This window comes from Thalassococcus profundi (genome assembly GCF_003344785.1).
Classification (GTDB): domain Bacteria; phylum Pseudomonadota; class Alphaproteobacteria; order Rhodobacterales; family Rhodobacteraceae; genus Puniceibacterium; species Puniceibacterium profundi.
Genome location: NZ_QPMK01000005.1, coordinates 1 through 115,343, shown reverse-complemented (window position 1 = coordinate 115,343; position 115,343 = coordinate 1). Strand labels below are relative to the sequence as shown.

Annotated in this window: 92 protein-coding genes (1 of these 92 running past the window's edge); 61 read left to right on the top strand and 31 right to left on the bottom strand. The window is 66.4% G+C overall.

Annotated elements, in window-relative coordinates:
- Together DU478_RS08865 and DU478_RS08860 are read right to left on the bottom strand one after the other, a co-directional pair.
- Positions 1-427, bottom strand: partial view of a response regulator transcription factor gene (locus DU478_RS08865; RefSeq protein WP_114510598.1) — the 5' portion only. 218 nt of this gene lie to the left of the window's left edge; the window shows 427 of its 645 coding nt (coding positions 1-427); the start codon lies at positions 425-427; the stop codon falls past the left edge of the window.
- Positions 424-1,869 (bottom strand): cache domain-containing protein, encoded by a 1,446-nt coding sequence (locus DU478_RS08860; RefSeq protein ID WP_114510597.1) that lies wholly within the window; start codon positions 1,867-1,869, stop codon positions 424-426. The genes DU478_RS08865 and DU478_RS08860 overlap by 4 nt, the downstream gene beginning before the upstream one ends.
- Before the next feature lie 232 nt (positions 1,870-2,101).
- Between DU478_RS08860 and DU478_RS08855 the strand changes: the two genes are divergently transcribed.
- The 3 genes from DU478_RS08855 to DU478_RS08845 all read left to right on the top strand — a co-directional run bounded on the left by DU478_RS08855 (position 2,102) and on the right by DU478_RS08845 (position 6,585).
- Positions 2,102-3,187, top strand: a complete 1,086-nt coding sequence (locus DU478_RS08855) for a TRAP transporter substrate-binding protein (RefSeq protein ID WP_114510596.1) — start codon at positions 2,102-2,104, stop codon at positions 3,185-3,187.
- A 96-nt stretch (positions 3,188-3,283) separates the two neighbouring features.
- A complete protein-coding gene (locus tag DU478_RS08850) occupies positions 3,284-4,228 on the top strand; it encodes a TRAP transporter small permease subunit (RefSeq protein ID WP_114510595.1) in 945 nt (314 codons plus the stop codon).
- 2 nt (positions 4,229-4,230) lie between these two features.
- Positions 4,231-6,585 carry a TRAP transporter large permease gene (locus tag DU478_RS08845; protein WP_114510594.1) on the top strand — a complete coding sequence of 785 codons (2,355 nt, stop codon included), beginning with the start codon at positions 4,231-4,233 and terminating at the stop codon, positions 6,583-6,585.
- Positions 6,586-6,746: 161 nt separating this feature from the next.
- On the opposite strand, the gene DU478_RS08840 is transcribed toward DU478_RS08845, so the two are convergent.
- The 5 genes from DU478_RS08840 to DU478_RS08820 all read right to left on the bottom strand — a co-directional run bounded on the left by DU478_RS08840 (position 6,747) and on the right by DU478_RS08820 (position 9,913).
- Entirely contained in the window at positions 6,747-6,956 is a 210-nt protein-coding gene (locus DU478_RS08840; RefSeq protein ID WP_114510593.1) for a DUF4287 domain-containing protein, read from the bottom strand.
- 285 nt (positions 6,957-7,241) lie between these two features.
- Entirely contained in the window at positions 7,242-8,054 is an 813-nt protein-coding gene (locus DU478_RS08835; RefSeq protein WP_114510592.1) for an arginyltransferase, read from the bottom strand.
- Between the two features lie 79 nt (positions 8,055-8,133).
- Entirely contained in the window at positions 8,134-8,577 is a 444-nt protein-coding gene (locus tag DU478_RS08830; protein WP_114510591.1) for an RDD family protein, read from the bottom strand.
- A 66-nt stretch (positions 8,578-8,643) separates the two neighbouring features.
- Entirely contained in the window at positions 8,644-9,051 is a 408-nt protein-coding gene (locus DU478_RS08825) for a DUF2852 domain-containing protein (protein WP_114510590.1), read from the bottom strand.
- 394 nt (positions 9,052-9,445) lie between these two features.
- A complete protein-coding gene (locus DU478_RS08820) occupies positions 9,446-9,913 on the bottom strand; it encodes a YbaK/EbsC family protein (protein ID WP_114510589.1) in 468 nt (155 codons plus the stop codon).
- A 106-nt stretch (positions 9,914-10,019) separates the two neighbouring features.
- Between DU478_RS08820 and DU478_RS08815 the strand changes: the two genes are divergently transcribed.
- Complete coding sequence (locus DU478_RS08815; protein ID WP_114510751.1) at positions 10,020-12,800, top strand: [protein-PII] uridylyltransferase family protein; 2,781 nt, start codon at positions 10,020-10,022, stop codon at positions 12,798-12,800.
- On the top strand, positions 12,797-13,090 hold the full coding sequence (locus tag DU478_RS08810) for a hypothetical protein (RefSeq protein WP_114510588.1): 294 nt from the start codon (positions 12,797-12,799) through the stop codon (positions 13,088-13,090). Before DU478_RS08815 ends, DU478_RS08810 begins: the two co-directional genes overlap by 4 nt.
- On the opposite strand, the gene eda is transcribed toward DU478_RS08810, so the two are convergent.
- Positions 13,087-13,731: a bifunctional 4-hydroxy-2-oxoglutarate aldolase/2-dehydro-3-deoxy-phosphogluconate aldolase gene (gene eda / locus DU478_RS08805; RefSeq protein WP_114510587.1), complete on the bottom strand. Its 645-nt coding sequence runs from the start codon at positions 13,729-13,731 to the stop codon at positions 13,087-13,089. The two genes, DU478_RS08810 and eda, sit on opposite strands and share 4 nt — an antisense overlap.
- 84 nt (positions 13,732-13,815) lie before the next feature.
- A complete protein-coding gene (edd, locus tag DU478_RS08800) occupies positions 13,816-15,621 on the bottom strand; it encodes a phosphogluconate dehydratase (RefSeq protein ID WP_114510586.1) in 1,806 nt (601 codons plus the stop codon).
- 266 nt (positions 15,622-15,887) lie between these two features.
- Between edd and DU478_RS08795 the strand changes: the two genes are divergently transcribed.
- From DU478_RS08795 to DU478_RS08785, 3 genes are all read left to right on the top strand, one after another.
- Complete coding sequence (locus tag DU478_RS08795) at positions 15,888-16,514, top strand: DUF6778 family protein (protein WP_233501174.1); 627 nt, start codon at positions 15,888-15,890, stop codon at positions 16,512-16,514.
- Between the two features lie 62 nt (positions 16,515-16,576).
- The gene (locus tag DU478_RS08790; protein WP_114510584.1) at positions 16,577-17,797 is read left to right on the top strand and encodes an RSP_2647 family RNA methyltransferase; all 1,221 of its coding nucleotides are present in this window, start codon (positions 16,577-16,579) and stop codon (positions 17,795-17,797) included.
- A complete protein-coding gene (locus tag DU478_RS08785; RefSeq protein WP_114510583.1) occupies positions 17,794-18,336 on the top strand; it encodes an RSP_2648 family PIN domain-containing protein in 543 nt (180 codons plus the stop codon). The genes DU478_RS08790 and DU478_RS08785 overlap by 4 nt, the downstream gene beginning before the upstream one ends.
- A gap of 320 nt (positions 18,337-18,656) precedes the next feature.
- On the opposite strand, the gene DU478_RS08780 is transcribed toward DU478_RS08785, so the two are convergent.
- Positions 18,657-20,864 carry an NADP-dependent isocitrate dehydrogenase gene (locus DU478_RS08780; protein ID WP_114510582.1) on the bottom strand — a complete coding sequence of 736 codons (2,208 nt, stop codon included), beginning with the start codon at positions 20,862-20,864 and terminating at the stop codon, positions 18,657-18,659.
- A gap of 329 nt (positions 20,865-21,193) precedes the next feature.
- On the opposite strand from DU478_RS08780, the gene DU478_RS08775 reads away from it, so the two are divergent.
- The 3 genes from DU478_RS08775 to DU478_RS08765 are packed head-to-tail and all read left to right on the top strand — an operon-like array spanning position 21,194 to position 24,252.
- Complete coding sequence (locus DU478_RS08775; protein WP_114510581.1) at positions 21,194-21,676, top strand: MarR family winged helix-turn-helix transcriptional regulator; 483 nt, start codon at positions 21,194-21,196, stop codon at positions 21,674-21,676.
- Complete coding sequence (locus tag DU478_RS08770; protein ID WP_114510580.1) at positions 21,676-22,440, top strand: SDR family NAD(P)-dependent oxidoreductase; 765 nt, start codon at positions 21,676-21,678, stop codon at positions 22,438-22,440. The genes DU478_RS08775 and DU478_RS08770 overlap by 1 nt, the downstream gene beginning before the upstream one ends.
- A 24-nt stretch (positions 22,441-22,464) precedes the next feature.
- Entirely contained in the window at positions 22,465-24,252 is a 1,788-nt protein-coding gene (locus DU478_RS08765; protein WP_114510579.1) for a feruloyl-CoA synthase, read from the top strand.
- Positions 24,253-24,268: 16 nt separating this feature from the next.
- On the opposite strand, the gene DU478_RS08760 is transcribed toward DU478_RS08765, so the two are convergent.
- The 4 genes from DU478_RS08760 to DU478_RS08745 form a co-directional block, all read right to left on the bottom strand.
- A complete protein-coding gene (locus tag DU478_RS08760; RefSeq protein WP_114510578.1) occupies positions 24,269-25,597 on the bottom strand; it encodes a TRAP transporter large permease in 1,329 nt (442 codons plus the stop codon).
- Positions 25,590-26,120: a TRAP transporter small permease gene (locus DU478_RS08755; protein WP_233501173.1), complete on the bottom strand. Its 531-nt coding sequence runs from the start codon at positions 26,118-26,120 to the stop codon at positions 25,590-25,592. The genes DU478_RS08760 and DU478_RS08755 overlap by 8 nt, the downstream gene beginning before the upstream one ends.
- A gap of 62 nt (positions 26,121-26,182) precedes the next feature.
- On the bottom strand, positions 26,183-27,220 hold the full coding sequence (locus DU478_RS08750) for a TRAP transporter substrate-binding protein (RefSeq protein WP_114510577.1): 1,038 nt from the start codon (positions 27,218-27,220) through the stop codon (positions 26,183-26,185).
- 40 nt (positions 27,221-27,260) lie between these two features.
- Positions 27,261-28,034: a crotonase/enoyl-CoA hydratase family protein gene (locus DU478_RS08745; RefSeq protein WP_114510576.1), complete on the bottom strand. Its 774-nt coding sequence runs from the start codon at positions 28,032-28,034 to the stop codon at positions 27,261-27,263.
- A gap of 117 nt (positions 28,035-28,151) precedes the next feature.
- On the opposite strand from DU478_RS08745, the gene DU478_RS08740 reads away from it, so the two are divergent.
- Positions 28,152-29,033, top strand: a complete 882-nt coding sequence (locus DU478_RS08740; protein WP_114510575.1) for an amidohydrolase family protein — start codon at positions 28,152-28,154, stop codon at positions 29,031-29,033.
- A gap of 62 nt (positions 29,034-29,095) precedes the next feature.
- A complete protein-coding gene (locus tag DU478_RS08735) occupies positions 29,096-29,575 on the top strand; it encodes an acyl-CoA thioesterase (protein ID WP_114510574.1) in 480 nt (159 codons plus the stop codon).
- Between the two features lie 30 nt (positions 29,576-29,605).
- Here DU478_RS08735 and DU478_RS08730 read toward each other — a convergent pair whose 3' ends face one another.
- Positions 29,606-31,102, bottom strand: coding sequence for a CRTAC1 family protein (locus DU478_RS08730; protein ID WP_114510573.1), 1,497 nt, complete (start codon positions 31,100-31,102; stop codon positions 29,606-29,608).
- Positions 31,099-32,406: an ROK family protein gene (locus DU478_RS08725; RefSeq protein WP_114510572.1), complete on the bottom strand. Its 1,308-nt coding sequence runs from the start codon at positions 32,404-32,406 to the stop codon at positions 31,099-31,101. Before DU478_RS08725 ends, DU478_RS08730 begins: the two co-directional genes overlap by 4 nt.
- Positions 32,407-32,633: 227 nt before the next feature.
- On the opposite strand from DU478_RS08725, the gene xylF reads away from it, so the two are divergent.
- From xylF to DU478_RS08710, 3 genes are all read left to right on the top strand, one after another.
- Positions 32,634-33,632, top strand: coding sequence for a D-xylose ABC transporter substrate-binding protein (gene xylF / locus DU478_RS08720; protein ID WP_233501184.1), 999 nt, complete (start codon positions 32,634-32,636; stop codon positions 33,630-33,632).
- Positions 33,633-33,794: 162 nt separating this feature from the next.
- The gene (locus DU478_RS08715) at positions 33,795-35,102 is read left to right on the top strand and encodes a sugar ABC transporter permease (RefSeq protein ID WP_114510570.1); all 1,308 of its coding nucleotides are present in this window, start codon (positions 33,795-33,797) and stop codon (positions 35,100-35,102) included.
- Between the two features lie 4 nt (positions 35,103-35,106).
- Positions 35,107-35,895, top strand: coding sequence for an ATP-binding cassette domain-containing protein (locus DU478_RS08710; protein ID WP_114510569.1), 789 nt, complete (start codon positions 35,107-35,109; stop codon positions 35,893-35,895).
- Between the two features lie 217 nt (positions 35,896-36,112).
- Here the strand turns inward: DU478_RS08710 and DU478_RS08705 are convergent, their stop codons facing one another.
- The gene (locus tag DU478_RS08705) at positions 36,113-37,450 is read right to left on the bottom strand and encodes a cytochrome-c peroxidase (protein ID WP_233501172.1); all 1,338 of its coding nucleotides are present in this window, start codon (positions 37,448-37,450) and stop codon (positions 36,113-36,115) included.
- 84 nt (positions 37,451-37,534) lie between these two features.
- On the opposite strand from DU478_RS08705, the gene DU478_RS08700 reads away from it, so the two are divergent.
- From DU478_RS08700 to DU478_RS08680, 5 genes are all read left to right on the top strand, one after another.
- Positions 37,535-37,723 (top strand): DUF3329 domain-containing protein, encoded by a 189-nt coding sequence (locus DU478_RS08700; RefSeq protein ID WP_114510567.1) that lies wholly within the window; start codon positions 37,535-37,537, stop codon positions 37,721-37,723.
- A 203-nt stretch (positions 37,724-37,926) separates the two neighbouring features.
- A complete protein-coding gene (locus tag DU478_RS08695; RefSeq protein ID WP_407703154.1) occupies positions 37,927-38,580 on the top strand; it encodes a paraquat-inducible protein A in 654 nt (217 codons plus the stop codon).
- Complete coding sequence (locus DU478_RS08690) at positions 38,550-39,191, top strand: paraquat-inducible protein A (protein WP_114510565.1); 642 nt, start codon at positions 38,550-38,552, stop codon at positions 39,189-39,191. The genes DU478_RS08695 and DU478_RS08690 overlap by 31 nt, the downstream gene beginning before the upstream one ends.
- On the top strand, positions 39,184-41,658 hold the full coding sequence (locus DU478_RS08685; RefSeq protein WP_114510564.1) for an MlaD family protein: 2,475 nt from the start codon (positions 39,184-39,186) through the stop codon (positions 41,656-41,658). The genes DU478_RS08690 and DU478_RS08685 overlap by 8 nt, the downstream gene beginning before the upstream one ends.
- 5 nt (positions 41,659-41,663) lie before the next feature.
- Positions 41,664-42,233, top strand: a complete 570-nt coding sequence (locus tag DU478_RS08680) for a PqiC family protein (RefSeq protein ID WP_114510563.1) — start codon at positions 41,664-41,666, stop codon at positions 42,231-42,233.
- Positions 42,234-42,340: 107 nt separating this feature from the next.
- Here the strand turns inward: DU478_RS08680 and DU478_RS08675 are convergent, their stop codons facing one another.
- Complete coding sequence (locus DU478_RS08675) at positions 42,341-42,610, bottom strand: DUF2934 domain-containing protein (RefSeq protein WP_114510562.1); 270 nt, start codon at positions 42,608-42,610, stop codon at positions 42,341-42,343.
- A gap of 190 nt (positions 42,611-42,800) precedes the next feature.
- Between DU478_RS08675 and DU478_RS08670 the strand changes: the two genes are divergently transcribed.
- The 13 genes from DU478_RS08670 to DU478_RS08610 all read left to right on the top strand — a co-directional run bounded on the left by DU478_RS08670 (position 42,801) and on the right by DU478_RS08610 (position 60,597).
- Positions 42,801-43,595 carry a glycosyl transferase gene (locus DU478_RS08670; protein WP_114510561.1) on the top strand — a complete coding sequence of 265 codons (795 nt, stop codon included), beginning with the start codon at positions 42,801-42,803 and terminating at the stop codon, positions 43,593-43,595.
- 291 nt (positions 43,596-43,886) lie between these two features.
- On the top strand, positions 43,887-45,146 hold the full coding sequence (gene fabF / locus DU478_RS08665; protein WP_114510560.1) for a beta-ketoacyl-ACP synthase II: 1,260 nt from the start codon (positions 43,887-43,889) through the stop codon (positions 45,144-45,146).
- Positions 45,146-46,309 (top strand): endolytic transglycosylase MltG, encoded by a 1,164-nt coding sequence (mltG, locus tag DU478_RS08660; RefSeq protein WP_114510559.1) that lies wholly within the window; start codon positions 45,146-45,148, stop codon positions 46,307-46,309. The genes fabF and mltG overlap by 1 nt, the downstream gene beginning before the upstream one ends.
- 251 nt (positions 46,310-46,560) lie before the next feature.
- Positions 46,561-47,826, top strand: a complete 1,266-nt coding sequence (locus DU478_RS08655; RefSeq protein WP_114510558.1) for an imelysin family protein — start codon at positions 46,561-46,563, stop codon at positions 47,824-47,826.
- 72 nt (positions 47,827-47,898) lie between these two features.
- Positions 47,899-49,392, top strand: coding sequence for a di-heme oxidoreductase family protein (locus tag DU478_RS08650; RefSeq protein WP_114510557.1), 1,494 nt, complete (start codon positions 47,899-47,901; stop codon positions 49,390-49,392).
- Complete coding sequence (locus DU478_RS08645; protein ID WP_114510556.1) at positions 49,392-50,369, top strand: imelysin family protein; 978 nt, start codon at positions 49,392-49,394, stop codon at positions 50,367-50,369. Before DU478_RS08650 ends, DU478_RS08645 begins: the two co-directional genes overlap by 1 nt.
- Before the next feature lie 3 nt (positions 50,370-50,372).
- On the top strand, positions 50,373-51,440 hold the full coding sequence (locus DU478_RS08640) for a DUF1513 domain-containing protein (RefSeq protein WP_114510555.1): 1,068 nt from the start codon (positions 50,373-50,375) through the stop codon (positions 51,438-51,440).
- 133 nt (positions 51,441-51,573) lie between these two features.
- Complete coding sequence (locus DU478_RS08635; RefSeq protein WP_114510554.1) at positions 51,574-54,927, top strand: transglutaminase family protein; 3,354 nt, start codon at positions 51,574-51,576, stop codon at positions 54,925-54,927.
- A gap of 4 nt (positions 54,928-54,931) precedes the next feature.
- Positions 54,932-57,331 carry a circularly permuted type 2 ATP-grasp protein gene (locus DU478_RS08630; protein ID WP_114510553.1) on the top strand — a complete coding sequence of 800 codons (2,400 nt, stop codon included), beginning with the start codon at positions 54,932-54,934 and terminating at the stop codon, positions 57,329-57,331.
- Positions 57,332-57,335: 4 nt separating this feature from the next.
- A complete protein-coding gene (locus DU478_RS08625) occupies positions 57,336-58,217 on the top strand; it encodes a transglutaminase family protein (RefSeq protein WP_114510552.1) in 882 nt (293 codons plus the stop codon).
- Positions 58,218-58,250: 33 nt separating this feature from the next.
- Positions 58,251-59,135 (top strand): 2-dehydro-3-deoxygalactonokinase, encoded by an 885-nt coding sequence (locus DU478_RS08620; protein WP_233501171.1) that lies wholly within the window; start codon positions 58,251-58,253, stop codon positions 59,133-59,135.
- Positions 59,132-59,752 carry a 2-dehydro-3-deoxy-6-phosphogalactonate aldolase gene (locus tag DU478_RS08615; RefSeq protein ID WP_114510551.1) on the top strand — a complete coding sequence of 207 codons (621 nt, stop codon included), beginning with the start codon at positions 59,132-59,134 and terminating at the stop codon, positions 59,750-59,752. Before DU478_RS08620 ends, DU478_RS08615 begins: the two co-directional genes overlap by 4 nt.
- The gene (locus DU478_RS08610; RefSeq protein WP_114510550.1) at positions 59,749-60,597 is read left to right on the top strand and encodes an SMP-30/gluconolactonase/LRE family protein; all 849 of its coding nucleotides are present in this window, start codon (positions 59,749-59,751) and stop codon (positions 60,595-60,597) included. The genes DU478_RS08615 and DU478_RS08610 overlap by 4 nt, the downstream gene beginning before the upstream one ends.
- Positions 60,598-60,624: 27 nt before the next feature.
- On the opposite strand, the gene DU478_RS08605 is transcribed toward DU478_RS08610, so the two are convergent.
- Positions 60,625-61,347 carry a FadR/GntR family transcriptional regulator gene (locus tag DU478_RS08605; protein ID WP_114510549.1) on the bottom strand — a complete coding sequence of 241 codons (723 nt, stop codon included), beginning with the start codon at positions 61,345-61,347 and terminating at the stop codon, positions 60,625-60,627.
- A gap of 82 nt (positions 61,348-61,429) precedes the next feature.
- Between DU478_RS08605 and DU478_RS08600 the strand changes: the two genes are divergently transcribed.
- The 5 genes from DU478_RS08600 (at position 61,430) to acuI (ending at position 65,726) form a co-directional block, all read left to right on the top strand.
- Complete coding sequence (locus DU478_RS08600) at positions 61,430-62,218, top strand: DUF2182 domain-containing protein (protein ID WP_114510548.1); 789 nt, start codon at positions 61,430-61,432, stop codon at positions 62,216-62,218.
- Position 62,219: 1 nt separating this feature from the next.
- Positions 62,220-62,927 (top strand): DUF1326 domain-containing protein, encoded by a 708-nt coding sequence (locus DU478_RS08595; RefSeq protein ID WP_114510547.1) that lies wholly within the window; start codon positions 62,220-62,222, stop codon positions 62,925-62,927.
- On the top strand, positions 62,924-63,442 hold the full coding sequence (locus DU478_RS08590; RefSeq protein ID WP_199488309.1) for a DinB family protein: 519 nt from the start codon (positions 62,924-62,926) through the stop codon (positions 63,440-63,442). The genes DU478_RS08595 and DU478_RS08590 overlap by 4 nt, the downstream gene beginning before the upstream one ends.
- Positions 63,443-63,524: 82 nt before the next feature.
- On the top strand, positions 63,525-64,628 hold the full coding sequence (locus DU478_RS08585; protein WP_114510546.1) for a dimethylsulfoniopropionate demethylase: 1,104 nt from the start codon (positions 63,525-63,527) through the stop codon (positions 64,626-64,628).
- Between the two features lie 108 nt (positions 64,629-64,736).
- Positions 64,737-65,726: an acryloyl-CoA reductase gene (gene acuI, locus DU478_RS08580; protein ID WP_114510545.1), complete on the top strand. Its 990-nt coding sequence runs from the start codon at positions 64,737-64,739 to the stop codon at positions 65,724-65,726.
- A 101-nt stretch (positions 65,727-65,827) separates the two neighbouring features.
- Here acuI and DU478_RS08575 read toward each other — a convergent pair whose 3' ends face one another.
- Positions 65,828-67,411 (bottom strand): BCCT family transporter, encoded by a 1,584-nt coding sequence (locus tag DU478_RS08575; RefSeq protein ID WP_407703153.1) that lies wholly within the window; start codon positions 67,409-67,411, stop codon positions 65,828-65,830.
- Between the two features lie 349 nt (positions 67,412-67,760).
- Between DU478_RS08575 and DU478_RS08570 the strand changes: the two genes are divergently transcribed.
- The 8 genes from DU478_RS08570 to DU478_RS08535 all read left to right on the top strand — a co-directional run bounded on the left by DU478_RS08570 (position 67,761) and on the right by DU478_RS08535 (position 77,552).
- Positions 67,761-68,960: an aminotransferase class V-fold PLP-dependent enzyme gene (locus tag DU478_RS08570; RefSeq protein WP_114510747.1), complete on the top strand. Its 1,200-nt coding sequence runs from the start codon at positions 67,761-67,763 to the stop codon at positions 68,958-68,960.
- Positions 68,961-69,022: 62 nt separating this feature from the next.
- Positions 69,023-70,444 (top strand): cryptochrome/photolyase family protein, encoded by a 1,422-nt coding sequence (locus DU478_RS08565; RefSeq protein ID WP_114510543.1) that lies wholly within the window; start codon positions 69,023-69,025, stop codon positions 70,442-70,444.
- A gap of 83 nt (positions 70,445-70,527) precedes the next feature.
- The gene (locus DU478_RS08560) at positions 70,528-71,736 is read left to right on the top strand and encodes an SAM-dependent methyltransferase (RefSeq protein ID WP_114510542.1); all 1,209 of its coding nucleotides are present in this window, start codon (positions 70,528-70,530) and stop codon (positions 71,734-71,736) included.
- A gap of 3 nt (positions 71,737-71,739) precedes the next feature.
- Complete coding sequence (locus tag DU478_RS08555; RefSeq protein WP_114510541.1) at positions 71,740-72,180, top strand: TrgA family protein; 441 nt, start codon at positions 71,740-71,742, stop codon at positions 72,178-72,180.
- A 5-nt stretch (positions 72,181-72,185) separates the two neighbouring features.
- Entirely contained in the window at positions 72,186-73,307 is a 1,122-nt protein-coding gene (locus tag DU478_RS08550; protein ID WP_114510746.1) for a gamma-glutamylcyclotransferase, read from the top strand.
- Positions 73,308-73,362: 55 nt separating this feature from the next.
- Complete coding sequence (locus DU478_RS08545; protein ID WP_114510540.1) at positions 73,363-74,397, top strand: cysteine synthase A; 1,035 nt, start codon at positions 73,363-73,365, stop codon at positions 74,395-74,397.
- Between the two features lie 3 nt (positions 74,398-74,400).
- The gene (locus tag DU478_RS08540) at positions 74,401-76,836 is read left to right on the top strand and encodes a DUF3772 domain-containing protein (protein ID WP_114510539.1); all 2,436 of its coding nucleotides are present in this window, start codon (positions 74,401-74,403) and stop codon (positions 76,834-76,836) included.
- On the top strand, positions 76,833-77,552 hold the full coding sequence (locus DU478_RS08535; RefSeq protein ID WP_114510538.1) for an alanyl-tRNA editing protein: 720 nt from the start codon (positions 76,833-76,835) through the stop codon (positions 77,550-77,552). The genes DU478_RS08540 and DU478_RS08535 overlap by 4 nt, the downstream gene beginning before the upstream one ends.
- 4 nt (positions 77,553-77,556) lie before the next feature.
- Here the strand turns inward: DU478_RS08535 and DU478_RS08530 are convergent, their stop codons facing one another.
- Entirely contained in the window at positions 77,557-78,459 is a 903-nt protein-coding gene (locus DU478_RS08530; protein WP_114510537.1) for a hydrogen peroxide-inducible genes activator, read from the bottom strand.
- Positions 78,460-78,715: 256 nt separating this feature from the next.
- Between DU478_RS08530 and katG the strand changes: the two genes are divergently transcribed.
- Positions 78,716-80,920 carry a catalase/peroxidase HPI gene (katG, locus tag DU478_RS08525; protein WP_114510536.1) on the top strand — a complete coding sequence of 735 codons (2,205 nt, stop codon included), beginning with the start codon at positions 78,716-78,718 and terminating at the stop codon, positions 80,918-80,920.
- 167 nt (positions 80,921-81,087) lie between these two features.
- Positions 81,088-82,365 (top strand): MFS transporter, encoded by a 1,278-nt coding sequence (locus DU478_RS08520; protein WP_114510535.1) that lies wholly within the window; start codon positions 81,088-81,090, stop codon positions 82,363-82,365.
- On the opposite strand, the gene DU478_RS08515 is transcribed toward DU478_RS08520, so the two are convergent.
- From DU478_RS08515 to gabT, 3 genes are all read right to left on the bottom strand, one after another.
- Positions 82,362-83,963, bottom strand: a complete 1,602-nt coding sequence (locus DU478_RS08515) for an FMN-binding glutamate synthase family protein (RefSeq protein ID WP_114510534.1) — start codon at positions 83,961-83,963, stop codon at positions 82,362-82,364. The genes DU478_RS08520 and DU478_RS08515 overlap by 4 nt on opposite strands.
- Positions 83,964-83,970: 7 nt before the next feature.
- Positions 83,971-85,290 carry an aspartate aminotransferase family protein gene (locus DU478_RS08510; RefSeq protein ID WP_114510533.1) on the bottom strand — a complete coding sequence of 440 codons (1,320 nt, stop codon included), beginning with the start codon at positions 85,288-85,290 and terminating at the stop codon, positions 83,971-83,973.
- A gap of 347 nt (positions 85,291-85,637) precedes the next feature.
- Positions 85,638-86,957: a 4-aminobutyrate--2-oxoglutarate transaminase gene (gene gabT / locus DU478_RS08505; RefSeq protein ID WP_233501181.1), complete on the bottom strand. Its 1,320-nt coding sequence runs from the start codon at positions 86,955-86,957 to the stop codon at positions 85,638-85,640.
- 363 nt (positions 86,958-87,320) lie between these two features.
- Between gabT and DU478_RS08500 the strand changes: the two genes are divergently transcribed.
- The 7 genes from DU478_RS08500 (at position 87,321) to DU478_RS08470 (ending at position 98,386) form a co-directional block, all read left to right on the top strand.
- Positions 87,321-87,905 carry a cupin domain-containing protein gene (locus DU478_RS08500; RefSeq protein WP_199488308.1) on the top strand — a complete coding sequence of 195 codons (585 nt, stop codon included), beginning with the start codon at positions 87,321-87,323 and terminating at the stop codon, positions 87,903-87,905.
- Between the two features lie 194 nt (positions 87,906-88,099).
- Complete coding sequence (locus DU478_RS08495) at positions 88,100-89,059, top strand: TAXI family TRAP transporter solute-binding subunit (protein WP_114510531.1); 960 nt, start codon at positions 88,100-88,102, stop codon at positions 89,057-89,059.
- 154 nt (positions 89,060-89,213) lie between these two features.
- A complete protein-coding gene (locus DU478_RS08490; RefSeq protein WP_114510530.1) occupies positions 89,214-91,979 on the top strand; it encodes a TRAP transporter permease in 2,766 nt (921 codons plus the stop codon).
- Positions 91,980-92,152: 173 nt separating this feature from the next.
- Positions 92,153-93,124 (top strand): carbon-nitrogen hydrolase family protein, encoded by a 972-nt coding sequence (locus DU478_RS08485; RefSeq protein ID WP_114510529.1) that lies wholly within the window; start codon positions 92,153-92,155, stop codon positions 93,122-93,124.
- A 41-nt stretch (positions 93,125-93,165) separates the two neighbouring features.
- The gene (locus DU478_RS08480) at positions 93,166-95,913 is read left to right on the top strand and encodes an aminotransferase class I/II-fold pyridoxal phosphate-dependent enzyme (RefSeq protein ID WP_114510528.1); all 2,748 of its coding nucleotides are present in this window, start codon (positions 93,166-93,168) and stop codon (positions 95,911-95,913) included.
- Positions 95,910-97,388, top strand: a complete 1,479-nt coding sequence (locus DU478_RS08475) for a biotin carboxylase (protein WP_267897100.1) — start codon at positions 95,910-95,912, stop codon at positions 97,386-97,388. The genes DU478_RS08480 and DU478_RS08475 overlap by 4 nt, the downstream gene beginning before the upstream one ends.
- A gap of 5 nt (positions 97,389-97,393) precedes the next feature.
- A complete protein-coding gene (locus DU478_RS08470; protein WP_199488307.1) occupies positions 97,394-98,386 on the top strand; it encodes a C45 family autoproteolytic acyltransferase/hydolase in 993 nt (330 codons plus the stop codon).
- A 375-nt stretch (positions 98,387-98,761) separates the two neighbouring features.
- On the opposite strand, the gene DU478_RS08465 is transcribed toward DU478_RS08470, so the two are convergent.
- Positions 98,762-98,983: a sulfurtransferase TusA family protein gene (locus tag DU478_RS08465; RefSeq protein ID WP_114510526.1), complete on the bottom strand. Its 222-nt coding sequence runs from the start codon at positions 98,981-98,983 to the stop codon at positions 98,762-98,764.
- Between the two features lie 93 nt (positions 98,984-99,076).
- Here DU478_RS08465 and DU478_RS08460 point away from each other — a divergent pair, with 93 nt between their 5' ends.
- The 4 genes from DU478_RS08460 to DU478_RS08445 all read left to right on the top strand — a co-directional run bounded on the left by DU478_RS08460 (position 99,077) and on the right by DU478_RS08445 (position 103,758).
- Positions 99,077-99,829, top strand: coding sequence for a cytochrome c biogenesis CcdA family protein (locus tag DU478_RS08460; RefSeq protein ID WP_114510525.1), 753 nt, complete (start codon positions 99,077-99,079; stop codon positions 99,827-99,829).
- Positions 99,830-100,126: 297 nt separating this feature from the next.
- Positions 100,127-101,392 (top strand): hypothetical protein, encoded by a 1,266-nt coding sequence (locus DU478_RS08455; RefSeq protein ID WP_114510524.1) that lies wholly within the window; start codon positions 100,127-100,129, stop codon positions 101,390-101,392.
- Positions 101,389-102,738, top strand: a complete 1,350-nt coding sequence (locus tag DU478_RS08450; protein ID WP_114510523.1) for a cytochrome P450 — start codon at positions 101,389-101,391, stop codon at positions 102,736-102,738. Before DU478_RS08455 ends, DU478_RS08450 begins: the two co-directional genes overlap by 4 nt.
- 117 nt (positions 102,739-102,855) lie before the next feature.
- Positions 102,856-103,758 carry a fructose bisphosphate aldolase gene (locus DU478_RS08445; protein WP_114510522.1) on the top strand — a complete coding sequence of 301 codons (903 nt, stop codon included), beginning with the start codon at positions 102,856-102,858 and terminating at the stop codon, positions 103,756-103,758.
- A gap of 62 nt (positions 103,759-103,820) precedes the next feature.
- On the opposite strand, the gene DU478_RS08440 is transcribed toward DU478_RS08445, so the two are convergent.
- From DU478_RS08440 to DU478_RS08415, 6 genes are all read right to left on the bottom strand, one after another.
- On the bottom strand, positions 103,821-104,051 hold the full coding sequence (locus tag DU478_RS08440; RefSeq protein WP_114510521.1) for an N-(5'-phosphoribosyl)anthranilate isomerase: 231 nt from the start codon (positions 104,049-104,051) through the stop codon (positions 103,821-103,823).
- 24 nt (positions 104,052-104,075) lie between these two features.
- The gene (locus tag DU478_RS08435; RefSeq protein ID WP_114510520.1) at positions 104,076-104,294 is read right to left on the bottom strand and encodes a ribbon-helix-helix domain-containing protein; all 219 of its coding nucleotides are present in this window, start codon (positions 104,292-104,294) and stop codon (positions 104,076-104,078) included.
- Positions 104,291-104,476, bottom strand: a complete 186-nt coding sequence (locus tag DU478_RS08430) for a DUF4169 family protein (RefSeq protein ID WP_114510519.1) — start codon at positions 104,474-104,476, stop codon at positions 104,291-104,293. The genes DU478_RS08435 and DU478_RS08430 overlap by 4 nt, the downstream gene beginning before the upstream one ends.
- Positions 104,473-105,879: a class II fumarate hydratase gene (gene fumC, locus DU478_RS08425; RefSeq protein WP_114510518.1), complete on the bottom strand. Its 1,407-nt coding sequence runs from the start codon at positions 105,877-105,879 to the stop codon at positions 104,473-104,475. The genes DU478_RS08430 and fumC overlap by 4 nt, the downstream gene beginning before the upstream one ends.
- A gap of 71 nt (positions 105,880-105,950) precedes the next feature.
- Complete coding sequence (locus DU478_RS08420; RefSeq protein WP_114510517.1) at positions 105,951-106,430, bottom strand: SspB family protein; 480 nt, start codon at positions 106,428-106,430, stop codon at positions 105,951-105,953.
- A 97-nt stretch (positions 106,431-106,527) separates the two neighbouring features.
- Positions 106,528-107,178, bottom strand: coding sequence for a DUF1194 domain-containing protein (locus DU478_RS08415; RefSeq protein WP_114510516.1), 651 nt, complete (start codon positions 107,176-107,178; stop codon positions 106,528-106,530).
- Between the two features lie 1,058 nt (positions 107,179-108,236).
- Between DU478_RS08415 and DU478_RS08410 the strand changes: the two genes are divergently transcribed.
- A partial coding sequence (locus tag DU478_RS08410; RefSeq protein WP_199488306.1) for a VCBS domain-containing protein occupies positions 108,237-115,343 on the top strand: 7,107 nt, incomplete at its 3' end.

Here is a 115,343-nt window from a genome sequence, read left to right as displayed (position 1 = left end):
CGCCGGCGCGGGCGGGGGCCAGCGCGCCTTCGGCTCCGGTGCAGAGGTAGCGCTGCCCGGCCATCACCATGTCCACGGCGCGCTTGATCTCTTCGGTGGGCACGTCCTTCAGCACATAGCCCATGGCGCCGTGGCTGAGCGCGGTCGAGATGTATTCGGGGCTGTCGTGCATCGACAGGATCAGAACCCGCGTGTCGGGCCGGCGTTCGAGGATGATCTCTGTGGCCGACAACCCGCCGAGGCCGGGCATGTTGAGATCCATCAGGATCACATCGGGCGACAGCGCCTCCAGCCGGTCGATCATCTGCTGGCCGTCGGACAGGGTGGCGACCACGGCGATGTCGTCATAGCCTTCGAGGATCGCCTCGATGCCTTCGGCGACCATCGGGTGGTCATCGACGATGGCGACACGGATGGGGTCGGTCATGCGCGGGCCTTCCGGGTCTGGGGACGAGTGTCGGGCGTATCGGTGGCGGCGGGCTCGGGCGGCAGCATGTGCGTCAGCGGCACCTGCGCCTCGATAACCGTGCCGGAACGCGACGACAAGATGCGCAGTGTCCCGCCCAGTTGGTCCATGCGTTCCTGCATGTTGCGCAGGCCGATGCCCTCGCGCCCGTCTTCTGAGCCGCGGGGCGGCAGGCCGTTGCCGTCGTCGGCGATGCGCAGCGTCGCGCCGGTGGTGTGGCCGCGGATGTCGATCGACACTTCGCGGGCGCCGGAATGCCGTTCGACATTGGTCAGCGCCTCCTGCGCGATGCGGTAGAGCGCGATCTTGGCGTCCTGGTCCAGCCGGTTGCGGAACACCACCGTTTCGAACCGGGTCTCGATGCCGGTGCGGGTGCGGAAATCCTCGGTCAGCGCCTTGAGCGCGGGGCCGAGGCCCAGATCGTCCAGCACGCCGGGGCGCAGGTCTCGGCTGATGCGGCGCACCTCCTGGATGGCGAGGCCGAGGTTGTCGATGCCTTTGCCGAGCGTTTCGTCGGCGCGCGCGTCGCCCGTGTGCATCCGCCGCCGCGCCGCGTCGAGCGCGTATTTCACCCCGACGAGGATCTGGCTGATGCCGTCGTGCAGCTCGCGCGCCACGCGGCCGCGTTCCTCCTCCTGGGCGTCGAACACCCGCTGCGTGAGTTCGCGCAGCTTGGCATCGGCCTGACGCCGTTCGCGGAAGTTCAGCAGGAGGCCCGACAGGAACACCAAGAGAAGCGCCGCCAGCGTAATGAGGCCGATATAGAGAAAGGTGCGCTGCACGCGCGTCTGGACCTCGGCGCGGGAGGCCGCGACCGAGGCCACGACGTCGTCGATGAACACCCCGGTTCCGACCGCCCATTGCCAGGACGGGAACGAGGTCACGTAAGAGATCATCCGCGCCTCTTCGCCGGTCGACGGCTTGCGCCAGAGGTGTTCGACATAGCCCGCGCCGGACCGCGCCGTGTCGATGAAGCGCCGCACCACCGGCGTGCCTTCGCTGTCGGTGAGGTCCAGCCAGTTGCCGTTGATGAGCTCGGTCTGGCGCGGGCTGACAAGGTTCGTGCCGTCGTAGTCATAGACGAAAAAGAACCCTTCCTCGCCATAGATCATCGCTGCCAGGATCTGCATGACACGCCGTTTCGCGTCCTCGTCGTCGGGCGGGGCGGAGCCGTAGATGAAGTAAAACCCGTTGCGCGCCTGCGTCACGTAATTGCGCAGCTCGGCCTTCTTGGCTTCGATCAGCTGCGCCTCGAGGCTGCGGATCTCGCGCTCCGCCAGCGCCCGGGACTGCACCGCCACCAGCACCGCGATGGCCGACACCGCAAGGATCAGCGGCACTGCCGCCAGAAGAAAGATCTTCTGCGCGTAGCTGAAACGGAAACGGTCGAGAAGCCGGGCCATGCGCGTGCTTAGCGCACCTGCAGCGCCCGCACCAAGGGGATTCGCGCGGCCTGCCGCCAAGACAATTCCCGCGCCGTGCCGCACTATTTTGCGGGTTGCGCAGAAAAACGGCACCGGCTCCGTAGGAGTGGGTATTCCTTTGCGACTTTCGTCTGCGTAGTGTCCCGGCACTCACACGATCCGCGCATGTCGGGAAGAGCCCGCTGCGCATCCATAAAACGGGAGGAACCTTATGGATCGTCGCTCTTTTCTCAGAACATCGGCGCTTGGCGGCTCGGCTGCGGCGGCTTCGACCCTGGCGGCACCGGCTTACGCGCAGGGCAACCGCACGCTGACCATGGTCACGTCCTGGCCGCGCGGGTTTGCCGTGCTGGACGATGCGGCCAGCTATCTCGTCGACTATGTCAACAAGATCTCCGACGGCAGCCTGACCATCGACAAGAAGGCACCGGGCGAGCTTGTGGGCGCGCTGGAAGTGTTCGACGCCGTGTCCTCGGGGCAGGCCGACATGTATCACTCCGCCGACTACTACTTCGTCGGCCAGCACCCGGGCTATGCCTTCTTCACCGCCGTGCCCTTCGGCGGCACTGCGCAGGAAGTGGCCAACTGGTACCACCACGGTGGCGGCCAGGAACTGCATGACGAGCTGGGCTCGATCTTCAACCTCAAGGGCCTGATCGCCGGCAACTCCGGCTCGCAGTCCGGCGGCTGGTTCCGCAACGAGATCACCAGCGCCGACGATTTCAACGGCCTCAAGTTCCGGATGCCGGGCCTGGGCGGTCAGGTGCTGGGCAAGCTGGGCGCCTCGGTCCAGAATATCCCCGGCGGCGAGCTGTACCAGGCGCTGTCCTCGGGCGCGCTGGACGGTCTCGAGTGGGTGGGCCCGATGGCCGACGAACGCGCGGGTTTCCAGGAAGTCGCCAAGATCTACTACACCGCCGGTTTCCACGAGCCCGGCTCGGCGCTGGCGGCCTCGGTCAACCTTGATGTGTGGAACGACCTCAGCGACCACCACAAGAACATCCTCGACATCGCGAGCCAGGCCGTCACCCACTACCAGCTGGCCGAAACGCTGGCCAACAACGGTGCCGCGCTGGCGCGTCTGCAAAGCCAGGGCGTGAAGACGCTGCAATTCTCCGACGACGTCTGGGACGCCTTCGGCCGCGCTTCGGCCGAGGTCATGGACGAGAACATGGGAGACGAGCTTTTCGCCAAGATCCGCACCTCTTTCGAGGAATCGCTGGCCTCCTCGGCAAGCTGGATCAACAAGTCCGACGGCTATTACGTCGCTCAGCGCGTGCGCGTGCTCGGCCAGTGATCGAGGTCTGACCGTACGAAAACGGGGTTTCCGCCGCGCGCGGGAACCCCTTTGCAGTGACAAGACCATCCGGGGACACCGGAGACGGGGGGAGGCATGGAAGACGCGGCGCAATCTGACGGGGTGTTCGGCGCGCTGGGGGACGGGATCCTCTGGGTGCTGCAGAACATCGCCCTGGCGTTCTGGAACTTCGGCTACGCGGTCACGCATCCGCAGCTCTGGCTCGACTGGAGCGACAAGGAAGCGGTGATGCGCTTCGTCTACTACGGCGGATCGGTCGAATTCTTCTTCGTGGTTTTCACTGCCTTCCTGGTGCTTACGGCGGTGGGCCTGTGGCGCAACGGCTTTATGTGGGGCTGCGTGCGGGTGCTCGAGGGGCTGGCCAACGGGCTCGGGCGCTTTTTCGCCTGGGCGGGCCTGCTGATGGTGCTGCAACAGGTCATCATCGTCTTCCTGCAACGCATCTTCACCCGGCCCGACATCTCCATCGGCTTCGGCATTCCGCTGCAGTTCGACATCAGCTGGTGGGCCGAAGAACTCAAGCTTTACAACGCTTTGGTCGTCGCCTTGTGCCTGACCTACACCTTCGTGCAGGGCGGGCACGTGCGCGTCGACCTGATCTATTCCGCCGTGAGCTACCGCACCAAGCGCATCATCGACATGTTCGGCAGCCTGTTCTTCATGATGCCCATGGCGGTGCTGATCTGGCTCTACGGCTGGTTCTTTCTCTGGCGGCACCTGATCGTGCCCAACCCCTCGGCCTCCGACAGGCTGGACCGGCTGTTGGCGAAATCCCGCGCGCTGCGCTGGAACGTCGAAACCATCGGCTTCAGCCCCAACGGCTTCACCGCCTACTTCCTCTTCAAAATCCTGCTCGTGGCCTTCTGCGGGCTGATCTTCCTGCAGGCCATCGCCTTCTTCTTCCGCTCCTACCTCGAATGGAAGGAGGGCGAGGAGTCCGAGGGCAAGTATTTCGACAAGGACGTGCTGGACATGGACGCAGAGCCCGTCGCGCACGCAGATTACCAGGGACGGAACTGACCATGCTGTTCGGACTAGATGGCGTCGAGATCGGCCTGATCATCGTTTTCGTCACCCTTTTCGCCGCGATCCTGTCGGGCTTTCCGGTGGCCTTTGCCATCGGCGGCGCCGCGGTGATCTCTTTCGGCATCATCGCGGCGCTCGACAGCGCCGGGCTGCTGATCCACCAGGCTATCGACGAAAGCTCGGAGGCGTACAACGCGCTTGTGGCCTCGGGCGCCAACGAGGCGGCGATCTCGATCTTCCGGAACCCGGACCTGCCGCGCATCGGCATGCCGGTCTTTCCCAATGGCTGGGAAACCGCGCTGGACCGCAACGTGTCCTTCATCGTCAACCGCATCAACGAGCGGGTGCTGGCGGGTCAGAGCATCGAGACGCTGCTGGCGGTACTGATGTTCGTGCTGATGGGAATCGTGCTCGAACGCTCCAAGATCGCCAACGACCTGCTGACAACCATGGCGCGGGTCTTCGGCCCGCTGCCGGGCGGCCTCGCGGTGTCCATCGTCGTGGTGGGCGCTTTCCTTGCCGCCTCCACCGGCATCGTCGGTGCGACGGTGGTGACCATGGGCCTGCTGGCGCTGCCGACGATGCTGCGCAACAACTATTCGCCTGAGCTGGCCACCGGGGTCATCGCGGCCTCCGGTACGTTGGGCCAGATCATCCCGCCGTCCATCGTCATCGTGCTTCTGGGCACGCTGGCAGGTGATCTCTATTCCGCCGCACAGGACAACCGCGCGCAGCTTGCGGGCTGCACCGATGCGCTGACCTACCTCGGCGAACCGGCAGTGGTGTCGGTCGGCACACTGTTCCAGGCAGCGTTGCTGCCGGGCATCCTGCTGGCGCTGCTTTACGCGGGCTATGCCTTTGCATTCGCATTGTTGAACCCGGAAAAGGCCCCGGCGGTCGAGATGGGCCATGCAACCGGCGAGGTCATCACCCGCGGCGAAGGCTTCACCTGGTTTCTCGGCGCGCCCATCGCGCTCATCGCGGGGGCGATGCTTTTGGCCAACGTCAACCTGATCGGGTCGCAGGCCACCAATGTCGATAGCTTCTCCGACATCGGCGAGGCGGCGAGCCTGCGCACCAACGTGAGCCCGGACTGCCAGGCGGCGATGATCGACCTGCACGGGCAGGCGGCCTGGGACAGGGCGGTGGCCGAACAGGCCGCAATCGACGCGGCCGGCGGCGCCGCCGAGAGCGTGCGCCTGACGCCGGAGGAGATTGAACAGGCTCGCGCCGACAAGGTGGCGAACGCGGCGCCCATCGGCACCGGTGTCGCGGTGCTGGTGGTGATGCTGGCGCTGCTGCTGACCACCGCGCGCGGCGTGTCGCCGTCCTCGGACCCGAAGCCGCTGATCCTCGGCGCCATCGGTCTGCTGGGTGTGCTGCTGTTCGACGTGCTGTTCGTCGGGCCGCTGACCTCGGCGGGCGCGACGGTGCTGATCCTCGCCATCCCGGCGGCGCTGGCGCTCTGGGCCAGCAAGGTCGCCGCGACGCGCATGGCCCGCAACGAGCTCATCCGCGTGGTCTTTCCACCGCTGGTGCTGATCGTGGCGGTGCTGGGCTCGATTCTGGGCGGCATCACCAACCCCACGCCCGCCGCGGCATTGGGGGCGGCGGGGGCGATCATGCTCGCCGCCTACCGCAAGCTCAAGGAACAGGACCGCAGCCCCAAGATCATCATCTGGTCGACCCTCGCGGTGATCGTGATGATCCTGATCGGGGTAAACTTCGACCTGCGCATCAACCTCGACGGCGTCAGCTTGGAGTCGTGGATCGCCTTCATCGTCAGCTACGCGGCCTATCTCTACGCGCTCTTCGGGCTGCTCTTCAGCTGCTGGGTGCTCTACACCTCGGGCGTGCTGACACCGGCGGTGCGCGAGACCGCCAAGGTCACCAGCATGGTCTTCACGATCCTGATCGCAAGCCAACTGCTGAACCTCGTGGTGATCTCCTTCGGGGGCGAGCACTATATCCAGCAGTTCCTGCAAAGCTTCGATTCCGAGATCAAGGTCTTCCTGATCGTGATGCTGGTGCTCTTTGTGCTGGGCTTCGTTCTGGATTTCCTCGAGATCATCTACATCGTCGTGCCCATCGTCGGGCCGGTAATCTACGGCGGGTCGTTCGATCCCAAGTGGGTGACGATCATGATCGCGGTGAACCTGCAGACGTCCTTCCTGACGCCGCCGTTCGGCTTTGCGCTCTTCTACCTGCGCGGCGTGGCGCCGAGGGAGGTCACCACAGGCCACATCTACCGCGGTGTGGCGCCCTTCGTGCTGATCCAGGTGCTGGGGCTGGCGATCCTGTGGTTCTTCCCGGGGATCGTGACCATCGTGCCGGACCTCATTCCGAACTGATCGGGCCGAGCAAGCAGGAAAGAAGGCCGCTCCGGTTGGAGCGGCGTTTTTCATCGCCGTTTCAAGCGAAGCGAACGGCAGGATCGAGCCCGGAATGAAGGATGCGGCGCCATCAAGACATGACTGGTTTTTTTAGATCTGCTGGCGGGGAATGTTGATTTTCACCTAATCTTCGAGGCCCGCGAATGAGCCACGAGCGCATTTGCATGGCCGTGACCGAGTCCATGGTCAGACTTGAGCCAAGCAACTGTCTCCATGTGCTTCTCTTCGGGTCTGTCTGCGATGATGCCGAGCCAATGCTGAACCGGCTTGCCGTAAGTCTTCTCGATAGAAGGGAAATAGGAGGCCGGGCCTTTGACCTTGTCTTCCATGGAACGGTTTCTCTCATGCTTAATGCTCTAGCGGAGAGTGCCGGGAAAAACGGCACGCCGCAACTCTCTGACCGAGAAATGCTTCATGGTGGAGTGTGCGCACTGCCACTGCGCCAACTGCATCGCTAGAGCCAAATGTATTGGCCCCTTTCCATTCAGGAAAGCCGAAGTTGGCACAGTCCGCAGCGAATGGCAGCTTGGTCCGCAGAGCCGACTTTTTCGGAAATGCAGCGCTCAGGACTTTGGGCGGATGCCGGCCCGATGCGCGCCGATGGCAAAGGGCTGTCAGCCGCGCGAATCCGGCAGCGAGATATTCGCCACCTGTTCGGCGATCGGGTCGGTGGACAGCGGATGCGTGTCGGCGCTGTAATCATCCGGGTCGCGCAACGTCTGCCAGCTGCCGTGCCGGTAGATCTCCAGCCCGGAAAATCCGGCCTTGTAGCCCATCTTGGGGCTGCCCGGCACCCAGTAGCCCAGGTAGACATACGGCAGTTCGGCTTCGCGCGCGATCTCGATATGGTCGAGGATCATCCAGGACCCGAGGCTTTGCCGCGGCAGGTCGGGTTCGTAGAAAGAGTAAACCATGGACAGCCCGTCATCGAGCACATCGGTCAGGCAGACCGCGGTCAGGGCGCCGGTCTTTTCGTTCGTATATTCCACCACGCGGCTGCGGATCGGCGTTTCCTCGATCATGGCGGCGAATTCGAACACATCCATGTCGGCCATGCCGCCATCGGCGTGGCGGTTGTCGAGGTAGCGGCGGAAGAGCGTGTACTGCTCTTCGGTGGCCCAGGGGCTCGACGCGCGGCGGCGCAGGTGCGCGTTGCGGTTCATGCTGCGGCGCTGGCTTTTCGACGGTTTGAAATCCGCAACCGAAATGCGCGCCGACAGGCAGGCCGCACATTCCGAACAGCTGGGGCGGTAGAGCACGTTCTGCGACCGGCGGAAACCTTGCTTGGACAGGCTGTCGTTCAGTTTTTCCGCCGATTCCCCCTGCAACGCGGTAAACAGCTTACGCTCCATCCGGTTCGGCAGGTAGGGGCAGGGCTGCGGCGCAGTCACGTAGAACTGGGGCGCTAGGGGAAGCGTATGGCGCATGTGCGATGTTCGTCCGGGATCGAGGTTGGACAAAGCCTAGCAACAGATGCGCCCTGCGCCAACCCCCCGGAAATGGCGATCACGCGCGGCGGTTGATCATCACCGATCCCATGACGAGGTCGGTCAGACCCTGGCCGCGGTCGGTCGCGCACATGAACAGCGCCGATACCAGTTGCAAGGGCGCCATCACCAGCGAAAATGTATAGCCCGCCGTGTGCAGGAAGGCCTGGCCGAAGTCGAAACGTGCGCCTTGCGCGTCGCGCAGTTCGATCGACATGAGCCGCATGCCCCAGGTGGCCGAGCCGGAGGCGATGGTCACGACGCGGTAGATGAACCCCACCGTCATGTAGAGGAACGGCAGGAAGAAGAGGCCGATGAAGGCGGTCATGACCAGCGCCGGCAGCAGCAGCACCACGGTCACGAGCATGTCGACGACCCAGGCCAGCGCGCGCTTCGTGGGTACGGAGGCGTAGAACTCGGGCTGGTGCGCCGGGTCGGGCAGGTGGGAAACATAGGCGTGCATGGTCGTCCTCGGATGCGTGGAATGGGAGAGACATGGCCCCTCGCGGGGGCCATGCCAAGGGGCAGGTTACTGGCTGTCGCTTTGCGACTTGGCAGCGCGCTCTTCCATGAACTGGTCGAACTCGGCCTTGTCCTTGGCTTCGCGCAGGCGGGCCAGGAAGGCTTCGAAGTTTTCCTGCTCGTCCTGCAGGCGGCGCAGGGTCTCGGCCTTGTAGGCGTCGAAGGCGGCGTTGCCGCTGGATTTCATGGCGCCGAAACCGGCGGACTTCATGGATTTGCGGCAGGATGTGCTGAACATGCGTTTGCTCCAGATCATGTAGGCAAGAAGGGCAAGGCCGACGGGCCAGAAGAAGATGAACCCGAGCACCATGGCCGCGATCCAGGCGGGTTTGCCGCGATTGTCGAGCCAGGCCTCTGCACGGGAGAACCAACCGGGGTTGGCCATGTGCGAGACGGGTTGTGTGGCAGATGTCATGTTGGTCTCCGTTTCTGTGCTTGCGTTACGATGTGAATGCCTTTCACATTATCTAGATGGAGAGGACATGGCGCTGGTTCAAGGGATGATGTGAAGGTTTTTTACATTTTCTGAATGCGGAATGAAAAATGGAACAAGGACAATATTTTGCGCGCGTCCTTGGCTATCTCTGCGCGGATTCAAGTCGACCTTTGGTCGCCGCCGCGCATCCGTTGCCCGGCAGGCGGGTTTGGCGTGCCAAACCTGCCGGTAGGGGCCGGACCGCTCTCCGGTCCGGCGATTTGGCAAATCACAGAGCGCAATTCAAAGGCAGTTCGGGTTCGGTTGGTATAAAGCGCGCAGCAGCACCGCCGCATCGCGGTCCGGCGCTGCGCGGCAGGAATGGCGTTCCGATTTACTGGGTGAAATCCGCCACCGGCGCGCCGGTCAGCTCCAGCAGCACCCTCGGATCCAGCGGAAACACATGTCGCGGGGTGCCCGCGGCGGCCCAGATCACCTCGAACTCGGTCAGGCGCGGGTCGCACCAGGCGCGGATCGGGTTGAGGTGCCCGATGGGCGCGACCCCGCCGATGGCGAACCCGGTCTGCGCCCGGATCAGCCCCGCATCCGCCTTGCCCAAAGGCTCCGCCGCCAGGGCCGAGGCCTTGTCGCGGTCGACGTGGTTGCCGCCGGCGGTCAGGAACAGCACCGCCGTGCCCGTCTCTTCGGCGCGGAAGATGATCGACTTGGCGATCTGGTCGATCTCGCAGCCCACGGCTTCGGCGGCCTCGGCGGCGGTGCGGGCGGCGCCGACTTCTCGGATGTCGTCGCTCTGTCCGGCGGCGATCAGCGCGGCGCGGACGCGGGACAGGCTCTTGCTCATCTCTGGCTCCTTGGTGGATGGGCTGCGCGGCCAGTAGTGCCGCGCGGGGCGGGGCAGATGCAAGCAGGCCATTGCATGCCCGCGCCCGTCGTGTCCATCTGTGGCCATGACATTTGCCGACCGCATCACCCGCAGCCCGCGCCCCTTCGACCCCGACCGGGGGCGCGATACCCTGGACCACGTGCCCTGGGCCAGCGGTCCGGTGGCGGAGCTGTTGCAGGGCACCGGCGGATGCAGCCCGTATCTGCAGGGGTTGATGGCCAAGGAAGGCGCCTGGCTCGAAACGGCGCTCGACGACCCCGAGGCGGCGCTGCGAACCGAGCTGGACGGCCTCGACTGGCAGGATGGCGCCCTTGCCTCCACGCTTCGGCAGGCCAAGCGGCGCACGGCGCTTTTGACGGGTCTTGCGGACCTTGCCGGGGTCTGGCCGCTGGAACAGGTGACCGGGGCGCTCTCGGACCTTGCCGACCGCGCCTGCACCGCCGCGCTGACGGCGGCCGTGGCGCAGGAGGTCAAACGCGGCAAGCTGCCGGGGGTCGATGCCGAGGCGCTGGAGGATGCTGGCGGCATGGTGGTGCTGGCCATGGGCAAGATGGGCGCGCACGAGCTCAACTATTCCTCGGACGTCGACCTGATCTGCCTGTTCGACGAGACGCGCTTCGATCCCGACACCTTTTTCGAGGTGCGCCAGGGCTTTGTCCGCGCCACCCGCAAGATGTGCGCGCTGCTTGGCGATCAGACCGGCGACGGCTACGTCTTCCGCACCGATCTGCGCCTGCGGCCCGATCCCGCGGTGACGCCCGTCTGCCTCGCCATGGAGGCGGCGGAGCGATATTACGAAAGCCTCGGGCGCACCTGGGAACGCGCCGCCTATATCAAGGCGCGGCCCTGCGCAGGCGACATCGCGGCCGGCGACCGGTTTCTCGAGACGCTGACCCCCTTCGTCTGGCGTAAGCACCTGGATTTCGCCGCCATCGAGGATGCCCATGCCATGCGCCTGCGCATCCGCGAACACAAGGGGCTGGGCGGACCGATCACCCTGCCGGGGCACAACGTGAAGCTGGGCCGGGGTGGCATCCGCGAGATCGAGTTCTTCACCCAGACCCGGCAGATCATCGCCGGCGGGCGCGACCCGGGCCTGCGTCTGCGCGGCACCGTGCCCGCGATGCGCGCTCTGATCGACCGCGGCTGGGTGCCGGAAGACACCGGCGAAACGCTGATCCGCCACTACCGCGCCCACCGCGAGGTCGAACATCGTGTGCAGATGATCCAGGACGCCCAGACACACGACTTGCCGGGCAGCGACGAAGGCTTTGACCGGCTTGCGGCCCTGATGGGCTGCGAGGTCGACGCCCTGAAGACCGACCTGCGCGACCGGCTGGAAGAGGTCCACAGCCTGACCGAGGATTTCTTCGCCCCGTCCTGCGGCGATGCCGATGCGCCGGAACTGCCCAAGAGCGAAGAGATCACCGCCCGCTGGCCGCGCTACGCCGCTTTGCGCTCGGGCCGCGCGGTGGAGATCTTCAAGCGCCTCAAGCCCGAGATCCTGCGCCGTCTGGGCCAGACCGCCAAGCCCGAAGAGGCGCTGGTGGCCTTCGACGGCTTTCTCGAAGGCCTGCCCGCGGGGGTGCAGCTCTTCTCGCTCTTCGAGGCGAATCCGCAGCTGATTGACCTTCTTGTCGATATCGTCGGCACCTCGCCGGACCTTGCAAAGTACCTGTCGCGCAACGCGGGTGTCTTCGACGCGGTGATCGGCGGCGATTTCTTCGCGCCCTGGCCGGGGGTCGCGGCGCTGACCGAAGAGCTTTCAACCCTGCTGGAGCGCGAAGAGGATTACGAGCGCCAACTCGATGCGACCCGGCGCTGGGGCAAGGAATGGTACTTCCGCATCGGTGTGCACCTGTTGCGCGGTCTGATGGACGGGGCGGAAGCGGGGGCCGCCTATGCCGATCTGGCGCAGGCGACGCTGGCCGGTCTCTTGCCGGTGGTGAAAGCCGAGTTCGCGGCCAAACACGGGCCCGCGCCGGGCCGGGGCGCGGTGGTGCTGGGCATGGGGTCGCTCGGCGCCGGACGGCTGACCGCGCGGTCCGACCTCGACGTGATCGTGATCTACGACCCCGACGGCGTGGAGTCGTCCGAGGGTCGCAAGCCCTTGACGGCGCGGGTCTATTACGCGCGCCTCACCCAGGCGCTGATCACCGCAATGACCGCGCCGATGGCCGAGGGACGGCTTTACGAGATGGACATGCGCCTGCGCCCCTCGGGCAACCAGGGGCCGGTGGCGACGTCCTGGGACGCCTTCCGCACCTACCAGCGCGAAGCCGCCTGGACCTGGGAGCACCTGGCGCTGACCCGGGCGCGGGTGGTGGCGGGGCCCGAGGATCTGGCCTGCGACGTGTCGGACTTCCGCACCGACCTGCTGTCAGCCCCGCGCGACCGCGACGCGGTGCTGCGCGACGTGGCGCAGATGCGCACCCGCATCGCCGCGGCCAAGGGCGGCGGCGGGGCGTGGGACCCCAAGGTCGGTCCCGGCCGGATGCAGGATATCGAACTGGTGGCTCAGGCAGGGGCGCTCATCGCGCCCTCGGCCCCATCGCGGACCGAAGATGGGCTGGCCGCCGCCGCCGACACAGGCTGGTTGACCGAGGCGGAGGCGGCGCAGCTGGCCGAAACCCACGCGCTCTGCGCCGCGGTGCAGACCGCGCTGCGGCTGATGCGCGACGGGCCGATGACCCCCGAGGACATGGGCGCCGGCGGGCGGGCGCTGCTGCAGCGCCTGACGGCCACCGACAGCATCGCAACCCTGGAGGACCGACTGGTGCGCATGACACGAGAGGCGGCGCGGATCATCGACGCGGCCTTGCCCGACCCGGAGGAAGCGCCATGAGGAAGGGCGACGCGGTCGATCCCAAGGGCCTGGTGGCCGAAGCCTATGCGATCGACGGCATCACCTATGGCGAATGCCGGTCGATCTTTCTCGACTGGGCGCTGGCGCTGCCGGTGGATGCCGATACGGCCGCGCTGATCGCCACCCTGATCGCGCGGCACGGAACAGAGGATGACGAGACGCCTGCCCATCCGATGACGCGCGTGCTGCGCGAGGGGCTTGAAGGCATGGGCAGGCCGCGCCGCCGCGGCGGCTGGCGAGGCCGCGACCGCGGCGACGGTCAGGCCTAGCGGGGCAGGGCGGCGGCTTCGGCGGCCAGTTCCTCGATGGCCTTCCAGTCGCCCTTGGCCACCAGATCCTTGGGCGCGACCCAGCTGCCGCCAACGCAAAGCGTGTTGGACAGGCCCAAGTAGTCGCCCGCGTTCTTCAGTGACACGCCGCCGGTGGGGCAGAAGCGCACCTGCGGGATCGGCGCGCCGATGGCCTTGAGCGCGGGCGCCCCGCCATTGGCCTCGGCCGGGAAGAACTTCTGCACGCTGTAGCCGCGCTCCAGGAGCCGCATCGCCTCGGAGGCGGTCGCGGCCCCCGGCAGGAGCGGCAGGTCGGCCTCTTCACAGGCGGTGAGGATGGTATCCGTAGCCCCCGGCGAGACGCCGAATTTGGCCCCCGCGGCGACGGCGTTCTGCACGTCCTGCGGCGTCAGCAGCGTACCCGCGCCGACCGTGCCGCCCTCGACCTTGGACATTTCGCTGATGGCCTCGAGCGCCGCGGGCGTGCGCAGAGTCACCTCGAGCGCGGGCAGGCCGCCGGCGACCAGCGCCTCGGCCAGCGCCCGGGCGCTGCTGGCATCGTCGATCACCAGCACCGGGATCACCGGGGCAAGGCGGCAAACGGCTTCGGTCTGGGTGGAGGCGGCGAGGGGCGTGAGCATGATCGGACCTTTGCTTGAGCCGAGGCGTCGGGATGCCTCCGGCGGGAGTTTATCTGGCAAGATGAAGCAGCAGCAAGTCCGCGATCAGACCACCACCGCGGCACCGTTGGAGGCGAGGCCCACGTTTTCGCGGAAGGCGCGGAACAGCTCGCGTCCGACGCCGTGGCCGTTGTCGGCGAGGTCGGCCTCGACCGGCGTGCGGGCGTCGAAACCGTCTTCGAGACAGTCGATGATGCCTTGCACCGCGTCGAGCCGGATCAGGTCCCCGTCCTGCACTTTCGCGAGCGGCCCGCCGTTGGCGGCCTCGGGCGAGATGTGAATCGCCGAGGGCACCTTTCCCGACGCACCCGACATCCGGCCGTCGGTGACCAGCGCCACCTTGAGCCCGCGGTCCTGCAGCACGGCGAGGGTCGGGGTCAGCGAATGCAGCTCGGGCATGCCGTTGGCCGAGGGGCCCTGGAAGCGAACGACGACGATGGTGTCCTCGGTGAATTCCCCGGCCTTGAACGCGGTCTTGACCGCCTCCTGGTCCTGGAACACCCGGGCGCGCGCCTCGATCACGTGGCGCGACGGGTCGACGGCGGAGGTCTTCATCATTCCCTTGCCAAGGTTGCCCGAGAGCTGTTGCAAGCCGCCGGTCTTCTGGAACGGGTCGCTGGCGGGGCGCAGGATCTTGTCGTTGCCGGTCTTGCCCGCGCCCGGGCCGTAGACGACGCGGCCGTCCTGCAGCTTGGGCTCCTGCGTGTAGAGCGCGAGGCCATCGCCCGCCACGGTCTTGACGTCCTCGTGCAGCAGACCCGCCTGCAAAAGCTCGCCCATCATGTAGCCAAGCCCGCCCGCTGCGTGGAAATGGTTCACGTCCGCAAGGCCGTTCGGATAGACCTTGGCCATCAGCGGAACGGCGTTGGAAATCTCGTCGAAATCCTCGAGCTCCAGCGCGATGCCGGCGGCGCGCGCCATGGCCGGCAGGTGCAGCACCAGGTTGGTCGACCCGCCCGTCGCCATCAGCCCGACGATGCCGTTGACGAAAGCCTTGGCGTCGAGGATGTCGCAGACCGGACGGTAGTCGTTGCCAAGCGCCGTGATCTCCAACGCGCGTTCGGTGCCCGCCACGGTCAGCGCCTCGCGCAGCGGCGTGTTCGGGTTCACGAAGGACGCGCCGGGCAGGTGCAGGCCCATGAATTCCATCAGCATCTGGTTGCTGTTCGCGGTGCCGTAGAAGGTGCAGGTGCCGGGGCCGTGATAGGACGCCATCTCGGCCTTCATCAGCGCGTCGCGGCCGACTTCGCCGCTGGCGAACTGCTGACGCACCTTGGCCTTTTCGTCGTTGGGCAAGCCCGAGGTCATCGGCCCCGCGGGCAGGAAGATGCCGGGAATGTAGCCGAAGGTGGCCGCGCCGATCACCAGCCCCGGCACGATCTTGTCGCAGACCCCGAGGTAGAGCGCCGTGTCGAAGACGTTGTGCGACAGCGCTACGCCCGCCGCGAGCGCGATCACGTCGCGGGAGAACAGCGACAGCTCCATCCCGACCTGGCCTTGCGTGACGCCGTCGCACATGGCCGGCACGCCGCCCGCGACCTGTGCGGTGCCGCCTTGCGCGCGGGCCGCGGCGCGGATGATATCGGGGAATTTCTCGAAGGGCTGATGCGCCGAAAGCATGTCGTTGTAGGCGGTGACGATGCCGATGTTGGGCGTCCGCCCGCCTGCCAGCGCGTCCTTGTCGCCGCCCATGGCAGCATAGGCATGGGCCTGGTTGCCGCAGGTCAGGTGGGCGCGGCGGGGGCCTTCGTCGGCGGCGCGGCGCATCCGGTCTAGATATGTGGCGCGCATCGTCTCGCTGCGCTCCTCGATCCGGTCGGTGACTTTGGCGATGGTCGCGTTCAGGGTCATGGCGGTGTCCTTGTCCCGAGGTCCGAAAGGTCCGGCGTCCGGCAGGGCGAGGGGCCGCGGGCGCGGACCGGAATTCCAATGCGGTTTACATAGGCCGGTTAGCGCTAACAGTAAACCCCGCAAACGCGACACACTGGGTATGGTTTCGCGCGGGCCGGCGCCGGGATGACCGCCAATTTATCCCAATGCCGCCCAAATGCGGCCTGAAAGGCCGGGCATACAGCGTTCAATGTCCGAAAGAGACGACACGGCACGAGGAGAGCAGAATGCCCAGAACCGGAATGATTTGCGCAGCCATGATGGTCCTGGCGACCGCCGGATGCGCCACCGTCGATACCGCCAGCCGGAACGCCGTGCGGGTGGACCTGTCCGCGACCCATGCGGCGCCGTCCATGCGGCTTGTCGATTACGAGGTGCGGGTGCCGGAGACGCTGCGCGTGTCCGAGGCCAATCTCTATTATCCCCAGGGCGACATCGTCTGGCGCGGAGAACCGATGGGCGACCGATATGCGCAAGTGAAGGCGATCTTCGACACCAGCCTGGGCCGTGCGGGACGGGTCGTCGCCGGAGATCTCCCGGTCGTGGCACGGATCGAAGTCAAGCGCTTCCACGCGATTTCGGAAAAGGCACGCTACACGGTCGGCGGGGTGCATTCGATCACCTTCGACCTGACCTTCGTCGATGCCGGAACCGGCCTGCCGGTGGTCCCGACCTACGAGGTGCGCGCCGATCTGCAGGGCTATGGCGGCAAGCAGGCGATGCTGGCCGAAGCGCGCGGTGTCACGCAGAAATACCGCATCACACGCCACCTGACCGACGTGCTGGCGCAGGAACTGGCCGGGTCCGACACGGCGCTTCTGGCGCTCGCCGGTCCGGACGCCGCGCTGCGCTGAGCCCGGTCGCGGCGCCGCAAACGGCGCTTCCCAGCGACCGGCAGAGCGGCTAAGAGGGCCGCATGACACAGCCCTCCGCCCCTTCCGATCTGTCGGCCGGCCTGCCGGTCGTCCGGCTCAAGCCCAAGGCCAATGCCCGCGCCGTGCGCCGCGGCTTTCCATGGGTCTTTGCCAATGAAATGGTCGTCGACCGCCGCACCGGCGCGCTGACCCCCGGCACCGTCGCGCTGCTGGAGGATGCCGAGCGCAGTCCGCTGGGGCTGGTGGCGGTCAATCCCGCCTCCAAGATTTTCTGCCGCATGCTGGATGCCGAAGGCGGTTCCGCGCCCGACGAAGCCTGGTTTGCCGCGCGTCTCTCGAAGGCGCTGGCCCTGCGCGAGCGGCTCTTCGATGCGCCCTTCTACCGGCTGGTCCATGCCGAGGCGGACGGGCTGCCCGGCATCATCATCGACCGGTTCGGCGACGTGGCCGTGATCCAGCCCAATGCCGCCTGGGCGGATGTGCTGATCGCGCCGCTGGCGGCGGCGCTGGCACAGGTGACGGGCTGCACGACGATCCTCAAGAATGCCGGCGGGCGGGGCCGCAGCCTCGAAGGGCTGGACGACCGGGATGCGGTTCTGCTGGGCACCGCGCCCGAAGCACCGCTGCCGGTGGAGATGAACGGCGCCACCTACATGGCGGACGTGACGGGCGGGCAGAAGACCGGCCTCTTCTTCGACCAGCGCCCCAACCACGCCTTTGCCGCACGGCTGGCGGAGGGCGCACGGGTGCTCGACGTCTTCAGCCATGTGGGCGGCTTTGCGCTGGCGGCGCTCGCGGGCGGGGCCGCGTCTGCACTGGCGGTGGACGGATCGGCTCCGGCGCTGGCGCTGGCCGAGACGGGCGCCGCGCGGATGGGCGCGGGCGACCGGTTCGCGACGCGGCAGGGCGATGCCTTCGACATGTTGGCGGCGCTGGGGGATGAGGGCGAAGGTTTCGACCTCGTGATCTGCGACCCGCCCGCCTTTGCCCCGTCGAAACCGGCGCTCGACAAGGGACTGCGCGCCTACGAGCGGGTGGCGCGGCTCTCCGCGCCGCTGGTCAGCGAGGGCGGCTACCTCGTGCTCTGCTCCTGCTCGCATGCCGCCGATCTTACCGCTTTCACCGGCGCCTGCCTGCGCGGCATCGGACGGGCCGGGCGACGGGCACAGCTCATTCACACCGGCGGCGCCGGGCCGGACCATCCGCTGCTGCCGCAGCTGGCCGAGTCGGGCTACCTCAAGGCGCTGTTCTTCCGGCTGTGAAGGTCGTTCTCGACACCTGCGTCCTCTACCCGACGGTGATGCGCGAGGTTCTTCTGGGCGTCGCGGCGCGCGGCGCCTACACGCCGCTGTGGTCGGCGCGTATCCTCGAGGAATGGGCGCGCGCGGCGCGCAAGCTGGGGCCGGGCGGTGAAGCGCAGGCGCGGGCCGAAATCGCCGCCGTGCGCGCGGCCTGGCCCGCGGCCGAGGTCGACTGGCCGCCGTCGCTCGAGGCGCGGCTGTGGCTGCCGGACGGCAACGACATCCACGTCCTTGCGGCGGCGGTGGCGGGGTCGGCGGATGTCGTCGTGACGTTGAACGCCGCCGATTTCCCCCGCGGCGTGCTGGCCGAGGAAGGACTGAGCCGCGCCGATCCCGATGCCTTCCTGCTGGGCCACTGGCAGGGCGATCCCGGCGGTGTGGCCCAGGTCTGCGACTCGGTGCTGAACGAGGCGCGGCGGCTGTCGGGTGACGACTGGCAGATGCGCGCGCTGATGAAGAAGGCGCGGCTGCCGAGGCTGGGGAAGGCGCTGGCGGGGTGAGGCGGCGCTTTCGTTTCGCGACGATGGCGCTGGCAAACCTTGAAGAACGCTTGACGGCAGCCAGCGGGGTGCCGCGGCGACAGCGCCGCTCTCGCGCTTGATGGCAGCAACATCCGGACGACGTCGAAGCTCGGTGCCAAGACCCACCAGAGCGGCAGCCCGGTCGGGCTGGCTGCCGCTGCCCGGCGGCCGCAAGCGGCCTTTATTCCGGGCCGGGAAAAACATGGACGGGCGCGCAATTCGGGAGAGGGTAAAGGACAAACAAAAAAAGGCCCGGTCGCAGTGACCGGGCCTTTGGCTTGCAGATCGGTCTGTATGGATCAGCCGATGATCTCGTTGAAGGTCGCCGAGGGGCGCATCACCTTGGCGGTCTTCTCGGGGTCGGTGTGGTAGTAGCCTCCCGTATCCGCAGGCTGACCCTGGGCTGCCAGCATCTCGCCGGTGATCGCGTCGGCCTTTTCTTCCAGCGCCTGCGCAATCGGGGAGAAATGCGATGCGAGCTCGGCATCCTCGGTCTGCGCCGCCAGCGCCTGCGCCCAGTAGAGCGCGAACCAGAAGTGGCTGTCGCGGTTGTCGGGCTGGCCGGCTTTGCGGTCCGGAGAGCGGTTGTTGTCCAGCACGCCCTGCGTCGCCGTCTCGACCGCGAGGCCCAGCACACGGGCCTTGTTGTTGTCCTTCATCTCGCCCAGGAACTTGAGGCTTTCGCCAAGCGCGCAGAATTCGCCAAGCGAATCCCAGCGCAGGTGGTTTTCCTCCTGCAGCTGCTGGACGTGCTTGGGGGCCGAGCCGCCCGCGCCGGTCTCGAACAACCCGCCACCCTGCATCAGCTTGACGATCGACAGCATCTTGGCGCTGGTCGCCAGTTCCAGGATCGGGAAAAGGTCGGTCAGGTAGTCGCGCAGCACGTTGCCGGTGATCGCGATGGAGGTCTTGCCGGCGCGGATCGTCTCGAACGACGCGCGGGTCGCCTCGCGCGGGGCCATGATCTTGAACGTGTCCGCGACGCCCTTGGCCTCGAGGATGGGTTTGACGAACTTGATCAGCTCCGCATCGTGCGCACGGGTCTCGTCGAGCCAGAAGATCGCCTCGCAGCCCTCGGCCTTCTGGCGGTCGATGGCCAGCTGCACCCAGTCCTCGATCGGCGCCTTGCGGGTCGAGGCCGACCGCCAGATGTCGCCCGCTTCGACACTGTGCTCGTGCAGGACGGTTCCATCGTCGAGGATCATCTTCACGGTGCCGTCGGCTGGGATCTCGAATGTCGTGGGGTGCGATCCGTATTCCTCGGCCTTCTGCGCCATCAGGCCAACGTTCTGCACGGTGCCCGCCGTCGCCGGGTCGAGCTTTCCGGTTTCCTTGAAGTACTCGATGGTCTCGTCATAGACCGCCGCGTATGAGCTGTCGGGGATGATGCAGGCGGTGTCGTGTTCCTTGTTGTCCGGACCCCAGCCCTTGCCGCCGCCGCGGATGAGCGCGGGCATCGAGGCGTCGATGATGACGTCGGACGGCACGTGCAGGTTAGTGATGCCCTTGTCGGAATTGACCATGTACATCGGCGGGCGCTGGTCGCGCACCTCTTCGATGGCCTTCAGGACCTCGGGCATGTCCTTCACGCGCTCCAGCAGGTCGCCGAGGCCCGAGTTCGGATCGACGCCGGCGGCCTTCATCTGGTCGCCGTATGTGTCGAAGACGGGCTGCAGCCAGGCCTTGACTGCGTGGCCGAAGATGATCGGGTCGCTGACCTTCATCATCGTGGCCTTGAGGTGGATCGAGAACAGCGTGCCCTCGGCTTTGGTCTTCTCGATCTCGGCGGCGAGAAAGGCGTCGAGCGCCGATGCGGACATGTAGGTCGCGTCGACCACGGTGCCGGCGGGATAGCTCACGCCGTCCTTGAGCACGGTCTCGGTGCCGTCGGCGCCGACGTGCACGATCTTTGCGGTGGCGTCCTTGTCCAGAGTCGCGGATTTTTCGTTCGACCGGAAATCGTTCGCGCCCATGGTCGCCACGCGGGTCTTGCTGTCCTTGGACCAGTCGCCCATGCGGTGCGGGTTGTTCTGGGCGTATTTCTTGACCGGGGCGGCGGCGCGGCGGTCGGAGTTTCCTTCGCGCAGCACCGGGTTCACCGCCGAGCCCTTGATCGCGTCATAGCGCTTGCGGGCGTCCTTTTCGGCGTCGGTCTGCGGGTCCTCGGGATAGTCGGGCAGGTCATACCCCTGGCCCTGAAGTTCGCGGATCGCCGCCACCAGTTGCGGCACCGAGGCCGAGATGTTGGGCAGCTTGATAACGTTCGCCTGCGGCTGTTTTACCAGTTCGCCCAGAACCGCGAGGTCGTCGGTCTGGCGCTGCGCCTCGGTCAGCTTTTCCGGGAAGGCGGCGATGATGCGGCCCGCCAGCGAAATGTCACGGGTGCCGACGGAGACGCCCGCCGCCGCGGCGAATTTCCGGATGATCGGCAGGAGAGAGGCCGAGGCCAGCTCGGGGGCCTCGTCGACCTTGGTGTAGATGATGTCGGGGGTGTTCTGGTCAGCCATGAGATGCACGCCTTTCTGTCAGATTGCCCTGCGTCTAGCGGGTCTGACGGCGCAGGTCTACCGGCTGCGCGCCAACAAATCGCCCCTGCGGCATTTTTTTGCATACTTTCGCATACAATCGTCGGTTTTCCGGGCGCAGGCGGGCGGACTGCGAGGTAAACGTACGGTTTCGAAGCGGGGTGAGGCAGGGCGGACGGCGACTCGGTGGGGTGAGTCGGGTCCGTCCGAAGGGCTGCGCGCAACCGTCTGGACAGGTTGGCCGAGGAGGTATAAACGTTAACCAGGTTAACAATTACGGTCCTCTCGGGGACCCAGGCGAGGAGCCCGCGATGGCCCGATCCGTCACCAGCTTGCGCGCCGCCGAAGAGGCCGAATGCGCCGATCTCGCGCTTGAGGAGCTGATCGGCTACAACCTCAAACGCGCATACGTGATCTTTCACACCGATTTCCGCGAGGCCCTGGGCGACGACGGGCTGTCCCAACGAGCGTTCTCTGCACTGTCGCTGGTGGTGCAGATTCCCAACATCACGCAGAGCGCCCTGGCGCGGCGGTTGGGCATCGAACGCTCCGGTCTCGTTGCGATCGTCGACGACCTTGAACGCCGCGGCTTGTTGCAGCGCGGACGGGTGCCGGGTGACAGGCGGGTGCAGGCGCTGCTGGCCACCGACGCCGGGCGTCGGGCCTTTGCCGAAGCCGTTGCGGCGGTACGGACCCACGAGGAAAAGGTGCTGGCCGGGCTGAGCATGGCCGAGCGCGCGCAGCTTCTGTCGCTGCTGCGCAAGATCAGGACAACAGCCGGAGGAGAGAGCTGATGCAGGAGTGGAGTGGGACGGGCGCGGTGGTGACCGGCGGCGCCTCGGGGCTGGGGGCCGCGACGGCGCGGGGTCTGGCCGGAATGGGGCTGAAGGTGGCGATCTTCGACCTGAACGCCGACGCCGGAGAGGCTCATGCGCACGAGCTGCGCGGCATCTTCTGCAAGGTCGACGTGGGCGATCCGGCCAGCGTCGCCGCCGGGCTGGACCGCGCGAAAGAGCTTGCGCCGGTGCGGGTGCTGGTCAACTGCGCAGGCATCGGTCCCGCGGCCAAGACCGTGTCGCGCGGCGCGGCGCATGATCCGGCGGTTTTCGAAAAGACCATCCGCGTGAACCTCCTGGGCAGCTTCAACTGCGCCAGCCAGGCCGCCGCGCGGATGGTGGCGCAGGACCCCGTGGGCGACGACGGGGCACGCGGGGTGATCGTCAACACAGCGTCCGTTGCGGCCTATGACGGACAGATCGGCCAGATCGCCTACGCGGCCTCGAAGGGCGGGATCGTCGGCATGACCCTGCCCATGGCCCGCGACCTGGCCGACAAGGGCGTGCGGGTCTGCACCATCGCGCCGGGGCTCTTTCTCACACCGCTTCTGCAGGGCCTGCCCGAGGACGTGCAGCAATCGCTGGGCGCGCAGGTGCCGTTCCCGTCGCGGCTGGGCGCGCCCGAGGAATATGCGGCGCTCGTCGGCCAGATCGTCACCAACCCGATGCTCAACGGCGAGGTTATCCGGCTCGACGGGGCGATCCGCATGGCGCCGCGTTAGGGTCATCTGATCGGGGAGGAGACGATGACCGCAGGCGACACCGAGGCACCGGCACCGTTCTGGCAGCCGCGTTTCGACTATGAGCACCGCGCCGACGGCACGGTGCTGATGTGGCAGCCCGATCCTTTGGAGCCGCATGACCGGGTGCTTCCCGCCTACCTCGACCACTGGGCCGAGGCGGCGCCCGACCGGACCTGGATCGCCCGGCGCGACACGCACGGCGACTGGCGGCGGATCAGTTTTGCCGAAGGACGCGCGCAGGCCCATGCCATCGGTGCGGCGCTGCTGGACCTCGGTCTGGGGCCGGATCGGCCTTTGCTGATCCTGTCGGAGAATTCGCTGGAACACGCGCTGCTGGGGCTGGCCTGCGCCTGCACCGGCATCCCCTTCGCGCCGGTCAGCCCCGCCTATGCACTGATGTCGAAGGACCATGCGAAGCTGCGCGACATCGCGGACCTGCTGCGCCCCGGCGCGGTCTTTGCCGACGACGGCGCGGCCTTCGCTCCCGCCTTGCAGGCCATCGCCGCCGAGGGGCGGCAGGTCATCAACCTGACCGATCCCGGGCCGGGGGCCCTGCGCTTCGACACGCTTCTGCAGGCCGATCCCGAACCGGCCCGCGCGGCGCAGGCACGGATCACCCCGGACACGGTTCTGAAATACCTTTTCACCTCCGGCTCCACCGGGTCGCCCAAGGCGGTGATCAACACCCACGGGATGATCTGCACCAGCCAGGCGATGATCCGCGACTGCTACCGCTTCGTCGCCCATCGACCGCCCGTGGTGCTGGACTGGGCACCGTGGAACCACACGGCGGCGGGCAACAAGGTCTTCTACCTCACGCTCACCAACGGCGGGACCTACTACATCGACGATGGCCGCCCGGCGCCGGGCCGTTTCGAGCAGACGCTTCGCAACCTGCGCGAGATCTCCTGCAGCTGGTATTTCAACGTGCCGGTGGGCTACGACCTGCTGGTCTCCGCGCTGGAGGCCGACGAGGCTCTCGCGAGCACCTTCTTTGCCGATCTCGGGATGCTCTTCTATGCGGGCGCCGGGATGGCGCAGCACACATGGGACCGGCTGGCGGCCATCGGGCGCAAGGCCACGGGCCGCGACGTGGTGCTGGCCACGGGTCTCGGCTCGACCGAGACGTCGCCCTTCGCGCTGGCCTTCACCGAGGTGCAGGACAAGGCCGGCAATGTCGGCGTCCCGGCGCGCGGACTGGTGCTCAAGCTGGTGCCATCGGGCGGCAAGCTCGAGGCCCGGCTCAAGGGGCCGACGATCACGCCGGGGTATTTCCGCGATGCGGTCAGGACTTCGGAGGCTTTTGACGACGAAGGCTTCTTCGCGCTCGGCGATGCGCTGCGGCCGGTCGACACCGAGGATTTCTCCAAGGGGTTCCTGTTCGACGGGCGGGTGGCGGAGAACTTCAAGCTCGCGACCGGCACCTGGGTGGCCGTCGGCGCGGTGCGCGCGGCCTTGGTCGACGCGCTTGGCGGGCTGGTGCGCGACGCGGTGGTCGTGGGCGAGGACCGTGCGGAACTCGGCGCGCTGCTGCTGCTGTCAGACGCGGCGCTGAAGATGCCGGCGGCGGAGCGGCAGGCGGCGCTGACTGCCGCGCTGGCGTCGGCGGCCAAGACCACCACAGGGTCCGCTTCACGGGTATGCCGAGCCGTGGTCATGGAGGTGCCGCCCAGCTTCGACCGGGGAGAGGTGACCGAGAAGGGCAGCCTCAACCAGCGTGCGTTGCGGGCGGGCCGCACGGAGGAGATCGCGAAGCTATACGCGGGCGGCGACGGGGTGATCGAGGTCTGAGCGACGCGACGGAGCGCTAAAGCGCGTCGATCACCCACACGAGCCACAGCGTGATCGCCGGAAAGGCGGCGAGGATCACGACGCGCACCATGTCGGTCAGCACGAAGGGCAGGGCGCCGCGGTAGGTCTGGCCGATGGGAATGTCCCGCGCCATCGAGTTGATGATGAACAGGTTCATCCCGACCGGCGGTGTGATCAGCCCGACCTCGACCACGATCAGCACCAGGATGCCGAACCACAGGCCGAAATCGTCCGCGCTCATCCCGAAGTCGAGCACCGACATGATCGGGTAGATGATCGGCACCGTCAGCAGCACCATCGACAGCGAATCCATGATGCAGCCGAACAGCAGGTACATGATCAGTACCGCCGTCAGCACCACCCAGGGCGACAGCCCCTGTTCGGACACCCAGACGCTGGCCATTTGCGGCAGCTGCGTCAGCGCCAGGAAACTGTTGTAAAGGCCCGCGCCGAGGATGATCAGGAAGATCATCGCAGTCGAGGAGGCCGTGGCCAGGATCGCCGCCTTCAGTCCCTGAAGATCGAGCTTGCCCGACAGCATCGCCACCAGCCCGGTGCCCGCGGCGCCGACGGCGGCGGCCTCGGTCGGGGTAAAGATGCCGGCATAGATGCCGCCCACCACGGCGATGAAGATCGCCAGCACCGGCCAGACCGACCCCAGCGCCCGCATCCGCGCGGCCCACGGCACGCGCTCCTTGACGGCGGCCGAATTGGGCGACACCCGCACCCAGACCATGATCGCCAGCATGTAACCGAGGGCGGCAATAATGCCGGGGATCAGCGCCGCGACGAAGAGCTTCTCGATATTCTGCTCGGCCAGGATCGCGTAGATCACCAGGATCACCGAGGGCGGGATGAGGATGCCCAGCGTCCCGCCCGCCGCCAGCGCGCCAGTGGAGAGCGAGCCGGGATAGCCGTAGCGCCGCAGCTCGGGCAGGGCGACCTGGCCCATGGTCGCGGCGGTGGCGAGGCTCGACCCGCAGATCGCGCCGAAGCCTGCGCATGCGCCGATGGCCGACATGGCGACGCCGCCCTTGCGGTGCCCTAGAAAGCTCTCGGCGGCGCGAAACAGCGACGCTGACATGCCCGAGAGCGTGGCGAACTGGCCCATCAGCAGGAAGAGCGGGATGATCGAGAAGGAATAGTTGGAAAACGTGCCGTAGGTCAGGGTCTTGAGCTGGTTCAGCACCATCATCGGCGTGCCGATGGCAAGGTATGTGCCGGTGGCCCCCACGGCGATCATCGCCAGCGCGATCGGCGCGCGCAGGAAGATCAGCAGCAGCAGGACCGGAAAGGACCAGAGCGCCAGCTCGATGTTAGACATGCTCCGGCTCCGCATCGGTTTTTCCGCCAAGCGTGCGCAGGCTGCGCAGCACGCAGAAACCCGCCACCAGCGCAAAGACCACCGCGCCCAGCAGGCTCGCGGCGTATCCCTGCCAGACCGGGATCTGCGCGATCAGCGTCGTCTCGCCGTAGCGCAGCTTGTCCAGCATCCCGAGGGTGAGCCGCCAGGCGCCGATCACCGCGATGAACAGCATCCCGGCGTCGAACAGAAGGTCCAGCAGCCGGTTCAGCACGGTCGGATAGAGCGGCTTGAACAGATCGACGCTGGCGTGCCCGCGCCGCAGCTGGCAGAGCGGCAGGAAGGCAAAGACCGCGGCGGCCATTCCGATCTCGGTCAGGTCATAGATGGCGCGGATCGGGCCGATGCCGATGTCGAGCGGCACCAGCGCCCGGCCAACGATCGACACGCAGGTAAGCACAACGATCACCAAGAGCGCGGCGCCGCCGAGGTAGGCCATGCCGCGCGCCAGGGCATCGGCGATCCGGAAAAGTCGGGCATACATTGCGGCAGCCTGTCCTTGCGGGCAAAAGGCGCCGGGCGCACGCGGCGCCCGGCGCGCGCGGATCAGTTGGTCTTGGCGTCGATCAGACCGCGGGCCTGGTCGATCAGCGCCTGACCGTCGATGCCCTTGCCATCCATCTCGGCCACCCAGCGCTCGATCACCGGCTGCGCCGCCTCTTTCCAGCGCGCGACTTCGGCCTCGTCCAGCGTGACGATGGTGTTGCCCGCATCGACGGCGATCTGCCGGGCGGGCGCGTCGGCGGCATACATGACCTCGGCGGCAAAGGCCGACAGCTTGGCGCCGCTTTCTTCGTCGAGGATCGCGCGCAGGTCGTCGGGCAGGGCGTCGTACTTCGCCTTGTTCATCGCCAGCACGATGGTCGCGGTGTAAAGCGCCTCGTCGCCCGCGAATTCGGTGTGGTTGCTCACCAGCTCGGTGAGCCGCACCGCCGGCGTGACCTCCCACGGGATCACCGTGCCGTTGATGACGCCCTTGGACAGCGCCTCGGGGATGGCGGGCAGGGGCATGCCGACGGGGGTGGCCCCCAGTTCGCCCAGCAGGTCGGTGATCACCCGGGTCGGGCCGCGCAGGGTCTTGCCCTGCATATCCTCGAGCGAATTGACCGGATCGGCGGTGTGGACAAGGCCGGGTCCGTGTACCCAGGCTCCAAGGATCTTGACGTCCTGGTACTCGGATGCCTGGAAGTCGCTTTCCACCATTTCCCAGAAGGCCAGCGAGGTGGCCACGGGGTCGGTCATCATGAACGGCAGCTCGAACACTTCCGTCCGCGGGAAGCGGCCGGGGGTGTAGCCGACGAGGGTCATGGTCATGTCGGCCACGCCGTCGCGGGCCTGGTCGATCAGCTCGGGCGGACGGCCGCCCAGCGACATGGCGTCGAAATGCTGGATCGCGATGCGTCCGTCCGACGCCTCCGCCAGCCGTTCGCCCCAGGGCTTGAGGATCTGCGCGGGCACCGTCGCCACCGGGGGCAGGAACTGGTGCAGGCGCAGCGTCACGTCCTGTGCCTGCGCGGCCATCGGCAGGCCGGCGAGTGCCAGCGCCGCGGCGCCCAGGGTCTTGGTGAAAAATCGTCTGTCCATCCTATGCTCCTCCCAGATGATGGTCTTGGTGCCGACGCCCTCAGGGCCGGAAATTCGGGGCGCGCTTTTCCAGAAAGGCACGCAACCCCTCTTTAGCACCCTCTGACGTCTGCGCCATGGCCGCCGACAGGCTTTCGGTAAAAAGCCCGTCGCTGCGCGACATCTCGGTGATCCGGCCGATGGCCTGGATCATCAGGTAGTTCGAGAAGGGCGCGTTGTCGGCGACTGTGCGGGCCAGCTCCAGTGCCAGCGGCAGCGCTTCGCCCTCACCGACGCTGTAATGGGCAAGGCCCAAGCGATGCCCGTCTTCGGCCCCGTAGCTGCGTCCGGTCAGCATCATCTCGCGCATCCGGTCGGCGCCGAGGATGCGGCCCACGCGCACCGTGGCGCCGCCGCCGACAAAGATGCCGCGACGCCCCTCGGGCAGCTGGAACCGCACAGACGGCTCGGCGATGCGCACATGCGCGGCTGTGGCGATCTCGAGCCCGCCGCCGATCACCGCTCCGGTGAGCGCCGCGATGACCGGCAGCCCGCCGAATTCAATGAGATCCGCCACCCGGTGCCAGTTTCGCGAATGATAGACGGTCTCTTCGGGGCTGCGGTGCTGGTGTTCCGATAGGTCGAGGCCCGAGCAGAAATGCCCGCCCGCACCGGTTATAACAACGGCGCGTACATCCTTGGGCGGGTTGGAGAAAAACGCATCCAGCTCGGCAATCAACGCGTCGTTCATGGCGTTGCGCTTTTGTGGCCGGTCAAAGGTGACCACGGCGATATCGTCGTGCCGGTCGATCCGGGTGGCGGCGGTGTCGGTCATGCGTCGGTCCTGTGGCGTCTTATTCCGCCCCGGTTATAGGACAAGTTTGTTATAGAGCATAGCGGTTTTGCGTGTTAACGATCAACGCGAACAGACCCGCCAGAAGGAGCCGCCGGCATGGTCGATTTCTCCGCCGTTCGCGCCATCGATTTCCACACCCACGCCGAAGAGCCCTGCTGCGGCCCGCGCGACGATGGCTACACCGAGTTTCAGGAGGGGCTGGCGGCCTATTTCAAGAACCCCGCCGGGGTCGACGGCATGCTGCCCACCGTGGCCGACACCGCGCGCTACTACCGCGAACGCAACATCGCCGCGGTGATCTTTCCGGTCGATGCCGAACGGGAAACCGGCTTTCGCCGCTATTCCAACGAGGAAGTGGCGCAGGTCTGCGCCGAGAATGAGGACATCCTGATCCCCTTCGCCAGCATCGACCCGGCCAAGGGCAAGGCAGGCGCGCGCGAGGCGCGGCGGCTGGTGCGCGACTTCGGCGTGCGCGGCTTCAAGTTCCACCCGACGATGCAGGGCTTCTTTCCCAACGACCGCAGCGCCTACACGCTCTACGAGGCCATCGCCGAGGAGGGGGCGATCACGCTCTTTCACACCGGCCAGACCGGGGTCGGCTCGGGGATGCGCGGCGGCATGGGGATGCGGCTCAAATACTCCAACCCGATGCACCTCGACGATGTCGCGGTCGATTTCCCGGACATGCCCATCGTGCTGGCGCATCCCAGCTTTCCCTGGACCGAAGAGGGGTTGGCGGTGGCGCAGCACAAGCCCAACGTCTATTTCGACATGTCCGGCTGGTCGCCGAAATACTTTCCCGAGATCTTCATCAAATACGCCAATTCCCTGCTGAAGAAGAAGATGCTCTTCGGCTCGGACTGGCCGGCGATCACCCCCGACCGCTGGCTGCAGGATTTCGAGGCCGCGCCCTTCAAGGACGAGGTCCGCCCGCTGATCCTCAAGGAAAACGCCATGCGGCTGCTCGGGGTCGCCTGATCCGCGTTGCGCGCCGGGGTGCCCCGTCTATGATCGGCCGGACGCGGTGACAGGACAGGCGGATGGATTCCAGAAAGCTCGAGATGACGGTGCTGATGACGCCGGACATGGCGAATTTCAGCGGCAAGGTGCATGGCGGCGCACTGCTAAACCTGCTGGACCGGGTGGCGTTTTCCTGCGCCTCGCGGTTTTCGCAACGCTACGCTGTGACGATTTCCGTCGACCAGGTGGTGTTCAAGGAGCCGATCAACGTGGGCGAACTGGTGACCTTTCGCGCCAGCATCAACCACGCCGGGCGCACCTCGATGGAGGTCGGCATAAGGGTCGAGGCCGAGGAGATCCGCACCGGCGTCCGACGCCACACCAATTCGTGCTATTTCACCATGATCGCCATGGATGCCGACGGCAGACCCGTCGAAGTGCCGACGCTGAGGGTCGAGAACGATCTCGAACGCAAGCGCCACCATGCCGCCAGCGTCCGCCGCCGGCTGCGCCGCGAATTCGAGGAAGAAATGCGCAAGGCCGCCGAAGGCGAATACTGACCGCCGCTTAGCCGGCGAATGCCGCGTGCGTCAGTCGTCGCGGTCGACCCTGACCTTCTGATCCGCCTGCACCGGTTGCCAGTCCTCCGTCGTGCCGTCCGGCCAGATCACCCGCAGCTCCGCCTCTGCCGCGGCGCCAAGGCCGAAATGCAGCGGCCCGGACTGGCCGCTGACGTGCCCGCCGCCGACCGTCACCTCCTGGCTTTGGGGTCCCGCGTCCGTGCGCAGCTCCACCACCGCACCCACGGCATCGCGGTTCGCACCGGGTTGCGACAAGGCGACCGTCAGCCAGCCGCCGGTGCCGGGCGTGACGTTGCGCCAGACCTCGAGCGGCGCGCGCCGGTTGACGACCACGAGATCGAGCCGTCCGTCGCCGTCGAGATCGGCCAGCCCCGCGCCACGCGACCGGTGGGGCGAGGCGACACCGGCGGTGGACGCGGCCTCGGCAAAGGTTCCGTCGGACTGCTGCATGAGCAGGTTGTTGGGGTCCTGCATCGCCATGTCGGGCATCTGGTCGACATTGCCCTTGGCGATAAACAGGTCCGCGCGCCCGTCGTTGTCGACGTCGCCGAATTCCGCGTGCCATCCGGTCGAGGCACGGCCGTCATCGCCGGTATGGGGCCGGTGCGCCGTGGCGCCGGTCTCGTAGGGCATGGCGGCGAAGCCGTCGCCGGTATTGGCCATCAGGATCTGGTCGCCCATCGAGGTCAGCATCACCTCGGGCCGCCCGTCGCCGGTGATGTCGCGGCTGGCAATGCCCATGCCCCACAACTGCTGCTCGGGCCAGCCCTCGTCGGGCGTCAGTTCGCGCAGCGGGTCCAGCAGCCACATCTGTTCGCGGCCCTCGCGGATGTAATAGTGCCGGTCGTTCGACACCCGCAGCATCGGCGTGCCGCTGCGCTGCCAGTCTGAGAACAGCATCGACAGCGCGCAATAGCCGGGATCGAGCGGGACCGGCGCGCCGTAGCGGTCGCCCTCGGGGCGCAGTAGAAAGTTGCGGTCGCAGGTGCCGAAAGGGCCGTTCGGATCGGTCTGGTCGACGTAATTGCCGAAGGCCAGCGTCGGCAGGCTGCCCTGCGCCTCCCAGGTGGCGGAAAAGGCGGTGGTCCAGCGATCGTCCTGCGGCAGGCCGAAGCGGTCGGTGGCGTCCTCGAAGCGGCAGTCGCCCAGGCCCCGCAGCAGCACGTTCGGGCCGTTGCGCAGCACCATCAGGTCCTGCATCCCGTCGCCGTCGAGGTCGAGGGGATAAGCGCCGGTGACCGCGGTGAGCGGGCCGATCTCCGCGCTCGCGAAGGTGATTTCGCCGGCTGTGCTGCGGTTCACAAACAGCCGCGCCGGATCGGTGCCGCCCGCGACGTAAAGCTCGGGCCGCGCGTCGCCGTTGCAATCGAAGATCGCCACCCCGCCGCCGACGAAATGCTCCCAACCGCCGGAATAGAGATGCTCGCTCGGCAGGGCCACCGGCTCGAACGCCGGGTCCGCCAGCGCCGGTGCGGTGGCCAGCAACAAGGGGACCAGCGCCCTCATGCATCCTCCAGCGCGCCGGGGGTGCCCAGCCGTTCGGCCGTCACATGCGACAGCGCCAGCGCCGCTGCCCCCCGGGCCCAGATCATGTCGCCCCAGGCGTGGATTTCTACGCGCGGCGTGGGCCGGTCGACGCGGATCGCGGCTTGCGCCAAGTCGCTCAGCACCTCGTCGGCATAGAGATAGTCATATTCCATGCGCGCTCCCGACAGGATGATGCGTTCCGGATCGAAGAGATTGACCACGTTCGCCAGCCCCAGCGCGAGGTACCGTCCGGCGCGGCGAAAGATCGACCGCGAGGCGGCGTGCCCGGACTTGGCGTTCTCGTAAAGCTGCGTCAGCATCGCGTTGCTGTCCATTGGCCCGCCCGGCGCCCAGTCGAGCGCGGTCGAGGCTTCGCGGACCAGCGCATAATCGGCGACATAGGCCTCGAGGCAGCCGCGCTGACCGCAGCGGCAGAGGGCGCCGTCGAGCTGCACCTTGGTGTGCCCGAGCTCGGTGCCCAGCCCCCGCGCACCGCGATAGAGCCGGTTGTTCAGCACCAGCCCCATGCCGACCCCGTGTTCGATGGTGACCACGGCGAAATTCGACATGTCACGCCCGTCGCCGAACCACAGTTCGGCCAGCGTCAGCAGGTTGGCATCGTTGTCGATCTTCACAGGCAAGCCCAGGTGCTGCGAGGCACGGTCGGCCAGCGCCAGGTTCGGCTCGGCCAGCAGTGACGACCAGAGCGCCGTGCCGGTTTCCCCGTCGATAAAGCCCGGCAGCCCGAGACCCAGCGCCTGCACCTCGGACCGGTGGCGCCCGGCCTTGGCCAGCACCCGGTCCAGCAGATGCGCGATGGTCTCAAGCGTCTCGGGCGTCTCCATCGGGCGGGGATGGCCGGGCAGGGTGACGTCGGCGATCATGCCCCCGGCGAAATCGTGCAGCACCGCGGAATGGCCGACTTCGGACATCTTGATGCCGGCGACCAGCACCGCGCCCGGGCAGACCGCCAGCGCCACCGGCGGGCGGCCGCGCGACACGGTTTCGACGGCGCGGGGCAGGGCGACTTCCTCAAGGTAGCCCGCACCGATCAGGTCGGTGGTGGCGGCGGTGACCGAGCCTGGGCTGACGCGCAGGATTCGCGCCACCTCGACCCGACTCAGCGTGCCTTCGGCGCGCACCGATTCGAAGATCTGCTGGCGCAGCGGAACGCCCCACTGATCCTCGCTGCCGCGAATCGGGCGGCGGGGGCCGCAACCGGGACGCTGCGCTGCGGCATCGTCAGGATCGGTGGTTTTCTCAGTAGTTATTTCGCTAACCATAAAAATTCGGACCGTTCCGCCGCGCCAAGCCGCGAAATGCGGCGCTGCAGCATGGCTGTTCTTTAAAGCGTATGAAAATTAGACGCCTTCGCAAAGGAATTATTTTGACAGATGAAATTAATCTCGCCATGGTGCCGTCATACGAAGCCGTCGCGGCCGGCAGTCACTGCCGCGGCACCACTGGGAGGACTACAATGAAGAAGAGAACACTGCTCGTCGCCACGACGATGGCCTTCGCCATCCCGGGCGCATCCGTTTTTGCACAGGATCTGACCGTCGGCGTCAGCTGGTCGAATTTCCAGGAAGAGCGCTGGAAGACGGACGAGGCCGCGATCCAGGCCGCACTCGAAGAAGGCGGCGCCGAATACGTCTCCGCCGATGCGCAATCGTCCTCGGCCAAGCAGCTGTCGGACGTGGAATCGCTGATCGCGCAGGGTGTCGACGCGCTCATCATCCTGGCGCAGGACACCCAGGCGATCATCCCCGCGGTTCAGGCCGCCTCCGACGCGGGCATTCCGGTCATCGCCTATGACCGCCTGATCGAGGACAGCCGCGCCTTCTACCTGACCTTCGACAACATCGAGGTTGGCCGGATGCAGGCCCGCGCCGTGCTCGAAGCCGCGCCCACCGGCAACTACGTGATGATCAAGGGCTCGCCCACCGATCCCAACGCCGACTTCCTGCGCGGCGGTCAGCAGGAAGTGCTGCAAAGCGCCATCGACGCCGGTGACATCACCATCGTCGGCGAGGCCTATACCGATGGCTGGCTGCCCGCCAACGCGCAGCGCAACATGGAGCAGATCCTGACCCAGAACAACAACGAGGTCGACGCGGTCGTCGCCTCCAACGACGGCACCGCCGGCGGCGCCGTTGCGGCGCTGACCGCGCAGGGCCTCGACGGTATCCCGGTCTCGGGCCAGGATGCGGACTTTGCCGCGCTGAACCGTGTGGCGCAGGGCACCCAGACCGTCAGCGTCTGGAAGGACAGCCGCGACCTTGGCCAGAACGCGGGCGAAATCGCCATCGCGCTGGCCGGCGGGGCAGAGATGTCCGGCATCGAAGGCGCCGAAGAGTGGACCTCGCCCGCGGGCACGACCCTCTGGGCCGAGTTCCTGGAGCCGGTTCCGGTGACCAAGGACAACCTGGGCGTCGTGGTGGACGCCGGCTGGATCAGCCAGGAAGAGCTCTGCCAGGGCGTGTCGGGCGGTCCGGCCCCCTGCAACTGATCGGGCGCGGGACCCAGGCCGCCGCCACCGGCGACGCCTGAGGTCTGCCTCACAGTCCCGCGCCCGCGACCGGGCGCGGGCGATCCCTTCGGCGCAGACAGCGCCGTGACGCCTGCCGTATTCCTGCTCCGCCCCGCCGGAGCCCCGCCAGGAGCATTCCCAATGACAGACACATCTTCGGACAAAAGCGCCTCATCGGGCCGCGGCGGCGCGTCGCGCAGCCTGTTCAGCCAGCTTGAACTCGACCTGCGCCTTCTGGGCATGATCGGGGCGTTCCTGCTGATCTGCGTGCTGTTCAACATCCTGACCGGCGGCCAGTTCCTGACGCCGCGCAACCTGTTCAACCTGACAATCCAGACGGTGTCGGTGGCGATCATGGCGACGGGGATGGTGTTCATCATCGTCACCCGCCACATCGACCTTGCGGTCGGATCGCTGCTGGCCACCTGTTCGGCGATCATGGCGATGACGCAGACCAGCTGGGCCATCGACCTTCTGGGCATTCCGCTGGGCAGCCCGGCGCTGGCGTGGGTGGCCATCGTCGTGGGCATTGCCGCGGGCGCGATCATCGGAGCCTTCCAGGGCTGGCTCGTGGGCTACCTCACCATCCCGGCCTTCATCGTCACCCTTGGCGGTCTGCTGGTCTGGCGCAACGTCGCCTGGTACCTGACCAGCGGCCAGACCATCGGGCCGCTCAACGAGACCTTCCAGCTGTTCGGCGGGATCAACGGCACCCTCGGGGCCACCTGGTCCTGGATCGCCGGTCTGGTCGCCTCGGTGGCGGCGGTGCTGGCGCTGGTGTCGGCCCGGCGCGCGAAGAAGCGTCACGATTTCCCGGTGAAACCGATGTGGGCCGAGTTTGCCGTGGGCGCGATCTTTGTCGTCGCGATCATGGGTTTCATCGCCATCCTCAATTCCTACCAGATTCCCGAGCGGGTGCTGGAGCGGCAATTCGCGGCAGAGGGACTCGAGGTGCCCGCGGGCTACACCGCCAGCTATGGCCTGCCGATCTCGGTGCTGCTGCTGATCGCGGTGGCCGTGGTGATGACCGTGGTGGCGCGCAAGACCCGGTTCGGGCGCTACGTCTTTGCCACCGGCGGCAACCCCGACGCGGCAGAGCTCTCGGGCATCAACACCCGCCTGCTGACGGTCAAGGTCTTTGCCCTGATGGGCGCGCTGGTGGCCATCGCGGCGCTGGTGGCCTCGTCGCGGCTGACGTTCCATTCCAACGACATCGGCACGCTGGACGAATTGCGCGTGATCGCCGCGGCGGTAATCGGCGGCACGGCGCTGGCGGGCGGGATCGGCACGATCTACGGCGCCATCCTTGGCGCGCTGATCATGCAGTCGCTGCAGTCGGGCATGGCGATGGTCGGCGTCGATGCGCCGCTTCAGAACATCGTGGTGGGCTCGGTCCTGGTGGCCGCGGTGCTCATCGACATCATCTATCGCCGCCGCGTGGGAGGGTAAGACCATGGCAGATGCAAAGACACCCGACGTTATCGACCGCAGCGGCACACCGCTGGTCGAGATGCGCGACATCCGCATCTCGTTCGGGGGCATCCAGGCCGTCGACGGCGTCAGCATCGACGTCTTCCCGGGCGAGGTCGTGGGCCTGCTGGGCCACAACGGCGCCGGCAAGTCGACGCTGATCAAGATCCTCTCGGGCGCCTATCAGGCGGATTCGGGCCAGATCCTGATCGACGGCAAACCCGTGACGATCCGCTCGCCCGCCGATGCGCGCAGCAATTCGATCGAGACGATCTACCAGACGCTGGCCCTGGCCGACAATCTCGACGCCGCCGCGAACCTCTTCCTGGGGCGCGAGCTGACCTCGGCTCTGGGGCTGGTGGACGATTCAGCGATGGAGGCGGAGACGCGCAAGATCATGGCGCGTCTCAACCCGAACTTCCGCAAGTTCAACGTGCCGGTCTCGGCGCTGTCGGGCGGCCAGCGGCAGTCGGTCGCCATCGCCCGCGCGGTCTATTTCAACGCCCGCATCCTGATCATGGACGAACCCACGGCGGCCTTGGGCGTGCACGAGACCGCGATGGTGGCGGACCTGATCAAGGAGCTGAAGGCGCAGGGGCTGGGGATCTTCCTGATCAGCCACGACACGCGCGAGATGCTGGACCTCTGCGACCGGGTCTCGGTTATGAAGAACGGCCAGCTTGTCGGCACCGAGAGGGTCGAGGACGTGACCGAGGACGACATCCTGTCGATGATCATCATGGGCAAGAACCCCAAGCGCGAGGCGGCGTAGAAGCCTCGCTGCCATTCTGACCGCGCCGCGCCATCGACGGGCCGCGGCGCGGCGATCCGACATCGCCGCCTTGGCACTTTATGGTTGCCATATTCGGACGACCTGTCAGCGCCGCGCGGACCCCAGCCAAATCGCCGTGCCGGGGGGCGGCCCGGCGATGGCGCGGCGGCCGCAAGCGGCCTTGTTCCGCGCCCGAGACGAAGGTCCAATCCAAGCCCTACTTCGGCACCGCCAGCCCGCTCGGAACGCTCTCAGGCACGCCCAGCCGCCCGGTGACGGACACCGGGTCGGTGAGGCTGTGGAGAAACGCCAGGATCAGCCGCAACTCCTCGCCCGACAGGGGGCGCATGTCGACCCTCGCCGCCTCGACCGCTGCGCGGTCCTCGGTGCTGGCGAGGATACGTAGGTCGTCGACCGGCAGGTCGGGCAGGACAGCGCGGGCGACCTCATAGCTGTCGAAGGCCCGGGTCGTGCCACTGTGCGCCGCGACATAGGCCTCGAGATCGGCAAAGGCCCCGGCATGGCCGTAGGGGGCCGTCAGCGCCACGTTGCGCAAGCTTGGCGTGCGGAAGGCGTAGAGGTCCTCGGCATGGCCGGTAACGCCGAACCGGCCCGGATCGCGGGCGTGATCCTCGAAGCGCCGCGCCTTGCCGGGGCCGATCTGCACCTCGCCGGTGGCGTGAAAACCGTGGTCGGTCTGGAAGGTGCCGGCGTGGCACTCCGAACAGCCCGACCAGCCGTAGAAGATCCGCGCCCCGGCCTCGGCCTCGGGAGACAGCTCGGCTTCGCCGCGGCGCCAGAGGTCGAAGGGTGCGGTGTCCGAGCGCCATTCGAACTCGATGAAGCTGGCGATCGCGTTCGACACGTCGGCAAAGTCGATCTGTTCGGGCGTGTCGATGTCGTCGTAAACGGCGGCAAATGCCTCTGCGTAGGCCGGGATTTCCGCCACACGGCGCGCGATCAGGTCCCAGCCGCCGCCCGGTCCGGTCAGGCGCCCCATGCGCACCGCCGCGGCGATCTCGTTCTCGGCGTAGTGCCCGGCCATCTCGTCGGGGCTGAGCACCGGAAACATCGACTGCGCCGACAGCAGGCTGTCGAAGCCAGTGACCATGTCCGTGTCGAGCGGCGTACGCAATCCGCCGGGGCGGGCCGGGTCGACCTCGATCCGGCCGTCGTGAAAGAGCACGGTGAATTCATGCGCGCCGAGGTTGAAGAGGCCCTGCGCGTTGCGCGGCACCCGCTGTTCCGGCGGGTTCTCCGGGTCGGCCACCCGGTCGGGGCCCAGCCCGCGCCCGCCGTCGCCCAGCGGCAGCGACAGCCCGTCACCGGTGCCGAAGCGCGGATGGTGGCAGGTGCCGCAGGACACTTCGCGGTTGCCCGAAAGGATCGGATCGTAGAACAGAAGCTGCCCCAGCTCGGCCGCGGCGCGGTTCACCTCGCGGTAGTCGGCATCAGTGGGGGCCGGGGGCAGGGCAAGCTCTGCCCGGGCCGCGCCCGCGGTCGATAAAAGGGCGCAGGAGAGGGCGATCAGGCAGCGGACGGGTTGCGGCGACATGGACATGGGGCCAAGATATAAGGCCGCCGGGGACGCCGCAAGAACGCTATGCGCCATCTGCGGCGAATGTTGGAGAGGACTGCTATGCTCGACCCGGACGACCCGTTCTATGCGCCGCTCTGGCGCCGCATCGTCATCGTCGCGGTGGCGGCGGGATGGGGGCTGTTCGAATTGTCTCAGGGCAATTCGGGCTGGGCGCTGGTCTTTGGCGGCCTCGGCGCCTGGGCGGCCTGGGCCTTCTTCCTGCGCAAGACGCCGGACGACCCGGAATAGACCGCGCCCCGAAGGTGTGGCGGCACCGGAAACGGATCCGACCGGCCCTATGCGGACAAACCGCGCGGCTGGCGAGATTGTGAAGATGCATTTCGCCTTCACCTTGCAATCCACCACAGAGCCGCTAGTACACTGTGCATGTGGAGATGTGCTATCGCGCGCGTCCGTGGTTCGTTTTGCCAGTGTATCGGGTGTGTTGCCGCGTGACCGACCTTGATCATACGCCATTGCCATACGGCGCATCGGATCTGTCCGAGCTTATGGCCTGCCCGCATTGCGATGCGCTCTACCGGGCGCGCACCCCGGGCTGGAACGAACGCGCCGTCTGTGCGCGCTGCCACTTGGTGCTGATCGCGCCCAAGCGCAAGGCCGGGATCAAGATCATCGCGCTGACGCTTGCCATGCTGGTGCTGCTGGTGGCTGCGACGTTCTTTCCGTTCCTCGACATTTCCGTCCAGGGCTTCGGCAACAAGGCGTCCATTCTCGATTCCGCCACCGCGTTCCAGTCCGGGCCGATGGCGCTGTTGTCGGTGGCGGTAGCGGCGATGATCCTGGTCATCCCACTGCTGCGCATGATGCTGGTGCTTTACGTCCTGATGCCCATCGTGCGGGATGAAACGCCCTTTCCCCATGCACGCCGGGCGTTTCGGCTTAGTCAGAAACTCAAGCCCTGGGCGATGGCGGAAATTTTCGCGATCGGCTGCGCCGTGGCGCTGGTCAAGGTGGCGGACCTGGCCACAATCGGCTTTGGTCCCGCGTTCTGGATGTTCTCGGCGCTGGTCGTGATCGTCATCTTCAACGACAGATATCTTTGCACGTGGTCGGTATGGAAATCCCTGGAAACACAGAACTCCTGACCGCGCGCGAGGCGGGGCTGGTGACCTGCCAGCGCTGTGCCCGGGTCTGGCCCTTGGGCACCGAGGAATGCGCGCGCTGCGGCAGCACGCTGCAATCGCGCGACCTTGGCAGCCTGAACCGGGTCTGGGCGCTCTGGGTCGCGGGCCTGATCTGCTATATCCCGGCCAACCTTTATCCGATGCTGGTGACCGACACGCTGCTCGAGTCCTCGCAAAGCACCATCGTCGGCGGCGCGGTCGAGATCGCCAAACACGGCTCTTACGGGATCGCGGCGATCATTCTCATCGCCAGCGTGCTGATCCCCGTCGGCAAGTTTCTGGCCATCGCGTACCTCGCGACTTCGGTGAAACGCGGGTCGAACACCTCGGCCGAGCGCCGCACGCACATGTACGAAGTGGTCGAATTCATCGGTCGCTGGTCGATGATCGACGTTTTCGTCGTGGCCATCCTCAGTGCTTTGGTGCAACTGTCGGTGGTCGCCTCGATCCACCCCGGGCCCGCCTCTTTGACATTCGCGCTGTCAGTGATCTTTACCATGCTGTCGGCGCAGGCTTTCGACACCCGTCTCTTCTGGGACCGGCAAGAACGAGAAGGAATTACACTTGGCTGACCATCCCTCCAGCAGCGGCGGCGACCGCCCCGGCGACGTGCCGATCACCGCCAAGCGCAAGTCGCTGTGGGATTCCTCGACCCTGGTCTGGGCGGTTCCGGTGATCGCGCTGGCGATCGCGCTGTTCGCCGCCTGGCGCAACTATGCCGACCAGGGCCCGGTGATCGAAGTGGCCTTCGACGAGGCGGCGGGCATCCGCGGCGGCGAGACGCAGCTGCGCTACCGCGACATTACCGTGGGCAGCGTCGAAGAGGTCAGCTTCAGCGCGGACCTGAACCAGGTGATCGCGAGCATCCGCATCGACAAGGCGCTGGCGCCCTACATCAACGAGGACGCGCAGTTCTGGGTGGTGCGCCCTCAGGTCAGCGCGCAGGGGGTCTCGGGGCTCGATACGGTGCTGTCGGGGGTCTACATCCAGGGGTCATGGGACAACCAGCCTGGGACGCTGCAGACCGAATTCGACGGGCTGGAAAAGGCGCCGCTGCTGTCCACCGGCACCGAAGGACGGTCTTTCACCCTGCGGTCCTCCGAGGGGCTGCCGGGCGAGGGCACGCCGATCCTTTACAAGAACGTGCAGGTCGGCGTCATCGGCCAGAGCACGGTCAATGCCGACGGCACCGGCGTCACCGCCGAGGCGGTGATCTACGAGCCGCACACCGAATATGTTACCAGCTCGACCCGGTTCTGGGACATCTCGGGCTTCAGCTTCTCGCTGGGCGCCTCGGGTGCGCGGCTCAATTTCACCTCGCTTGCCTCGCTGATTTCAGGCGGCATCACCTTCGAGACCATCGGGTCGGGCGGCGAAGGGCTGGCCGACGGCATGACCTTCGACCTCTTCCCCGATGAAGATGCCGCGCGAGACGATTTCCTTGTCTCGGGCGAAGGCCAGACCGTCGACATGATCATGATCTTCGACGAGAACCTCGCGGGTCTGTCGACCGGCGCCGCCGTGGAACTGGGCGGCCTGCGCGTGGGCGAGGTGAGCAGCATCAACGGCATCGTCGACCCAGAACGCTTCGGCGACAGCGAGGTGCGGCTGATCGCCTCCGTGCAGCTCAACCCGACCCGGATCGGGCTGGGCGAGGACGCTGGCGAGGAAGAGCTTTTCGACTACCTCGAAACCCGCATCGCAGAAGGCATGCGCGCGCGGCTGACCAATGCCTCGCTTTTCACCGGCGGTCTCAAGATCGACTTGGCAATGCTGCCGAACGCGGAGCCGGCCGAGCTTGACCTCGATGCGGAACCGTTGCCTCAGATTCCCACCGGTCCGTCCGACGTGACCGACGTCGGCGCCACGGCGCAGGGCGCGCTGCAGCGCGTCAGCGACCTGCCGATCGAAGAGGTGATGCAGTCGGTCATCGACTTCCTCGACAACGCCTCGGGTCTCATCGGCTCCGAAGACCTGCAACGCGCGCCGCGGGAACTGACGGCGCTGCTGGCGGCAGTGCGCGAAGTCGCCGAAAGCGACGACGTGCAGGGCATCCCGGGGCAGGTGGGCGACCTGTTCGAATCGTTGCTGGAAACCGCGCAGACGCTGGACAACGTGACCTCGGAGATCGAGGAGCAGGAGACCATTACCAAGCTTACCGGCGTGATCGAGGGCGCGGGCACCACCGTGGACACGCTTCCGGCGCTGGTCGAAGACGTGCGCGCGGTGCTGGCCCAAGCGCAAGAGGTGCCACTGGACGAGCTGGCCGACAACCTGTCGTCGCTGCTGGAAAGCGCCGAGTCGCTGGTCACCGAGGCCGATGCGCTGCTCGCGGGCGAGGACCTTCAGGCGGTTCCGGCGGAACTGCGCGGCATCCTCGCGTCGGTGCGCGACATCACCGAGAACGAAGAGGTGCAGGCGCTGCCCGAACGCGCCAACGCGCTGCTGTCGCGCCTGCAGGAAACCGCCGCATCGCTCAACCGCGTGATGACCGAGCTCGAGGCGCAGGACGTGGTCACGCAGATCACGGCTGCCGTGGACGACGTGGCGCAGGCCGCGGACGGTCTGCCGGAACTGGTCAACCAGGCGCGCGGCATCCTCGACCAGGCCGGCGAGGCGCGGATCGACGAACTGGCGGACTCCGCGACCGAGCTGCTCAACGCCGCCGGTGACGTGCTCGACCAGGACAGCACCCGGGCGCTGCCAGGAGAGCTGAACGCGGCGCTGGCCTCCTTGCGGGCGACGCTGGAAGAGCTGGAGAACGGCGGCCTGGTGGCCAATGCCAATGCCACGCTGGCCTCGGCCCGCGATGCGGCCAATGCCATCGCCGACGCCACGTCGGTGCTGCCGCAGCTGGCGCGTGACCTGCGCCGGGTGGCCGATCAGGCCAACACCACGCTGGCCGATTTCGCCGAGGATTCGCGCTTCTCGCGCGAAACCCGCGCCGCGATCACCAGCGTCACCTCGGCGGCGGATGCCATCGAAAAGCTGGCACGCACCATCGAACGCAACCCCAATTCGCTGCTTCTTGGACGGTAAACATCATGCACAGACCCTTTCTCAAGATCTCCCTGATCGCGCTGGCGCTGCCGGCACTGGCGGCCTGCTCGGGCTCTGACGTCCGCTTTGCCGGCCCGGCGGTGCAGCCCACCGCCAAGGTGTCGTCGCGCTACCGCAGCCTCGAGGTGGTCGAGGTGACGCTGCCGACCTACGCGGCGTCCGAGAGTATCTACCGGCAGGAACCCGACGGGTCGATCACCGAGCTGGGCCCGCTCTGGGCCGACGATCCGGCGCGGGCCATCACGTTGCAGCTGTCGCGCGATTTCGCCGCCATCACAGGCGCCAACGCGGCGCCTGAGCCTTGGCCGTTCCGCAGCTTCCCCGATGCCAAGGTCGACGTGAGGCTCGAGGAAATGCTGGCCACTGCCGCCAACACCTTCCGCATGTCGGGACAGTTCTTCGTCGCGCCGGAAGAAGAGGGGCCGGAGCGGTCGGGCCAGTTCGCGATTTCCGTGCCGCTGCCCGAGGATGCCTCCGCCGCGCAGATCGCCGCCGCGCGCAACGCCGCGACCTCGCAACTGGCCGAGCAGGTGGCGCGGTCGGGACTGCGTTGAGGTTCGCCGCGGGCGCCATCGACGATGGACCGTTCGCGCCTGTAGGGTTGCTGCAAAGAAGAAACGCCCGCGTGGTGATCGGCGGGCGTTTGTCAGTCTTGCCTTTTTCAGGCGGTCCTCGCGGCCTTTCGCGGTTTTGTAACCTTGGACGTCTTCGCGCCCGCCGCGGCGGCCTTATTCGGCGTGGCGGCTTTTTTCGGCGCCGCCGCAGCCTTCGCACGCGGCTTGCGGACCTTGGGTTTGGGTGCCGTGGCTTTCAGCGCCTCCACGGCCTGCATCCAATGCGCGTCGGCGCGGCCGTCGGGCTGGCCTTCGTCGAGCCACAGGAAATAGGCGGCCTGGGCGATCTGGGTGTCGTCGATACGGGGTGTCGGCATGGTATCCTCTCGAATCCTGTCTGGGGTGCAAAATCTGGCGGTCGCGAAATAGCGCTAACATAATACCGCGATGCTGCGACTGCACAATAACCTATGACGTCCATGCGCAAGCGGCTGCCGACCTGCCGGGGCTGGCAAAGCGGCGCGCGCCGCGCTAGAGCCGGGCAGGGGCCGGAAAGGGACGCAGCGCATGGTTGCCAACATCATCTGCATCAAGTGGGGCACGCTTTTCGGGCCGGAATACGTGAACCGGCTCTATTCCGGGGTGCGCCGCAACCTCCGCCTGCCGGTGCGGTTCCTCTGCATGACCGAACACCGCGACGGCCTGCACCCGGACATCGAGGTGCTGGACCTGCCCGAAGAGCCGTTCCGCACCGAGATGGACGCAGCGCTTGCCGTCGCCAACCGCCAGGGCGCGATGCGCAAGACCTCGCTGTTCCGGGAGGGTCTGGTGCCCGATCTCGACGGGCCGTTCCTGGGCTTCGACCTCGACGTGGTGATCACCGGATCGCTCGACCCGATCTGGAACCTTGCGCCCGGCACGGTCGCCATGCGCCACGACTGGGTCGAGGCGCGCAAGGGCCGGCCCACGGGCCACGGATCGGTGTTCCGCTTCGATCCGGCCGAACATGGCTTTCTCTACGATGACCTTGCCGCCAATCCCTATGCCGAAGTGGAAAAGGCGCGCGGGTCGGAACAGCGCTACACCAGCCACAAGGCGATGGACCGGGGCGTGTTCGAATACATCCCCGAATCCTGGGTGGTGAGCTTCAAATACGACTGCAACCCGTTCCCGGCCAATTACTGGCGCGCGCCGCAGCTGCCCCGCGACGCCCGTGTCGTGTGTTTTCACGGCCGTCCCAAGATGCCCGAGGCGGTGGCGGGATACAGCGGATCGCTGATCCGCCGGTCGAAACCCTGCGCCTGGCTTCAGGACCATTGGATCGACCGGGCGCGGGCGGACCTGGGCGCGGACTGGGCCTGACACCTCGAAACGAAAGAGCGCCCGGCGGGGGTGCCGGGCGCTCACTCGTTACCTTACGACAGGCCATTTCACGGCCAAGAACGCGCGCATCAACAAGCGGTTCTAAGGTAGATACGATCCTGGCAATCGGAAGTTTCATGACCGGGAGAAAATCTCGGGAAATTTTGAGCGGACCCCCGCCGCCACGGAAAAACCCCGCCGTGACGCCGTGCCGCGACGTGTGCACGCTCTTGCCCCATCGGTCGAAGGCGCGCTAAGAGCAGGCGGGATCAATTTAGGAAGGGCAAGGACATGCGCCGTGTTGTGGTAACGGGACTGGGCCTGGTAACGCCGCTGGCTTGCGGGGTGGAGCAAAGCTGGAGCCGGATCCTGGACGGGCGGTCCGGGGCAGGCACCATCACGCGGTTCGACGCCAGCCACCTGGCCACCACCTATGCCTGCGAAGTGCCGCTGGGCGACGGCAGCGATGGCACCTTCAATGCCGACGACTGGATGGAGAAGAAGGAACAGCGCAAGGTCGACGACTTCATCCTCTACGGCATCGCCGCCGCCGAACAGGCGGTGCGCGACGCCGGATGGACGCCCGAGGACGAAGCCGACCGCCTGCGCACCGGCGTGATGATCGGATCGGGCATCGGCGGGCTGAATTCCATTGCCGAGACCGCGCTGCTGATCAAGGAAAAGGGCCCGCGCCGCGTCAGCCCGTTCTTCATTCCCGGCGCGCTGATCAACCTGATTTCCGGGCAGGTGTCGATCCGCTACGGCTTCAAGGGGCCGAACCATTCGGTCGTGACGGCCTGCTCCACCGGCGCCCATGCCATCGGCGACGCGGCGCGACTGATCAAGGATGGCGATGCCGACGTGATGATCGCGGGCGGCGCCGAAGCCGCGATTTCCGAGATCGGCATCGCCGGATTCAACGCCTGCAAGGCGCTCTCGACCGCGCGCGGCGACGATCCGACCAAGGCCAGCCGGCCTTACGATGCCGACCGCGACGGGTTCGTCATGGGCGAGGGCGCGGGCATCGTGGTTCTGGAAGAATATGAACACGCCAAGGCCCGCGGCGCGCATATCCATGCCGAGGTGCTGGGCTACGGCCTCTCGGGCGACGCCTACCACATCACGGCGCCCGCCTCTGACGGCGACGGCGCCGAACGCTCGATGCGCGCGGCGCTGGCCAAGGCCGGGCTGGAGCCGGGCGATCTGGATTACATCAACGCGCATGGCACCTCGACCATGGCCGACGTGATCGAACTGGCCGCGGTGGAGCGGATGCTGGGCGATGCCACGTCCAAGGTCACCATGTCCTCGACCAAGTCCGCCACCGGGCACCTGCTGGGGGCGGCGGGCGCGATCGAGGCGATCTTCTCGATCCTCGCCATCCGCGACCAGGTGGCGCCGCCGACGATCAACCTCGATAACCCCGCGGTCGAGACCAAGCTCGACCTCGCCCCCAATGCCAAGCGCGAACGCGAGGTGCGCTACGCGCTGTCGAACTCCTTTGGCTTCGGCGGTACCAATGCCAGCGTGATCTTCGGAAAGGCCAGCTGATGTGGCGCAACATCGCGTCTAACGCCCTGAGTTTCCTCGTCGTTCTGGTCTTCCTCTTCGGCGGGGCGCTGATCTGGGCGCAGTCCGAATACGACACCGCCGGGCCGCTCGATCAGCCGATCTGCCTGCAGGTCGAGCGCGGTTCGAACTTCCGTCGCGTGTCGGACGAGCTGGTGAGCCAGAACGCCGTCAGCAGCGGCATGCTGTTCCGGCTCGGTGCCGACTACGCCGACAAGACGTCCGAGCTCAAGGCCGGCAGCTTCCTCGTGCCCGAAGGTGCGTCGATGTCCGAGATCGTCGAGATCGTCACCCGCGGCGGTGCCAGCACCTGCGGCACCGAGGTGGTCTACCGCGTCGGCATCACCAACGCGTCGGTGCAGGTCCGCGAACTCGATCCCACCACGGGCCGCTTCGAGGAAATCGCCGATTTCGACCCCGGTGCCGATGAGGCGCCCGCCGAATACACCGCCGTGCGTGAACGCGCCGACACCCGTTACCGTGTGGCGCTGGCCGAGGGCGTGACGAGCTGGCAGGTGATCGAGGAACTCAAGCAGGTCGACGCGCTCGAAGGCGATCTGGAGGAGATCCCGGCCGAAGGCACCCTGGCGCCGGACAGCTACGAGATCCAGCCCGGTGACACCATCGCGTCGCTGGTCGAGCGCATGCAACGCGCGCAGGACCTGATCCTGACCCAGGCCTGGCAGGATCGCGCGCCCGGCCTGCCGCTGGAGTCGCCCGAAGAGGCGCTGATCCTTGCCTCTATCGTGGAAAAGGAAACCGGCATCCCGAGCGAGCGGGAACAGGTGGCCTCTGTCTTTATCAACCGCCTGAACGAAGGCATGCGTCTGCAGACCGACCCCACGGTGATCTACGGCATCACCAACGGCGAGGGCGTGCTGGGCCGGGGCTTGCGGCAGTCCGAACTGCGCGCCGCAACGCCTTACAACACCTACGTCATTCCCGGTCTGCCGCCGACCCCCATCGCCAATCCGGGACGCGCAAGCATCGAAGCGGCACTGAATCCCGACGATGCGGAGTACCTGTTCTTCGTCGCCCGAACCCTCGACCCGTCCGATGGACACGTCTTTGCCGAGACGCTGGACGAGCACAACGCCAACGTCGCGGCCTACCGGCGTCTCGAGGCGGAACGCGCCAATCAGTGATCGGCGGTCCGGTCTTGAATTTGCGCCCGGAGCTTTCAAACGCTCCGGGCGTTTTGCGTTTTCCGCCAGGCCTGTAGGGTGGGTTTCCAACCCGCCGCCCAAGGCGGCGTCCTGTCCGATGCAATCGCCAAAAAAACTTATCAGTTTACTCAGGATTGACTCGTCCGACTCTTTCGCTCAGGTATTGGCTATCCCGACTCGCCGCCCGCGCATTAAGACGCCGCGACGCGTCACCACCGAGAGGACAGACCATGCATCGCACCCTTTTGACCGCCACCACCGCGCTTTGCGGCCTCACCACGATGGTGCTGGCCGAGACCGACCGCGGCGCGGTCCTGACCACCTATGCTGACATCGCCGCCGCGGCCTATGCCGACAGCCTGGCCACCGCGCAAGAGCTTCAGGCCGCGGTCGAGGCGCTGATCGCCGACCCGTCCGAAGCGACACTGACCGATGCGCGCGCCGCCTGGAAAGCGGCCCGCGTGCCGTATCAGCAGACCGAGGTCTACCGCTTCGGCAACCCGATGGTGGACGACTGGGAGGGCAAGGTGAATGCCTGGCCGCTGGACGAGGGGATGATCGACTATGTCGACGCCTCCTACGGCGGCGCGACCGATGCCAACGAACTCGCGGCGCTCAACATCATCGCCACGCCCGAGCCGATGATCGCGGGCCAGACGGTCGATGCCACCAGCATCACGCCCGACCTCATTGCCGACACGCTGAACGAGGCCGACGGGATCGAAACCAACGTGGCGCGCGGTTATCACGCGATCGAATTCCTGCTCTGGGGCCAGGACCTCAACGGGACCGAAGCGGGGGCGGGTGACCGGCCCTGGACCGATTACGCGCAAGGGGGCGACTGCACCAATGGCAACTGCGACCGCCGCGCCGATTATCTCTCCGCCGCGACCGACCTGCTGGTCTCGGACCTCGAAGAGATGGCGGCGCTCTGGGCGACCGGCGGCGCCGCGCGCGCCGCGGTGACCGAGGATGTGGATGCCGGGCTCAACGCCATGCTGACCGGCATGGGCAGCCTCAGCTACGGCGAACAGGCGGGAGAGCGGATGCGGCTGGGCCTCATGCTCAACGATCCCGAGGAAGAGCATGATTGCTTTTCCGACAACACCCACATGAGCCATTTCTACGACGGGCAGGGCATCTGGAACGTCTATCACGGCGAGTATACCCGCACCGACGGCACAAAGGTCGACGGACCGGCGCTGGCGGATCTGGTGGCCGAGGTCGATCCGGCGCTCGACGAAGAGCTGACGGCAAAGCTCGACACCACCATGGCCGCGCTTGGCAAGATCCGCGACTCGGCAGAGGACGGCTTTGCCTATGACATGATGCTCGCCCGCGGCAACGCAGAGGGCGAGGCGCTGATCATGGCGGCGGTCGACGGTCTGATCGACCAGACCCGCAGCATCGAACGGGTGGTGACCGAGCTTGGCCTCGACAGCATCGCCTTCGAGGGCTCCGACAGCCTCGACGACCCGGATGCGGTGTTCCAGTAACCCATGACGCGGCGCGTACGACATCCTTGCGCGGGCTTCGGTCCGCGCCTTTCCGCCGTCTCCGGCGCGTTGATGGTTGCCGCCGCGGTGGCGGCTTCGGACGCGCGCGCCTGGGAGCCGGGCGATCCGCATCTCGACACCGCGCCGCGCACGGCGGCGGAGGCGGACCGCATCGCGCGGGTCATCGCAGCCCCCACGGATTTCACCATGCCCGAGCCCTTCGAGGAAAACCCCGGCGGTGCCGCGACGGTGCGGGCGCGAACCACGGCGGATGCGTTTTCCCAGCCCTCCGCCAATATCGACTTTGCCCACGAGCTCGACTTCAAGGTCGGCAACGGGCTCTTCCGTAAGCTCTGGGTCTCGTCGCCCGCCTCGACGCTTGCCTCTGACGGGCTGGGGCCGCTCTACAACGCGCGCGGCTGCCAGAACTGCCATTTCAAGGACGGGCGCGGACATCCGCCCGAAGGCACCGAGGACACCGCCGTGTCGATGTTCCTGCGCGTCTCGATCCCCGCCGACGCGGACCCGTTGATGGCGGATGTGGCCGAGTATGTCGCCACCGCGCCCGACCCGGTCTATGGCGGGCAATTGCAGGATTTCGGCACGCCCGGTCATCCAGCCGAATACCGGCTGGATGTGCGCTACGACGAGGTGCCGGTCATTTTGAACGGCGGCGAGGTGGTGACGCTGCGCAAGCCGACCTACCGGGCGGCCGATCTGGGCTATGGCCCGCTGCACGAGGCGGCGATGCTCAGCCCGCGTGTCGCCCCGCAGATGATCGGCCTGGGTCTTCTGGAAGCGATCCCGGCGGCGGAGATCCTGGCGCTGGCCGATCCGGAGGATGCCGACGGCGACGGCATTTCCGGGCGCGCCAACGTGGTCTGGTCCCGGGAATACGAACGCCCGATGCTGGGCCGCTTCGGGCTCAAGGCCGGGATGCCGACCATCCGCGAGCAATCCGCCGCGGCCTTTTCCGGCGACATGGGCCTCTCGACCGCGCTTTACCCCGCGCATTCCGGCGATTGCAGCGCGGCACAGGCCGACTGCCGTGCGGCGCCCCACGGCGCGGCGGTGGGCGAGGCCGAGGTGACCGAAGAGGCGCTCGACCTCGTGACCTTCTACAGCCGCAACCTTGCCGTGCCGGCGCGCCGCGACTTGGACGACCCCGAGGTGCTGCGGGGCAAGGAAGTATTCCACGACAGCGGCTGCGCCTCCTGCCACCGGCCCAAGTTCGTGACCCACCGGCTGCCAGACCGGCCCGAACAGAGCTTTCAGCTGATCTGGCCGCATACCGACATGCTCTTGCACGACATGGGGCCGGGGCTGGCCGACAACCGGCCCGAAGGCCGCGCCACGGGCCGCGAATGGCGCACCGCGCCGCTTTGGGGCGTCGGTTTGACAGCCCGGGTCAGCGGCGGCGAAAACTATCTTCATGACGGTCGCGCCCGAACCTTGCTCGAAGCGGTGCTCTGGCACGGCGGCGAAGGGCAGGCGGCGCGCGACGCCGTGGTCGCGATGCCCGCCCCGGATCGCGCGGCCCTGATCCGCTACCTGGAGAGCCTCTGATGCGCACCGCCCTGATCCTTGCCGCCGGCCTTTTCGCCGCACCCGCCGCAGCCGGCGTGCCCGAAGCGCTGGACCAGCACATCCTGCCCGGCTTCGACCGCTTCGTGCAGGAGACTGGCGCCTTGGCGCGGACGGCGGAAGAGGACTGCACCGCGGGCACGGTGGCCCCGGCCTATCACGCCGCCTTCGACACCTGGATGCCGCTCGCCGAAGTAAAGATCGGTCCCTCCGACACCGGCGCGCTGTCGGTGCTGTTCTGGCCCGATGATCGGGGCTTTACCCCCAAGGCGCTGAACGGGCTGATCGCCGATGCCGATCCGGTGGTGACGCAGCCCGAGGACTATGCCGAGGTCTCCATCGCCGCGCGCGGGCTGATGGCGCTCGACATGCTGCTCTTCGATCCGGCCTACGACTCCGCCGACCCCTACACCTGCCAGCTGGTGACGGCGGTGGCGGTGGATCTTGCCCGGCAGGCCGAAACCCTGCAGGCGGCCTGGGCGGACGAATTCGCCGCCGCCCTGCGCAGCGCCGGGGCCGCGGAGAATGCGACCTTCCTCAGCCCGCAAGAGGCCATGCGCGCGCTCTACACGCAGGTGCTCTCGGGGCTGGAGTTCACCGCGGACCAGCGGCTGGGCCGTCCCTTGGGCACCTTCGAACGTCCGCGTCCCCGGCGGGCCGAAGCCTGGCGGTCGGAGCGCAGCCTGCGCAACGTCCTGCTGGCGGCAGATGCGGCGCAGAGCCTTGCTCATGCGCTGGCAGAGACCGATTTGCCGCTGACGGATGCGGCGATGGTAAGTGTCCGGGAGGCGGCAGCGAAAGTGAACGATCCCGGATTTCAGGACATCGACGACCCGCAGGCTCGCCTGCAGGTCGAGGTGCTGGCGCAGGAGGTGCGCAGCCTGCGCACGGCCATCGCCAACGAGGTGGGCGCGCCGCTGGGCATCGCCCCCGGCTTCAACTCCAGCGACGGGGACTGAGCCATGACCACGCGGCGCGGATTTCTGGCGGGGCTTCTGGCGGCGGGCAGCGCACCGGCCATCGGCTGGGCCGACGCGGGCAGCCCGTCCTACCTGGCCGCGGCGCGCGAAGCCGACGGTGCCTTCGCGCTCTTCGGTCTGGACACCGGCGGCAACCTCACCTTCCGCGTGCCGATGCCCGCACGCGGCCATGCGGGCGCGGGGCATCCGGCCCGTCCGCTGGCGGTCGCCTTCGCGCGCAGGCCCGGCGCCTTTGCGCTGGTCATCGACTGCGCCGACGGTCTGGTGCGTCAGCGCCTGACCCCGCCCGCCGGGCAAAGTTTCAACGGCCACGGCAGCTTCAGCGCCGATGGTACGCGGCTTTACACGGTCGAGCAGCGGGACGAGGACAGCGCCGGGGTTATCGGCCTTTGGGCCATGGAGCGCGAGCTGACCCGCATCGGCGAGGTGCCGAGCCGGGGCATCGGCCCGCATGACCTGCGGCTGATGCCGGACGGCGGGCTGGTGGTGGCGAACGGCGGCATCGCCACCGGCGCGGATGGCCGGGAAAAGACCAACCTGGGCGAGATGCAGCCAAACCTGACCTATCTCGATGCCGAGGGCAGGGTGCAGGACCAGGTGATCCTGGACCCGGACCTCGCGCAATGCTCGATCCGCCATCTTGCGGTCGCGCCGGACGGGCAGGTGGGCTTTGCGATGCAGTGGGAAGGCGCGCCCGGGACCCCGGTGCCGCTGCTCGGTCTGCACCTGCGCGGAGAGGCCCCGGTGCTCGCGGACCCGCCGTTGGCCGAGGCGCTGGCGATGTGGGGTTATGCGGGCAGCATCGCTCTGTCGGGCGACGGACGGAGCTATTCCATCAGCTCGCCGCGCGGCGGACGGGTGCAGCGGTTCGGGCGGAACGGGGCGTTCCTCGGATCGGTGGCCCGGGCGGATGTCTGCGGACTTGCCGCACATCCCGGCGGGTGCCTCGCCACGGATGGACTTGGTGGGCTGCTGCTGCTCGAGGGCGACCGCGTGCGGCCTCTGGGCAGTGCCCCGGTGGCCTGGGACAATCATATCGTGGCGCTCTGATCCGGCGGCTTTGCCGGATTGCGCGGCATCCGCCGCCGCTGCCGGTCGCTTATGCCGCGGGGCGCACGAAAACCCGTGCAAAGCCGCGCGTTAACTGTGATGCTCCGGGCAAAGATCGGAGCAGTTCACCCGCATGGCCATCTACGCAAGTATTCACCACCTCACCCATTACACCTACGACCGCAACGTCACCCTGTCGCCCCAGATCATCCGCCTGCGACCCGCGCCGCACAGCCGGACGCGGGTGATTTCGCATTCGCTCAAGGTCTCGCCGCAGCCGCATTTCGTGAACCACCAGCAGGACCCCTACGGCAACTGGATGGCGCGTTACGTCTTTCCCGAGCCGGTGCGTGAATTCAGGATCGAGGTCGACGTGGTCGCCGACATGTCGGTCTACAATCCGTTCGATTTCTTCGTCGAGGACAGCGCCGAATATTACCCCTTCGACTATCCCCCCGAGCTGACCGACGACCTGTCGATCTACCGCCGCGTCGATCCGCCAAGCGCGCAGTTGGCCGAGTACATGGCACAAATCCCGCGCGACAAGACCCGCATCGTCGACTGGCTGGTGATGCTGAATGCCAAGATCGCCAGCGACATCGAATACACCATCCGGATGGAGGCCGGGGTCCAGACGCCCGAAGAGACCCTGACCAAGGCGCTGGGGTCCTGCCGCGACAGTTCCTGGCTCTTGGTCAACGTGCTGCGGCACCTCGGGATCGCGGCGCGCTTCGTCTCGGGCTACCTCATTCAGCTGAAACCGGATCTGCAGGCGCTCGACGGGCCGTCGGGCACCGATCACGATTTCACCGACCTGCACGCTTGGGTCGAGGTCTTTCTGCCCGGCGCCGGCTGGATCGGGCTGGACCCGACCTCGGGGCTGTTCGCAGGGGAGTCGCACATCCCGCTGGCCGCGACGCCGCACTACCAGAACGCGGCCCCCATCGCGGGTGGATTCACCGCCGCCGGAGAGGTGCAGACCACCTTCGATTTCGACATGCAGGTCACCCGCGTGGCCGAGCACCCGCGCATCACCAAGCCGTTCTCGGACGAGGCCTGGGACCGGCTCAACGCGCTTGGACGGCAGGTCGATACCGCGCTCGAAACCGGCGACGTGCGCCTGACCATGGGCGGCGAGCCGACCTTCGTCAGCATCGACGACTATGAGGCCGAAGAGTGGAATACCGCCGCCGTCGGTCCGATGAAACGCGGGCTGGCCGACAAGCTGATCCGCCGCCTGCGCGACCGCTTCGCCCCCGGCGGCTTCCTGCATTACGGGCAGGGCAAGTGGTATCCCGGCGAAACCCTGCCGCGCTGGACCTTCTCGCTCTACTGGCGCAATGACGAGAGACCGATCTGGTCCGATGCCGATCTCATCGCCACCGAAACCGCCGAAACCGGCGTCGATGCCAAGTCGGCCGAGAGCTTCATGGCCACACTGGCGACCGAACTGGGGTTGGAGCCGGATTTTGCCGTGCCCGCCTACGAGGATCCGGCGGAGTGGATCATCAAGGAAGGGAACTTGCCGGAGAACGTGACACCCGAGAACAACAAGCTCAAGGACCCCGAGGAACGCCACCGCATCGCGACGGTCTTCGCGCGCGGTCTGACCGAACCCACGGGCTATGTCATGCCGATCCAGGCCTGGCAGTCGCGCGCCCATGGCCGCCGCTGGCGATCCGAGAAATGGAAGCTGCGACGCGGGCATGTCTTCCTCGTGCCGGGCGACAGCCCGGTCGGTTACCGTATTCCGCTGGGGGCGCTTCCTTTCGTGCCGCCGTCGCAATATCCCTACACCTACATCACCGATCCCACCGTGCCGCGCGGGCCGCTTCCGGACGTCGACCACGGCGACGCGGTCGCCACGCCCGAAGTGTCTGCCGACCACACGCAGCCGGTGTCGGCGCCGACCGCACGGGCGGATGTTCAGACGGTGATCGAACAGGAGCTCGGGCCGGTCGGCGGTGCCGTGCGCACCGCCATCTCGGTCGAGCCGCGCGACGGCAAGCTCTGCGTGTTCATGCCGCCGGTGGAGGACGTCGAGGATTACCTCGACCTGGTGGCGGCTGCCGAGCGTACCGCGAAACGGATGGGTCTGCCGGTGCATATCGAGGGCTACGCGCCGCCGCACGACCCGCGCGTCAACGTCATCCGCGTCGCCCCCGATCCGGGAGTGATCGAAGTCAACATCCACCCCGCCCACAGTTGGGAGGACTGTGTCGCCACCACCGAGGCGATCTACGAAGAGGCACGCCAGTGCCGGCTGGGCGCCGACAAGTTCATGATCGACGGGCGCCACACCGGCACCGGCGGCGGCAACCACGTCGTCGTGGGCGGCTCCACGCCCAACGACAGCCCGTTCCTGCGCCGGCCGGACCTGCTGAAATCGCTGATCCTGATGTGGCAGCGGCATCCGTCGCTGTCCTACCTCTTTTCGGGTATGTTCATCGGTCCGACCTCCCAGGCGCCGCGCATCGACGAGGCGCGGCACGACACGCTCTACGAACTGGAGATCGCGCTGTCGCAGATCCACGCGCCGCAGGCCGGGTCGGTGCCGCCGCCCTGGCTGGTGGACCGGCTCTTGCGCAACATGCTGACGGATGTGACCGGCAACACCCACCGGGCCGAGATCTGCATCGACAAGCTTTATTCCCCGGACGGACCCACCGGGCGGCTGGGGCTGGTCGAATTCCGCGGCTTCGAGATGCCGCCGGATCCCAAGATGAGCCTTGCCCAGCAGGTGCTGATCCGGGCGATCATCGCCCGCTGCTGGCAGGCGCCGGTCGAGGGCAAGCCGGTGCGCTGGGGCACCGAACTGCACGACCGCTACATGCTGCCACATCATTTGTGGCGGGATTTCATGGACTTGCTGCGCGATCTTGAGGCACATGGCTTCGCGCTCGACCCCGAATGGTACGTGGCGCAAAGCGAATTCCGTTTCCCGTTCTGCGGACAGGTCGAATACGAGGGCGTGCACCTGGAACTGCGCCAGGCGCTGGAGCCGTGGCACGTGCTGGGCGAAACCGGTGCCATCGGCGGGACCGTGCGCTACACCGACAGCTCGGTCGAGCGGTTGCAGGTGCAGCTCACCACCTCGAACCCGGAACGCTACATCGTCGCCTGCAACCAGCGCCGCGTGCCGCTGGCGCGCACGCAGACGTCGGGCGTGTCGGTGGCGGGCGTGCGGTTCAAGGCCTGGCAACCGGCCGAGGCGCTGCACCCCGTGCTGCCGGTCAACGCGCCGCTGACCTTCGACATTTTCGACAGCTACTCGGGCCGCGCGCTGGGGGGCTGCGTCTATCACGTCGCGCATCCCGGCGGGCGCAATTACGAGACCTTTCCGGTCAACGGCAACGAGGCGGAGGCGCGGCGGCTGGCGCGATTCGAACCGCTGGGCCACACCCCCGGCGGCTACTGGCCGGCGCCTGACCAGACCCACCCCGAATTCCCGATGACGCTGGACTTGCGGCGCGCCCCGGGGGTCTGACACGATGGACCGGGTGTTTCGCGAACCCGTTGATCCGCTGGCGGGGCTGATCTCGGGCTACACGGTGCCGCCCGGCACGGCGGACGAGATGATCGGACCCGACGGCGCCCTGCGCCCGGTCTGGGAGCCCTTCCTGAGACGTTTTGCCCGGCTCAGCGACGAGGAGGTGGCGCGCCGCTTTGCCCGCGGCGACCGCTACCTGCGCGACGCGGGCGTGTTCTTCCGCCAGTACCGCGAGGAAGGCCCGACCGAACGCGACTGGCCGCTGAGCCACGTTCCGGTCCTGTTGCACCAGTCCGAATGGGCCGGCATCAGCGCCGCCCTGCGCCAGCGCGCCGACCTGCTGGAACGGGTCGCGGCGGACCTCTACGGCCCCGGCGATCTGGTGCGCTCGGGCCGTCTGCCGCCCGAACTGGTGGCGGGCAACCCGGCCTGGCTAAGGCCGATGGTGGGGGTGGCGCCGCCCTCGGGGCATTACCTGCATTTTCTGGCCTTCGAACTGGGCCGCAACCCCGACGGGTCGTGGTTCGTGCTGGGCGACCGGACCGAGGCGCCCTCGGGCGCGGGCTTTGCGCTGGAAAACCGCGTGGCCACCATGCGCGCCTTTTCCGACCCGTTCCCGGTCGGGCATATCCACCGGCTGTCGGGCTTCTTCCGCGCCTTCCGCAGCGCCATGCAGGCGGCGGCGCGCGGGCAGGAGGGGCGGCTGGGCATCCTCACGCCCGGGCAGGGGACCGAGACCTATTTCGAACATGCCTATATCGCCCGCTACCTTGGCCTGATGCTGCTGGAGGGCGAGGACCTGATCGTGCAGAACGGCCGGACCATGGTGCGCACCGTGGCGGGGCTCAAGCCGCTGTCGGTGCTCTGGCGGCGGATGGATGCGGATTTCGCCGATCCGCTGGAACTGGACGATGCCAGCCAGATCGGTACGCCGGGGCTGGTGTCCTCGATCCGCGCCGGTCACCTCGCGATGCTCAACGCCCTGGGGACCGGCGTTCTGCAGACCCGTGCGCTGCTGGCCTTCCTGCCGCAGATCGCGCAGGACCTGCTGGGCCAGCCGCTGGCCATCCCCAACATCGCCACATGGTGGTGCGGCCAGCCCGCCGAGCGCAACTACGTGCAGCGGAACGCGTCGCGCATGATGATCGGCGACGCGCTGAGCCCGGATCTGCCCTTCGAGGTGCAAAGCGCGCGGGCCATTGCCGGGCGGTTCCTCGACGGGCGGCAGGGCGACCTGCCGGGATGGATCGGTGCGCAGGGGGCCGCTGTCGTGGGGCAGGAGGCGGTGAGCCTGTCGACCACGCCGGTCTACGAGGACGGGCGGCTGGTGCCGCGCCCGGTGATGCTGCGCGTCTTCGCCGCCCGGACGGAGGACGGCTGGACCGTGATGCCCGGCGGCTATGCCCGGATCGGACGGACCGACGACGCCACGGCGCTGGCGCTGCGCAGCGGCGGGTCGGTGGCGGATGTCTGGATCGTCGACGACGCGCCGGTCGACACCGCGTCGCTGGCCGCCAGCGACGGCCCGTTCCAGCGCGCCACGCCCAGCCTGCTGCCCGCCCGCGCCGCCGACAACCTGTTCTGGCTGGGCCGCTACGTGGAGCGCGCCGAGGGGCTGATCCGGCTGGTGCGCGCGAGCCACGTGCGGCTGGCCGAAACCGGGCAGGGCGGCGATCCGCGGGTGCAGCGCATCGCCGCCCATCTGGAGCGGCTGGGCACGCCCTTGGACCAGCCCGTGCCGCAGGCGATCCCCGATCAGGTCGCCGCCGCGATCCGGTGTGCGGGCAAGGTGCGCGACCGGTTTTCGCTGGACGGCTGGACCGCGCTGCGGGCACTGGCCGAGGACATCGAGGACCGCCGCAGCCGGGTTTCGCCGGGCGACGAGGCGGCGCGCGCCCTGGGCCAGATGCTGCGCGGCACAGCGGCGTTTTCCGGCCTTGTGCACGACAACATGTACCGCTTTTCCGGCTGGCGCTTCCTGAGCATGGGACGGGCGCTTGAGCGGGCGCAGGGCATGGCATCGATCCTGCGCGACTTCTGCGATCCGGATGCGCCCGAGGGCGGCTTTGACATCGCCATCGAGGTCGGGGATTCGGTGATGACCCACCGCCGCCGCTACCTGATCGAGACCAACCGAAACACGGTGATCGACCTGCTTGCGCTGGACCACCGCAACCCGCGCTCGATCCGCTTCCAGGTGTCGTTCATCCGCCGCCTGATTGCGGAACTGCCCGAGGCCGAGATCAACGGCGCGCTGTCACCGCTGTCGCGCGCGGCGCTGCGGATCGAGACGCGACTGGCCACGGCAGAGCCTGCGCGGCTCGACACGGCCCGGCTCGACAGCCTGAGCCGGGCGCTGGCGCGGCTGTCGGACCTGGTGACCGAAACCTACCTCACATGATGCCATGATCTACGATCTCGCCCTGACCATCGCCTATGACTACGGACGTCCCTCGGCGCAGGCGCGCAACGTCCTGCGCGTGCTGCCCGCCAACCGGCCCGGCGAACAGCGGCGCATCACCGGCATGATCGGCATCACCCCGCGTCCGGCAGAGCGGACAGACCGCATGGATTTCTTCGGCAATGCGGTGTCCGAGATCGCCTTTCATGCGCCGATCTCCGACCTGACCGTGCGGTTGCAGTCTCGGGTGGAGCGCCTGGCCCGGCCGCTGCAATTCGACCTGTCGCCGCCGCTCGACCGGCTGGGGGCGCAGTTGCTGGGACAGCCCGCGCTGAGCGCCGACAGCCCGCATCACTTCCTCGCGTCGAGCCCGCGTATCCGGTTCGACACCGAGGTGACCGATTTCGTCCGCCGTGTCCTGCCCGCGCAGCCCACGGCGCTGGCGGCGGTGCAGGCGGTGGGTCGTGCCCTGCACGAGGAAATGCGTTTCGACGCCGAGGCCACGGATGTCGATACGCCGCTGTCCGAGGCCTTCGCCAACCGTCACGGCGTTTGCCAGGATTTCAGCCACGTGATGATCGCCGGCCTGCGCAGCATCGGTCTGCCCGCGGGATACGTGAGCGGGATCCTGCGTACCCAACCGCCCGACGGTCAGGCGCGGCTGGAAGGCGCGGATGCCATGCACGCCTGGGTGCGGGTCTGGTGCGGCACCGATCTGGGCTGGGTGGAATACGACCCCACAAACGACCTGATGGCCGGCTCCGATCACGTGTCGGTCGCGGTCGGACGCGACTATTCGGACGTGGCCCCGGTCAAGGGCGCGGTGCGGTCGTCGGGCCAGCAGCAAAGCACGCACAGCGTGGACCTCGTGCCGGTGCCGGTGTAGGGGAGAGTCGGCGTAACCCGAGCGGAGGACATCGTGACCGAAGCAACCGGCACCCCGAACGGACTGGCCTGGATCGGCGGAGAGATTTCGGCCTCCGGCCTGGCACTCTGGCTTCTGGATGGCGCCAACACGGTGCTTGACCGCCGCACACTGCGCCTGGATGCCCTGTCTCTGACGGACGAGGGGCTGGCCGCGTTGCTGGCGGACCTGCCGGGCGTGGCGGACGAGGGCCTGCCGACGGTGATCTGCGGCGCCGGACGCGATCTTGCGCCGACGCGGGCCGTGCCCTGCGCGCCGCTGGGGCCGCCGCAAGTGCGGGGCCACCTGCACCTGCTGCCCGGCCTGCACCAGGCCAGCCCCGCCGACCTCATGCGCGGGGCAGAGACGGCGATCGCCGGGCTCATCGCCGCGCAGCCGCAGTTCGACGGGGTGGTCTGTCTGCCCGGTCCGGCGACCGTCTGGGCCCAGGTTTCGGCCGAGGAAGTCGTGAGTTTCCGATCCTTTCTGACCGGCGATCTTTTCGCCCTGCTGGCAGGCAGCAATGCGCTGCAATTCCATGTCGCCCCGGACGGTTGGGACGACCCGGCCTTCGACACCGCTCTGGACGAGACGCTGTCGCGCCCCGCTTCGTTGAGCGCGGCACTGGCCGGCCTGCCGGCCGAGGCCGAGATCACCGGCCTGTCCAAGACCGAAGCCCGTGCGCGGCTGGCCGGGCTCTTGATCGGCGCCGAACTTGCCGGGGCGAAACCCTGGTGGCTGGGCCAGAACGTGGCGGTGCTGGGCGACGACGCCCTGATCCGTCCATACCTGCGCGCGCTGCACGCGCAGGGCGTACCGGCTCATGGCGGCGACCGCGGGGCCGCGACCCTCGCCGGCCTTTGCGCCGCCAAGGCCCGATTGACAGGACAGACCCAATGACCCGTGACCTTATCGCCATCCTGCGCGGCATCACCCCGCAAGAGGCCGCACCGGCGGCCGAGGCGCTGATCGGCGCGGGCATCACCCTGATCGAAGTGCCGCTGAACGTGCCCGGAGCCTATCTCAGCATCGCGTCGATGCTGCGCAGCTTTGCGGACGACGCGCTGATCGGCGGCGGCACCGTCACGGCCCCCGAAGAGGTGCTGCGCATGGCGCAACAGGGCGGGCGGCTGATCGTGTCGCCCAACACCGATGCGCGCGTGATCGTGGCCGCGAAGAAATCCGGCATGACCTGCTTTCCCGGCGCCGTCACGCCCAGCGAATGCCTGCTGGCCCTGCGCAGCGGGGCGGACGGGCTCAAGATCTTCCCCGCGCGCCTGCTGGGGCCGGAGGGGCTGTCCGAGCTGCATGCGGTGCTGCCCGAGGGCACGCGGACCCTTCCGACCGGGGGCATCGGCATCGAAGATTTCGGCAAGTGGCGCGACGCGGGGGCCAGTGGTTTCGGCCTGGGCTCGGCGCTTTACAAACCGGGCAGGGACGCGTCAGATGTGGGGGCGCGGGCACGCGACGTCGTCGCCGCCTACGACGCCCTTGCGACGAAAAACGGGACCGCATGAGCCATCTTGTCCATTCCGACTCCATCTGCGCGCTTGGCGAAGGCGCGCTTTGGCACCCTCAGACCCACACCCTCTATTGGTTCGACGTCCTCAAGGGTACGCTCTACGCCAGCGTCGACCAGCACCAGAGCAGCTGGTCGCTGGGACGCATGGTGTCTGCGGCGGGCTGGGTCGACGACACGGTGCTGCTGATCGCGTCGGAGCGGGACCTGTTCACATTCGACACGGCCACCGGGACCGAAACGCATGTGGCCGACCTCGAGGCCGATAACCCGGTAACGCGCTCGAACGACGGGCGCGCGGACCCCTGGGGCGGGTTCTGGATCGGGACCATGGGAAAGGAAGACCAGAGCGGCGCGGGCGCGATCTACCGATATTACGATGGCCAGCTGCGGATGCTCTACGATTCGCTGACCATCCCGAACGCCATCTGTTTCGCGCCCGGCGGGGCCTATGCCTATTTCGCCGACACGCCCACCGGCATCATCCGTCGGGTGACGCTTGACGCCGAGGGTTGGCCCTCGGCTCCCGCAGAGCCGTTCGTCGACCTGAGCCGCGAGGGTCTGTATCCGGACGGCGCGGTCTGCGACAGCGCCGGCAACCTCTGGAATGCGCAATACGGGGCCGGGCGTGTGGCCTGCTATTCTCCCGAGGGGGTCTTCATGACGGCGCTCGGCATCGCCACCGCCCTGACGACGTGCCCGGCCTTCGGCGGCGCCGACCTTTCGACGCTGTTCGTGACCTCGGCCGCTCACGGTGCCGCGGCGGACGACCGGCTGGCGGGCATGACCTTCAGCGTGCCTACCGGGTTTCGGGGACAGGCGGCGCATCGCGTGCGGCTATGATCGGCGTGGCGTGACCGTCCGGGCCGATCAGCCGCGCGCCGCCTCGCGCGCCGCCATGACATCGCGGGCCAGCGTGCGGGTGTAATCCTCGAGCCCGTGAAGCGCGGCCTCCACAGCCACGGTATCGCGCCGGGTCAATCCTTCGGCGATACGGCTGTGCAGATTGACGATCTGCACCCGTTTGCGCGCGGTAAAGGTGATCATGTTCATCAGCGGCAACATGCCCTCGACCGCCCCGGCCAGTTGGTAGGACAGCACCGGGTTCCCCGCGCCATCGACCAGCGCGCGGTGAAAGGCCACGTCGGAGGCGCAGAATTCTTCGTCCGTCAGACCGGGCTGGCTTTGCCGCCCGATTTCCGACCGCAACCGCGCCAACTGGTCCTCGGTGCGGCGCGCGGCGGCCAGCGGTGCGCAGGCCCGTTCCAGCGCGAACCGCGCCTCGCAGGCGACGTCAAAGCTGATGGCGTTCATTGACAGCAGAAGCGTCGCGGTGGTGACCTGCTGCGCCATGGCGTCTTCGAAGGAAAGGTGATTGACGAAAGCCCCACCCGCGGCACCTCGTTGGGTGCGGATCAGGCTCTGCGCCGCGAGCCGTTTCAGCGCCTCGCGCACTGTCGACCGCGACACGCCGAATTGCTCGGCAAGTTCCGATTCCGACGGCAGTCGGTCGCCTACGATCAGCCGCCCTTCGACGATGGAGGCGCGGATGTCCGAGGCGATCCGGGCGGAAAGGTCGACGGGTTTTTTCATTTGTCCGACATTTAGGATTTGCCCTGCATTTAATTGTCTGACATTCATTTGGTCAAGACGGGATCGCGAGACGGAGGAAAGATTGCAGGGACTTGTGCGCAGCACCGCCTGGCTCGCATTCTTCGCGGCGATCCTTGCAGCCTGGGCGATGATGTACGCCATGGCCACCGGCATGGGGCTCGACCTGCTGGGCCGGCCCAATTCCATGGCAGAGGCTATGCGGACCATGGACCCGGGCATGGACATGGACATGCCGATGGCCCGCTTCGGCCCGCTGTTCGCCATGTGGGCGATCATGATGGCGGCGATGATGGGGCCGACGCTGGTCCCCACCTTGCGCGCCTACGAGGATCTGATGCGCAGCGCCGACGGCAGCCGGGCCGGCTGGTGGGCGCTGCTGGCAGGCTATTTCGCGGTCTGGGTCGGCTTTGCCGCCGCCATCGCGGCGCTTCAGGTGGCGCTGCTACACGGCGGGGTGATCGACATGCTGGGCATCGCGCGCCAGACCTGGCTGCAGGCGGCGCTGCTTGTTCTCGTCGGCGCCTTCCAGTTCACGCGGCTCAAGGAGGTCTGCCACGGCGTCTGCCATGCGCCCACGGTCTATTTCCTCGGTCACTGGCGGCCGGGTGTTGCGGGCGGGCTGCGTATGGGCGCGGGTATGGGCGCGTTCTGCGTGGGATGCTGCTGGGGCTTCATGCTTTTGGGCTTTGTCGGCGGCGTGATGAACCTGGCCTGGATGGGACTCGCGACGCTGTTCATGGTGATGGAAAAGCTGCCGCAGATCGGGCACCGTGTGATGAAACCGATGGGGGCCCTTCTGATCGCCGCAGGCGTGGCGGTCTGGTTGGCTCCGACATTTCTGGGAGGATGAGATGGCCGATCAACAAGTCCCGAATGCCGACAAGCTGCCGGTCAGCCAGAGGATCGACCAGCGCATGGCGAATCCGAAGCGCCGCAAGATGGTTCCGACCGACTGGGCGATCAAGGGCGAGCTGTTCCTGAACTGCTCCTGCGAGTTGTTCTGTCCCTGCGTGGTGAGCCTGGGCGCGCATCCGCCCACGGAAGGCCACTGCCATGCCTGGATGGCCATCGCGATCGACGAGGGCCACTACGAGGGCGAGGACCTCTCGGGGCTGAACGTGGGTCTCATGGTCGAAATACCGGGCCGTATGGCCGAGGGCGGCTGGAAGGTCGCGGCCTATGTGGACGAGCGCGCCAGCGGCAAGGCCTATAACGGGCTGCTGCAGATCTTCTCGGGGGCTGCGGGTGGCACCACGGGGCTCTTCACCATGCTGGTCAGCGACATCGTCGGTGCCGAACGCGAGAAGGTCGAGATCGTCCGGGACGGCAAGAAGCGCGGACTCTACATCGGGCGCAAGATCCAGGGCGAGATCGAGATGATCGAGGGCGCGAGCCCCGATCACCCGGTGATGATCTCGAATTCGAAATACTGGATGGGGCCGGACATCATCGCCGCCCGAGGCATCAAGTCCAAGGTGCGCGATTTCGGGCGGATCTGGGACTTCGGCGGCAAGTCCGCCGAGATTTGCCCGATCGACTGGAAGGGACCGCGGGCATGATGATAACGCCGGAGTATTGTGTTGCGATGGCGCGGTACAATGCCTGGCAGAACAGGCAACTGAAGGCCGCGTTCGAGGCGCTGCCAGCGGCGGAGCTCACGAAGAACCGCAAGGCCTTCTTCGGCTCGCTCCTGGGTACGGCGAACCACCTGCTCTGGGGCGACCTGATGTGGATGAGCCGGTTCGACGGCGGCACTGCGCCCGAAGGCGGGATCGGCGGCAGCACCGGGCTCTGCGAGACGGGACTGGCCTGGTCGGTGGAACGGTTCCGCGCCGACGCGCGCATCCTGCTCTGGGCCGAAGGTTTACACGCGGTGGATCTGGTGGGCGACCTGACCTGGTGGTCTGGCGCCCTGGGGCGCGAGATGCGCAAGCCGCGCAGCCTGTGCGTGGTGCATATGTTCAACCACCAGACCCATCACCGCGGCCAGATCCACGCCATGCTGACCGCCGCCGGAGCGGTGGCGCCGGTGAGCGATCTGCCCTTCATGCCCGAGGACGGGCCATGGTTGTGATCCGGACGGGAGACGACGCGCGCGTGCCGCGACGCCCCACCCGCCGTCCCGTCGGATGTTCTATCACTGGAAAGGAATGCGGATGGCCATGATTTCTCCGTCGCGCCGGCTGCGGCGCACCCCGTTTTCCGACGGTGTCGAGGCGGCCGGGGTCAAGGGCTACACCGTCTACAATCACATGCTCCTGCCCACGGTGTTCGAAAGCATCGAGGAGGATTACCGGCACCTGAAGGAAAAGGTGCAGGTCTGGGACGTGGCCTGCGAGCGCCAGGTGGAATTGCGCGGTCCGGATGCCGGGCGGCTCATGCAGATGCTGACGCCGCGCGACCTGCGCGGAATGCTGCCCGGCCAGTGCTACTACGTGCCCATCGTCGACGAGACCGGCGGCATGCTCAACGATCCGGTGGCGGTGAAACTGGCCGAGGACCGCTGGTGGATTTCCATCGCCGACTCGGACCTGCTCTTGTGGGTCAAGGGCATCGTCTACGGCTTCCGGCTCGACGTGCTGGTGGACGAGCCGGACGTGTCTCCGCTCGCCGTGCAGGGACCGCATGCGGAGGACTTGATGGCGGCGGTCTTTGGCGATGGGGTGCGGGCTGTGCGGTTCTTCCGCTTCGGCGTGTTCCAGTTCCAGGGCCGCGACATGGTCGTCGCGCGGTCGGGCTATTCCAAGCAGGGCGGGTTCGAGATCTACGTCGAGGGCGGCGACATCGGCATGCCGCTCTGGAACGCGCTGATGGAGTCGGGAAAGCCATGGGACGTGCGCGCCGGTTGTCCCAACCTGATCGAGCGGATCGAGGGCGGGCTGCTGAGCTACGGCAACGACATGACCCGCGACAACACCCCGCACGAATGCGGGCTTGGCCGGTTCTGCAACACCCAGACGGCGATCGGCTGCGTCGGGCGGGATGCGCTCCTGCGCGTGGCCAAGGAAGGACCCGTGCGGCAGATCTGTGCGTTGGAGATGAGCGGCGCGCGCGTGCCGGGCTGCACGCATCTCTGGCCGGTGATGGCCGGGGATCGGCATGTGGGCAACGTGTCCTCGGCGGCATGGTCGCCGGATCATGGAACGAATGTCGCCATCGGCATGGTGCGCATGACCCATTGGGAGGCGGGCACCCAGCTGGTGGTGCGCTGCCCCGGCGGCGACCGCGGTGCCGTGGTGCGCGAGGGGTTCTGGGCCTGATACGGGCTTTGAGCGGCGGGAGTGAGGGGCCAGCCCCTCACACTCCCCGGAGGTTTACTGGCAAGATGAAGCGGGGGGCTGGTCCTGCGACTGGAAAGGAAGCGCATGATGTTCAAGGCATTGGTTGTGGAGAAGGACGACGAGGGCAAGACCTCGGCGTCCGTCAAGGACATCGGCCTCGACGATCTGCCTGAGGGCGAGGTCACGGTGGCGGTGGAATATTCCACGGTCAACTACAAGGACGGGCTCTGCATCGGGCCGGGCGGCGGGCTGGTGCGGAGCTATCCGCATGTGCCGGGGATCGACTTTGCCGGGACGGTCGAGGAGTCCTCGGACGACCGTTACAAGGCGGGCGACAAGGTGGTGCTGACCGGCTGGCGCGTCGGCGAGGCGCATTGGGGGGGCTACGCGCAGAAGGCGCGGGTCAAGGCCGACTGGCTGGTGCCGCTGCCCGATGGGCTCGACACGCGGCAGGCGATGGCGGTGGGTACCGCCGGGTTCACGGCGATGCTGGCGGTCATGGCGCTCGAGGATCACGGGCTGAGCCCGGACAAGGGCGAGGTGCTGGTGACCGGGGCCGCGGGCGGTGTCGGGTCGGTCGCGACGGCGATCCTGGCCAACCTCGGCTACGAGGTCGCGGGCGTGACCGGGCGGCCCGAGACCGAAAGTTACCTCAAGGATCTGGGTGCGGCGCGGATCGTGCCGCGCGAGGAGATCAACGAGACTGTCAAGCGGCCGCTGGAGACCGAGACCTGGGCGGGCTGCGTCGATGCCGTGGGCGGGTCGATGCTGGCAAGGGTGCTGGGGCAGTTGAAATACGGTGCTTCGGTGTCCGCCGTGGGCCTGGCCGGGGGCGCGGGCCTGCCCGCGACGGTCGTGCCGTTCCTGCTGCGCGGGGTGAACCTGCTGGGCATCGATTCGGTCATGCAGCCCTATGACAACCGGGTGCGCGCCTGGAAGCGGATCGCCAGCGACCTGCCGATGGACAAGCTCGAGGCGATGGTGCAGCCCGCGACGCTGGCCGATCTGCCGCAGCTTGGGGCCGATATCCTCAAGGGGCAGGTCAAGGGCCGTGTCGTGGTGGATGTGAACGTCTGACAGCGCGTCGGACCGACACAGGAAAACGCACAGAAAACCCAAAGAAAAACGCCCCGCCGTATGACCGGCGGGGCGTTTCGATTCTCAGGCTGTCGAAGCGGCTAGCGTTTCTCGCTTTGCAGCCCCTTGAAGATCGCCCAGCACATCAGCAGCAGGACCAGCGTGAAAGGCAGGCCGGTCGAGATCACCATCGCCTGAAGCGATGACAACCCGCCGCCGATCAGCAGCACGATGGCCACCAGACCTTCGAAGATGCACCAGAACACGCGCTGCGGTGCGGGCGCGTCGATCTTGCCGCCGGCGGTGATCGTGTCGATGACCAGCGAGCCGGAATCGGACGAGGTCACGAAGAACACGATGACCAGCACGATGGCGATGGTCGAGGTGATCGCCGCGAGCGGCAGGTCCGCCAGCATGCCAAAGAGCGAAAGCTCGGGGCTGTAGCTGTCGATCACGTATTCCTTGACCTGGCTGCCGGTGCCGCTGATGACCTGCTCGATCGCGGTGCCGCCGAAGACGGCCATCCAGAGCACGCAGACGAGGCTGGGGATCAGGATCACGCAGGTGACGAATTCGCGCACCGTGCGGCCGCGGCTGACGCGGGCGATGAACATGCCGACGAAGGGCGACCAGCTGATCCACCAGGCCCAGTAGAAGGCGGTCCAGCCTTCGCGATAGCTGTCGTCCTCGCGTCCGAACGGATTCGACAGCGGCACCAGATCCTGGGCATAGGCCACCAGACCTTCGCCGAAGCCGGTGAGGATCAGTACCGTCGGACCGGCCAGCAGAACGAAGAGCAGCAGCAGCGCGGCGACGACCATGTTGACCTCTGACAGGACCTTGACCCCGCCGTCGAGGCCGCGCAGCACCGACACAAGCGCCACCGCGGTGATCGCGCAGATCAAGATGACCTGGCTGGTGATGGTGTTGGGCACGCCGTAGACGAATTCGAGACCCGCGACCGCCTGTTGCGCACCGAACCCCAAAGAGGTGGCAAGACCGAAGAGCGTGGCAAAGACCGCCAGCGTGTCGATGATGTGGCCGGTCCAGCCCCAGACGCGATCGCCGAAAATCGGGTAGAAGGCCGAGCGGATCGTCAGCGGCAGACCCTTGTTGTAGGTGAAGAGCGCCAGCGCCAGCGCCACGACCGCGTAGATCGCCCAAGGGTGCAGACCCCAGTGGAAGATCGTTCCGGCAAGCCCGATGCTGCGTGCCGCCTCGACATTCTCGGGGATCAGCGTGCCGTCTTCGGCAAAGGGCGAGGGCACGCCCAGCGGCGAGGAGATGGCCATGTGGTAGACCGGCTCGAGCACGCCGAAGAACATCAGGCCGATGCCCATGCCCGCGGCGAAGAGCATCGCGAACCAGCCCAGGTAGGTGTAATCGGGCGTGGCTTCGGTGCCGCCGAGCCGCACCGATCCCCAGGGCGACACGATCAGGAAGAGGCAGAAGATCACGAAGATATTGGCCGCCAGCATGAAGAACCAGTCAAAGGTGCTGGTGAGCCAGGGGCGCAACGCGCCGAAGATCTCGGAGGCCTGTTCGTTGAACATGAGGGCGTAGATCACGAAGATCACCACGCTGAGGCCCGAGATCACGAAGACCGGGTTGTGGATGTCAAAGCCGAACGGGCCGACTTTGCCGTCGATGTTGTCCTGACCGATATCGTAGTCGGTATCGATCATGTTGACTTGGCCGTCTGGCGTCGGGACGCCCTCCGGCATGGATTGGTCTGACAAGATATGTCCCTCCGTGTCTGTGTGAATTATCGGCTCCGGTCGCGCGGAGATGCCGGTCGGCTCGAGGCCCGGCGGCGTGAAACCGGATTGGTACGGACCGTGCCATCATGCCCCGATCGGCAAAGAATGGCCACCCCGCGTCTGGAAGACTTGATACTTTGCGACCCTTTGCAGGGGAAATGCGGTGGCCCGCGGAGGGACCGCGCAGGACAGCCGGGCGGCGCCGCCCCGGTCCGCAGGCTTGACGCTCTGGGCATTCGCGGCTTTTGTGGCCGGCGGGAAACAGGGGGACTTCATGCTGGATATCGACTTTGTCAGGGCGCAGTTTCCGGCTTTCGACGTGGACGCCCTAAAGGACCAGGCATTCTTCGAAAATGCCGGCGGGTCCTATGCCTGCCAGCCGGTGATCGACCGGCTGACGCGTTATTGCGTCGAACGGAAGGTCCAGCCCTACGCGCCCTATGCCGCGTCCCATGCGGCGGGGGCCGAGATGGACGAGGCCCGCGCGCGGCTGTCGGCGCTGCTGGGGGTTCAGCCGGCCGAACTGTCCTTCGGCCCCTCGACGACGCAGAACACCTATGTGCTGGCGCAGGCCTTCCGCAGGTTCATGTTGCCCGGAGAGGCCATCGTCGTCACCAACCAGGATCACGAGGCCAATTCCGGCCCCTGGCGGCGGCTGGCCGAGGACGGGATCGAGATCCGCGAATGGCGCATGGATCCCGACACCGGCAGCCTGTGCCCCGACGCGCTCGAGAATCTTCTGGACGAAAAGGTCCGGCTGGTCTGTTTCCCGCATTGCTCGAACGTCGTCGGAGAGATCAACCCGGTTGTCGAGATCACCGCCCGGGCCCATGCCGCGGGCGCCTTTGTCTGCGTCGACGGGGTGAGCTATGCGCCGCACGGGTTGCCCCACGTGGGCAGCCTCGGCGCCGACATCTACCTCTTTTCCGCCTACAAGACCTACGGGCCGCACCAGGGGATCATGGTCATCCGGCAGGCGCTGGCCGAGGCGCTGCCGAACCAGGCACATCATTTCAACGGCGGCACGCTCTACAAGCGCTTCACGCCCGCCGGGCCGGATCACGCGCAGGTGGCGGCCTGCGCCGGCATCGCCGATTACATCGACGCGCTGGCCGCGCATCACGGCACCGATTCGGGCGGCGTGCACGACCTGATGCGCGCGCACGAGGTCGCGTTGCTGCAGCCGCTGCTGGACGCGGTGAAGGACCGCAACTCCGTCCGGCTGCTGGGACCGGCGAGGGCCGAAGGGCGCGCACCCACGGTGGCGCTGGCGCTGAACCGGCCGGGGGCGGAGGTGGCCGCGGAATTGGCGGCACACGGCATCATGGCGGGGGGCGGCGATTTCTACGCGGGCCGCGCGCTGACCGGGCTGGGGCTGGACGAGTCCCGCGGCGTGCTGCGGCTGTCTTTCGTGCATTACACCTCGCAGGCCGAGGTGGCCCGGCTGATCGACGCGCTGGATGCGCTGCTGTAAGCGTTTGACCTTGCTCCGGGCGCGCTATGTCTTTGCCGAAACTGGCAAAAGACAGGTAACTCGTGGCTGATACGTCTCCCATTCTCCTCTGGTTCCGGCGCGACCTGCGTCTGAGCGACCATCCGGCCCTGACGGCGGCGGTGAAAACCGGGCGGTCGATCGTGCCGGTGTTCCTCCGCGATGGCCTTTTGGACGATCTGGGGGCCGCGCCGAAATGGCGGCTTGGATTGGGCGTCGGCTGCCTGGCCGAGGCTCTGCAGGACAAGGGGTCACGCCTGATCCTGCGCAGCGGCGATGCGCTGGAGCAGCTGACACAGCTGATCGACGAGACCGGCGCGGGCGCGGTCTACTGGATGCGCGCCTATGATCCGCAGAGCGTGGAGCGCGACACCAAGGTCAAGGAAACGCTGAAAGAGCAGGGCGTCGAAGCTCGAAGCTTTGCCGGGCACCTGATGTTCGAGCCCTGGACGGTCGAGACCAAGCAGGGCGGCTTTTACAAGGTCTACACCCCGTTCTGGAATGCGGTGAAGACGCGCGACGTGGCCGAACCGCTGGCCGCGCCCGGCGAGATCAAGGCGCCGGGCCGCTGGCCCGACAGCGAAACCCTCGACGACTGGCGCCTGGGCGCCGCCATGGACCGCGGCGCCGATGTGGTGCGCCCCTTCGTGCAGCTTGGCGAACAGGCGGCGCAGGCGCGGCTGGGGGCCTTCATGGCCTCCAAGGTGGCAGACTACAACGACGCGCGCGACATTCCGGGCACCGACGGCACCTCGTGCCTGTCGGAGAACCTGAGCCTCGGAGAGATCACCCCGCAGCAATGCTGGCACGCGGGCCTGCGCGCCCGCGAGGAAGGCAAGCCGGGGGCCGAAACTTTCCTGAAAGAGCTGGTCTGGCGGGAGTTTGCCTATCACCTGATGTGGCACACGCCGCGGCTTCTGACCGACAACTGGCGCGAGGACTGGGAAGCCTTTCCCTGGAACGAGGACGAGCGAAAGGCCGAGGTCAAGGCCTGGAAACAGGGGCGCACCGGCATCCAGTTCGTCGATGCGGGCCTGCGCGAGATGTACGTGACCGGACGGATGCACAACCGCGCCCGGATGATCGTCGCAAGCTACCTGACCAAGCACCTGATGTGTCACTGGAAAATCGGGATGCAGTGGTTCGAGGACTGCCTGATCGACTGGGACCCCGCGAGCAACGCCATGGGTTGGCAATGGTCCGCGGGATCGGGCCCGGATGCCACGCCCTATTTCCGGGTCTTCAACCCGGTCACGCAGCTTGACCGGTTCGACAAGGACCGCGCCTATGTGCAGCGCTGGCTGGGAAAGCCCGGCGCGAAACTTACCGGCGATGCAGCCCGTTACTTCGACGCCATTCCGAAAAGCTGGAACATGGAACCGGACGACCACTATCCGGAGCCGGTCGTAAATGCTGACGAGGGACGCAAACGTGCCCTCGAAGCCTATGAAAACAGGGACTTCTAAGACGTATGACCATGAGTAACCCTTGCGCGCCCGAGGCCCGACCCGGTAAATTGCCTGTGTCCCACGACACAAAGGTATCCGGCATGGTCCTGATGGACACCACCGATCAGACCGACCTGCCGCGCTATTTCGGCCCGGTGTTCGACATGGTGCGCACCATGCGGCGCGGGCGGCTGGATTTCGTTCTGCCTGACGGACGGCGGTTCCGGGCCGAGGGCAAGCTGCCCGGTCCGGTGGCGGAACTCGACATCCACAACGACGAGATCTTTGCCCGGATGATCCGCGAAGGCCATCTGGGGTTCTGCGATGCCTATCTCGACGGCTGGTGGAGCACGCCGGATCTCATGGCCTTCATGGATCTCATCCACACCGACAATGAAGAGATGTACGACGGCTTTCCCGGTATCGGGCTGGTGCGCGCCTACGAACGCCTGCGGTTCTGGCTTCAGAGCAATTCCAAGCGCCAGGCGCGCCGCAACATCAGCTATCACTACGACCTGGGAAACGATTTTTACCGGCTCTGGCTCGACGACACGATGACCTATTCCAGCGCCCTGTTCGAAACCGGCCAGGAAAGCACGGAAAAGGCGCAGACCGCCAAATACGCCTCCATGGTGGACCAGATGGGGGCCAAGCCGGGCGATCACGTGCTGGAGATCGGCTGCGGCTGGGGCGGGTTCGCGGAATATGCCGCGAAGGAACGCGGGCTTCGGGTGACCGGGCTGACCATCAGCCAGGAGCAGTACAACTTCGCTGTTGAACGTATTGAAAAAGCCGGCCTTTCCGACCGCGTGACCTTCAAGATGCAGGACTATCGCGACGAGCGCGGGCAGTACGACGGCGTCGCCAGCATCGAGATGTTCGAAGCGGTCGGCGAAAAGTACTGGCCCACCTATTTCAACACCGTGCGCGACCGGCTGAAGCCGGGGGCGAATGCGACCCTGCAGATCATCCTTGTGCAGGATGCGCGCTTCAAGGCCTACCAGCGCGACCCGGATTTCATCCAGAAATACATCTTTCCGGGCGGCATGCTGCCCAGCCCGTCGGTGCTGCGCGCCCAGATCGAAAGGGCGGGCATGACCGTGGCGCGGTCGATGGAATTCGGCGAAAGCTACAGCCAGACGCTGCGCCGCTGGCACGAAAGCTTCAACGCCCGGTGGGACGAGGCTGCGGCGCAGGGCTTTGACGACCGGTTCCGACGGATGTGGAATTTTTACCTGACCTCTTGTGCGGCAGCCTTTCGCAGCGGTATCTGTGATGTGACCCAGATCACGATCACGAGACCGAGCTGACCGATGCCCACCGCCGCCCGCCTCTTTGCCGCCATCTGCCTTGCGGCATTGGGCTACCTGACGTCGGAGGTGATCAAGTCGGTGATGCCCGAAAGCACGGCCTTCGGCATCTTTTCCATGGTCAACGCGGTGATCGGCTTTGCCTGCGGCTGGGTGATCGTCGGTAGCCGCGCCGGGCGGGGCATCTCCGCGGCGATTTCCAACGGCATTACCGGCACGGTGGCGCTGGTTCTGCTTGGCCTCGGCGTGCAGGCGATCAACGAAATGGTCCGGCTGGCCATGCGCCGGCGCTTTGACGGGCCGATGGAGGCGTTTGCCGCAATTTTCGAGATCGCCATCGACTTCGGGGCGATCCTCTTTGCGCCCTCGGTTCTTGTTTTGCTGGTGATCGGGGCAATCGTCACCGGGCTGGTCAGCGAATTCGCCGCGCGCAACTATCGGTGATGCCTGTGAAAGACCTGTTCTTCTACGGCACCCTGTGTCACGAGCCGCTGTTGCGCCTTGTGCTGGGCCGCGACGATGCGGTCACCGTTCCGGCCCGCCTGCCGGATCACGAGGCGCTCTGGGTCCGGGACAACGCCTTTCCGATGATCCGCCACGCGCCTGGCCGGGCCGCCGAGGGCCTGCTGCTGCGCGACGTGACCATCGAAGACCTTGCCCGGCTCGATTTCTACGAAGGCGGGTTCGGCTATGACCTGCGCGACGTCATGGTCGATGGCCCGGACGGATCGGTGCCGGCGCGGGTCTATTTCCCGCAGGAGGGACTTTGGCCGCCCGGCGCGCCCTGGTCGCTGCCCGACTGGGAGGCAAAATGGGCCGGGATCACCCTGCATGCCGCCGAAGAGGCGATGGCCCGTTTCGGTCGCGTCCCCGCGGAGGCCGTGCGCCCGCTGATGCCGATTTTCCGGTCCCGCGGGTGGGCCCGGCAGATGGCGGCAAACCCGGCGCCGCAGACCCTGCGCAGCGGCATGACAGGCGCCGATGTGCAGATGACCTCCCGCGACGACGGCTACGACGGCTTCTTCCGCATCCGCACATTCGACATCGCGCACCGCCGGTTCGACGGCTGCATGACCGATCCGGTACCGCGTGAGGCGTTCATCGCTTTCGACGCGGCGCTGGTGCTGCCCTATGACCCGATGCGCGACGAGATCCTGCTGATCGAACAGCTGCGCTACGGTCCCATTGGCCGTGGCGATCCGGCGCCCTGGGTCCTGGAGCCGATCGCGGGGCTGGTCGACGCGGGCGAGGAGCCCGCCGATTGCGCCCGCCGCGAGGCGGTCGAGGAGGCAAAGCTCGAACTTGGCGACCTGCGGCCGATGGTCCGGGTCTATGCCTCTCCGGGCTACAGCTCGGAGTTTTTTCACTGTTTCCTGGGGCTCTGCGACCTTGCGGGACGCGGCGGCGAACTGGGCGGGCTCGATGCCGAGAACGAGGATATCCGCAGCCATGTCATAGGCTTCGACAGGGCGCTCGCGCTGATCGACAGCGGCGAGATCAACGCCGGGCCGCTGGTGATGATGATCCTGTGGCTGGCGCGGCACCGCGCCGCCCTGCGCGCGGCGGCTTGAGTTCCGATCCGTGCCCGCCTACACCAAGGGCAACACAGCATCAATGAGGCCCCCCATGCGCATCGCATCTGACCTGGCCGCGGCGGTCGGGAACACCCCGCTCATCCGGCTCAACAAGGCGTCCGACGCCACCGGCTGCGAGATCCTCGGCAAGGCGGAGTTCATGAATCCCGGCCAGTCGGTCAAGGACCGCGCGGCGCTCTACATCATCAAGGACGCGGTCGAAAAGGGCCTGTTGAAACCCGGCGGCACCATCGTCGAAGGCACCGCCGGCAATACCGGCATCGGCCTTGCGCTGGTGGGCGCGTCGATGGGCTTCAAGACCGTGATCGTCATCCCCGAGACGCAGAGCCAGGAGAAAAAGGACATGATCCGCCTGGCTGGGGCGGAATTGGTCGAGGTGCCCGCAGCCCCCTACAAGAACCCCAACAACTACGTGCGGTATTCTGGTCGCCTGGCCGAGGAAATGGCGCGCAATTCCAACAAGGGCGTGATCTGGGCCAACCAGTTCGACAACATCGCCAACCGCCAGGCCCATATCGAAACCACCGGTCCCGAGATCTGGGAGCAGACGGATGGCAAAGTCGACGGCTTCATCTGCGCGGTGGGATCGGGCGGCACGGCGGCCGGGGTCGGCGCGGCGCTGCAGCCCAAGGGCGTCAAATGCGGCATCGCCGATCCGATGGGGTCGGGGATCTATTCGCTTTACAAGGAGGGCGAGGCCAACGCCACCGGCACCTCGATCACCGAAGGCATCGGCCAGGGCCGGATCACCGCCAACCTCGAAGGCTTCGAGCCGGATTTCCTCTGCCAGGTCACCGACGAAGAGGCGCTTCCCGTGGTCTTCGACCTGCTGAGCGACGAGGGTCTGTGCCTGGGCGGATCGAGCGGCATCAACGTCGCCGGCGCCATGAAGATGGCGCGCGAGATGGGGCCGGGCCACACCATCGTGACGATCCTCTGCGACTACGGCACGCGCTACCAGTCCAAGCTCTTCAACCCGGAGTTCCTGTCGGAAAAGGGTTTGCCGCTGCCGAAATGGATCGACCGGGCCCCCGCGAGCATTCCCGGCGTCTTCGAGGACGTCTAGCCGATGCGGGCGGTGCTGCACGCCCTTGCGATCACGCTCTTCTGCCTGCTGGCCGGTTGGGCGCAGGCGCAGGAAACGCGTGGCCCGAACTACAATATCTGGGGAAACATCGCCGAGCGGGCTGAAGCCGCGATCAGCGACGAAGAAACCCCCGACCGGCGGCTGGAAGAGCTGCGCAGCGAGCTGGCGGCCTTCCGCGAACAGTTTCTGAACGCGCAGCAGACCAATGCCGACCGCATCAGCACCCTGCAATCGCAGTTGGATGCGCTGGGGGCGCCGCCCGAGAACGGCGAGGAAGCGGCGGAGATCACGAACCGGCGGCAGGAGCTGAACGACCAGCTGGCCACCCTGCGCGCGCCTGTCCTCGCCGCCGAAGAGGCCTATACCCGCGCCAACGGCCTCATCGGCGAGATCGACAACACCATCCGCACCCGCCAGGCCGACGAGCTCTTCGACCTTGGTCCGTCGCCGGTCAACCCGGTGCATTGGCCCGGGGCGATCAGCGACATCACCGCCTCGGCCGGGGCGCTTTGGATCGAATTCGCCGACAACTGGACCGACCCGGACCGGCGGGCGGAGTTCCGCGACAACCTGCCGGTGGTGATCGGCCTGACGCTGTTGTCGGTCCTGCTGCTGGCGCGCGGCCGCGGCTGGGTCGAACGGGCGGTGAACGCCCTGCGCAAGCGCACCCGTCCCGGTACCGGTGTCTGGAGCTTCCTCGTCTCGATCCTCGAAATCCTGGTGCCGCTGCTGGGGGTCTACCTGCTGGTTTCGGCGCTGAGCGCGACCGGTCTCGCTGGCGAACGTGGTGAGCTGATCCTCTCCCGGCTGCCGGTCTGGGTCGGCATCCTGCTCTACATCCGCTGGCTGGCGGAACAGGTGTTCCGCCGGGGCGACGAGATGAAACGCCCGGTGCTGCTGGACATTCCCCGCCGCACCGAGGCGCGCTTTTACGCCAACCTGCTATCAATCATGCTGGTGCTGCGCGGGGTGCGGAAAACGATCAGTGAGCTGGACGATCATGTTCGCGAAACCGTTGCGGTGCTCGACTTCCCGATCTTGGTGATCTGTGCGATCGCGCTGTTCCGTCTGGGGCAGATCCTGCGCTCCGCGCAGCTGGCCGAGAACGAGGCGAGCGCGAACGCCGGGCTCGACGGGCCAAAGTTCCGGCTGGCGCTGGCACGCTACTTGGGTCTGCTGGCCATGGCAGCGGGTGTGCTGGGGCCGGTTCTGGCCGGGATCGGGTACAATCGCGCGGGCGAATTCCTTGTCTACCCGGCTGTGTCGACCATGGCTATCTTCGCGCTCCTGGTGGTGCTGCAACGCTTCGCCAACGACCTTTACGAGCTGTTCACCGGCCGCGACGCGGCCACCGGCGACAGCTTGGTACCGGTGCTCTCGGGCTTCGTGCTCAGCCTCGCCGCGCTGCCGCTGCTGGCGCTGACCTGGGGCGCGCGGGTTGCCGACCTGACCGAGCTTTGGGCGCGGTTCCGCGAAGGTTTCGTCATCGGCGAGACACGGATTTCGCCCACCGATTTCCTGACCTTCGCGGTGGTCTTCGCCATCGGCTATGCGCTCACGCGGCTGCTGCAGGGCGGGTTGCGGACATCCGTGCTGCCCAAGACCAAGATCGACGTGGGCGGCCAGAACGCCATCGTGGCGGGGCTGGGCTATATCGGGGTCTTCCTCGCGGCGCTGATCGCGATCACCTCGGCGGGACTCGATCTTTCGTCGCTGGCCCTCGTCGCAGGCGCGCTGTCGCTCGGCGTCGGTTTCGGCCTGCAAACCATCGTGCAGAATTTCGTCTCGGGCATCATCCTGCTGGTCGAACGCCCGATCAGCGAAGGCGACTGGATCGAGGTGGGCCCGCATATGGGCACGGTCAAGGACATCTCGGTCCGCTCCACCCGGATCGAGACCTTCGACAAGACCGACGTGATCGTGCCCAATGCCGATCTCATCAGCGGCACGGTGACGAACTACACCCGCGGCAACACGCTGGGCCGGGTGATCGTGTCGGTGGGCGTGGCCTATGGCACCGACACCCGCAAAGTCGAACAGATCCTGACCAGCGTGGCGCGGGTCCATCCCAAGGTGATGATGAACCCCGAGCCGTTTATCTATTTCAAGGGCTTCGGCGCCGATGCTCTGGAATTCGAGATCCGCGCGATCCTGTCGGACGTGCTCGAGATACTCGTCGTGCAGAACGAGATGCACCACGAGATCGCCCGCCGCTTTGCCGAGGAAGGCATCGAGATCCCGTTCGCGCAGCGCGACGTCTGGCTGCGCAACCCCGAGGCGCTGCGCGCGGGCGACGATCCCGCAGCAAGCCGCCCTGTGGTGGCCGAGACGACCGACGACACCCCGCCTGCCGAGGGCGACGCGCGCACCGCCGGGATGAGCGACAGCCCCGCAGACGCACCGGATGCCGACCGATGACCGAAACGCTTTTTCTCGACGATGCCTATCTGCGCGACGCCGAGGCGCGGGTCACGGCCATCACGCCCGAGGGCGGCATCGTCTGCGACCGCACGGTGTTCTACGCCACCGGCGGCGGTCAGCCCGGCGACAGCGGCTGGATCGACTGGGGGCAGGGACCGGTGCCCATCGCCACCTGCGTGAAAGGAGAGCGCGACGACCTGGTGCTCGTGCCCGCCGAACCGGTCGGCCTGCCGCCGGTCGGCGCGTTTCTCAGGCAATCGCTTGACTGGGAGCGGCGGCACCGGCACATGCGCATCCACACCGCGCTGCACCTGCTGTCGGTGGTGATCCCGCTGCCGGTAACCGGCGGGCAGATATCTGCGGGGCGCGGACGGCTGGATTTCCTGATGCCGGAGCCGCCCGAGGATCGCGAGGCGGTCGAAAACGCGCTCAACGCGCTGGTGGACCGGGACCTTTCGGTCACCGAGGACTGGATCAGCCAGGCCGATCTCGACGCCAACCCGGGGCTGGTCAAGACCCTGTCGGTCAAGCCGCCGCGCGGCGCGGGGCAGATCCGGCTGGTGCGGATCGGGCAAGGGAGCGATCAGATCGATCTGCAACCCTGCGGCGGCACCCACGTGGCGCGCACCGCAGAGATCGGACACATCCGTCTGGGCAAGATCGAGAACAAGGGCAAGCAGAACCGCCGCGTGCACATTTCGCTCGACCTTTAGGGGGTCAGGCGGCCTGCGTATCGTGAAGCGCCGCGCGCACCACCTCGGCGATCTGCCGCAGCTGCGGCGCCAGCGGGCTGGCGCGGCGCCAGATCATGCCCAGCGTCCGACGCGGCTGAGGATCGGGAAAGCGCGCGACCGCCACGTTGGCCGACCGTGTCTCGACCTTTACCGCCATGTCGGGGATCAGCGTGACCCCGATGCCGGCACCCACCATCTGCACCAGCGTCGACAGCGAACTGCCCTCGAGCCCATCCTTGGGCAGGCTTTGCGGCGTGTTGCAGAAGGCGAGCGCCTGGTCGCGGAAACAATGACCCTCCTCCAGCAGCAAGAGCCGCATCCGCCGCAGGTCTTCGCCGGACGGGACGGGTTTTGCGGCATCCTGCGCGGGCCGCACAAGGACAAAGCTTTCCTCGGCCAGCGGCACCTCGGTAAAGGCGGGTTCAGAGACCGGCAGGGCGACGATGGCGGTGTCGATGCGCCCTTCGGACAGGTCGCGCAGCAGCCGCGGCGTCAGGGTTTCGCGCACGTGCAGGTCAAGCCCCGCGTGGCTCTGGTTCAGGCGCCCGATGAGCTGCGGCAGCAGGTAGGGCGCGATGGTCGGGATGATGCCGATGCGCAGCCGCCCGGCCAGCCGGTCCTTCGAGGCGCGCGCGAGATCCAGCAATTCGTCGGTGCCCTGCAGGATGTCGCGGGCGCGGGCCAGGAATTCCTCGCCAAAGGCCGTCAGACGCACCTCGCGCGGGCCGCGTTCAAAGAGCGCGAGGCCCAGCGACTCCTCCAGCTCCTTGATCTGAACCGACAGCGCCGGTTGCGAGATCGCGCAGGCCTCGGCGGCGCGGCCGAAATGTCCGTGCCGGGCCAGCGCATCGGTATAGCGCAGCTGTTTCAGGGTCAGGTTAGCCATAACCTCTGCCTATCAAATCAATTAGAAAACGCAACTTTCCATTATCATGCCGTCTTGTTACATCCCGACGCGAGGATGGAGAGAATCCGCTGGTCGAGGCCTCCGTGTCTTGCCCCTGCGGAAACGCTGCATACCTCTGGAAAACACGGACGGCGCGGCCCCGCAGCGCGGCGCGGTCCACCGGATTTGACGGCCCCCGAGCCACCCCCGACGGCCACGCCGTCATCTTGCGACCCAGCCACGAACGGAGACAGACATGGACGGAAACGATCTCGCCAATTCGGGCAAATGCCCGGTCATCCACGGCGCCGCCACCTTCAACACGCAATCCAACCGCGACTGGTGGCCGAACCAGCTCAATCTCAAGATTCTGCACCAGAACACCGCAGAGTCGAACCCGATGCTGCCGGATTTCGACTATGCCGAGGAGTTCAAGAAGCTCGATCTAGACGCGCTCAAGGCCGACATCTTCGCGCTGATGAAGGACAGCCAGGACTGGTGGCCGGCGGATTACGGCCATTACGGCCCGTTCTTCATCCGCATGGCCTGGCATTCGGCCGGGACCTACCGCACCGCCGACGGGCGCGGCGGGTCGTCCTCGGGCACGCAGCGCTTCGCGCCGCTGAACTCCTGGCCGGACAACGGCAACCTCGACAAGGCCCGCCGCCTGCTGTGGCCGATCAAGCAGAAATACGGCAACAAGATTTCCTGGGCCGACCTGATGATCTTTGCCGGCAACTGCGCGCTCGAGGACATGGGCCTCAAGCCCTTCGGGTTCGCCGGGGGCCGCGAGGATATCTGGGAACCCGAGGAAGACATCTACTGGGGTCCCGAGAACGAATGGCTGTCCACCAAGGACGAACGCTATTCCGAAGGCCGGATCATGGAAGACCCGCTGGCCGCCGTGCAGATGGGCCTGATCTACGTCAACCCCGAGGGCCCGAACGGCAATCCCGATCCGCTGAAGTCGGCCTATGACATCCGCGACACCTTTGCCCGGATGGCGATGAACGACGAGGAAACCGTCGCTCTCACCGCCGGCGGCCACACCTTCGGCAAGTGCCATGGCGCGGGCGACGCATCCCACGTGGGCGCCGAACCCGAAGGTTCCGCGATCGAGCATCAGGGCTTCGGCTGGCTCAGCACCTACAAGTCGGGCAAGGGCCGTGACGCGATCACCTCGGGCATCGAAGGCCCGTGGACACCGACGCCGACCAATTGGGACATGGGCTATTTCGACATGCTCTTCGGCTATGAATGGGAACTGACGAAATCCCCCGCCGGCGCGCACCAGTGGCAGCCCAAGGGTCTCAAGCCCGAGGATCACGCGCCGCAGGTCGATGGCGACGGCACGGTGCCGGTGATGATGACCACCGCCGACATGGCGATGCGCATGGACCCGGACTACGAGAAGATCTCGCGCCGGTTCCACGAGAACCCGGACCAGTTCGCCGATGCCTTCGCGCGCGCCTGGTACAAGCTCACTCACCGCGACATGGGCCCGATCGACCGGTATCTGGGCAAGTATGTCCCGGACGAAGAGCTGATCTGGCAGGACCCGGTGCCGAAGCCCGATCACCCGCTGATCGACGCCGGCGATATCGCCGACCTCAAGGCGAAGATCCTCGGCGCGGGCATCCCGCAGGCAGACCTGATCCGCGTGGCCTGGGCCTCGGCCTCGACCTTCCGCGGCTCGGACAAGCGCGGCGGCGCCAACGGTGCGCGCATCCGCCTGCAGCCGATGAAGGACTGGGACGTCAACGAACCCGAGATGCTGTCGGGCGTGCTCTCCAGGCTCGAAGCCATCAAGGCCGAGTTCGACGGCGCGGCATCGGGCGGCAAGAAAGTGTCGCTGGCCGACCTGATCGTGCTGGGCGGCAACGCCGCGGTCGAAGCGGCGGCCAAGGCGGCCGGGCATGACGTCGAGGTGCCGTTCAACCCGGGCCGGGGCGACGCAAGCCAGGAACAGACCGAGGTGCATTCGGTCGAATTCCTCAAGCCCATCGCCGACGGCTTCCGCAACTACACGGCGGCGGAATACACCGTCACGCCTGCGGAGCTTCTGATCGACAAGGCGCAGCAGCTGACCCTGACGGCGCCCGAGATGACGGTGCTCGTCGGTGGGATGCGGTCGCTCGATGCCAACTTCAAGGGCTCCAAGGACGGGGTCTGGACCGACCGGCCCGGCGTGCTGAGCAACGATTTCTTCAAGGCGCTCATGGACATGACCGTGGTCTGGGAAAAGGTCGACGGGACGGAGCATTCCTACGTCGCCAAGGACCGCAACACCGGCAGCGTGAAGTGGACCGGCAGCCAGGTGGACCTGGTCTTCGGCTCCAATTCCCAGCTGCGCGCGCTGTCCGAAGTCTATGCGACGGACGAGGCGGAAACGACCTTTGTGCAGTCCTTCGTCAAGGCCTGGGGCAAGGTCATGGAGCTTGACCGCTACGACGTGAAGTAAACTCGCGCAAACGCGCGACGACGACTGGAAAGGCGCCCGAATTTCGGGCGTCTTTTCGTTTTTTCGGCATGTCGCATCGCGTGACGGTGCGTGTTCGTGTTAGCCGTGACTGGTCCCGTGCGGATCGTCCGCCTGCCGGGGGACGACAGATCGAGGAGGGAGCGGCGATGATTTCCGTACTTTCGAGCGTCTGGGCGCTGCTTCTCGGGATCGTGCTCATCATGCTGGGCAACGGCATGCATTTCACCCTGATCGGCCTGCGCGGCGGGATCGAGGGGTTCGGGGCCGCAGAGCTTGCCATCGTCACCTCGGGCTACTTCCTGGGCTTCCTCTCGGGCGCGCGCCTCACGCCGCTGATGATCCAGCGCGTGGGCCACGTGCGGGTCTTCGCGGCGCTCGGCAGTTTCATGTCGGCAGGGCTGATTGCGCTGCCGCTGCTGACCGAGCCCTGGGCCTGGACGATCCTGCGGATCATCGTCGGGTTCTGCATGTCGGGCATCTACGTGGCCGCCGAAAGCTGGCTCAATGCCGCGGCCACCAACGAAACCCGCGGCAAGGTGCTGTCGGCTTACATGATCGCGCAGACGCTTGGTATCATCGGTGCGCAGTACCTGCTGACGCTGGGCGATGCGGCGACCTCGGCGCTGTTCATCGGGGCGTCGATCCTGGTGTCGATCTCCTTTGCGCCGATCCTGCTGTCGGCGGCGCAGGTGCCGGTGGTGCAGGTGGCCAAGCCCATGTCGCTGCTGGCGCTTTTCAAGGGATCGCCGCTGGGCACGGTGGGGATCTTCCTGCTGGGCAGCGTCTATGCCACGCAATCGGGCATGGGCGCGGTCTACGGCAGCCAGATCGGGCTGTCGGCAGACCAGATCTCGCTTTTCATCGCGATGCTTTTTGCCGGGGCGCTGGCGCTGCAATATCCCATCGGCTGGCTGTCCGACCGGATTGACCGGCGCGGGCTGATCCTGGGGGCGTCGGCTCTGGGGGCGGTGGCCTGTGCCGCGGGCTGGACCATCGGCGGACTCTGGCCGCTGATGGCGGCGGCCTTCGTCGCCGGCGGGGTGACCACGCCACTCTATGCGCTGTTTCTGGCCTATACCAATGACATGCTGTCCTCGGACGACATGCCCGCCGCCTCGGGCGGTCTGGTCTTCACCTTCGGGCTTGGCGCCATCGTCGGACCGCTGATCACCGGCTGGGCGATGCGGGCGCTGGAGCCTGCGGCCTTCTGGCTGGTGCTGGGCGTCACCTTTGCCGCCATCGCCACCTATGCTGCCTACCGCATGACCCAGCGCGCAACCCTGCCGGCAGAGGCAACGGAGAGCTACCTGGCCGTTCTGCCCACCACCTCGGCCGTCGCGGTCGAGGCCGCGGCGGAATGGGCCGCCGAGAATGCCGAGGCGCAGTCCGAAGCAGAGGACGAGAGGAAGGACGAGGCCGGTTAGGGGCCGATGTCGAAGGGCTCGAAACTGCTGGCGCGCGCGCGTTTCCAGCGGTTGGCGTAGCCGAAGTCGTCCGCCTCGTCGCGCAGCAGGAACCCGTCGGGCAGGTAGGGATAGACCTCTTCGCCGGTGACCATGTTGCGGTCGCCCTCGCGCATCAAAAGGTGATGTGGCAAAAATTCCCGCGGATGGCTCAGCCCCGCGGCCCCGGTCATTTCGGCCAGCGCCTTGAGCGTGTTCTTGTGGAACCGGTAGACCCGTTCGGCCTTGTCCACGACATTGAGTGCGCGCTGGCGCATCGGGTCCTGGGTCGCCACGCCAACCGGGCAGTGGTTGGTGTGGCAGGCCTGCGCCTGGATGCAGCCCACGGCAAACATGAAGCCGCGCGCCGAATTGGCCCAGTCGGCCCCCAGCGCCAGCGCCTTGGCGATGTCGAAGCTGGTCACCAGCTTTCCCGACGCGCCGATCTTGATCCGGTCGCGCAGCCCGGCGCCGCGCAGGGTGTTGTGGGCAAACGTCAGCCCCTCGATCAGCGGCATGCCGATGTGGTTGGCAAATTCCAGCGGCGCCGCCCCGGTACCGCCTTCCTTGCCGTCGATGACAATGAAATCCGGCACGATCTGCGTTTCCAGCATCGCCTTGACGAGGCACATGAATTCGCGCCGGTGGCCGATGCACATCTTGAAACCCACCGGCTTGCCGCTGGCATGGCGGCGCAGGGTGCCGATGAACTCCATCAGTTCCTTCGGGGTGGAGAATTCCGGATTGGCGGCGGGCGACACGCAGTCCTGGCCAATGGGAATGTCGCGCGCCTCGGCGATCTCGGGCGAGATTTTGGACGCGGGCAGCATGCCACCATGGCCGGGCTTGGCCCCCTGGCTCAGCTTCAGCTCGATCAGCTTGACCTGGTCGTCGGCGGCCTGGGCGGCGAACTTCTCGGCATCGAACCGACCTTCATGGGTTCGGCAGCCGAAAAAGCCCGATCCGATTTCGTAGATCAGGTCACCGCCGCCCGCGCGGTGGTACCGGCTGATGCCGCCTTCGCCGGTGTCATGGGCGAAATTGCCCTTTTGCGCGCCCTTGTTCAGTGCCGAGATGGCGTTGGCCGACAGCGCGCCAAAGCTCATGGCCGAGATGTTGTAGATCGACGCATCATAGGGTTTTGCGCAGTCCGGCCCGCCGATGCGAACGCGGAAATCGTGCTCCGTCAGGTGTTTGGGCGTGATAGAATGGGTGATCCATTCATAGCCCGCATCATAGACCCGCTGGCGCGTGCCGAAGGGGCGCTTGTCCTCGACCCCCTTGGCGCGCTGGTAGATGATCGAGCGCTTGTCGCGGGAGAACGGCTCTTCGTCCTGGTCGGATTCGATGAGATACTGGCGGATCTCGGGGCGGATGCCTTCGAAGAGGAACCGCATGTGGCCGATCACCGGGTAGTTGCGCAGGATCGCGTGGCTGTCCTGCATGACGTCGTAGATGCCGACGACGGTCAGTGCGCCGAAGATCGCGAGCGGCAGCGCGAACCACGGGCTCCAGATCAGGGCGACAAGCGACAGAAGGGTCAGGACCGCGCAGGCGGCGAAGATCGAAAAGCGTTCCATAAGGTCCTCAGATCACGGCAGAAATGGCCTGGTCGAGCTTGTCGGTCAGCTCGTCCAGCTGGTCGTCGGTGATGATGAAGGGCGGGGCCAGCAAGATGTGGTCGCCGCGCTGGCCGTCGATGGTGCCGGACATCGGGTAGCAGACCAGCCCGGCCTCGAAGGCGGCTTTCTTGATCTTGGCAGCGACGCCGCGGGCGGGATCGAATGGGTCCTTGGTTTCGCGGTCGGCCACCAGCTCGATGCCGCGGAAGAGGCCGCGGCCGCGAATGTCGCCCACATGCGGATGCTGGCCGAACCGATCGGTCAGCTTGTCGTGCAGCTTTGCGCCTTGTTCCCGCACCTTGCCGATCAGCCCGCGGTCGAGGATGGCCGAGACCACTGCGTGACCGGCGGCGGCGGCGACGGGATGGCCGATATAGGTGTGTCCGTGCTGGAAGAAACCCGAGCCGTTCGCGATCGTGTCATAGATCTCGGAGGTGCAGAGCATCGCGCCGATGGGCTGGTAGCCCGCGCCCAACCCCTTGGCGATGCACAGTATATCGGGCGCCACGCCGTCCGCCTCGCAGGCAAAGAGGTGACCGGTGCGCCCCATGCCGCACATCACCTCGTCGAGGATCAAGAGCACGCCGTACTGGTCGCAGATCTCGCGGATGCGTTTGAAATAGCCCGGCGCCGGGGTCAGGGCGCCCGCCGTGGCGCCGACCACCGGTTCGGCCATGAAGGCCATGACCGTGTCGGGGCCCAACGCCAGAATCTCGTCCTCCAGCGCCTGTGCTGCGCGCTGACCGTAGTCTTCGAGGCTCTCGTCGTCGCGCTTGAGCCGGTATGCGTAGCAGGGCTCGATGTGGCTCACGTCCAGCAACAGCGGCGCGAACTGCGCGCGGCGCCATGCGTTGCCGCCGGCGCTGAGCGCGCCGATGGTGTTGCCGTGGTAGCTTTGCTTGCGGGCGATGATCCTGCCGCGCTGCGGTTCGCCCTTCTCGACGAAGTACTGACGGGCAAGCTTGATCGCGGCCTCGGTCGCCTCGGACCCGCCCGAGACGAAATAGACCCGGTCGAGGTCGCCGGGCGCGTGGTCGATCAGCAGGTCGGCGAGCTTCTCTGCCGGTTCCGAAGTGAAGAATCCGGTGTGGGCAAAGGCGAGTTGGTCGAGCTGCGCCTTGATGGCGGCGGTGATCTCCGCGTCGCCGTGGCCGAGGCAGGACACCGCCGCACCGCCCGAGCCGTCCAGGTAACGCTTGCCGGTGGAATCGATGAGGTAGATGCCCTCGCCGCCGACCGCGACCGGCGCGTTGAGCTTGGAATGGCGCGGAAAGATGTGGGTCATCGGGTGTCCTTTTCTCTGCGGGGGACCGGATGCGATCAGGTTACCCGCCGCGCTGCGGTTTGCCCACCGCCGAAGACGGGGCTCTGTCGACAAAAGGCTGGCCTTCTCTCCCGCGCGGAATCGAGGCGGCCATTGGCCGCCGCCGCGCAGCGCCCGTCCGCCCCCCGGGCGGGCGCTTTGTGACCTCTGGCGCCATGTTCGAACGATCTTCGGGGACGCTGGATAAAGCGCGCCGGTCATAATTCGGCGCGCCCGCCCGCGGACGGGCGCTGCGCGGCTCGACAAGAACGAAAAACCCCGCAGCGCGGATGGCGCTGCGGGGCAAGGTCTTGGAAGCCGTAAAACGATCACTCGGCGGCAAGGCTTGCCGAATGCTCGGCCACCGCGTCGGCCAGCGCCGCTTCGAAGATCGCGAGACCTTCCTCGACGATGGCGTCGGAGGCGGTTAGCGGAACCATGATGCGCAGGGCGTTGCCGTGCATGCCGCAGCCCAGCAGGATCAGGCCGCGCTTGAGGGCATGGGCGATCACCGACTTGGTGAAGGCCGGATCCTCTTTCGCGGTGTCGAAGTCCTGCACGAACTCGACCGCCAGCATCGCGCCCAGCCCGCGGATGTCCCACATCCGGTAGGGCGCGGTGCGTGCGCCGATCTCGGCAAATCGGGCGCGGAAGTGCGCGCCCATGGCGGTGGAGCGGGCCAGCAGGCCTTCGCTGTCGATGGCCTCGATCGCTGCAAGCGCCGCGGCACAGGCCACGGGGTTGCCGCCATAGGTGCCGCCCAGGCCGCCGGGGGCCATCGCATCCATGATCTCGGCCCGACCGATGACACCGGCGATGGGATAGCCGCCGGCCATGGATTTCGCCACGGTGATGAGGTCCGGCACGACGCCGGAATGCTCGATGGCGAACCAGGTGCCGGTGCGGCCAAAGCCCGCCTGGATCTCGTCGGCGATCAGCAGGATGCCATGCTTGTCGCAGATCGCGCGCAGCGCCTGCCACATCTCGGTCGGGACGGGAACGTAGCCGCCTTCGCCCAGCACCGGTTCGAGGATGATCGCGGCGACGCGGCTCGGGTCCGCATCGGTCAGGAACAGCGTCTCGAGACCCTGGATCGCGTCCTCGACCGTGATGCCGTGGCGCGCATCGGGGAACGGGGCGCGGAATACGTCGGCGGGGAAGGGACCCACGTCCTTCTTGTAGGGGCTGACCTTGCCGGTCATGCCCAGCGTCAGCAGGGTGCGGCCGTGATAGCCGCCGGTGAAGGCGATCACGCCGGGACGGCCCGTTGCGGCGCGGGCGATCTTGACCGCGTTCTCGACGGCCTCGGCGCCGGTGGTGACCAGCAGGGTCTTTTTCGGATGATCGCCGGGGGCCAGCGCGTTCAGCTTTTCCGCCAGCGCCACGTAGGGCTCGTAGGGCACGACCTGGAACGAGGTGTGCGTATAGAGGTCTTCCTGCGCCTTGGCGGCGGCCACGACCGACGGGTGACGGTGGCCGGTGTTGAGCACGGCGATGCCGCCGGCGAAGTCGATGTAGCGGTTGCCCTCGACATCCCAGAGCTCGGCATTCTCGGCGCGGGCGGCAAAGATCGGCGCGGCAGAGGCGACGCCACGCGGCACGGCGGCTTCGCGGCGGGCGAGCAGGGCGGCGTTGGACTGGCCGGTCATGGCGCCGGCGACGCTGCGGCTGGTGGCGATGATGTCATCGGCACGGGCCGGGGTCGCGGGCTTGGCCGCGGGCGTTTTGGCGGCGCGGGATTTGGATCCGGCCCTGGACGCCGTGGATTTCTTGGCTTTGCTCTGCGAGGTCATGGTCACCCTCCGGTTGGCTTGGCAGTTTGTACGCATTGCGTTCTTGATGAGAATTCTCTGTTGCCGTTTAATATAGTTGTCAACGTCTTTCACGCCAAGCATCGGCATTCCTTTGCTGCCTCATCTTTGGTCATTCCGACAAAGCTATGAATCAGATGAGTTTTTAGTCGTTGACCTTTGCTGCCATCCGGCGCTTAATATTTCAAACAAGTGATCTGCATGGGGGCGGACTGCGTGGAAATCGGTCACAGACTGCGTGAAGTGCGCGAAATGCGCGGGCTGTCTCAGCGCGATCTGGCCGGGCGCGCGGGCCTGACCAACGGGGCGATCTCGCTCATCGAACAGAACAAGAGCAGCCCGTCGGTGGCGTCGCTCAAGCGGCTTCTGGATGCGATTCCCATGACCATGTCCCAATTCTTTTCGGAATTCGAGGAGCCGGGATCGCCCAAGTATTTTTACGCGGCCGACGAGTTCATCGAGTTGTCGCCGCAGGACGCGGGTCTGGGCGAACTGGCCGCCCGCGTGTCGCTCCGCCAGGTCGGGGATGCCTCCCGCCACGCGCTTCAGATGCTGCACGAAACATATCCTCCGGGGGCCGATACGGGCCCGGACATGCTGACCCACGAAGGCGAGGAATCGGGGGTCGTCGTGCAGGGGCTGATCGAACTGACAGTGGCCGACCAGATCCGGGTCCTGAACCCCGGAGACGGGTATCTTTTCGACAGCCGGCTGCCGCACAGGTTCCGCAATATCGGCGAGGGGCCGTGCGTGATCATCAGCGCCTGCACCCCGCCTTCGTTCTGAATGACAAGGTCGAACGAAAAGAATTCGACAGTCATGCCAAAGGGTTGCGTGCCGATCTTGCGCGCGGCTCCGGCCACGGACCCGGTCATGGGTTTTCGTGTTGAGGTTCGTCCGAGCCGTGCTAACGTAACATTATCAAGTCTGTGCCGCGGTCATCCGCGGGCGGACACGATCAACCGATAGGGAGTACATCCATGACATTCATCAAAGCATCCGCGTTCGCGGCGGCCGCCACGTTGCTGGCCCAGGGCGCGATGGCGCAGAACACCTTCATCACCATCGGCACCGGCGGCCAGACCGGCGTCTATTACGTGGTCGGCCAGTCGATCTGCCGCCTCGTGAACCGTGGCACGTCCGAGCACGGCCTGCAGTGCACCGCGCCGTCCACCGGCGGGTCGGTGGCCAACATCAACGCCATCAAGGCGGGCGACCAGACCATGGGCGTCGCCCAGTCCGACCAGCAGTACTACGGCCTGAACGGCGAAGGGTCGTTCGACGCGCCCTTCGAAAATCTGCGGGCGGTGTTCTCGGTCCATCCCGAACCCTTCACCGTGGTCGCGCGCGCCGATGCCGGCATCGAGACCTTCGACGATCTCAAGGGCAAGCGCGTCAACATCGGCAACCCCGGCTCGGGCCAGCGCGCCACCATGGACGTGGTGATGAGCGCCGCGGGCATGACCAACGACGACTTCTCGCTCGCCTCCGAGCTCAAGGCGACCGAGCAGGCGCAGGCGCTCTGCGACAACAAGATCGACGCCTTCGTCTACCAGGTCGGCCATCCGAATGGCTCGATCCAGGAAGCGTTCTCGTCCTGCGAGGCGGCCTTCGTAGATGTGAACGGCGACTATATCGACCAGCTGATCGCGGAGAACGACTTCTATGCCGCGGCGACCATCCCGGCGTCGCTCTATGAAGGCATCGAGGACGACACCACCACCTTCGGTGTGCGTGCGACCTTCGTCAGCTCTGCCGACGTGGACGAGGACACGATGTACCAGGTGGTTGCCGCGGTCTTCGACAACTTCGACCGCTTCAAGGGTCTGCACCCGGCCTTCTCGAACCTGAGCCAGGAAGAGATGATCTCGGCCGGCCTGTCGGCGCCGCTGCATCCCGGTGCCGAGAAGTACTACAAGGAACAGGGCTGGATGGAGTGATCTCCGTCGCCTGATGTCAAAGGCCGGTCCCGTGCGCGGGGCCGGCCCACCCAAAAGATCGCAAGATAACGACACACGGCGCCAAGCCGGTTTCAGATGACAAAGTAGCCGTGCCTTCCGACAGGGGCGGAGCTTTTCCAAGAGGGACAGCGACATGAGCGACAAGGACCAGTTCCAGGCCTCCGCCGTGGAAAACGAGGCGGCGGGCAAGGCCGGCCTCAGCCAAAGCGAAATCGACGAACTCGTCGCGTCCTCTGATACCGGCGGGCGCTCTGCCTCCGGACCGGTGGGCATGCTGATCGTGGGCGTGGCGCTGGCCTGGTCTCTGTTCCAGCTCTGGATCGCGTCACCGATCCCCTTCATTCTCGGCTTCGGGGTCTTCAACGACACCGAGGCGCGGGCCTTTCACCTTGCCTTTGCGCTGTTTCTGGGCTTCATGGCCTTCCCAGCGGCGCGCACGCCGGTGCAGCTGTTCCTGGGCATCGCGGTGCCGCTGGTCCTGACCGGGCTGTTCTGGCTGGGCGCCGATCCCGGCAACTGGTGGATCCCGGTGGTGGGTCTTGCCGTCGTAGCCGCCGTGGTCCTGGGGTCGCCCAAGGACCGCGTGCCGATCTGGGAATGGGCCATGGCCATCATCGGCGCGGCCTCCGCCCTTTATATCTACTTCGCCTACGAGGGCATCGCCAACCGCGTTGGCGCCCCGATCACGCAGGACCTGGTCGTCGGCGTCATCGGCCTGATGCTTCTGCTCGAGGCCACGCGCCGCGCGCTCGGCCCGGCGCTGATGATCGTGGCGACCGTGTTCCTGAGCTATACCTTCCTCGGTCCCTACATGCCGCAACTGATCGCACACTCGGCCAAGTCGCTGGGCGTGGTCATCAACCACCAGTGGATCACCACCGAAGGTGTCTTCGGCATCGCGCTGGGGGTCTCGACCTCCTTCGTGTTCCTTTTCGTGCTCTTCGGCTCGCTGCTGGATAAGGCCGGCGCGGGCAACTACTTCATCCAGGTGGCGTTTTCGCTGATGGGCCACATGCGCGGCGGTCCGGCCAAGGCGGCCGTGGTCAGCTCGGCCATGACCGGCCTCATTTCCGGCTCGTCCATCGCCAACGTGGTCACCACAGGCACCTTCACCATCCCGCTGATGAAGAAGGTCGGCTTCAGTTCCGAAAAGGCCGGCGCGGTCGAGGTGGCCTCGTCGGTCAACGGCCAGATCATGCCGCCCGTCATGGGCGCCGCGGCCTTCCTCATGGTCGAATACGTGGGCATACCCTATTTCGACGTGGTGAAACACGCCTTCCTGCCGGCGGTGATCTCCTACATCGCGCTGGTCTACATCGTGCACCTCGAGGCGATGAAGCAGAACATGCAGGGCCTGCCGCGCGCCTATACGCCCAAACCCATCGTGCAGCGTCTGATCGGCATGGCCTTCTTCGTGGCCTTCCTCTGCGTGCTGAGCTTCGGTGTCTACTACGGCATGGGCTGGATCCGAACCGTCTTCCCGGACACCGCTGGCTACATCGTCTTCGTGTTCCTGTGCCTCGTGTACCTTGGCTTGCTCTACGTCGCCTCGAAAGAAGAGATCCCGACGCTTGAAAAGGACGGGGACGGGCCGCAGGTGCTGCCGCTTCCGGGACCGACCGTGCGGTCGGGCCTGCATTTCATCTTGCCGGTCGTCGTGCTGGTCTGGGCGCTGATGGTGGACCGCCTGTCGCCTGGCCTTTCGGCCTTCTGGGCTGCGGCCTTCATGATCTTCATCCTGGTCACGCAGCGTCCGCTGCTGGCGATCATGCGCAATGCCGGCGGCATCGCATCGGAAATCCGCAACGGCTTCGTCGACCTGATCGACGGGCTGGTGACCGGCGCGCGCAACATGATCGGCATCGGCATCGCCACGGCGACCGCGGGCATCATCGTCGGCGCGGTCAGCCAGACCGGCGTCGGCTCGGCGCTGGCGGACGTGGTCGAGGTGCTGTCGGGCGGCAACATCCTGGCGATCCTGTTCCTGACCGCGATCCTGTCGCTGATCCTCGGCATGGGCCTGCCCACAACGGCGAACTACATCGTCGTGTCGGCGCTGTTGGCGCCGGTGATCGTGCAGCTTGGCCAGCAGAACGGGCTGATCGTGCCGCTGATCGCGGTGCACCTCTTCGTCTTCTACTTCGGCATCATGGCGGACGTGACGCCGCCAGTGGGCCTGGCGTCCTTTGCCGCCGCCGCCGTGTCGGGGGGCGATCCGATCAAGACCGGGGTCGTGGCCTTCTTCTATTCGCTGCGGACCGCGGCGCTGCCCTTCCTCTTCATCTTCAACACCGATCTGTTGCTGATCGACGTGGGATGGGCGCAGGGGATACTGGTCTTCGTGATCGCGACGGTGGCCATGCTGCTCTTTGCGGCGGCGACGCAGGGCTGGTTCCTGACCCGCAACAACATCCTCGAGACCGTGGCGCTGCTGCTCATCGCCTTCACGCTCTTTCGTCCGGGCTTCTGGATGGACATGGTGGCGCCGCCCTTCGAGGACGTGCCGCCGGTCGAGATCGCGCAGGCCGCCGAGGAGGTCAGTCCGGGCCAGGATCTGCGGCTGCAGGTGAGCGGTCTCAACGCCATCGGCGAGCCTGTGACCTTCGTCGCGCTGCTGCCGGTGGGCGAGGGCGAGACGGGCGAGGACCGCCTGTTCGCCTCGGGCCTCGAATACGTGGTGAACGGCGATTCGGTGGTGATCGACAACGTAACCTTCGGCAGCCCCGCCGCCGAGGCCGGTTTCGACTGGGATCAGACCGTCGAGCGCGTCATGCGCCCAAAGGCCCAGCCCCCGAAAGAGCTGATGTTCATCCCGGCCCTGGCCCTGCTGGCGCTGATCGTGCTGTGGCAACGCAGCCGGGCGCGCAAGAACCCGCGGCCGAAACAGGCCACGGCCTGACGTGACGTTTGCGCCGCAGCGGCCCGGAAGATGACCGGGGCCGGTGCGGCGCGCCTTGCAACATGGCCCGTGCGCCCTCAGGTGCAGGGTTTCGGCCAGCCGGCGGGACCGGCGGCCCAAGAAACAGAAAAAGACGACCGGGAGGGTGACACACCCATGGAGACCACATCCCAATGACCCCCTTTGCCATTGCCGGCGTGCAGATGCACGTGGGCGCCCTGCATTCCAACGTCGAAGCCATGCGCCAGCGGATCGAGATCCTGATGGCTCGTTTTCCCTGGACCCAGATGGTGCTGTTCTCGGAACTGGCGCCCTACGGTCCGCTGGACCGCTTCGCCCAGCCGTTCCCGAACGACGCCATCACCCAGTTCCAGGAAGACGCCAAGCGCTACGGCATCTGGCTGATCCCCGGCTCGATGTTCGAAAAGATGCCCGACGGGCGGATATTCAACACCTCTGTCGTGATCAACCCGCAGGGCGAGATCGTCCGCAAGTATTCCAAGATGTTCCCGTTCCGGCCCTACGAACAGGGCATCAGCGCGGGCACCGATTTCTGCGTCTTCGACGTGCCCGATGTGGGGCGTTTCGGGCTGTCGATCTGCTATGACATCTGGTTCCCCGAAACCACGCGCCACCTGACCAGCCAGGGCGTCGAGGTGCTGCTGCACCCGGTGCTGACCGGCACCACCGACCGCGACGCGGAGCTGTCCATCGCCCGCGCCACCGCGGCGCAGTTCCAGTGCTACGTCTTCGACGTGAACGGCCTGGGGGCAGGCGGCACGGGCCGGTCGCTCGTTGTCGATCCGGCGGCCACCGTCCTGCACCAGTCCGCGGGACAGGAGGACATGTTCCCCATCGAGGTCGACCTCGACATGGTGCGCCGCCAGCGCGAGACGGGCATGAAGGGGCTGGGCCAGGTGCTCAAGTCCTTCCGCGACCGCGAGGCCGAGTTCCCTGTCTACAACCGCTTGAGCGGCGCCGATGCCTATCTGCACACGCTGGGACCGCTTGAAACCCCGCGGCAGGGGTCGACCGCCGGTCTGACCCATGCCGACCCGCGCACCGCGCTCAGCCAGGAGGCCTCAGGCCAGGTTCCGAGCGCATCCACCATTCCGATCTTCAAGGGACGTACCGGAACCGAGTGATCCGGCACGCCTGCGAAGGAGGGCAGACAAGGAACCGATCCATGAACGTGCAAAGCAAAGAGGCAAACCTGCCCTCCATCAGCGACTACTACAGCGCGACGCAGCTGAGGGCCGACCGATGGAGCGCACTGCGGGAATGCATCGAGTCGATGCACATGCACGGGATCGAGGGGCGCCAGGGCAAGAAGCTGCTGGCCACAGCCGAGCAGCTTTTCGATGCCCTGGCGCCGATCGAGAAATACTGGGCCTTCCCCGGTGCCCATACCTTCGACATGCTGCGCCGGCAACTGGATCTGCGCAATGTCGAGGAACTGTCGATCTCGGTCCGCCGGGTGGCGCGGGCGCTGACCTCGGGCGCCTACCGCCGGCGAACCATTCCCATTGGCGGCGAAGAAATCGATTCAGAGGATTACGAGGACGAAAGCACGCTGGCCCCCGAGGCCCGCGCGCTGGGGCGGCCCTATTTCGAGGTGCTGATCGTCGACAGCGTCAACGAGCACCAGGAACGGTTTCTGCGCAACAACCTGCACAGGGTGCGCCGATCCGAGGATCCGTTCATCTACGAGCCGGTGATCGTGCCGAGCCTCGAGGACGCGCTGATCGGCATCCTGTTCAACCACAACGTCCAGGCGGTGGTGGTGCGGCCCGGGCTCACGCTCAAGTCCAAGAACGTGCTGCCGATCCTCAAGCAGTACCTGACGCAGATGGCCGATGCCGATGACGTCGACGGGCTGCAGCCTAGCGATTACGGCCCCGAGACCTGCCGCCTGATCGCCAAGGTCCGGCCCGAGCTTGACGCCTATCTCATCACCGACCGGTCGGCCGAGGACATCGCAGGGCACGACTTGGGCAAGTGCCGCCGGGTGTTCTACAACCAGGAAGATTTCCTGGAGTTGCACCTCAACATCCTGCGCGGCGTCAACCGGCGCTACAAGACGCCGTTCTTCTCGGCGCTGGTGGAATATTCCAAGCAGCCCACGGGCGTTTTCCATGCCATGCCGATCAGCCGCGGCAAGTCGATCAGCCGCTCGCACTGGATCCAGGACATGGGCGCCTTCTACGGCCCCAACATCTTTCTTGCCGAAACCTCGGCCACCTCGGGCGGGCTCGACAGCCTGCTGGAGCCGCGCGGCCCGATCAAGGAAGCGCAGGAATACGCATCTCGCGCCTTCGGGTCGAAACAGACCTTCTTTGCCACCAACGGCACTTCGACCTGCAACAAGATCGTCGTGCAAGCCGTTGTCAGGCCAGGAGATATCGTGCTCGTGGACCGTGACTGTCACAAGTCGCACCACTACGGCATGGTGCTGGCGGGCGCCAACGTGGTCTACATGGACAGCTACCCGCTGCACGAATATTCCATGTACGGCGCGGTACCCACGAACGAGATCAAGCACCACCTGCTCAAGCTCAAGGCCGCCGGAAAGCTCGATCGGGTGCGCATGGTGCTGCTGACCAACTGCACCTTCGACGGACTGGTCTACAACGTCCAGCGGGTCATGGAGGAATGCCTCGCCATCAAGAAGGACCTCGTGTTCCTCTGGGACGAAGCCTGGTTCGCCTTTGCCCGCTTCGGCCCGACCTATCGCCAGCGCACCGCCATGGGCGTTGCCAACGAGCTGCGCGTGTCCCTGCGCACGCCGGAGCATGCCAAGGCCTACGAAGCGCAGCAGAAAAAGCTGGAAGGCGCGGACGAGGACAAGCTCTTGAAGACGCGGCTGCTGCCGCCGCCCGACGCGCGGGTAAGGGTCTATGCCACGCAATCCACGCACAAGACGCTGACTTCATTGCGGCAGGGGTCGATGATCCATGTCAACGACCAGGACTTCAAGGGCGAGGTCGAACAGGCCTTTCACGAAGCCTACATGACCCATACCTCCACGAGTCCGAACTACCAGATCATCGCGTCGCTCGACGTGGGCCGGCGGCAGGTGGAACTGGAAGGTTTCGAATTCGTGCAGCGGCAGGTCGAAAGCGCCATGGCGATCCGCCGGGCCGTGGCGGCCCATCCGCTGTTGCAGAAGTATTTCAAGGTGCTGACCGCGGGTGACATGATCCCGGAACAGTACCGCGAAAGCGGCACCGAGAGCTATTACGACCCCGACAAGGGCTGGTCGGACATCTGGGACATATGGACCCGCGACGAATTCGTGCTGGACCCCACCCGCGTGACGCTGGCCGTGGGCGGCACGGGCTGGGACGGCGACACGTTCAAGACCAAGATCCTGATGGACAAGTACGGCATCCAGATCAACAAGACCTCGCGCAACACCGTGCTTTTCATGACCAATATCGGCACCACGCGCAGTTCCGTCGCCTACCTGATCGAGGTGCTGGTCGAGATCGCGCACGAGCTCGACGACCTGCTGGACGACGCCAGCAAGATGGAAAAGCGGTCCTTCGAAAACCGCGTCTCGGCGCTGGTCAACGAAGTGCCGCCGCTGCCGGATTTCAGCCGCTTCCACCCGGCCTTCCGCGACGGTGACGAAACGCCCGAAGGCGACATCCGCCGGGCCTTCTTTCTCGCCTATGACGAGGAAAGCTGCGACTACCTGAACCTGGACGACAAGCTGATGGCGCGGCTCGAGGCGGGCGAAGAGCTGGTGTCGGCAAGCTTCATCATCCCCTATCCGCCGGGCTTTCCGATCCTGGTGCCGGGGCAGGTGATCAGCACCGAGATCCTCGCCTTCATGCGGGCGCTGGATGTCAGCGAAATCCACGGCTACCGGCCGGACCTCGGCCTGCGCGTGTTCACCAAGGACGCGCTCAAGGCGCTTACCAAGAAATAACGGAACGACAGGGAGACGACCACATGGCCAAGAAGACACTGAACAACATCTCGGAGATCCGCCGGTATTTCCACACCAACAGCGACCCGGTGTATTTCGTCTCGGCCACGAACTTCAACCTGCTGGGGTTGGACGAGTGGGTGAAGAACTTCAAGTATATCTGTTACATGGACTGTTTCGACGGGCGGCATCCGAACGTTTTCGTGCCCAGCGAGCTGCCGCACGAGGAATTCCAGTCGATCGAGGACATCAACAACTACCTGCTCCAGCACAAGGAAGTGGTGGACATGGTCAAGGAACGCGGCGGCAAGCCCAAGTTCGTCTTCCTGATGTTCGACGAAAAGACCGAGAAGCTGGCCAAGGACCTGGGCGGCGAGGTCTGGTTCCCCAAGGCAAAGCTGCGCACCAGCATGGACAACAAGATCGAGACCGTGCGCATCGGCAACAAGGCGGGCGTGCCGTCGGTGCCGAACGTGCTGGCCGAGGTCAAGGATTACGAGGACCTCAAGAAGACGTGCGAAAAGGCCGGGATCGGGCACGACCTGGTGCTGCAGTCGGCCTTTGGCGACTCGGGTCACACCACGTTCTTCATCAAGTCCGAAGCGGATTTCCGCAAACACGAGCACGAGATCGTCGGCGAAGGCGAGATCAAGATCATGAAGCGCATCGACTGCCGCGGCTCGGCGATCGAAGGCTGCTGCACGAGCCAAGGCACCATCGTCGGCCCGCTGATGACCGAGCTTGTGGGCTTCAAGGAACTCACGCCCTATCGAGGCGGCTGGTGCGGCAACGAGATCTTCTCGACCGCCTTCCCGCCGAAGGCCCGCCAGAAGGCGCGCGAACTCACCTTCAAATTCGGCGAGCAGCTGCGCAAGGAAGGTTATCGCGGCTATTTCGAACTCGATTTCCTGATCGAAAAGAAATCCGGCGACATCTGGCTGGGCGAGCTCAATCCGCGCATCACCGGCGCCTCGTCGATGACCAACCACGCGGCCTTTGCCCATGCGGATGCGCCGCTGTTCCTGTTCCACCTGCTGGAATTCTCCAAAAAGCCGTTCAAGCTGGACGTCGAGGAACTCAACTCCCGCTGGTCCGACCCGGACATGATCGACTCGTGGAGCCAGATGGTCATCAAGCACACCGATGACAACGTCGACATCATCACCCACGCGCCGCAATCGGGCATCTACAAGATGCTGCCGGACGGGCAGGTGGTCTTCGACCGCTTCGACTATCACCGCCGCGCGGTGGAATCCGAGGACGAGGCGTTCTTCCTGCGCATCTCCAACGCCGGCGACTACCGCTACGAGGGCGCGGACCTCGGCATCCTCGTGACCCGTGGCCGGTCGATGACGAAGTCCTTCCAGCTCACCGAGAAGTCCAAGCGCTGGATCAACGGCATCAAGAACGCCTATGCGGCACGGCCGCTGCCCTCGGCTCAGGTCTTGCAGGAGCCCGCCTTCAAGATCATGTAAGCCGCATGTCCCTGACCTTTCGCGCCATTTCCGAAGACAGGCCCGGCCCCAAGTGGGCCGGGCTCTTTGCGGAATACTGGCCGTCCTACAAGGCCTGGTGGTCGCGCGAGGGGCTGGCGGGACGGCCCACCTACATGGAATGCCGCCGCGCGCTGCGGCATCACATGCCGGAACTCTCCGGTCTCTACGACGACTTGTGCGAACTGGTGGGCGGCGGCGATCTGGCCGCGCGGTTCCTCAGCTTCTACCGCCCGCCGCCGTACCTGTCGGGGTGCAGCCAGGCGGTCTGGCAGGGGCCGGAACCGCTGATCGTGCGCAACTACGACTACAATGCCAACGCCTTCGATGCGGTGGTGCTGCGCACCCGCTGGCTCGACCGGCAGGTGATCGGCACCAGCGACGGGCTGGTGGGCCTCGTCGACGGGATGAACGACGCAGGGTTGGCCGTGTCGCTGACCTTTGGCGGGCGGCGCGAGGTCGGGCAGGGCTTCGGCGTGCCGATCATCCTGCGCTACATCCTGCAGGTCTGCGAAACCACCGAAGAGGCGGGCGAGGTGCTGCGCCGCATGCCTTGCCACATGAGCTACAATGTCACCGTGCTGGATGCGCAGCGGCGGTATCTCACCGCCTATCTCACCCCCGACCGGCCCGCGGTGCTGACGCACGCGGCGGTCGCCACCAACCACCAGGAACGGGTGGAATGGGCCAGCCACGCGCGCTTCACCGCCACGGTGGAACGCGAACGCTACCTCTTGCAGCGCCTGACCCTGCATCCCGAAACCCAGGACCGCTTCATCCGGTCCTTCCTGCGCCCGCCGCTTTATTCGACGGCGTTCTCCTCGGGCTTCGGCACGCTTTACACGGCAGCCTACCGTCCGACACGCCGCACGATGGAGCTTTATTGGCCCGGCCAAAGCTGGACCAAGAGCTTCGACCAGTTCGAAGAGGACGCCCGCCGCATCGCACTGCCCGAGATGCCGGTGCCGGTGTCGTTGTAGCCGAGGTCTTGGGACGGCGCAAAGCGTTGAATACAGTACCTTTCGCTTTCGGGTGTGCACCGCGAAGGCACGGAATCAAGGCCGAAGGCCGCCGTGCCAGCGCCGACCCGCCCCCCGGGGCGGCGCTTGGGCTGGGCTTGGTGCGAAGTGTAGGCGGAGCACGGATTTGGTGGGCATAAAGTGGTCAGCGGCAAGGGCAGAAGCGCCTCCCCGCGGTTCGGCGCTATCACTCCGTATCAATAGCATCCGTCGGTTCCATCCGTTTTCGCGTCAGACCGTCCCCAGAGTGGTTTGCCGCTGCGCAGTCAATCGTAATTTCCCACCAGTCGGCCTTGCATTGTGCGGCGGTCGAGCCCCGAACCGCCGAGAATGCCCTCAGCCGCGGCGGATGGTCCAGACCATGACCGGGCCGTCCTCGGCACTGTCTTCGAGAGCGTGGCCCGCCTCGGCGCAGAAATGCGGCACGTCCACCACGGCCGCCGGATCGTCAGTGCGCAGGCGCAGCACCTCGCCGGGTGAGAGTGCCAGCAAACGCTTGCGGGCCTTCAGGACGGGCAGGGGGCAGAGCAGGCCGGTGGCGTCGAGATCATGGGTCATGGCGCATCAGATATGCCGCGTGTTACAGACTGTCCACATGGATGTGACACCGCGTGGCGTGACGCGGGCGCGCGGGCAGGCTATGTGCAGGACATGTTCGGAATCGACATCATCGACGCAGGGCTGATGCCCGCCATGATCGTGGCGCTGATGGCCGGAGTCATTTCCTTCCTCAGTCCTTGCGTGCTGCCCATCGTGCCGCCGTACCTCGCGTACATGTCCGGCGTCAGCGTGACGGAAATGCAGGCCGGCGGATCGGCGCGGATGAAGGCGGGTCTGGCCGCGCTCTTCTTCGTGCTGGGGCTCTCGACGGTGTTCCTGCTCCTGGGCTTCACCGCCTCGGCCTTTGGCGCGTTTTTCCTGCAGAACCAGGTGCTTCTGGCGCGTATTTCAGGCGTCGTCGTGATCGTCTTCGGGCTGCATTTCCTCGGCGTCTTCCGCATCCCGTTCCTTGACCGCGAGGCGCGGATCGAAGCGGGCGACACCGGCGGATCGGCTTTCGGTGCCTATATCCTCGGGCTCGCCTTCGCCTTCGGCTGGACCCCTTGCATCGGTCCGCAGCTGGGCGCGATCCTGAGCCTCGCCGCGTCAGAGGCGTCGGTCACACGCGGCACGCTGCTTCTCGGCGTCTATGCCGCGGGCCTGGGCATTCCGTTCCTGCTGGCGGCGTTCTTCCTGACCCGCGCCATGAGCGTGATGAACCGCATCAAGCGCCACATGAAGACGATCGAGCGGGTCATGGGCCTCTTGCTGATCGCCGTCGGGCTGGCGCTTGTTACGGGCGCCTTCTCGGCCTTCTCCTTCTGGTTGCTTGAGGTCTTCCCGGCGCTGGGACAGCTGGGCTAAGGCGCGCAGTCGTGCCATCGGCGGGCCGCGGTGCGGCGATCCGACGGTTGGGCGTCGCGCTTTATTCTTGCCAGGTCCGGTTGATACATCCGCGTCGCGCCAAGACCAGCCAAATCGCCGTGCCGGGGGGCGGCCCGGCGATGGCGCGGCGGCGCAAGGCGCCTTGATTCAGCGCCTGACACGGCTCCGACCGCAACAATCCCCGACATGCCGGACCTTTGTCGCGCATTCCGCCTTACTCTTGCCGCTTTGCCCCGCTACGCTTTGCGGCAAGAGGCAGGCGAGACGAGGCCGAAGATGACCGCAGAGCGTCAAGAGGTGCGCACGCGCCGGGTGTTCTACATCCCCGGCTACGACCCCATTCATCCCCGCCGCTACCGCGAGCTCTACCGCAAGGAAGGGGCCGCGCAGGCCGAGATCTCGGGCTACGACCTGAGTCTCGCGCCCAAGACCACCTCCGGCCCTTACGGCTGGCAGGCAACGGGCCACATGGACGGCACCGAGGTCACCGCAGAGATCGAGGTGCTGGTCTGGTCCGACATCGTCCGCACCAGCATGTCGAGCTCGATCCCCGCGACCTACGCGCAGCTTGTCCGCACCGCCTGGACCTACACCGCCAGCGGCGCGCTGCGGCGGCTGATGCTGCTGCGCAAGGGGCCGGTGATCGCGGCGCTCTACCCCGTGGGTATGCTGCTGCTGCAGGCGCTGGTGGCGCTGCTGGCGGCGCTGCTGATCTGGTCGGGCCTGTCGCGGGCGGTTTTCGGCGCACTGGGATGGCTCGGGCTCGGGACCACGGGCACGCTCTGGACGATCCTCGACCTGGTGCTGCTGATCCCCGGACTGGCCGCGGCGGTCTGGCTGCTGCGCTGGTTCAAGGCGAAGGACGGCAAGCTCTTCGCCTATTACCTCATGCACGATTACGCCTATTCCGCGCGGCTCAAGGGGGCCAACCCGCCCGAGCTCGAGGCGCGGATGGCCGAGTTTACCGACATCATCGCCGATGCGCTGCTGGCGCCCTGCGACGAGGTGCTGGTCGTGGGCCATTCCTCGGGCGCGCACCTGGCGGTGTCGATCCTCGCCGACCTGATCCGGCAGGGCCGGGTGCCCGCCAACGGCCCGGCGCTGTCCTTCCTGAGCCTCGGGCAGGTGGTGCCGATGGTGTCCTTCCTGCCCGAGGCCCACCGCCTGCGCGCCGACCTCCGCTATCTCTCGGCCCGCGACGAACTGACCTGGGTCGACGTCACCGCACCGGGCGACGGCTGTGCCTTCGCGCTCTGCGACCCGGTGGCGGTGTCGGGTGTGGCCCCCAAGGACAAACGCTGGCCGCTGGTCTTTTCTGCCGCCTTCACCCAGACGCTGTCAGAGGCGCGTTGGAAAGAGCTGCGCTGGAAATTCTTCCGCCTGCATTTCCAGTATCTCTGCGCCTTCGACCGGGTGCGCGACTACGACTATTTCCGCATCACCGCCGGCCCCCTGACGCTGGGCACGCGCTATGCCGACCGCAAGCCGTCCAACAGCCGCATCGACATCCCGGTGTCCAAGTACACAACCGTCGCCGCATGATCCCGCCCAAACCCCGCGCGCGGCCCGAGCGCGTGTCGCTCTGGCGGTATCTCAGGCTCTTTCGGCAGGACATCCTGTCGGCGCAACCGGCGAAGCTCTATCGCGCCTGGATGGCAGAATTCCGGACGCCCTTCTTCCGCTCTTACCTCGTGAACCAGCCGGACCTGGTGAAGACCGTGCTGCGCGACCGGCCGATGGATTTCCCCAAATCCGACCGCATCGGCGAAGGGCTGCGCCCGCTGCTGGGCGACAGCGTCTTTCTGACCAACGGCGCCGACTGGCAGCGTCAGCGGCGGATCATCGACCCGGCCTTCGAAGGCGGGCGGTTGCGCGACACCTATCCGCAGATGTGGGCCGCGTCGGAAAGCGCCGCCACGCGGCTGGGCGCCCGCGCCGGCGGTGTCGTCGAGATCGAGGAGGTCACGAGCCATGCCGCCGCCGACGTGATCTTTCGCACCCTTTTCTCGCTGCCGATCGAGGACGCGGTCGCGCAGGCGGTGTTCCACGAATTCCGCGCCTACCAGCGCAGCCAGCCGATCCTGAACCTCGCCGCTTTCGTGCCATTGCCCGCCTGGATGCCGCGGTTCTTCCGGCGCGACACGCGCGCGGCCGCGGCGCGCATTCGCGAACTCATCACCGGACTGACCGAGGACCGGATGGCCGAGATCCGCGCCGGGACCGCGCCCGACGACCTCGCCACCAAGATCATGACCACCGCCGACCCCGAGACCGGGCAGACTTTTTCGGCGCAAGAGATGGTCGACCAGGTGGCGATCTTCTTCCTCGCCGGGCACGAAACCAGCGCCAGCGCGCTGGCCTGGGCGCTATACCTCGTGGCGCTCTACCCCGAATGGCAGGACAGGATCGCCGAAGAGGCGCAAGCGCTGCAGACCGGCGATTTCGCCGAGGCCGCCAAATTGCGCATCAGCCGGGACGTGTTCCGCGAAACCCTGCGTCTCTATCCTCCGGTGCCGATGATGGTGCGCGAAACCACGTGCCCCGAACGGTTCCGCGACCGCGACCTGCCCAAGGGCGCTCAGGTGGTGCTCAGCCCCTGGCACCTGCACCGGCACGAACGGCTCTGGGACCGGCCCGACGATTTCGACCCGGCGAGGTGGGAGACCGAGAACGGCAGGTCCTGCATGCGCGAGGCCTTCATCCCGTTCTCGGCCGGCGCGCGGGTCTGCACCGGCGCGGGCTTTGCGATGGTCGAAGGGCCGTTGCTGCTGTCGCGGCTGTTGCGCGACCTGCGGTTCGAGTCGGTGCCGGACCGGGTGCCGGACCCGGTGGCGCATCTGACCGTCCGCGCCCGCGACGGGATCGCCCTGCGCGTGACGCGCCGATAGGGTGGCATTATTTTCAAACGGTTAGCGCTAAACCGACACTCGTCCGTCTATCCAACCGGCCGCCGGTCGCGTAAAGAAGGGCGCGACAGCGAACACCAACAGGGATGACCGACCGACATGGCACAGGACAAGGCGACGTTTCAGGCGCAGGCAGTACGGATGACCACCGGCAGGGGCTTTATCGCCGCGCTGGACCAGAGCGGCGGATCGACCCCCAAGGCGCTGCGGCTCTACGGCGTCGAGGAAAGCGACTATTCCGGCGAGGAAGAGATGTTCGGCGAGATCCACAAGATGCGGGCCCGGATCATAACGGCGCCGGATTTCACCTCCGACAAGGTGCTGGGCGCGATCCTCTTCGAACGCACCATGCGCGGCGAGATCGAGGGCAAGCCCACGGCGCAGCTTCTGTGGGAAGACCGGGGCGTGGTGCCCTTCCTCAAGATCGACAAGGGGCTCGAGGACGAAGCCGATGACGTGCAGCTGATGAAGCCGATGCCGGGGCTGGAAAAGCTTCTGGCAGAGGCGGTGGAGTTCGGCATCTTCGGCACCAAGGAGCGGTCGGTCATCAAGAGCGCCAATGCCAAGGGCATCGCCGACAACGTCGCACAGCAGTTCGAAGTGGCCCGCGTCGTCACCGGCGCCGGTCTGGTGCCGATCATCGAACCCGAGGTCGACATCCATTCCGAGACCAAGGCCGAGGCCGAGGTCCTGCTGCTGGACGCGATCCTGTCGCATCTCGACGGGCTGGCCGAGGGCGAGGACGTGATGCTCAAGCTGACCATTCCCGATGTGCCGAACCTTTATGACCCGATCGCCGATCATCCGCGCGTGCTGCGGGTCGTGGCGCTGTCGGGCGGCTATTCCACCGACGAGGCCTGCGCACGTCTGGCGCAGAACGGCAAGATGATCGCAAGCTTCTCTCGCGCTTTGACCGAAGGCCTGAGCAAGCAGCAGTCGGATGCGGAATTCAACGCGGCCTTGGGTGACAACATCGACAAGATTTACCGAGCGTCAGTGTGAGGCGGCGCAGACTTTTCAGAAAAGTCTGCGCAAAAGCTTTCTGAAAGCTTTTGCGGGCGGTGTCACACGAAACGCCGGAACGGTTCGCGGTTGCAGAAGATCACCACCTGTCCGGCATTGATCACCGCGCTGTACCCGCGGCGCGCCAGTTCGCGCTCGAACCGCTCGCGGCCCACGATTCTCTCGATATCCCGCAGCGACCGGCGGACCACGCCGCCGTCGCGCGCTGCTTGGGACGAAAACACCTGCCGGATCCAGATGTCCGGCGGCACCATGATCCGCATCTCGCTCATGCGGCCAGTCTGCCGCAAAGGTGGTTAACGATCCCTGAAGCGCTGCAACACGAACACACGGATCGCAGAGGCCAGCCCCACGTCGAGTTCACGCGCCGCATCAATCTCGGCGGCCAACTGGTTGATCGGCTTGTCATCTTCCACCGCGATCTGGCGAAAAGCCTGCCAGAAGGCATCCTCGAGCGATACGGAGGTCCGGTGGCCGCGCAGCGTCAGCGAACGCTTGACCGGACGCCCGCTCATTCCTCGGGTTGGTCGATCTTGTGCCCGTCGAGCGTCTGGGCGGCCTTCGACAGCTTCGCCGCCATGGCCTGCTTTTCGGCCTTGGAGCGGCCGAAGCGCGCCGCGTTGACCTCGGCGTCGCGCTTTTCAGCGTCGCGTTTGCGGTCCTTGCGGGCCTTGTTGAGATTGACGAGCTTGCTCATTCACGCGGTCCGATCATGTCCCTGGGGTCCACCACCCGGTCGAAGGTCTCGGCATCCACGAACCCCAGCGCAATCGCTTCCTCGCGCAGGGTGGTGCCGTTCTTGTGCGCCGTCTTCGCCACCTTGGTGGCGTTGTCGTACCCGATGGTCGGCGCCAGCGCCGTCACCAGCATCAGCGAATCCCGCATAAGCTGGTCGATCCGCGCCGTATTGGCCTGCGTGCCCACCACCATGTTGTCGGTGAAGCTGCCCGCGGCGTCGCCCAGCAGCTGCATCGACTGCAGCACGTTGTAGCTCATCATCGGGTTGTAGACATTGAGCTCGAAATGCCCCTGGCTGCCGGCAAAGCCGACGGCGGCGTCGTTGCCCATCACATGCGCGCAGACCATGGTCAGCGCCTCGGCCTGGGTCGGGTTGACCTTGCCCGGCATGATCGAGGAACCGGGTTCGTTTTCCGGAAGGATCAATTCGCCCAGACCGGAACGCGGGCCGGAGCCCAACAGGCGCATGTCGTTGGCGATCTTGAAGAGCGAGGCCGCCACGGTCTTGAGCGCGCCCGAGAACATCACCATGGCATCATGCGCGGCCAGTGCTTCGAACTTGTTGGGTGCGGTGACGAAGGGCAGGCCGGTGATCTGCGCGATCTCCGCCGCCACGCGGGTGTCCCAGCCCTTGCGGGTGTTGAGCCCGGTGCCCACGGCAGTGCCGCCCTGCGCCAGTTCGTAAATGTCCGGAAGGCAGGCTTCGACCCGGCGGATGCCCTGCGCCACCTGGTGCGCGTAGCCGCCGAATTCCTGGCCCAGCGTCAGCGGGGTTGCGTCCTGCGTATGGGTGCGGCCGATCTTGATGATGTCGGCGAATTCTTCGGACTTCGCCACCAGCGCGCCGTGCAGCTTGCGCAGGCCGGGCAGCAGCGTGTCGCGGGCCATCATGCCGATGGCCACGTGCATCGCGGTCGGAAAGGTGTCGTTGGAGCTTTGCCCCATGTTGCAGTGATCGTTGGGGTGCACAGGCTTTTTGCTGCCCATCTCGCCGCCCAGCATTTGAATCGCCCGGTTCGAGATCACCTCGTTGGCGTTCATGTTGCTTTGGGTGCCGGATCCGGTCTGCCAGACCACCAGCGGAAAGTTGTCGTCGAACTTGCCGTCGATCACCTCTTGCGCGGCGGCGGCGATGGCGTTGCCGATCTCTTCGGGCATGTCCCCCTGCGCCACGTTGACCGTGGCGCAGGCCTTCTTGATCACGCCAAGCGCTCGGATGATAGCAACCGGCTGGCGTTCCCAGCCGATGGGGAAGTTCTGAATCGACCGCTGCGTCTGCGCGCCCCAGTATTTCTCGGCCGGCACGTCCAGCGGGCCGAAGCTGTCGGTTTCAACGCGGATATCGGGCGGGGTGGCGGACATGGACGGCTCCTGGTGTATGCGATTGCATGCGGTCTAGGCCCGCCAGCGCGCGCCTGCAAGAGACGTCGACATCACTTGCGGAAGGAATCGAGGCTCACGACATCGGCCTTCTTGGTTCCGGCGCTCTTGCTCTCCGGGGCCGCGTCGGACTTGGCTGCTGGCGGATCGAAATCGCGATCGTCCTCCTCGTCGTCGTCGTCCTGCGTTTCGAACCGCAGGCCGAATTCGACCGAGGGATCGACGAAGGTCTTGATCGCATCGTAGGGGATATAGAGCAACTCGGGCGCGTCGCCGAAGTTCAGCGAAACCGAAAAGCCGTCGTCGGTCACCTCGAGATTGTCGAACCAGTGCTGCATCACCACGGTCATCTCGCCGGGGTAGCGGTCGGACAGCCAGTCGGCGATCTCCACATCCGGGTGATGGGTGTCGAAGGTGATGAAGAAGTGATGCTCGCCCGGCAGGCCATCGCGCTGGACGCCTTCCAGAACTTCCTGGATCAGGCCGCGCATCGCGCGGTGCATGAGGTTGCCGTAATCGATACTGCGGGCCATGCCCTTTCCCCCTGAATTTCCTGTCAGCATATTCTATTTGCCACGAAACAAAAGGGCGCGCGGCGCTGTTTTTGCGTGGCCTCGGCGCGGGTGCGGATCAGCCCAGAACCTTGGTGATTTCGCGCAGAATCTTGAGCCGGATGGCGCGCGGATAGTCGCGATGACCGCGCGCGGTCAGCACGAATCCATCCCGCGTCACCAGCGTCCGGCGGTAGAAGTTGGTGATCGCGATCCCGAGGGATTCGATGGCGATGCCGTTGATCGTCACGCCCATGCGCTCGGCCCGGCGGCGCACCGGCCCGACCTCGCCGCCGGCATTGGGCGTGCCGTCGCCCGACACGTCGATGACCCGCCGGGCGCAGTCGGGCACCGCGGCGAACTGGTTCAGCGCGAAATCCAGCGCATCCGCCGGGGCGGTGTCCGACAGGACAAAGGCGCGCTCCATTCCGCGGGCCCGGGTGGCAAAGCGCGACACGTCGAGCGCCGTGCGCATCCGGGTCCAGGGGATCGAAATCTCCTGCCGCCCGACGCCGGACCACTGGATCACCATCAGCATGACCTCGCCGCGCACCATGGTTTCAACGATCTCGGGATCGGCCAGCGCATCGGCCAGACCGTCGGTCTGAAGCCGGTATTCGCCCGGATCGACGGAGTTCGAGACGTCGATGGTCAGCAGCAGCGCGGTGTCGCAGGCCTGTGACGCGGGCGCGGCGAATCCGCAAAGACAGATGGCGAGGGCACGCAGCATGAGCGCATAGGACCCGCGTGCCGCGATCCGGTCAAGAGCAGAGGGTCAAGGCGCTCTTTTCAAAGGCTGCGCGTTCCGGTGCGTGGCTTTCTGTATTTCTTTCAGCGGTTAACACGGGCGGTGTGCAGAAGCGCCGCTGCAATTCCGGAAAGAGACGCCGCACAACCAAAGAGAGATTCAGTGCAATTCGATTCACCCAAAATACAATGTAAGGGCGTATTGGGATCTTCTGGGAATTGGGAATGCTCTTTCAATTCTCGGAGCGCATTCGGGATTCGCAATGAGGTGGCGTTTGTTTCGAAACGGAGGCTTCGCCTACCGCGAACTACCGCTTAGGTTGAATTGGTATCGTGAATTTCCCGTAAATTCCGGCGCGTGACAGATGTCTGCGCGAAAGAACGGTCCGGTCCGGGCAGACGGACAGGGTCGGTGGTCCGTGCCGCTTTGACGCTCGAGATCGGGTGAAACGAATGGCGCAGAATTGCTGAAAGATACATTTATCATGGCTTTTCAGCCCATTGCCGGGTGTGATCCAACAAGCGAATCGGACTGCGACCAGGCGGAAGAACAGGGACTTATCAACAGTCTTGGCAATACCAAAAAACTTTTAAATTCCGTTGACAGAAATCCCGTCGAATGGATTACTGCTCTCAGGTGAACGTGGGGGAAGACTTTAGGTAGCTGTTTTTGATTTCGGATTGTGATCAGCGTTTGGCTTCGATGGCGCGCGTGGCGGATTAGAAGAACCGTCCTTAAGTGACCGACCTGCTCAGAATGAGTGAGCCTTCGCTTCGGCAGCTTGCGGGCTGGCCGGTGGTCTGTCGTGTTTGTCGTGGGACTTACCACCAGGCACGTTTGCAATTCAAATCAGTATCGGATCGAAAGCAAAGCTTGGTCGATTACGAACCGGGAATGTTCATTCCCGGAACAGCTGTTTATTGTCGTCAGCAATGGGCCGGGTCCGGCTCTTTTCCCGCGTTCTGAAAAATGCATTCGCGCCCCGGCGCCGGTGAAGCACCGGTCCGGCCTATCGCGCAGGGAAAACAGGGATCTTTACCATGGCAACTCCGATACTCGATCTGAACGGTGTAGGCGCAGGCAACGACGTGACCGCGAACTTCGTCGAAGGCACGGATCAGGGGAACCAGCCGAACGATGGCGTGCTTTTGTTTCAAAACGCGACGCTGACAGAAGGAGACAGCCAAGAGATTAAGTCGATCACACTGACCCTGCCGATGGTCGACGGCTCTGCCTTCGAGACGCTGGGCATCGATAACGCCTTCGATTTTACTGGAATCAATGTGGTTGTTAACGTCGCTAACGGGTCCGTTGATCCATTGGACCCCATGACGCCCACTGTCATGACACTGACCCCGGAGACCGGCACGACCGCATCCGTCGCCGACTTTCAGGCAGTTTTGCAAGCAATTCGCTATTTCAACACCAGCGACGAGCCGTCCGAGACGCCGCGCTCCGTGACTGTCGACGTGGTCGATGCCGAGGACGAGACCACGACGCAAACCGCGACGATCAACGTCGAGGAAACCAACGATATTCCCGCACTGACCGTAGAGGCCGGCGACAACAGCACCACAGAGGACGTGGACGCCAGCGCTTCGGGCGCCTTCACGGTCACGGATCCGGATTCCGACACCTTTACCTGGCAGATCACCGCGCCCAACGAGACCGCCGTCACGGCGATGTCCGGCACCCCGGCGGTGTCGAACGGCACCTACGGTACGTTGTCGCTCAACGACGATGGCAGCTGGAGCTACACGCTCGACGATACGCTCGAGAACGCGCTCCTCGATGCGCTGGACGCGGGTGAGACGGTGCAGGACAGCTTCACCGTTCTCGTCAATGACAACGAGGGCGCGACGACCATCGCCCCGGTGACGATCAACGTCACCGGCACCAACGACGGCCCGGTCGCCGAGGCCGATCCGACGACTTTCAACGCCCTCGGCGATCCCGGCAACGTGCAGGTGGTGGATGAGGACGGGCCGACCCTGACCATCGACGTTCTGGCCAACGACACCGACGTGGACGGCGAAGATAATCCGTCGAACTTCTCGCTCGATTCCGTCGGTGCGAACTCCGTGACCGGCCTGTCGGACGCCGTCACGATCGACCCGAGCAGCTTCGACATCGTCGGCAACCAGCTGACGTTCACACCGGGTGACGAATTCGACGCGCTGGACGATGGCGAAACCGCCGTCGTGACGGTCAGCTACACCATGTCGGACGACAGCGGCGCAAGCGCGACCTCGACCGCCTCGATCACCGTCACCGGCACCAACGACGCGCCCACCGTATCCGCCATCGCCGCACCTTCCAGCACCGAGGACGAGACCGTCAGCATCGACCTGCTGGACGGCCAGACCGATCCCGACGACGACCTGACGGTCGGCAACATCGTTGTGACCTCGAACGTGATGCCGGCGCGCAGCTTTGTCGAAGGGGAGGACTACACCGTCACCGACGGCGTGCTGACCTTTGCCGCCGGCACGTTCAACGATCTGAACGAAAGTGCGTCGGAAATCGTGACCGTGAACTACGAGATCAGCGATGGCACCGTGACGTCCCCCAACACAGCGACCAAGACCGTCACCGGTGTAAACGATGCGCCCGTGGCGGGTGACGACGAAGATTTCGGGACGATCGTCGATCCGGGCGACGGTGTCATGGGCACGACCATGGCCACCGGCAACGTGCTGGACAACGACACCGATGACGATACCGACGAGACGGCGAGCCTTGTCGTCGACAGCTTCGGCACGACCCCCACGGGTGACAGCAATGCCGCCGGCACGACCGTGACCGGCACCTACGGGACGCTGACCATCGACGCCAACGGCGTATATACCTACACGCTCGACGACACGCCAGGGGGGCCGGCGGACTCGCTGCCGGATGGCGACGTGATGGTCGAGACCTTCTACTACGTGGTGAGCGATCCCAACAACGGCACCGACGTGGGCCAGTTGCAGATCGACGTCACAGGATCGAACGAGGCGCCGACCGTGACGGCGGCTCTGACCGGGACCGACGACGACCAGGGCATCCAGGTTTTCGATCTGCTGGACGGCGCAGAGGACCGCGACACCGGCGACACGCTGAGCGTGACCGGCCTCATGGTCAGCAGCGACAACACCGATCGTGACCTCTCGGGCTTTTCCTTTCCGCTGAGCGGGCCGGGCAACGGCACGCTGGACTTCGATGCATCGCAATTCGACGATCTGCGCATCGGTGACACCGAGGTGATCACCTTCAGCTACACGATCGAGGACAACTTCGGCGGCTCGGTCCCGCAGACCCTGACCGTCACGCTGACGGGCACCAACCAGGCGCCAGTGGTCGGCCCGATGCCCGACGACGCGGGCGAGGTGATCGAGAACGGGACCGGCACCGACGGCGTCTACACCGCCACCGGCGACATCGACTTCACCGATGCCGAACTCGGCGACATCCACTCGGTGAACGCCGCCGCCGCGGGCGGCGGTCTGGGGTATCTCGGCACGCTGCTGGCAGGGATCAGCAACTCGGCCACGGCCGATGGCGTGGGCCGCGTCACCTGGACCTACAACATCACCAACGCCTCGCAGAAATCCGTCATCGAGGCGCTGGGTGAAGGCGACACGATCACGCAGCTTTACACCATCACCATCAACGACGGGCAGGGTGGTTCGACCCAGCAGGACGTCACCATCACCATCACCGGCAGCAACGACCAGCCGGTGATCGAGGGCAGCTCGACCCTGACCGATACGCTAACCGAAACCGCCGACACCACCGGGTCGATGACGGTCCTCGAGGCCACCGGCATGATTGCGTTCTCGGACATCGACACGTCCACCTTTGCCAATGCCAACACCCAGGCGCTGGTCACCGGCGCGGCGGATACGCATACGGTCGGCCAGATGATGCCCACCGCGACGCTGACGCCCGCAGGCGGCGCAGCGGCGGCCTACATGGGCATGATCCCCGGTTCGCTGAGCTTCGGCGTGGTGGACCAGACCGCCGACACGGTGGACTGGACCTATTCCGTGGCCGACGGCGCGCTTGATTTCCTGCGCGAAGGCGACGTGCTGACGATCACCTTCGCCACCACGGTGACCGACGATTCTGGCGCGATGAACGCGGACTCGGAATCCGCCCTGATCACGGTGACCATCACCGGCACCAACGACGTGCCGACCATCGCCGCGGACGAGGTCAATGGCACCTCGCTGGTGGAAGCCGGTGTCGACACGCCCGGAGTCTCCGAGGTCACCGGCACGCTCAACGGCATGGGCGCCAACTGGCAGGATGCTGACGACAGCGAAACGGCCGCGCTGGCGGTCACCAAGGCGGCCTTTGACGGCGCCGTGCCCGCCGAACTGGACTTCGACGGCAGCGGCACCGGCGCGATGCCCGGCGAGGCGACGATCCTCGGCACCTACGGCGCGCTCTACCTGCAAGTGGACGGCAGCTATCGCTATGTGCTCGACAATGCCGATCCCGACACCGATGCGCTCGACAACGAAGCCACCGGCGTGACCGAGACCTTTACCTACACCATCGCCAACAACGGCGGCGGCGAAGGCAACGAGGCGTCGGCGACGATCACCGTCTCGATCGAGGGCTCGAACGACGCGCCGTTCATCTCCTTCGTCGAAGGCGAGGATCTCGGCAACGTCAAGGAGGCGGGCATTCTCAACGACAACGTGCCTTTCTCCGGCGTCACCACCGCCACCGGCACGCTGGATCCGAACGACGTGGACAGCAGCGACGATGCCACCAACGACACCTGGTCTCTGGTGGCCAATGGCGGCACGGGTCAAATACAGGACGATGCGGTGACCGTCACCGGCACCTACGGCACCCTGACCATCGACCAGAACGGCACCTGGACCTACACGCTCGACGACACGGACCCCGATACCCGCGCCCTGAACGAGGGTGAAAGCTACGACGAGGTGTTTACCGTTCAGCTTGCGGACAACGACGCCACCGACGAAGGCAGCGACACGGTGGATGTGACCATCACCGTGACCGGCACCAACGATCAGCCGGTGCTGACGGTCGTGCCCGGCGCCGATACCAGCGTCACCGAAGCCGGTCTGTCGCTTGTCGACAACACCACGCCCATCGGCGGCACCACGGCGACCGGTGCCTACACGGTCGCGGATGACGACTCCAACGACACGCCCGCGACCGCGCTGTGGTCGATCGTGTCGGTGAACGGCGTTGCGGTGGAAACGCCCACCGTGGCCAATGGCGCGCCCTCGGCCGAGACCGGCCAGTACGGTACGCTGTCGCTCAACGACATGGGGCAGTGGACCTACCTCATCGACGATACCGAAGGCGGTGCCGCCGATGCGCTTGATGTCGAGGACAGCGATACCGAAACCTTCGTGATCCGCGTGGCCGACGGCAACGGCGGTTTCGACGAGGCGACCATCACCGTGTCGGTTCAGGGCTCGAACGACGGCCCGGTCGCCAATGTGGACGCGACGACCTTCGTCGCGCTCGGCGATGCCGGCAACGTGCAGGTCGTGGATGAAGACGGCCCGACTCTGTCCATCGACGTGCTGGCCAACGACACCGATGTGGACGGCGACGACGATCCGGCGAATTTCTCGCTCGATGTCATCGGCACCAACTCCGTCAGCGGTCTGACGGTCGGCACGATCGACCCGGGCAGCTTTGTCATCAACGGATCCATGCTGGAGTTCACGCCCGGCGCGGAATTCGACGAACTGGCACCGGGCGACACCGCCGTCGTCACCGTGGCCTACACCATGTCCGACGACTCGGGCGCGGAGTCTTCCTCCACCGTGACCATCACCGTGACCGGGTCCAACGACGCCCCGGTGATCGAAGTGGCCGATCCGGCATTCGACGATACGGAGACACTGGCCGAAACCGATGCCGCGCTGCTGACGACCGGCCGCATCGTTTTCTCCGATATCGACAGCGGCGACACACCCGAAGCCAGCGTCGACACCTCCGCAGCAAGCGTGGTGGCGACGGGCATCATGCTGTCGCCCGAGCAGGAAGACGCCTTCCGCGCCGGGTTCAGCATCACGGTTCCGGCCACCGGCGCCTGGGAATATGCGCTTGCCGCGGCGGACAGCCAGTTCCTCGCCCTGGGCGACCAGGTCGACCTGACTTTCACCGTGACCGTGACGGACGATTTCATGGGCACAGCGACTCGTGATGTGACGATCACCATCACCGGCACCAACGATGCCCCGGTGGCCGTGGCCGACACCAACGCCGAGGACGCGGTGATCGAGGATGGCGTCGTCGCCGGCGACGGCACCGCGGTCGGCAACGTGCTGGGCAACGACAGCGACGTCGACAGCGGCGACATTCTGACCGTGGTGGGCGTCGAAGCGGGCGACACCGGCCTCGATCTGGATGATGCGGGCACCGTCGACATGGCGATCACCGGCACCTACGGCACACTGACCATCGGCGAGGACGGTGAATACACATACACGCTGAGCGACACGCTGCTTGCAACCAATGCGCTGGCCGAGGACGACAACGCTTCGGACGTCTTTACCTACACGATCAGCGACGGCAACGGCGGGTTGCATTACGCCACCTTGACCATCGACATCACCGGGGCCAACGATGCGCCGGTCGCCGTCAACGACAGCGGCACCACCGATGACGACAACGCGGTCACCGTCGATGTGCTGGCCAACGACACCGACGTCGATACCGGCGACGAACCGGCGACCTTCACGCTCGATTCGGTGGACGTGCTCAGCACCACGGGTCTTGTCGGTTCCCCGGCGGCCTTCGGCTCCGCCACGATAGTGGGCAACCAGCTGGTCTTCGATCCCGGTCTCGACTTCGAGGAACTGGATACCGGTGAATCCGCCACGGTGACAGTCACCTACACCATGTCCGACAGCAACGGCGCGACCTCGACCGCCGCGGCCGTGATCACCGTGAACGGGACCAACGATGCGCCCTTCGTAGTGGATATCGGCGGGCTTGCCGCCAACGTCACCGAGAATCCCGAACCCGATGACGCGCCCTTCGTGCACAGCGTCAACGAGGTCATCAGCTTCAACGATTTCGAGATCAACGACACGCATTCGGTCACCGTGGTCGCGGATTCCGGTGGCGGCAGCATCGCCTTCGGCGAAACCACCACGCCGCATCCGACCGCGGCCTACTACGGCACATTCTCCGGCGGCCTTTCGGTCCCGGCCACCGGCAGCACCGACCCCGGAGAGATCCAGTGGGCGTTCTCCGTCGATGACGACGACATCGACCACCTGGCCGCGGGCGAGGTCGTGACGCAGAACTACACGGTGACCATCGTCGACAACGGCGCGGGCAACCTGTCCGCCACCGAGACCATCGTCGTCACCATCACCGGCACCAACGACGCGCCGGTGATCACCACAGCCGCCGCCTCGGCAAACCTGACCGAGGCCGCGGACCAGACCGGCGAGGCCACCCCGGCGCTCACAGCCTCCGGCAGCATCGCCTTCGACGATGTGGACGCGCGCGATACCGGCCATACCGCGACGGTGTCGGCCAGCGTGGCCAGCACCGTGGCCACCGACTTCGCGGAAACCGACGATCCTGCGATCCTGGGCTACTTCAGCGTCACCGACACCGATGCCGGCACCCCCGGCGTCCAGGTGACCAAGGCCGACGGCGCCACCAGCGGCTCCGCCAGCTGGAGCTTCAGCGCCCCGGACAACGCTTTCGACTTCCTTGCAGAGGGCGAGACCGCGACGCTGACCTATACGGTCACCATCGATGACGGCGACGGCGGCACGGATGACCACGTCGTGACGATCACCATCACCGGCACCAACGACGCACCGGTCGCGGTGGCGGACACCAACGCCGAGGATTCGGTGGTCGAGGATGTGGACGCGACGGCCATGGGCAACGTGCTGGTCAACGACACCGACGTGGACACCGGCGACATTCTGACCGTGGTGGGGGTCGCCGCGGGCGACACCGGCCTCGATCTGACCGAAGCGGCCACGGTGGGTGCGGCGATCACCGGCACCTACGGCACGCTGACCATCGGCGAGGACGGTGAATACACCTACGCCCTGGACGACACCTTCGCGGCGACGGATGCGCTGGCCGAGGGCGAGAGCGCCGCGGACGTCTTCACCTACACGATGGCGGACAGCGAA

Excerpts from the sequence above, each read along its gene's own strand:
- DU478_RS08495 (WP_114510531.1), top strand. The coding sequence starts at position 88,100 with ATGACATTCATCAAAGCATCCGCGTTCGCGGCGGCCGCCACGTTGCTG.
- DU478_RS08635 (WP_114510554.1), top strand. The coding sequence starts at position 51,574 with ATGGCCATCTACGCAAGTATTCACCACCTCACCCATTACACCTACGAC.
- DU478_RS08510 (WP_114510533.1), bottom strand. The coding sequence starts at position 85,290 with ATGACCCACATCTTTCCGCGCCATTCCAAGCTCAACGCGCCGGTCGCG.
- DU478_RS08765 (WP_114510579.1), top strand. The coding sequence starts at position 22,465 with ATGACCGCAGGCGACACCGAGGCACCGGCACCGTTCTGGCAGCCGCGT.
- DU478_RS08810 (WP_114510588.1), top strand. The coding sequence starts at position 12,797 with ATGAGGAAGGGCGACGCGGTCGATCCCAAGGGCCTGGTGGCCGAAGCC.
- DU478_RS08560 (WP_114510542.1), top strand. The coding sequence starts at position 70,528 with ATGGTCCTGATGGACACCACCGATCAGACCGACCTGCCGCGCTATTTC.
- DU478_RS08590 (WP_199488309.1), top strand. The coding sequence starts at position 62,924 with ATGATGATAACGCCGGAGTATTGTGTTGCGATGGCGCGGTACAATGCC.
- DU478_RS08815 (WP_114510751.1), top strand. The coding sequence starts at position 10,020 with ATGACATTTGCCGACCGCATCACCCGCAGCCCGCGCCCCTTCGACCCC.
- xylF (WP_233501184.1), top strand. The coding sequence starts at position 32,634 with ATGGCCTTCGCCATCCCGGGCGCATCCGTTTTTGCACAGGATCTGACC.
- DU478_RS08520 (WP_114510535.1), top strand. The coding sequence starts at position 81,088 with ATGATTTCCGTACTTTCGAGCGTCTGGGCGCTGCTTCTCGGGATCGTG.
- DU478_RS08595 (WP_114510547.1), top strand. The coding sequence starts at position 62,220 with ATGGCCGATCAACAAGTCCCGAATGCCGACAAGCTGCCGGTCAGCCAG.
- DU478_RS08500 (WP_199488308.1), top strand. The coding sequence starts at position 87,321 with ATGGGGGCGGACTGCGTGGAAATCGGTCACAGACTGCGTGAAGTGCGC.
- DU478_RS08420 (WP_114510517.1), bottom strand. The coding sequence starts at position 106,430 with ATGGCCCGCAGTATCGATTACGGCAACCTCATGCACCGCGCGATGCGC.
- DU478_RS08840 (WP_114510593.1), bottom strand. The coding sequence starts at position 6,956 with ATGGAAGACAAGGTCAAAGGCCCGGCCTCCTATTTCCCTTCTATCGAG.
- DU478_RS08480 (WP_114510528.1), top strand. The coding sequence starts at position 93,166 with ATGAACGTGCAAAGCAAAGAGGCAAACCTGCCCTCCATCAGCGACTAC.
- DU478_RS08680 (WP_114510563.1), top strand. The coding sequence starts at position 41,664 with ATGCACAGACCCTTTCTCAAGATCTCCCTGATCGCGCTGGCGCTGCCG.
- DU478_RS08445 (WP_114510522.1), top strand. The coding sequence starts at position 102,856 with ATGGCACAGGACAAGGCGACGTTTCAGGCGCAGGCAGTACGGATGACC.
- DU478_RS08470 (WP_199488307.1), top strand. The coding sequence starts at position 97,394 with ATGTCCCTGACCTTTCGCGCCATTTCCGAAGACAGGCCCGGCCCCAAG.
- DU478_RS08540 (WP_114510539.1), top strand. The coding sequence starts at position 74,401 with ATGCGGGCGGTGCTGCACGCCCTTGCGATCACGCTCTTCTGCCTGCTG.
- DU478_RS08650 (WP_114510557.1), top strand. The coding sequence starts at position 47,899 with ATGGTTGCCGCCGCGGTGGCGGCTTCGGACGCGCGCGCCTGGGAGCCG.
- DU478_RS08835 (WP_114510592.1), bottom strand. The coding sequence starts at position 8,054 with ATGCGCCATACGCTTCCCCTAGCGCCCCAGTTCTACGTGACTGCGCCG.
- DU478_RS08535 (WP_114510538.1), top strand. The coding sequence starts at position 76,833 with ATGACCGAAACGCTTTTTCTCGACGATGCCTATCTGCGCGACGCCGAG.
- DU478_RS08700 (WP_114510567.1), top strand. The coding sequence starts at position 37,535 with ATGCTCGACCCGGACGACCCGTTCTATGCGCCGCTCTGGCGCCGCATC.
- DU478_RS08675 (WP_114510562.1), bottom strand. The coding sequence starts at position 42,610 with ATGCCGACACCCCGTATCGACGACACCCAGATCGCCCAGGCCGCCTAT.
- DU478_RS08490 (WP_114510530.1), top strand. The coding sequence starts at position 89,214 with ATGAGCGACAAGGACCAGTTCCAGGCCTCCGCCGTGGAAAACGAGGCG.
- DU478_RS08760 (WP_114510578.1), bottom strand. The coding sequence starts at position 25,597 with ATGTCTAACATCGAGCTGGCGCTCTGGTCCTTTCCGGTCCTGCTGCTG.
- DU478_RS08465 (WP_114510526.1), bottom strand. The coding sequence starts at position 98,983 with ATGACCCATGATCTCGACGCCACCGGCCTGCTCTGCCCCCTGCCCGTC.
- DU478_RS08845 (WP_114510594.1), top strand. The coding sequence starts at position 4,231 with ATGCTGTTCGGACTAGATGGCGTCGAGATCGGCCTGATCATCGTTTTC.
- DU478_RS08430 (WP_114510519.1), bottom strand. The coding sequence starts at position 104,476 with ATGAGCAAGCTCGTCAATCTCAACAAGGCCCGCAAGGACCGCAAACGC.
- DU478_RS08605 (WP_114510549.1), bottom strand. The coding sequence starts at position 61,347 with ATGAAAAAACCCGTCGACCTTTCCGCCCGGATCGCCTCGGACATCCGC.
- DU478_RS08485 (WP_114510529.1), top strand. The coding sequence starts at position 92,153 with ATGACCCCCTTTGCCATTGCCGGCGTGCAGATGCACGTGGGCGCCCTG.
- DU478_RS08735 (WP_114510574.1), top strand. The coding sequence starts at position 29,096 with ATGGATTCCAGAAAGCTCGAGATGACGGTGCTGATGACGCCGGACATG.
- DU478_RS08820 (WP_114510589.1), bottom strand. The coding sequence starts at position 9,913 with ATGAGCAAGAGCCTGTCCCGCGTCCGCGCCGCGCTGATCGCCGCCGGA.
- DU478_RS08460 (WP_114510525.1), top strand. The coding sequence starts at position 99,077 with ATGTTCGGAATCGACATCATCGACGCAGGGCTGATGCCCGCCATGATC.
- fabF (WP_114510560.1), top strand. The coding sequence starts at position 43,887 with ATGCGCCGTGTTGTGGTAACGGGACTGGGCCTGGTAACGCCGCTGGCT.
- DU478_RS08645 (WP_114510556.1), top strand. The coding sequence starts at position 49,392 with ATGCGCACCGCCCTGATCCTTGCCGCCGGCCTTTTCGCCGCACCCGCC.
- DU478_RS08515 (WP_114510534.1), bottom strand. The coding sequence starts at position 83,963 with ATGGAACGCTTTTCGATCTTCGCCGCCTGCGCGGTCCTGACCCTTCTG.
- DU478_RS08860 (WP_114510597.1), bottom strand. The coding sequence starts at position 1,869 with ATGGCCCGGCTTCTCGACCGTTTCCGTTTCAGCTACGCGCAGAAGATC.
- DU478_RS08780 (WP_114510582.1), bottom strand. The coding sequence starts at position 20,864 with ATGGCTGACCAGAACACCCCCGACATCATCTACACCAAGGTCGACGAG.
- DU478_RS08440 (WP_114510521.1), bottom strand. The coding sequence starts at position 104,051 with ATGAGCGAGATGCGGATCATGGTGCCGCCGGACATCTGGATCCGGCAG.
- DU478_RS08625 (WP_114510552.1), top strand. The coding sequence starts at position 57,336 with ATGATCTACGATCTCGCCCTGACCATCGCCTATGACTACGGACGTCCC.
- fumC (WP_114510518.1), bottom strand. The coding sequence starts at position 105,879 with ATGTCCGCCACCCCGCCCGATATCCGCGTTGAAACCGACAGCTTCGGC.
- DU478_RS08455 (WP_114510524.1), top strand. The coding sequence starts at position 100,127 with ATGACCGCAGAGCGTCAAGAGGTGCGCACGCGCCGGGTGTTCTACATC.
- DU478_RS08435 (WP_114510520.1), bottom strand. The coding sequence starts at position 104,294 with ATGAGCGGGCGTCCGGTCAAGCGTTCGCTGACGCTGCGCGGCCACCGG.
- DU478_RS08725 (WP_114510572.1), bottom strand. The coding sequence starts at position 32,406 with ATGGTTAGCGAAATAACTACTGAGAAAACCACCGATCCTGACGATGCC.
- DU478_RS08630 (WP_114510553.1), top strand. The coding sequence starts at position 54,932 with ATGGACCGGGTGTTTCGCGAACCCGTTGATCCGCTGGCGGGGCTGATC.
- DU478_RS08790 (WP_114510584.1), top strand. The coding sequence starts at position 16,577 with ATGACACAGCCCTCCGCCCCTTCCGATCTGTCGGCCGGCCTGCCGGTC.
- DU478_RS08575 (WP_407703153.1), bottom strand. The coding sequence starts at position 67,411 with ATGATCGATACCGACTACGATATCGGTCAGGACAACATCGACGGCAAA.
- DU478_RS08770 (WP_114510580.1), top strand. The coding sequence starts at position 21,676 with ATGCAGGAGTGGAGTGGGACGGGCGCGGTGGTGACCGGCGGCGCCTCG.
- DU478_RS08775 (WP_114510581.1), top strand. The coding sequence starts at position 21,194 with ATGGCCCGATCCGTCACCAGCTTGCGCGCCGCCGAAGAGGCCGAATGC.
- DU478_RS08690 (WP_114510565.1), top strand. The coding sequence starts at position 38,550 with ATGGAAATCCCTGGAAACACAGAACTCCTGACCGCGCGCGAGGCGGGG.
- DU478_RS08610 (WP_114510550.1), top strand. The coding sequence starts at position 59,749 with ATGAGCCATCTTGTCCATTCCGACTCCATCTGCGCGCTTGGCGAAGGC.
- DU478_RS08705 (WP_233501172.1), bottom strand. The coding sequence starts at position 37,450 with ATGTCGCCGCAACCCGTCCGCTGCCTGATCGCCCTCTCCTGCGCCCTT.
- DU478_RS08530 (WP_114510537.1), bottom strand. The coding sequence starts at position 78,459 with ATGGCTAACCTGACCCTGAAACAGCTGCGCTATACCGATGCGCTGGCC.
- DU478_RS08585 (WP_114510546.1), top strand. The coding sequence starts at position 63,525 with ATGGCCATGATTTCTCCGTCGCGCCGGCTGCGGCGCACCCCGTTTTCC.
- DU478_RS08415 (WP_114510516.1), bottom strand. The coding sequence starts at position 107,178 with ATGCTGCGTGCCCTCGCCATCTGTCTTTGCGGATTCGCCGCGCCCGCG.
- DU478_RS08710 (WP_114510569.1), top strand. The coding sequence starts at position 35,107 with ATGGCAGATGCAAAGACACCCGACGTTATCGACCGCAGCGGCACACCG.
- mltG (WP_114510559.1), top strand. The coding sequence starts at position 45,146 with ATGTGGCGCAACATCGCGTCTAACGCCCTGAGTTTCCTCGTCGTTCTG.
- DU478_RS08640 (WP_114510555.1), top strand. The coding sequence starts at position 50,373 with ATGACCACGCGGCGCGGATTTCTGGCGGGGCTTCTGGCGGCGGGCAGC.
- acuI (WP_114510545.1), top strand. The coding sequence starts at position 64,737 with ATGTTCAAGGCATTGGTTGTGGAGAAGGACGACGAGGGCAAGACCTCG.
- eda (WP_114510587.1), bottom strand. The coding sequence starts at position 13,731 with ATGCTCACGCCCCTCGCCGCCTCCACCCAGACCGAAGCCGTTTGCCGC.
- katG (WP_114510536.1), top strand. The coding sequence starts at position 78,716 with ATGGACGGAAACGATCTCGCCAATTCGGGCAAATGCCCGGTCATCCAC.
- DU478_RS08745 (WP_114510576.1), bottom strand. The coding sequence starts at position 28,034 with ATGACCGACACCGCCGCCACCCGGATCGACCGGCACGACGATATCGCC.
- DU478_RS08750 (WP_114510577.1), bottom strand. The coding sequence starts at position 27,220 with ATGGACAGACGATTTTTCACCAAGACCCTGGGCGCCGCGGCGCTGGCA.
- DU478_RS08730 (WP_114510573.1), bottom strand. The coding sequence starts at position 31,102 with ATGAGGGCGCTGGTCCCCTTGTTGCTGGCCACCGCACCGGCGCTGGCG.
- DU478_RS08850 (WP_114510595.1), top strand. The coding sequence starts at position 3,284 with ATGGAAGACGCGGCGCAATCTGACGGGGTGTTCGGCGCGCTGGGGGAC.
- DU478_RS08715 (WP_114510570.1), top strand. The coding sequence starts at position 33,795 with ATGACAGACACATCTTCGGACAAAAGCGCCTCATCGGGCCGCGGCGGC.
- DU478_RS08545 (WP_114510540.1), top strand. The coding sequence starts at position 73,363 with ATGCGCATCGCATCTGACCTGGCCGCGGCGGTCGGGAACACCCCGCTC.
- edd (WP_114510586.1), bottom strand. The coding sequence starts at position 15,621 with ATGACCCTGAACGCGACCATCGCCAAAGTCACCGACCGGATCGAGGAG.
- DU478_RS08615 (WP_114510551.1), top strand. The coding sequence starts at position 59,132 with ATGACCCGTGACCTTATCGCCATCCTGCGCGGCATCACCCCGCAAGAG.
- gabT (WP_233501181.1), bottom strand. The coding sequence starts at position 86,957 with ATGACCGGCCAGTCCAACGCCGCCCTGCTCGCCCGCCGCGAAGCCGCC.
- DU478_RS08830 (WP_114510591.1), bottom strand. The coding sequence starts at position 8,577 with ATGCACGCCTATGTTTCCCACCTGCCCGACCCGGCGCACCAGCCCGAG.
- DU478_RS08570 (WP_114510747.1), top strand. The coding sequence starts at position 67,761 with ATGCTGGATATCGACTTTGTCAGGGCGCAGTTTCCGGCTTTCGACGTG.
- DU478_RS08670 (WP_114510561.1), top strand. The coding sequence starts at position 42,801 with ATGGTTGCCAACATCATCTGCATCAAGTGGGGCACGCTTTTCGGGCCG.
- DU478_RS08450 (WP_114510523.1), top strand. The coding sequence starts at position 101,389 with ATGATCCCGCCCAAACCCCGCGCGCGGCCCGAGCGCGTGTCGCTCTGG.
- DU478_RS08755 (WP_233501173.1), bottom strand. The coding sequence starts at position 26,120 with ATGTATGCCCGACTTTTCCGGATCGCCGATGCCCTGGCGCGCGGCATG.
- DU478_RS08795 (WP_233501174.1), top strand. The coding sequence starts at position 15,888 with ATGCCCAGAACCGGAATGATTTGCGCAGCCATGATGGTCCTGGCGACC.
- DU478_RS08655 (WP_114510558.1), top strand. The coding sequence starts at position 46,561 with ATGCATCGCACCCTTTTGACCGCCACCACCGCGCTTTGCGGCCTCACC.
- DU478_RS08555 (WP_114510541.1), top strand. The coding sequence starts at position 71,740 with ATGCCCACCGCCGCCCGCCTCTTTGCCGCCATCTGCCTTGCGGCATTG.
- DU478_RS08855 (WP_114510596.1), top strand. The coding sequence starts at position 2,102 with ATGGATCGTCGCTCTTTTCTCAGAACATCGGCGCTTGGCGGCTCGGCT.
- DU478_RS08740 (WP_114510575.1), top strand. The coding sequence starts at position 28,152 with ATGGTCGATTTCTCCGCCGTTCGCGCCATCGATTTCCACACCCACGCC.
- DU478_RS08825 (WP_114510590.1), bottom strand. The coding sequence starts at position 9,051 with ATGACATCTGCCACACAACCCGTCTCGCACATGGCCAACCCCGGTTGG.